We start from the raw sequence: 113,101 nt of genomic DNA, 5'->3' as shown, positions 1-113,101 counted from the left end.
CAGCTCAAGCTGCGGCGAGCGCGCCGGGCGTGAAGCCATAGCGTTGCGCGAAAGCGCGCGTCATATGGCTCTGGTCGGAAAAGCCGCTGGCATAGGCCGCTTCGCTCAACGCCGCGCCGCTCCGGATCAGGCGACGGGCGACATCGCAACGCTGCTGCGCCTGATAAGCGCTCGGAGTGAAACCGCAGGCTTTGCGAAAGGCGCGCAAAGCCTGAAAGCGGCTGAGGCCGAGCGCGGCTCCGATTTCCGCCAGCGAAAAGTTTCGCGACGGATCATCGGCGATCATCTCCAGGGCCCTGCCGATATCGGGAGTAGCAGCCGGCGCGGGCGTTCTGTCTTCCAGAAGCCTGGAGAAAAGGTCGGCGACATCCTCCTCGCGCGGCAGCGGATCTGCGCCACACGGTTCGGTCATCGACCGATAGAGCGAGAGAAAGCGCCGAACGGAGGCGCGGGCTCGCAACACCGGGAATTTGAGTTCTTTCGGGGTCCAGCCGCGCAACGGTTCGCCGGCAATGAGCTCATCGACGACATCAGGACTGAAATACAGCATCCGCCAGCTGCGTGCGTCGCCTATAGGCGCGCCGTCATGGATCTCGCCGGGATTGACGGTGATGAGATCACCCGCTTCGGCCTCGACCGGGCCGCGCCCGCTTGCCGATGTCTGTGCGCCGGAGATCACCACGCCGATACCATAGTCGTCATGGGTGTGGCGCGCGAAGGTCATGCCGCTCGTCGCGGCGACGGCGATCACGCCGGGTATGGCCGTCCGTCGGACTGAAAAATCGCCGCGCATGTCCCAATGCTCCTTTTAACTCTCAGTTCCTGACACCATCCCAGAGCGGTAGACTGATGATCGCAGACACCGCGATGAGCGCAAAGCAGATTCGGCGGAATACATCCTCGCGCGCGTAGCCGAAGCTGCGGGCGCCGAGATAGAGACCCAACCCGTAGACTGGACCCGTCATGATCGCCAGAGCAAACACCTGCAACACCAGAAGCTCGACCCACCAATAGCTGATGGCTGAAAAGACCGAGGAAATCGCAAAATAGAGAACGATATTGGCGCGCACTTGCGCGGCCTTGTGCTGTCCGCCGAGCCAATAGGTGACGACAGGCGGTCCCCCGAGCTGCGCCGCGCCGCTGAAGAAGCCGGCGATCGCGCCGACGCCAAGCGTAGCCGCCGCCACGGGTTCGGAACGATAGCGCCAGCCCGACAACAGCAGAAGCAGGAAACCGACCGCCGTGAGCGCGATGCCCCAGCGCGTCGCCAGCGGATCGAAATGCGTAAGCGCCATCACGCCGAGAGGCACAGCGACCAGGGCGCCGATCGACATCAGGCCGACGGCCTGTTTGTCGGCCTTGTGCAAGGCATCGGGGATCAGCGGAAAACTCGCGACGATATCGATCACCAGCAAGATCGGTCCCGCCATTCGGGGACCGACCACTGCGCTGGCAAGCGGCACGAAGATCAGCGCTGCGCCGAAACCGGAAAACCCACGCGCAAGCCCCGCGATGAAGGCCGCCAGCAGCAGTGGAACAAGAGTGGAAACGGGATAAAGACTGAAATTCATCTGGCGCGAATGCGATCGTAAAATTGCGCCGCAAAAACCACCTGCGGCCATTGCCTCTAAAAATCAAAAGGGCCGTCCGACGGACGACCCCCATGAGATTGGCCTGTATCTGGCCGGGCCGCAAGGGCCCTGGAACAAAGGATCAGAGCGAGGGCTGCCTCGCAGACGTCACGCTCACTTCCAAGCCATATACGAGCGCCGAATACTCATTAGACATTGGATCACCATCCTTTCTGTTTGTTGCCGATAGGGAAAAGGTATGCCGATTCACGAAGTTTGCAAGAGGGCCCAATGCACGAATTATTTCGCCCGATAACAAAACCGGATCAGACCGAGCCGTCCGAGGGAATGTTGAGCACCGTGCCGCAATGCTTGCAATGCACCGCATCCGCCTCATGCAGGAAGAGGCCGCATTGCGGACAGTCGAAGCGCACCTTGGAGGGCCGGAAGATCGTCTGGATCAGCCGGAGGAACAGCGACACGCCGAACACCATGATGATGATGGCGAGGATGCGGCCGGCGTCACCCACCAGCGTCACGTCGCCGAAGCCGGTGGTCGTCAGCGTCGTGACGGTGAAATAGAGCGCGTCGAGGAAATCGCCGATCTCGGGATTGATCCGCGCCTGGGTCACGAACACCAGTTCCGTCATGATGAACAGGAAGACGAAGAGGTTGACGCCGCTGAGGATCACATCCTCATGGCGGCGGAAGAACGGGAAGTCGGACCGGAGCTTGGCCTGCAGGCGATAGGAGCGCAGCAGCCTGAGAATGCGCAGGCTGCGCAGAAAGGCGAAGGCCGCGCCAAACAGCGGCGCAAACAGCGAGAAGATGACGATCACGTCGAGGATGTTGAGCGGCGACAACAGGAACTGCCGCTTGTTGCCCGCAATCCAGTAGCGCGCGACATAATCGAGCGCGACATAAAAACCGATCGCGACATCGACCCAGATCACCCAGGTCGAGCCGTAGAAGAAGGTGGTCACGACGAGCAAGATCATGGTGATCACGTCGACGGCGAGCAGCATGTAGCGGAAGCGATGCGCATCGCGCGAATTGGCTTCGTAAAGCGCCTGGATCCTGACCTTGAGCCGCATGAAAACTCCTCTTTGCTCAGGACATATAGCGGCTTGCGAAGATTTCGCCAGAGCCTGACGCGGCGCCGTGCCGAGGCATGGCCGCGACGCGACGCGACCGGACTGGCGTTGTCGACATCTCCGATCTACAACAGGATCATGACCTACGCCCTGCTGCTGATCGCCATCGTCGCGGAAGTGATCGCCACCTCCGCCCTCGCCAAATCCAACGGCTTCACGATCCTGGTTCCGAGCCTGGTGTCGGCGCTGGGCTATGCTTTCGCCTTTTATCTGCTGTCGCTGGTCACCAAGACCATGCCTGTCGGCATCGTCTACGCCGTCTGGTCCGGCGCGGGCATCGTGCTGGTGGCGCTGGCCGGCTGGCTGATCTTCGGCCAGAAACTCGATTTGCCCGCCTTGATCGGCCTCGCCATGATTATCGCCGGCGTGCTGATCATCAATCTCCTGTCGAAGACGGTCAGCCATTAGTCGAAAAAGACACGGAAATATCTAGATATATACTCATCATTGACGACGAATATCAAAAACGACGCCATATATTTCGCATATTGGTAACCTGAATTTAACGTAGATTTAAGCGAAGACTTCACACTATTTCCCGGACCGGCGATTGAGACCGCCGCCAAGCATGCCTCTGCGTCAGGCGATTTGTTCCGAGGAAATTATGTTGTCAGGATTTAGAAGCTTATCGTTTGGCCAATTGCTGACGGCGCTGGCGGTAATACCGCTGATCGCCGTCACATCGCTCGGCGGTCTCATGAGTTTGGCGAATTACGAAGCTTATCAACTCGACCTCAAGACGGTGAAGTTGCAGCAACTGGTCGACAGCGCAGGAAGTCTCGCCATCCTTGCGGCTGAGGAAGGCTCCGCCAAGGGACAGCAGCTTACCGACATCCGCCAGCAGGCCGATGCGACCTTTGCCGAGCTGCGCAGCCGCTATACGGAGGCCAGCCAGAGCGGTCTTTCCGACCCGAGCCTTGGGCGGACCATCGACGAGGTGGAAGCGCGCTTCCGCCAGATGCAGAGCGAATTTCGGCCGATGGTGGACGCCAATACGGCCGACCCAATGGCTGGCTTGCGCTACCTGGAGCCGGTAGCCCGTTTCAGTTCGGAAGTGGCCCGGCGCGTGAGCATCGTCACCGACGATCGCACGCTCGCCCGCTCCACCGCCAGCTATTACTCGCTCATTCAGCTGCATAGCAGCTATCAGATGCTTCGGCGTCTCGGCAGCGCCTACATCAAAGAGGGTGTTTTGACGCCCGCGAACTATGCGACCTTCACGCGCGCCAATACGCAAATCGCCCTGCATCTGCCGGCCTTTCGCGAAGCGGCCCCAGACTTCATCCGGGACCCTTACGATGCGTTCTGGGAAACGGAAGACGGCAAGCGCATCGATCGTTTCCGCGAGCTTATGGCGAAGAACGAGAAATTTACCGCCGGGCCGCAGGATCTGGATCTCTGGCACACGGCGATCAACGCGCGGCGGGTTCTTGTCGCGGATCTGCTGGCGCGCTTCCGGGCCGACATCAACGACGTGATGACGGCGAAAATCAATCATGATTTCCATGCCTTGCTGCGCATGCTGCTGATCCAGGGCGCACTTGCCCTCAGCATGGTGCTTCTGTCTATCTTCGTTGCGCGCACGCTGGCCTCCTTCATCAAGGACAGCGCACGGCGCATGACCACGCTCGCCGATGGCGACACCGACACTGCCATTCCGGGCGCCGGCCGCAAGGATGTCATCGGCGAAATGGCCAATGCCGTCACCATCTTCCGCGAACGCACGCTGAGAGCCCGCGAACTCGAGCGCGAGGCGGAAGAAAACCGCGAGCGGGCCGAGCGCGAGCGGGTCGAGATGCAGCGCCGCGCCGAGGCGGAAGCGGACGCCAGACTTCGGCAGGCCACAGGGTCGCTCGCCGCCGGTCTCAAGCGGCTTGCGGAGGGCGACCTGGTTTGCGAGATCAACGATCGTTTCGCTGAACAGTTCGAACCCTTGCGCGCGGACTTCAACCTCTCCGTCCGGCAGTTGCGAGACGCGCTGAGCGCAGTCGGCCGCACCGCCTCTTCCGTCAGCGCCGGAAGCGCGGAAGTGTCAAACGCATCGACCGACCTTTCCAAGCGCACCGAGCAGCAGGCCGCCTCTCTGGAGGAAACCGCAGCGGCGCTCGAGGAAATCACCTCCAATGTCACGGCGACGTCGAAGCGCACCCAGGAAGCCCGCGATGTCGCCCAGACCGCGCGGTCGACCGCCGGCCAATCGGGAACAGTGGTTCGCGACGCCGTCTCGGCAATGGAGCGGATCGAGAAATCGTCTCATCAGATCAACCAGATCATCGGCGTGATCGACGAGATCGCCTTCCAGACCAATCTGCTGGCGCTCAACGCCGGCGTCGAGGCGGCGCGCGCGGGCGAAGCCGGCAAGGGTTTCGCCGTCGTCGCCCAGGAAGTGCGCGAACTCGCCCAACGCTCCGCCAACGCCGCCAAAGAAATCAAGGCGTTGATCGCGAACTCCGCGGTCGCCGTCGGCGAAGGCGTGAAACTGGTCAATGAAACCGGCGTCGGTCTGTCTCAGATCGAAAAACTGGTGCAGTCGATCAATGCGCATATGGACGCCATCGCCACCGCCGCCCAGGAACAATCCACCGGCTTGGCCGAGGTCAACAGCGCCGTCAATCTGATGGACCATGCGACGCAACAGAATGCCGGCATGGTCGAGGAAATGAACGCCGCCGGCGTCTCCCTTGCCGATGAAAGCCGCCAGTTGCGCGATCTTCTGGCCCGCTTCCGCCTCGGCGACGAAGCGGCGGCGCTGCGCCAGACCGCGCAGGCAATGCGGGCGCACGAGCCGCAGCGGGCCGCGCCGCAACGCCCTGCCCGCGCGGTTCCACACGCGCCTCTGCCGAAAAAGGCGGCCAGCGGCGGCGCGAGCCCCAGGGACGACTGGGAAGAATTCTGACCATTTACGAAAGGGCGCCGCGGCGCCCTTTTCACATCTCCTTCCGCGCCGCGCGGCTTGCGCCCTGCCCTGGCATCGGGCAGAAGCTGCCGCGGCGGCATAGAGCCGCTGATCGGGAGGAGAGACGATGCAGGACGCGTCGAAACCGCCGCGCTGCGCCGGCAATGTGCATGCGATCGGCCGGGAAAAGTTGACCGCGCATGTCGCCATGCTGCTGTTCGCCGTGCTCATCGCCGGTTCATTCACCCTCGGCAAGGCTGCGACCGCCGTGATGCCGGGCTACGCCATCAACAGCCTGCGCTATGTGCTGGCCGTGGCGGTGATGGCGGGCGCTGGACTGTTTCTTCTCAAGGCGCCGCTCGCCTATCCCGGTCGTCCCTGGCGCTTTCTCATCCTCGGCCTGCTGATGGCCATCTATATGAGCACCATGTTCAAGGCGCTGGAATTCACCTCCGCCGTCTCGACCGGCGCCGTCTTCACCATGATGCCGCTGCTGAGCGCCGGCTTTTCCTGGCTGTTCCTGCGCCAGACGACGCGGCCCGGCGTGTTGATCAGTCTCGTTGTGGCGGCCGCCGGCGCTGTGTGGGTGGTGTTTCGCGGCGATCTCGGCGCACTCCTCGCCTTCGATGTCGGCCAGGGCGAGTTGATCTATTTCGTCGGCGTGATCTGCCACGCGGCCTATGCGCCGCTTCTGCGCAAATTCAATCGTGGCGAAGCCGCCTATCAGTTCGCCTTCTGGGCAGTCGCCGCCACCTGCCTCTGGCTGCTGCCGGTCGGCGCGCCCTCGCTGATGGCGGTGGATTTTGCAACGGTTCCTGCGATCGCCTTGATCGCTATCGCCTATCTCGCGGTGGTCACCACAATCATCACTTTCCTGCTCCTGCAATACGCATCGCTCCGGCTCCCCTCCTCCAAGGTGCTCGGCTACGGCTATCTGACGCCCAGTTTCATCATTCTTCAGCAGGGTCTGCTGGGCCACGGCTGGGTGAGCGCTTCAGTGATGGCGGGCGCGCTCGCAACCGCCTGCGGCCTGCTGATCATGGGCTTGCTGCCGGACTAAAGCTTGCATTATGTACTTATTCGAGTACAATATTTCCATGCGATCAACATCCTACAGCGACCTTCGGAAAAACCTAGCCGCCGTGCTCGACAGCGTGACCGACGACCGCGCCCCTGTGCTGATCACCCGGGATCGGGGCAAACCGGCGGCAGTGCTGATGTCCGTGGAAGACTTCGCGTCCTATGAGGAAACGGCCCATCTCCTCAAGAATCCGCGCAACGCTGAAAGGCTTCTTGAAGCCGTGCGGGATCTGGACGACGGCAAGGGCGAGGCGCGAGAACTCTCCGAGTGAAGCTGATCTTCCACGAACGCGCCTGGGAAGACTACCTCTACTGGCAGGCAACGGATGGAAAGACGCTCGCTCGGATCAATCTCCTGATCAAGGACGCCAGCCGCCAGCCCTTTCATGGTCTCGGCAAGCCGGAACCGTTGCGCGGCGCATTGAAAGGCTGGTGGTCTCGCCGCATTGATGCGGAGCATCGCCTCGTCTACCGCCCCAGCGAACAGGGCCTCCTCATCGCCCAGTGCCGACATCACTATTGAAGCGTCAGCCGCGAATGCTCAGCCCGCCCATGAACAATTGCTCGAGGAATCGGGCGGCGTCCTCGAAACGTCCGTCGCCATCCTTTTCCTGACCGAGCACGGCGCGGACCTGAACGTCGAAGTCGGCGTAATGCTGGGTGGTCGACCAGATCGAGAAGATCAGGTGATAGGGATCGCATTTGGCGATCTTGCCGGCCTTGGCCCAGGCCCTGATGACCTCGGCCTTTTCATCGACCAGTTCCTTGAGAGGCCCCTTGAGCTCGTCCTCGATCAGCGGCGCGCCGCGCAGAACTTCATTGGCGAACAGCCGGCTTTCGCGGGGATAATCGCGCGCCATTTCCAGCTTGCGGCGGATATAGGAGCGGATCTCGCTTTCCGGGTTGCCTTCCGCGTTGAAGGCCCGGAGCGGGTCGAGCCAGGTGTCGAGCACCCGCTCGATCAGCGCCCGGTGCATGGCTTCCTTGGTGCGGAAATAATAGAGCAGATTGGGTTTGGACATGCCGGCGACCTCGGCGATATGATCGATGGTCGCGCCCTTGAAGCCGTGCTGGGAAAAGACGTCGAGAGCCGCTTCGAGGATCTGCTCCTCTTTCTCTTCCTGTATTCGCGTCCGGCGCTGCGTCTGTGCGGCTCTGGGTATAGGCATCTATCGCGGCTCCCGCTCCTGGCTCCGTTTCCGGGTGGAGCATCGTGCTATTGATGAATTTTTGCGCCAACTTTTCAACCGAAAAAATTTTAGGCAGAACCTCGTTTTTCGGCTTGAGCGAAGCGCTGGAAGTTGTAATGTTTACCAAACGGTCAAATTATTGAACAAAAGGCAACTTCACGCAACTGTTCAATAATGGCGAACAAGAAAAACACACGCCAGACTGACCACGGGAACAATACGGAGCGGAACACCGCCCGCGAGAATGAGGCCTTCAGGCCGCGAGGGAGAATAATCGTGACTGCACCCGGCGAAAACATGCGCATCAACGGCGACCGCCTGTGGGATTCGCTGATGGAAATGGCCAAGATCGGCCCCGGCGTGTCCGGCGGCAACAATCGCCAGACCTTGACGGATGAAGACGGCGAAGGCCGCCATCTCTTCAAGCGCTGGTGCGATGAAGCGGGCCTCACCATGGGCGTCGACAAGATGGGCACGATGTTCATGACGCGGCCGGGAACCGATCCCGACGCCCTGCCCGTCTATGTCGGCAGCCATCTCGACACCCAGCCGACCGGCGGCAAATATGACGGCGTGCTCGGCGTGCTCGCCGGCCTCGAAGTCGTCAGGTCCATGAACGATCTCGGCATCAAGACGAAGCACCCCATCGTCGTGACCAACTGGGCCAATGAGGAAGGCGCCCGCTTTGCGCCCGCCATGCTCGCTTCCGGCGTGTTCGCCGGCGTCCATACGCTGGAGCATGCCTATGGCCGCAAGGATCTCGACGGCCTGACCTATGGCGACGAGCTCAAGCGTATCGGCTGGCTGGGCGAGGAAGAGGTCGGCGCGCGCAAGATGCACGCCTATTTCGAATATCATATCGAACAAGGCCCGCTTCTCGAGGCCGAAAACAAGCAGATCGGCGTCGTCACCCATTGCCAGGGTCTGTGGTGGCTGGAATTCACGCTGACCGGCAAGGAGGCCCATACCGGCTCGACTCCGATGAGCCATCGCGTCAATGCCGGCCTCGCCATGGCCCGGATCATGGAAATGGTCCAGACGGTGGCGATGGATAACCAGCCGGGCTGCGTAGGCGGCGTCGGTCAGGTCAAGTTCTCGCCCAATTCCCGCAATGTGCTGCCGGGCACGGTGATCTTCACCGTCGACATCCGCTCGCCAGACCAGACCAAGCTCGACGGCATGCGCGCCCGGATCGAGAAGGAAGCCGCCGAGATCTGCGCAGCCCTCGGCGTCGGCTATTCGGTCGAGGCAGTCGGCCATTTCGATCCCGTCACCTTTGATCCGACACTGGTCGCCTCGGTGCGCAAGGCGGCGGAAGATCTCGGCTACAGCCATATGGACATCATCTCCGGCGCCGGCCACGACGCCTGCTGGGCCGCCAAGGTCGCGCCCGCCACGATGATCTTCTGCCCCTGCGTCGACGGCCTCAGCCATAACGAAGCCGAGGAAATCTCCAAGGACTGGGCCGCCGCCGGCGCCGATGTGCTGCTGCGCGCGGTCGTGGAGACGGCGGGGATTGTGGAGTGAGGGATGACCGACGTCCGGTCTGACCGCAGCATCAACTGGCATATGGGCCGGCCGGATGAAACTGGCCCATTCCCGACACCGATGGTCGAAAGAATTTGCCGCGCTCAAAGCAAACCCATTGCCCTTGTCGATGCTCATGAAATCAGACTGCTCGTCAGCCAGGAGATTGCGCTCGAATACTCTGTGCCCATGGCCATCGACATTCTCAGGCAGACGCCGCTTGTCAGCGCGGGCCACTACGACGGAGATCTTCTTGCCGCTTGCCTGGGCGTCAAGGTCGAACATTGGAGAGAATCTAGGTCGGACCATCAACGGCTGCGGGATCTGCTCGCAAACCTGAAGACGAACGACAAAAACATCAACGCGCGGATCGATGACTTCCTGATCATGGATATTGCGCAAGCTGGTCAAAAACGCAGAAAAACCAAATCCAAGGGAAGAGCATCATGACCACCACAGTCATCAAGAACGGCACGATCGTCACCGCCGACCTGACCTACAAGGCCGACGTCAAGATCGAGGGCGGCGTGATCATTGAGATCGGCCAGAACCTTTCGGGCGACAAGACTCTCGACGCGACGGGTTGCTACGTCATGCCCGGCGGCATCGATCCGCATGTGCATCTCGAAATGCCGTTCATGGGCACCTATTCCGCCGATGATTTCGAAAGCGGCACGCGCGCAGGCCTTGCCGGCGGCACGACCATGGTGGTGGATTTCTGCCTGCCGGCACCGGATCAGTCGCTGCTCGAAGCCCTGACGATGTGGGACAACAAGACCTCGCGGGCCAATGCCGATTATTCCTTCCATATGGCGATCACCGGCTGGAACGAGCGCATCTTCGACGAGATGAAGACGATCGTCCAGGACAAGGGCATCAACACCTTCAAGCATTTCATGGCCTACAAGGGCGCGCTGATGGTGAATGACGACGAGATGTTCGCCTCCTTCCAGCGCTGCGCCGAACTCGGCGCGCTGCCGCTGGTGCATGCCGAAAACGGCGACGTCGTCGCCTCCATGACCGCCAAGCTGCTCGCCGAAGGCAATAACGGTCCCGAGGCGCATGCCTATTCCCGCCCGCCCGAGGTCGAAGGCGAAGCGACCAACCGCGCCATCATGCTGGCCGACATGGCCGGCGTGCCGCTCTATGTCGTGCACACCTCCTGCGAACAGGCGCATGAAGCCATCCGCCGCGCCCGGCAGAAGGGCATGCGCGTCTATGGCGAGCCGCTGATCCAGCATCTGACGCTCGACGAGAGCGAATATTTCGACAAGGATTGGGACCACGCCGCCCGCCGCGTGATGAGCCCGCCCTTCCGCTCCAAGGCGCATCAGGACAGCCTCTGGGCCGGCCTGCAGTCCGGCTCGCTGTCCTGCGTCGCCACCGACCACTGCGCCTTCACAACCGAGCAGAAGCGCTTCGGCGTCGGCAATTTCGCCAAGATACCGAACGGCACCGGCGGCCTTGAAGACCGCCTGCCGATGCTCTGGACCCACGGCGTCGCCACCGGCCGCCTGACCATGAACGAATTTGTGGCGGTGACCTCGACCAACATCGCCAAGATCCTCAACATCTATCCGAAGAAGGGCGCAATCCTGGTTGGCGCCGACGCCGACATCGTCGTCTGGGACCCCAAGCGCTCCAAGGTCATTTCGGCCCAGACCCAGCAATCGGCCATCGACTACAATGTCTTCGAAGGCAAGCAAGTCACCGGCCTGCCGCGCTTCACCCTGACGCGCGGCGAAGTGGCGATCGAGGAAGCGACCGTGAAGACCCGCGAGGGCCACGGCCAGTTCGTCAAACGCGAACCCTTCACGGCGGTGAACAAGGCGCTGTCGACCTGGAAAGAGCTGGTTGCGCCGCGCAAGGTGGAGCGTACGGGCATTCCCGCGACGGGGGTGTAAGACGCAATGCTGTTGGGCTTGGCGAAGATCGGCGGCGCCATCTCCCCCACAAGGGGGGAGAATGGGCGGCGTGCGCTCTTAATCCGCCAACCTCTCCAACTCCGGCAACAACACCACGCTCTCCTGCTCATTGGGGTCCGTCCGCGCAATGACCGCCGAGCAGCTTTCCGTCTTGGACCGGTTGACCGGCAGATGCGGCATGCCGGCGGGGATGTAGAACATGTCGCCGGCCTTGGTGATGACGCGGTGTTCGAGATTGGGGCCGTAGAAGCATTCGACTTCGCCGGACAGCACGAAGATCGCCGTCTCATGGCCTTCATGCATATGGGCCTTGGCGCGGCCGCCCGGCGGCACGGTCAAGAGCATCATCGCGATGCCCTGCGCGCCCGCCGACTCCTTGGAAATACCCTCGAGATAGGAAAAGCCCTGCTTGCCGTCATAGGGGACGGCGGGGCGGATCAGCTTGCAATCGGGCGCGGGGGATGATGACATAATCCGAAACTCCATCGAACCAAGACAAGGCGGATCAACCGCCAGGGGAGAATAATCATGATACTGGGTGAACATGTCCACTTCTAAAACACCTGTGGTGACGGCGCGCGACCTCGGCCTGGTCTTTCCGACCAATGACGGGCCCGTGACCGCGCTGACCGGCGTCAATCTCGACGTGAACAAGGGCGATTTCGTCTCCTTCATCGGGCCTTCGGGTTGCGGCAAGACGACATTCCTGCGCGTGATCGCCGATCTCGAAAAGCCGACATCAGGCTCAATCCTCATCAACGGCATGACGCCTGAAAACGCCCGCAAGAGCAGGGCTTACGGCTATGTGTTCCAGGCCGCAGCGCTCTATCCCTGGCGGACCATCGAAGAGAATATCGCCCTGCCGCTTGAAATCATGGGCTACGCCAAATCGGAGCAGAAGCAACGCATCGAACGCACGCTCGATCTCGTCAATCTCTCGGGCTTCGGCAAGAAATATCCCTGGCAGCTCTCGGGCGGCATGCAGCAGCGCGCTTCGATCGCCCGCGCGCTGGCCTTCGACGCAGATCTCCTGCTGATGGACGAGCCCTTCGGCGCGCTCGACGAGATCGTGCGCGACCATCTCAACGAACAGCTCCTGAAGCTCTGGGACCGCACCAACAAGACGATCTGCTTCGTCACCCATTCCATTCCGGAAGCCGTCTATCTCTCCACCAAGATCGTGGTGATGAGCCCGCGCCCCGGCCGTGTGACCGACGTCATCGAATCCACGCTTCCCCGGGAACGTCCGCTCGACATTCGTGAGACGCCGGAATTCCTCGAAATCGCCCATCGCGTCCGCGAAGGCCTGCGTGCGGGGCATTCCTATGACGAATAGTTGCTGTGCGACCTCTGGACGGAGGACCAGCCGATGAAAACGGGCTTTATCCTCTGGCTCGCCATTTCCGCGGTGATCTTCGTCGGCGCGGTCACCGCCTCGCGCACCTATGTAGCGACGACAAACTGGCTGTGGGTTCTCCTGTCGATGAGCCTCTACATCATCGGCAACCTGATCATGCTCCGGCTGATGCGCGAGGGCGGGCTGGGGCTCGCCGTGTCGATCTCGGCGATCGCGCAGCTGATCCTCGCCAATATCATCGCCTTCCTGGTCTTCAACGAACGCCTGACCGGCGTGCAGACCGCGGGCCTGGCGCTCGGCCTTGTAGCCATGACGCTGATGATGTGGCCGACAAAGGCGGTGACGCCATGATCTGGCTGCGCGACAAAGTTTTTCCCGTGCTGACCGTGGTCGCCGCGCTGATCGCACTCTGGCTCGTCTTCGTGGTGGTGCTGAACGCGCCTTTCGAACGCAGCCAGGCCGCCAGCGCCGGAACCGAGATCGGCTTCTCCGAACTGGTCGCGAAAACCTTCACGCAGGAACGACCTGTTCTCCCCTCCCCGCACCAGGTGCTGGCGGAATGGTGGAAGACCACCTTCGAAATGAAGCCGACCTCCAAGCGCAGCCTCGTCTATCACGCCTGGATCACCATTTCGGCGACGTTGGCCGGCTTCGGCATGGGAACCGCGCTCGGCGTGGCGCTGGCCGTCGGCATCGTTCACAATCGCGCCATGGATCGCTCGCTGATGCCCTGGGTGATCGCCAGCCAGACCATTCCGGTGCTGGCGATCGCGCCGATGATCATCGTCGTACTCAATGCCGTCGGCATTTCCGGCCTCTTGCCGAAAGCGCTGATCTCCACCTATCTCAGCTTCTTCCCCGTCGTCGTCGGCATGGTCAAAGGCCTGCGTTCGCCCGAGCAGATCCAGCTCGACCTGATGCACACCTATAACGCCAGCACCGCGCAGACGCTCGTCAAGCTGCGCTGGCCGGCCTCGGTGCCCTATCTCTTCGCCTCGCTGAAAGTGGCGATCGCCGCCGCTCTCGTGGGCGCCATCGTCGGCGAACTGCCGACCGGCGCGGTCGAAGGTCTCGGCGCGCGGCTGCTGTCCGGCTCCTATTACGGCCAGACGGCGCAGATCTGGGCCGCGCTGTTCATGGCCTCAGCCGTCGCCGCCGGCCTCGTGGCTCTGGTGGGAGTGTTGGAGAAACTGACGATGAAAGCTATGGGCGCAAAACCGGAGGGCGCGCGCTGATGAACCTGTCGCTCGTTGTCTTCGGTATCGTTTTCTGGATCGCCGCCTGGGCGTTCAACGCCTGGCTCACGAAACAGACGTTCTCGAGCCCGGCCCTGTCGCGCGCCGCCAATCTCTCGGTGCCGGCGCTGTTCGGGATCACGCTCCTGGTGCTGTGGGAATGCCTCACGCGCGGCTTCAACGTGCCCCCGGTGCTTCTGCCGCCGCCCTCGATGATCTGGGCGCGGCTGATCTCCTCCCTGCCGATCCTCTGGGCGGATGTGCAGCAGACCTTCTTCAAGGCCGTGCTGGCGGGCTATGTCATGGGCTGCGGCCTGGGCTTCCTGGCTGCGATCCTGATCGACCGCTCGCCCTTCCTGGAACGCGGCTTCCTGCCGCTCGGCAATTTCGTCTCGGCGCTTCCGATCGTCGGCGTCGCCCCGATCATGGTCATGTGGTTCGGCTTCGACTGGCAATCCAAGGCGGCGGTTGTGGTGATCATGACCTTCTTCCCGATGCTGATCAACACGCTGGCCGGGTTGAAGGCGTCCTCGTCGATCGAACGCGACCTGATGCACACCTATGCCGCCGACTGGCGCAACACGCTGCTGAAGTTGCGCCTGCCCGCCGCCTGGCCGTTCATCTTCAATGCGCTGAAGATCAATTCGACGCTGGCGCTGATCGGGGCCATCGTGGCGGAGTTCTTCGGCACGCCGATCGTCGGCATGGGCTTCCGCATTTCGACCGAAGTCGGGCGTATGAATATCGACATGGTCTGGGCCGAGATTGCCGTTGCGGCGCTGGTCGGCTCACTGTTTTATGGTCTCGTCGCCTTTTTCGAGCGGCGGGTCACATTCTGGCATCCGTCTGTCCGTGGTGGGCAGGCGTAATATAAAGAGGGAACAAAACACCATGAAAAAGACGATTGCACTTCTGATGACCGCGAGCGCGCTCACGCTTGGCGCGCTTTCGGCCCAGGCCGCCGACAAGGTGACGCTGCAGCTGAAATGGGTGACGCAGGCCCAGTTTGCCGGCTATTACGTGGCCAAGGACAAGGGCTTCTACAAGGAAGAAGATCTCGATGTCGACATCAAGCCGGGCGGTCCCGATATCGCTCCCGCTCAGGTGATCGCAGGCGGCGGCGCCGATGTGGTCGTCGACTGGATGCCGTCGGCTCTCGCCACTCGCGAAAAAGGCGTGGCCCTCGTCAACATCGCCCAGCCCTTCAAGCATTCCGGCCTGATGCTGACCTGCTCCAAGGATTCCGGCATCAAGACCCCGGCCGACTTCAAGGGCAAGACCATCGGCGTCTGGTTCTACGGCAACGAATATCCCTTCCTCACCTGGATGGGCAAGCTCGGCATCAAGACCGACGGCGGCCCGGAAGGCATCACCGTCCTGAAGCAGGGCTTCAACGTCGACCCGCTCTTGCAGAAGCAGGCCCAGTGCATCTCCACCATGACCTATAACGAGTATCACCAGATCCTCGAAGCAGGCGTGAAGGCCGACGACCTCATCACCTTCAAGTATGAAGACCAGGGCGTCTCGACCCTCGAAGACGGCCTCTATGTGCTGGAAGACAAGCTGAAGGACGAGGCTTTCAAAGCCAAGATGGTCAAGTTCGTCCGCGCCTCGATGAAGGGCTGGAAATACGCCGAAGAGCATCCGGATGAAGCCGCCGACATCGTGCTCGAAAACGACGCCTCGGGCGCCCAGACCGAGCAGCACCAGAAGACCATGATGTCGGAAGTCGCCAAGCTGACCGCCGGCTCCAATGGCGCCCTCGATCCGGCCGACTACGAGCGCACCGTCGCCACCCTGCTCGCCGGCGGCTCGGACCCGGTGATTACCAAGAAGCCGGAAGGCGCCTACACGCTCGACATCACCAACGAAGCGCTGAAGTAAGTTAATCCGTCTGACACATACCGAAAGGCGCCGGACACGGCGCCTTTTTTTGTTGGCCGGCGTTCCGGACGACAATCCCCGATTCGAATACGAAAAAACCCGGAGCAGGAGCCCCGGGTCTGATGGTCTGAAAACGTGAAGCCGAAGCTTACTTGTTTTCGAGGTAGGTGTACTTGCCGTCGGCGCCCTTCTGCCAGGTGTACATCGTGTAGTCCGGACGGGTGATGTCGCCCTTGGAGTCGAAACCGATGTCGCCGATGACGGTCTTGAACGGACCCTTGGCCTTGGCGGTTTCAGCGACCGTCTGCGGGTCGTTGTTGCCGGCAGCCTTAGCGGCTTCTGCAATGATCTGCAGAGCAGCATAGGAGTACAGCGTGTAGGCTTCGGGCTCGAAACCGGCGTCGCGGAACTTCTTGACGGCCTCAGCAGCGTTCGGGTTGTTGCGCGGATCCGGCGGGAAGGTCATCAGCGTGCCGTTGACGGCGTCGCCGGCGATCGAAGCCAGTTCGTTGGAGGTGATGCCGTCGCCCGACATCATGGTTGCCTTCAGGCCCTGGTCGGCCATCTGGCGAAGGATGAGGCCGGCTTCGGTGTGCAGACCGCCGAAGTAGACGACGGAAACGCCGGCTTCCTTCATCTTTGCGATGAGGGCCGAGTAGTCCTTTTCGCCGGGCGTGATGCCTTCGTAGAGAACTTCGGTGATGCCGAGGCCGTTCATGGCTTTCTTGGTTTCGTCCGCAAGGCCCTGGCCGTACGGGGTCTTGTCGTGCACGACGGCGACCTTGGCGTCCTTGAAGTGGTCGGAGATGTATTTGCCGGCCACAGCGCCCTGCTGGTCGTCACGGCCGCAGGTGCGGAAGGTGTTCCACAGGCCGCGCTCGGTGAACTTCGGGTTGGTGGAAGCGGGGGTGATCTGCATGATGCCGTTTTCGGCGTAAACTTCGGAAGCCGGGATGGAAACGCCCGAGTTGAAGTGGCCGATTACGAACTTCACGCCGTCACCGACGAACTTGTTGGCGACGGAAATACCCTGCTTCGGGTCGGAGACGTCGTCGCCGAGCACGATCTTGACCTGCTCGCCGTTGATGCCGCCGGCCGCATTGATGTCGGCAGCCGCCTGCTCGGCGCCCTTCTGGAGCTGTGCGCCGAAAGCGGCGTTCGGTCCGGTGAGCGGTCCGGCCACGCCGATCAGCAGATCGGCCCAGGCGTTGCCGCCGAAGGCCACCATGGCCGTCAGGGCCACGGCGGAGAGAAGCATCTTCTTCATCTTTAACTCCCAATATTTGAGGCGGTTGGTTCCTGTTTGCCCCCGTCGCCCGCCTATCGCGCCAAGGGTTGTTTTCCCCGATCCGCTATGTGTTCACAGCGAATGGAAACTTGTCAAACGCTCTTTTTCTTCCAGCCGAACGGACCGGATTTCTCGTAGAGCCAGTAGTATTTCGTCGCCATCTGTCCGGCGCGGGTGTGGCGAAAACCGAGGATCGCCACCACCATCAGATAGACCGTGTCCACCACGTAATATTGCAGCGTGAACATGGTGCCGTCATACAGCGCATGATGGATGAAGCGAACGCCGACGCCGAGCAACAACGTGTAGATCACGACATGAGGCCAGATGCCGCCCCAATTATCGGCAACGCCCTTGCCGGTGCGCCAGGCGGTCCAGCCGCCGATCAGAATGGTCACCAGGAAGAACTCCCAGATGATCGGTTCTTCGTAGAGAATACCTTGCATTTTCAAAGCTCCCTCGAGCGTGAGAGTATCCGATTGCGCGCGGCGCGCAAGATGCTCTCCGCCCTGTTCTACTTAATGATGACCGCCTTCAAGATAGGCTGCGCGCACTTCTGGATTGGCGAGAAGTTCCTGGCCGGAACCGCTCATCGTCACCAGCCCGTTGACCATCACATAACCGCGATGGGCGAGGCGAAGCGCGGCAAAGGCGTTCTGCTCGACGAGGAAGACGGTGAGGCCTTCGGTCTTGTTGAGCTTGCCGATCGCCTCGAAGATCTGCTTGGAGATCAGCGGCGCAAGACCGAGCGACGGCTCGTCGAGAAGCAGGAGCTTCGGTCGCGCCATCAGCGCGCGTCCTATGGACAGCATCTGCTGCTCGCCGCCCGAAAGCGTGCCGCCGCGCTGATGCTGACGCTCTTCGAGGCGCGGGAAAAGCGCGAAGATCCGCTTCACGTCATCATCGAAATACTTCTGATTGTCGAGCGACGCGCCCATCTGCAGATTTTCGAACACGGTCATCCGCGGGAAGATGCGGCGACCTTCGGGCGACTGCGCGATGCGCAGCCGGGCGATTTCGTGGGTCTGCATGCGGGTGATGTCGCGACCGTCGAAAATCACCCGACCGCTGCGGGCCTGCGGGCTGCCGCAGATCGTCATCATCAGCGTCGACTTGCCGGCGCCGTTGGCGCCGATCAGCGTGACGATTTCGCCGGGATTCGCCGTGACGGTGACGCCGCCGAGCGCGCGGATATTTCCGTAATAGGTCTCGACATTCTCGACCTGGAGAAGAGGCTGGGACATCAGACAACGCCTCCTGCGATTTTGGCGGCTTCTTCTTCGTCGTCGACGCCGAGATAGGCGGCGATGACCTTGGGATCGGATTTCACATGCGCAGGCGTGCCGTCGGAAATCTTGCGGCCATATTCGAGCACCACGACATGGTCGGAGATTTCCATGACCACCGACATGTCATGCTCGATGAGCAGGATCGATGTCGCGCTTTCCTTACGGATGGAGCGCAAGAGCGTATTCAGCGCTAGCGACTCCTTCGGGTTGAGACCGGCGGCCGGCTCGTCCAGGCAAAGAAGCTTGGGACCCGTGCACATGGCGCGGGCGATCTCCAGCCGGCGCTGCGCGCCATAGGGCAAATCCCCGGCGGGGTCGTCGGCGCGCTCGGTCAGATCGGCCTTGTCCAGCCAGTAGCGGGCGAGTTCGATCGATTCCTTGGAGGCTTCCTTGTAGCCGCCGAGGCCCAGAAGGCCGAGGATCGTGAAGCCCGAGGCCTTCATCAGCTTGTTGTGCTGCGCGACCAGCAGGTTCTCGAGAACCGTCAGACCCGAGAAGAGCCGGATGTTCTGGAAAGTGCGGGCGACCTTGGCTTTCGCGGTGATGCGGAAATCCGGCATCTGCTCGAGCTGGTAGGTCTTCTCCTGGCCGTGATTGAGCCGGATCATCCCCATCGTCGGCTTGTAGAAGCCGGTGATGCAGTTGAACACGGTGGTCTTGCCGGCGCCGTTGGGGCCGATCAACGCGGTGATCTCGCCTTCATAGCAGTTGAACGACAGGTCGTTGATGGCCATCAGGCCGCCGAACTTCATTGAGAGATGCTCGACTTCGAGCAGGGGTGTCTTTTCCATTGTCATCGCTCCCGCCTCAGCCATGGCCTTCCTTGGTGAAACTGCCCGAGACATTCTTGCGCTCGAACAGGAAGGCGGTCGGTTCGCGGCTGCCCACGAAGCCGCGCGGCTTCCACACCATGATCACCACCATCGCTAGGCCGAAAATCAGCATGCGATAGAGTTCCGGGGTGAAGTCGGGGCCGAACACCAGCTTCAGGAACTCCATGTTGCGCAGGAGTTCGGTGCCGCCCACCATCGCGACTGCGGCGACCGCGATGCCGACCAGCGAACCCATGCCGCCGAGAACAACGATCGCGAGAATGATCGCCGATTCCAGGAAGACGAAGGATTCGGGCGACACGAAGCCCTGACGCACGGCGAAGAAGGAGCCGGCGAAGCCGCCGAACATCGCGCCGATGGCGAAGGCCGTCAGCTTGGTGTTGGTGGTGTTGATGCCGAGCGAGCGGCAGGCGATTTCATCTTCGCGCAACGCTTCCCAGGCGCGACCGATCGGCATGCGGCGCAGGCGGATCGTCACATAGGCGGTGAGCAGGCAAAGCGCCAGGATGAGATAGAATAGGAAGATCTTGTAATAGACGGAGGACATCGGCAGCGCGAAGGACTTGGCGAAGTTGTTCGCCGCGCCGACGTCGAAGGACCAGATGCCGAAGATCGACGCTTTGGGAATGCCGGAAATGCCGGCGGAACCGTTGGTGACTTCCTTCCAGTTGATCAGCACCAGTCGGATGATTTCCCCGAAGGCCAGCGTCACGATGGCGAGGTAATCGCCCTTGAGACGCAAGACCGGGAAGCCGAGAATGACGCCCCAGAATGCGGCGAGAATACCGGCCAGCGGCAGCAGGATCCAGAAGGAGAAGCCGAAATGCTGCGACAGCAGCGCATAGGAGTATGCGCCGACAGCATAGAAGGCCACATAGCCCAGATCGAGCAGACCGGCGAGACCGACGACGATATTGAGGCCCCAGCCGAGCATCACATAGATCAGAATCTGGATGCCGAAGTTGTCGACCCACTTCAGCGAGCCCTGCAGACCGAAGATGCCGACGCAGAGAGCCGGATAGATCAGCAGGAAGGCGAGGCCGATCTTGCTGAAGTTATTGACGAAAAATTTCCAGGCAGCCACGGGGCCGGAGACCGGATCGCCCTCGACATAGGCCGGCGCAGCGTCCTTGGCGGCCTTTTTGGCGGCAAGCCAGGGATTGATCACGGTGATCATCGCGAACCGGACCACCATCACCAGCCCCACGGTGAAGGCGAGCTTCACCCAATGGGTGACGATGATCAGTTCGTTGTGGATATTCTGGGTGGATTCGAGCCCGATGAACAGCAGGAAGAGGCCGAAAGCCACCACGCCGGCGAAAATGGATTCGCGCAGGGCTCGGGCAGTCAGAGATGCTCCGGCCGCCTGATTGTTTGCTGATTGATTTTGCATGGATGTCAGACCTTTTCGACTTCAGGACGACCCATCAGGCCAGACGGCTTGAAGATCAGCACGATGGCGAGGATCGAGAAGGTCGCAACGTCCTTGTAGTCGATGCTGAAATAGGCCGACCACAGGGATTCGATGAGACCGATCAGCAATCCGCCCAGCACCGCGCCCGGAAGCGAGCCGATGCCGCCGAGAACCGCGGCCGTGAAAGCCTTGACCCCCGGAATGAAGCCGTCGGCGAAGGAGATGACGCCGTAATACATCAGATACATCGCGCCGGCGACCGCAGCGAGCGCCGCGCCCATCACGAAGGTGATCGAAATGGTCCGGTCGACATTGATGCCGAGCAGAGCGGCCATCTTGCGGTCTTGCTCGGTGGCGCGCTGGGCGCGGCCGAGCGCAGTGTGATTGACCAGATACCAGAAGCCGGTCAACAGCACCGCAGTCAGTATGACGATGACGATCTGCTTGAGCGACAGCGACACGCCGCCGAATGTGTAGACATCGGTGATCATGCCCGGGATCGCCTTGTTGCGCGGGCCCTGGGTGACCTGAACGAAGTTCGAGATCAGGATCGACATGCCGATCGCGGTGATCAGCGGCGCAAGCCGGAACGAGCCGCGCAGCGGACGATAGGCGATCTTTTCGATCGTCCAGTTCCACAGGCTGGTGACCGCCATGGCCACGATGATCATGATGAGAAGGGCCACAGCCACCGGCACGCCGGCGATCGCGCCGGTCAACACCAGGAACACGATCAGCGCGACGAAGCCGCCGAGCATGAAGATATCGCCATGGGCAAAATTGACCATGCCGATAATGCCGTAAACCATGGTGTAGCCGATGGCGATGAGGCCATAGATAGAGCCAAGCGTCAGCCCGTTTAGGAGCTGCTGGATAAAATATTCCATCCGTCTCTTTTCCCCTGCATGCAGTCGTTGGAGCGCTGCTGCTTCTGTTCTTAGGAAAGGCCGCGAGTGGAACGGCCTTTCCAAAAACCCATAGCGTTTTCGCTTGAAATGTGAAGACTCAAAGTGCGGTTTTCAGCAGCTCGCGGGTTCAAATTCGGAATTTGACCACAATTTATGCATATTGAGGTTTTTTTAGGCGCATTTTGCAACCGTAGTAAGCGCCGCATTCCAGCCTCTTCACCGGCATTTTCGCCGTCGACGTGTAAAAAAGCGCAAGGGTCAGCCGAATTTAACAAAATTCAAGGTTGCGCTCAGCGCAGCGACGCCGATCGAAATACGAATCGCCCGGCGGAGATGGTCGCCGGGCGATAAAACGGGACAATTCGTTTCAGGATGGAGCGCCGCCTCAGCCGCGCATGATCGCGCCGTCGGCGTCGAAGAGAGCAACGGCCTGAAGCCTTGCCGGCAGCATGTCGCCGAGCAGTTCGATCTGCCATCCGTCGGCGTCGTCGGCGATCTCCTTCGGAACGTAACCGACCGCGACCGACAGGCCCGGGCCATGCGCATAGCCGCCGGAGGTGACCCAGCCCTTGACCTCCCCCTTGTGCCAGATCGGCTCGTCTCCAACGACGTCGGCGTCCTTAGCCTCGATGATGAAAGTGCGCAGACGGAGCGTCCCGCCCTCTTCCTTCTCCCTGGCGGCCGCAGCCTTGCCGATGAAGTCCACGTCCTTCTTGAGCGCGATGAAGCGGCCGAGTTCGGCTTCGTAAGGACCGTAGAGCGGACGGTATTCACGCGACCAGCTGCCATAGGCCTTCTCAAGCCGGAGCGAATTGAGCGCGCGCAGCCCGAACAGGCCGATGCCGAATTCCTCGCCGGCTTCGAGGATCTTCTCGAAGATATAGCGCTGATATTCGGGTTTCATCCAGATCTCGTAGCCGAGGTCGCCGGTATAGGAGACGCGGCCGACAATGGCCGGCGCCATGCCGATATCCATCTTGCGGATCGCCATGAACGGGAAGGCGTCAGTGGACATGTCGAGATGGGTGAGCTTGGCGATGAGTTCGCGCGACTTCGGTCCTGCGATGGCTAGGCCCGCGAGGCCGAGGCCGATCGCTTCGAAACGCACCGAACCGTCCTCGGGCAGATGGCTCTCGAACCAGCGCATGTGATAGTTCTCGGCGACGCCGGAGCCGATCAGCAGGAAGTCGTCCTCGCCCATCGTCGCCAGCGTGAAGTCGCCGATCAGCTTGCCGTCATGCTTCAGCATCGGCGCGAGCGTCATCTTGCCGAGCGCCGGGATGCGGCAGGCGAGCAGACGGTCGAGATAGGCGCGGGCGCCCTTGCCGGTGATCTTGTATTTGGCGAAGCCCGATGTCTCCATCATGCCGACGCTCTCGCGCACGGTCTTCACTTCGCGGGCGACATGCTCGAAATCGGTCGAGCGGCGCCAGGAGAACGTGTCCTCGACGCCCGCGGGCGCGAACCATAGCGGCTGTTCGAGGCCGTAATACTGACCGAACACCGCGCCCATGCCCGTGAGCCGGTCGTAGATCGGCGTGGTCTGCAGGGGGCGACCGGCCGGCAGCTCCTCATTGGGGAAGCGGATCGAGAAGCGGCGGGAATAGCCTTCGCGCACCTTGGCGTTGGTATAGGCCATCGTGGCGTAGTCGCCATAGCGCGACACGTCCATCGCAAAGACGTCGAAGCCGGGATCGCCGTTCATAATCCAGTTGGCCAGCGCGAGGCCGACGCCGCCGCCCTGGCTGAAGCCGGCCATGACGGCGCAGGCCGACCAGAAATTCTTGAGGCCGCGGATCGGGCCGACCAGCGGATTGGCGTCCGGCGAGAAGGTGAAGGGCCCGTTGATGACCTTGCGGATGCCGGCATTGTTGAAGGCCGGGAAGTGGCGGAAGCCGACTTCCAATTCTCCGGTGATGCGGTCGAGATCTTCGCCCAGCAGTTCATGGCCGAAATTCCACGGCGTGGTGATCGGCGACCACGGACGGCAGTCCTTCTCATAGGTGCCCATCAGCATGCCGCCGCGCTCCTGGCGGATATAGATCTCGCCGTCGAAATCGACGCAATGGACGATTTCCTTGCCGGTGGCGGCGTTGAACTCGGCGACTTCCGGCATGTCTTCGGTGATGAGATACATATGCTCCATGGCGAGCACGGGCAGTTCGAGGCCCACCATGCGGCCGACTTCACGCGCCCAGAGACCGGCGGCGTTGACGACATGTTCGGCGATGATCTCGCCCTTGTCGGTGATCACGCGCCAGGCGCCGTCCTCGCGCTGCACGAGATCCTCGACCTTGGTGTGCAGATAGATCTCGGCGCCATTCTTCTTGGCCGACTTGGCGTAGGCATGCGTAGTGCCATAGGGGTCGAGATGGCCCTCGACCGGGTCGTAGAGAGCGCCGACGAACTGGTCGGGATCCATCAGCGGCATGAATTCCATCGCTTCGCGCGGCGTCAAGAGTTCGGTGTCCAGCCCGCCGTAACGACCCTTGGCCTGGATCGTCTTCAGCCAGTCGAAGCGGTCCTTGGTGGCGGCCAGCATCAGGCCCGAGGTCATATGCAGGCCGACGTCCTGGCCGGAATATTCCTCAATCTCCTTATAGAGCTCGACCGTGTATTTCTGCAGCTTGGCGACGTTCGGATCGCCATTGATCGTGTGCATGCCGCCGGCGGCGTGCCAGGTCGAGCCGGAGGTCAGTTCGGACCGCTCCAGCAGGACGACATCGGTCCAGCCGAATTTGGTGAGGTGATAGAGGACCGAACATCCGACGACGCCGCCGCCGATTACGACGACCCTGGCATGGCTCTTCATGGCATAGCTCCGCTCCCGGAAAGAGCGGACACGCTCTCCCGGCTATAGATAACCGATTGATTGGAAAAGGCTTTCCATTTCTGCGTCACCCGCCGGCCAACGCCCGGAACCGCCTTCAGTTCACAGTCAAAACACTATTTCCGAAGATGCGCATTTCTTGTCGCTCAGGCGAAAACAATTTGTCTATTTGCGCCAAAATGCGTCAGGCCGCCGGTTGTGCGGCGAGCAGAGGGCCAAGCAACAGAGCCATCGTCGCCTGCGCATGCCGGCGAAGTTCTTCCATCTCGACCTTCCGATCCCGCGAGGAAATCAGCGACTTGATCTGAACGGAGCCGATGACCGCGCCAACGACCATCTCCGCCAGGAGGTCCGGCTCGACATGCCGCGGGGCGAGATGACGGAGCCGATCGGCGAGATAGGTCTCGGTTCGTGCGATGCAATCTTCCTGAAAGCGCGCGGCAAGCTCGGGATATTGCGCGGATTCCGCGATGACCAGTCTGGTCAGCAGCATCTGTCGCGGCGTGAGGATGTATTGCCCCATGTCCATCAGCAGGCGATGCAGCGCCTCGCCCTCGTCCTGGTCTTCGCCCTCGCCCGTTTGCCACGGCAGGCGCGGACTTTCATGCGTGTCGATCAAGGCTGAGAATACCGAGGCCTTGTCGGGAAAGAAGCGATACAGCGTTTTCTTGGCCATGCCGCAGGCGCGGGCGATCTCCTCCATGGTCGCTGCGCCATAGCCGGACACGGCGAACACGCTCTCGGCAGCCTCGAGGATCAACCTGACCCTTTCCGCCTCCGGCATGGCCGGCGCGCGCGCCGCCCTCCCCTGTTCCGACATAGGTCCTCCACGGAAATTTCACTTGACTAAAGGAAACGAATTCGTTTCCTATCCACCCAAAGGAAACGATATCGTTTCCAAGTCCCATGTTCAAGCCCCGCTCCGGAGACCGACGTTGAAGAAGACCATGCTGCCGCTCGCCATCGTATTGGGCTCGCTGAGCGCGACCGGCCCGCTGGGCACGGACATGTATCTCGGCGCCTTGCCGGCCATGGCCGCCGATCTCGGCTCCACCAGCGCCAATCTGCAAATGACGGTGATGAGTTTTTTTGCGGGTTTCACCATCGGCCAGATGTTTTATGGACCGATCTCCGACAAGGTCGGCCGCAAGCCGGTGATTTTCGTCGCCATCGCCATTTACCTGCTGGCGTCGCTGGGCTGCATGTTCGCCGCCAGCGCGGAGCAGTTGATCGCGCTGCGCTTCGTCCAGGGTCTCGGCGGCTCGATCGGCATGGTGATCGGCGCCGCCATCATCCGCGATCTCTATACCGGACACGAAGCGGCCAAGCTGATGAGCATCGTGGTGCTGGTGATGGGCGTGGCCCCAATCCTTGCGCCGCTGGCCGGCAGTCTCATCCTCGAAATCGCCGACTGGCGGGTTATCTTTGCGGTTCTGGCGATCTTCGCCGTCTATTGCTGCGTGCTGGTCGCCACAGTGCTTCCCGAAACGCGGATGGCCGAATTGCGCGCCAGCGCCAAACTCTCCCAAGCGACCAAATGGTATGGCCATCTGCTCATAAGCAAGGCCTTCATTCCCTATGCGGGGGCGCTGGCCTTGGTTCAGGGCGGCTTCTTCGCCTATATCGGCGGCTCGCCCTTTGTGCTGATCGATGTTTACGGCCTGTCGCCGCTCGCCTACGCCGTCGTTTTCGCCGCCAATTCGATCGGCCTCGGCATTGGCGCGCAGGTTTCGGTTCGCCTCCTCAAGACCTATGGCCCCCGGAAGGTGGTGAAAGCCGCAGCCTCGCTCTATGCGCTGTCGGCGTCCTTGCTGCTCGTCAGCCAAGTCTCGGGCCTGCACAGCCTGCCCGTGGTCTGTGCGCTGTTTTTCGTGATGGTCGCTTCGCTCGGCGCCATCATGCCGTCTTGCAACACCATGGCCATGGAAGCGCATGGCGCCATCGCCGGAACGGCCGCCGCGCTGATGGGAGCCCTCGGCTTCGGCGCCGGCGCTCTGGGCACATTTCTCGTCGGAGCCTTTGCGGACGGCACGCCGCTGCCGCTTTATCTGACCATCACCGTCTTTGCGTTGGCCGGGATGACGACCGTCTGGACAAGTTTCGGCGAAAGCGGCGCCCCGAAGATTGAAGCCGCAAAAGCGGGATGAAGCAAAAGCAAGACCGGCGCGAGAGCCGGCCTTTGATACTGCAGAACTCGTCCGACTTCAGTGATCGGCAACGGCAAAGGAGAGCGAGAACTCCCGGCCCGCCAACCGCAGATCGTGATAGAGGCTTTCGGCGAAGCTGCGCAGCACGATCAGCTCGAAAGCGTCGTCGCCGGTGCGCGCCAGATTAACAGTCAGATGCTGGAACGCCATCATCGCCGATTTTCCGATCGGCAAAGCGCCGCCCGGCAGGTCGACGCCGACGCCCTTCATCAGGATGCGCACCGCCTGCGGCCCCTTGAGCCGGAAAAGAGTGCGGCCATGGCTCTGGTCGACGACCATAGCGTCGGCGATCTCGCCGAGACCTGCCGACCGTTCTGATGTCGTCACCAGCCATTCGCCGGGGCCGACTTTGCGCGGGCTCAGACCCGGCTGCGCCTTGAGTGCAGCCTCGACACCATCCGCCTGACCTTTGAAAGCAAGGACGGAGAAGATGCCGGCGCCTTCGACCAGCTCCAGATGATTGGCGTTCGGCATTTCGATGCCGTGCACGGCGCCGTCGGCCAGGGGATGACGATATTGATAGGTCATGAGATCCTCCTCAGGCGTGCAGCTTCTTGTTTTCGGGGTCGAAGAAGACGGTGGAGCTGATCACCGCCTCGGTCTCCTGACCGCGGAGCTTGTCCCACACCACGACTTTCTCACCCATCCGCTCGCGTCCGGATTTGACGAAGGCGAGCCCGATCATATGGCCGAGCGCCGGCGAATAGCAGACCGACGACACCCAGCCCTGATCGGCGACCGTCGACGGCGTTGCGCCGACCTTCAGGATATGCGCTCCGGACTTGAACTCCGCCTTGAGATCGACGGGCACAAGGCCGACCAGCTGATGGCGATCCGCCGCCTTCATGCCATAGCGATCGAGCAGGCGCTTGCCGACGAAATCCGGCTTCTGCACTGAGACCAGCTTGCCGAGGCCGACATCGTCGGCCGTCACGCGGCCATCGAGTTCGGCATGGGTGACATGGCCTTTCTCAATGCGCATGACGTTGAGCGCTTCGACGCCATAGGCGCAGATCTCATGCTTGGCGCCGGCCGCCATGACAGCGTCGGCGACCGCTTCGCCGTATCCTGCGGGCACGCCCAGTTCATAGGCGAGTTCACCCGAAAAGGAGATGCGGTAGAGCCGGGCTTCGGGGCCGTCGACCATCTTGACCACACGCGCGGTCATGAAGGGGAAAGCGGCGTCCGAGAGATCGTCGACGATCAGTTCCTGCAGGATCTCGCGGGATTTCGGCCCGACCACGGACATCTGCGCCCATTGATCGGTGACCGTCACGAAGCGAACGTCGAGCTCCGGCCAGACCGTCTGGTGGAAGAATTCCATATGCGTCAGCACCTCGCCTGCATAGGCAGTGGTGGTGGTGATGAAAAAGTGGTTCTCTCCGAAGCGGCTGACGGTGCCGTCGTCATAGACCATGCCGTCTTCGCGCAACATGATGCCGTAGCGCGCCTTGCCGACCGGCAGTTTCAGCATGGCGTTGGAATAGATGCGGTTGAGGAATTCTGCCGCGTCGGAACCCATCACCTCGATCTTGCCGAGGGTGGAGACGTCGCAGACGCCAGCTTTTTCGCGCACGGTCGTGACTTCACGGTCGCAGCTCTGCCGCCAGCTCGTTTCACCTTCGCGTGGGAACCAGGCGGAGCGATACCAGAGGCCCGCTTCGACCATCTTGGCGCCGTTCTTCTTCGCCCAGCCATGCAAGGGCGAGGTGCGGATCGGCTGGGCGTGCTCGAAACGGGCCGCGCCCGCCAGCGCGCCGAACGTCACCGGCGTATAGAAGGGCCGGAAGGTGGTCGTGCCGGTCTGGGCCGGGGTCACGCCCTGCATGCCGGCGAGGATGGCGGCGGCGTTGACGCCCGACAGCTTGCCCTGGTCAGTCGCCATGCCGTTGGTGGTGTAGCGTTTGGCGTGTTCGACATGACCATAGCCTTCGCGCAGCGCCAGACCAAGATCGGCGACATGCACGTCGTTCTGGAAGTCGACGAAGGCCTTGGATTTGGAGCCGGTCACATACCAGAGCGGCGTGAAACCTTCGACCGTCTCGCCCTCGATCTCGGGCTGGGCATAAGCGGGCGCGGATGAGCCGAGCGCCGCAGCTGCGTCGGCGCCGGCTTTCCAGCCATCGGCGAGGCAGACTCCGAGGCCTTCGAGACCCGATGCGCCGCCAGCCGCGAAGAAGGGTTCCGCGAGCGACGGCGCGAGGAAGGCTGCCTTCTCTTCCGACCAGACCGGCCGCTGACCGCGATGGCACATCAGGTGGATGATCGGGCTCCAGCCGCCGGACATGGCCAGCGCGTCGCAGGCGATGGTTTCGACATAGCCGGAGCGCTCGACCGTCGCGCCCTTGATGCGCAGCTTGCCCGATGTGTCGACCACCTGCGCGCCGGCGATGACGCGGGCGCCGTTGGGGGCGATGTCGGCGGCGCCGACGCGGCTGTCGATGATCGCAGCGATCTCGACGCCCTTGTCGGCCAGATCGCGGGCGGTTTCATAGCCCGAAGCGCCATTGGCGAAGACCGCGACCTTGCGGCCGGCGGCGACGCCGTAGCGGTTGGCGTAAGTGCGCATGGCCGACGCCGTCATGACGCCCGGCAGATCATTGCCGCCGAACACCAGGGGCCGTTCTTCAGCGCCCGAGGCGAGCACCGCGCGCTTGGCGGCGATGCGCCAGACGCGTTCGACGGCGCGATCGGCATGCGGCTGGGCGACGTGCTTCTGCACCCGCTCGACCGCGCCGAACACCATATCGTCGAACCAGCCGAACACGGTGGTGCGCTCCAGCACGGTAACGTTGGGAAGGCTTGCGAGTTCGGCCGCAACCGTCTGGGCGAATTCGCCGGCGCTTTCGCCGCCGATGGATTTGCGCGACGCGAGAAGCGAGCCGCCGATGCGGGCGCCTTCGTCGGCGATCACCACCCGCAAGCCGGCGCGCCCGGCGGCGAGCGCCGCCATCAGGCCGGTCGGCCCTGCGCCGATCACCAGGAGATCGCAGAACGCCCAGCTCTTTTCATAATTGTCGGGATCGCGCTCGCCGATCGACAATTTGCCGAGACCCGCCGCCTTGCGGATGAAGGGCTCATAGAGCTTTTCCCAGAAGCTCTTCGGCCACATGAAGGTCTTGTAATAGAAGCCCGCCGACAGGAAGGGCGAGAGCAGCGAATTGACGCTGCCGATGTCGAATTTCAGCGACGGCCAGCGGTTCTGGCTGACGGCGGACAGGCCTTCGTAAAGCTCGGCCACGGTGGCGCGGACATTGGGCTCCATCCGTCCGCCTTCGCCGATGGTCACCAGCGCATTGGGCTCGGAGGCGCCCGCCGTCACCACGCCGCGCGGGCGGTGGTACTTGAAGCTGCGGCCGAGCAGCAACTGGTCATTGGCCATCAGCGCCGAGGCGAGCGTATCGCCCTCGAAGCCCTTGTAGGCGACGCCGTCGAAGCGGAAGCCGACGGATTTGGAGCGATCCACAAGACCGCCGGTAGACAGACGATAAGCGGTCATTCGGCGCCTCCCTGACGAAACGCGGCGGCGTCCTGAACCGAATAGACCTCGTGGCTCACGGTGTCGCGCTCCACGACGAGAAAACGGCGACAGCCATTGAGGTGATGCCAGAGTTCGCGATAGCGGCCCATCGGGTTGTCGCGCAGATAGACATAGTCATGCCATTCCTTGTCGGAGGCGGTCGCGGCCGGGCGCACCGGGCCCGCGTCGCCCTTGATGGTGAATTCTTCCTTGGGTCGGACCCCGCAATGCGGGCAGGTGATGAGGCTTGCCATGGAGATGCGCTCTTAATGCAGGTTCGGTTGAGGGCCTTTGCCGCCCTCGTCGATGTGATAGCCGCGCTCGAAACGGTCGAGGCGCATTTCGCGCGTCACGGCATGCGGTTCGTTCTTGGCGATGAGATGGGCGAAGGTGAAGCCCGAGGCGGGCGTGGCCTTGAAGCCCCCGTAGTTCCAGCCGGTGTTGAGATAGAGATTGGGGATCGGCGTCTTGTCGATGATCGGCGAGCCGTCCATGCTCATATCCATCACCCCGCCCCAGGTGCGCAGCACCTTGGAGCGCGACAGGCCCGGGATCATCGACACGCCGATCTCGAACACATGCTCGATGGTGGCGAGACCGCCACGACGCGCATAGGAATTGAAGCCGTCGATATCGCCGCCGAAGACCAGGCCGCCCTTGTCGGACTGCGACACGTAGAAATGGCCCATGCCGAAGGTGATGACGCTGTCGACCACCGGCTTCAATCCCTCGCTGACGAAGGCCTGCAGGACATGGCTTTCGATCGGCAGGCGCAGGCCGGCCATCGAGGCCGTGACGGTGGAGTGACCGGCGGTGGCGAGCGCCAGTTTGTTGCAGCCGATGAAGCCGCGGCTGGTTTCTACGCCGGTGATCATGCCGTTTTCGCGGGTGATGCCCGTCACCTCGCAATTCTGGATCAGGTCGACGCCGCGCAAATCGGCGCCGCGGCCGTAACCCCAGGCGACGGCATCGTGACGGGCCGTGCCGCCGCGGCGCTGCAGAAGGCCGCCGAGGATCGGGAAACGGTGATGGTCGAAATTGAGATAGGGCGCGAATTGGCGCACCTGCTCGCGATCGAGAAGCTCGCCGCCCGCGCCTTCGAGGTGCATGGCGTTGCCGCGCCGGGCATAGGCGTCGCGCTGACCATCGGTATGGTAGAGATTGAGAACGCCGCGCTGGGAGACCATGGCGTTATAGTTGAAGTCCTGCTCGAGGCCTTCCCACAGCTTCATCGACAGTTCGTAGAAGGGCTCGTTGCCGGGCAACATATAATTGGAGCGAATGATCGTGGTGTTGCGGCCGATATTGCCCGAGCCCAGCCAGGATTTTTCCAGCACCGCCACATTGGTGACGCCGAACTCCTTGGCGAGGTAATAGGCGGTGGCAAGCCCGTGTCCACCGCCGCCAACGATGATGACATCGTAATGGCGCTTGGGCTCCGGCGAACGCCAGACAGGCGCCCAACCGGTGTTCTTCTTCAAGGCTTCGCGAAAGATCGATAGAGCAGAAAATCGCATGCAAATCCGTCCTGGATGCGGGCGCAGGCTTGACGCGCCGTGATGGCGTTACAATGCCGCGTCGCAGCGAAAAACTCTATACCGGGACGGACATAATCGCGGCGTTTTAAGACATGTCGCTGTTCCCCGTGCGAAGTCGAAGGCATTCTGAAGTCCGGATCGGTGCGACGCGCATGCGTCCGCCGGAAATCCCAAACCCCGAGACTCCCCCGGTTTTGGAAGAGTAACTCGGTTATTAACGGTTGCCATCGCCTACCAAAGTCAATAAACGCTCACGAACTCAAAAGACCAAGAGCGGAGCGACCACGCGAATGTCACTCACCCATCTTCAGCGCCTCGAAGCTGAATCCATCCATATTTTCCGTGAGGTGGCGGCCACCTTCTCCAACCCGGTGATGCTGTATTCGATCGGCAAGGATTCGTCGGTGATGCTGCATCTGGCGATGAAGGCCTTCTATCCCGCCAAGCCGCCATTTCCCTTCCTGCATGTCGACACGACCTGGAAATTCAGGGAAATGACCGCGTTCCGCGATCAGATGGCCAAGGATCTTGGCATCGATCTTCTGGTTCACATCAACCAGGATGGCGTTGAGCAGGGCGTTGGGCCCTTCACCCATGGCTCAAATACACACACCCATATCATGAAGACGGTGGCGCTCCGTCAGGCGCTCGACAAATATGGCTTCGACGCGGCCTTCGGCGGCGCTCGTCGCGACGAGGAAAAATCGCGCGCCAAGGAGAGAATCTTCTCCTTCCGCAACGCCCAGCACACCTGGGATCCGAAGAACCAGCGCCCGGAAATGTGGAAGACCTACAACACCCGCGTCGGCGCCGGCGAATCCATTCGCGTCTTCCCGCTGTCGAACTGGACCGAACTCGACATCTGGCAATACATCATGAAGGAAAACATTCCGATCGTGCCGCTCTACTATGCAGCCAAGCGCCCGGTGGTTGAGCGCGACGGCATGTTGATCATGGTCGATGACGAACGCATGCCGATCGGCCCCGATGACGTTGTCGAAAATCGCCTCGTGCGCTTCCGCACGCTCGGCTGTTATCCCTTGACCGGCGCGATCGACTCCGACGCCGCCAACCTCCAGGATATCGTCCGCGAGATGCTGACGGCGCGCACGTCCGAACGTCAGGGTCGCCTGATCGACAAGGATGAAGCCGGCTCGATGGAAAAGAAGAAGCGCGAGGGTTATTTCTGATGACTGTTGTGAACCCGGCCGACGTTTCCGGCGACATGATCGAATATCTGCGCGAACAGGAAAAGAAGTCCCTGCTGCGCTTCCTGACCTGCGGCTCGGTGGATGACGGTAAATCCACGCTGATCGGTCGTCTGCTGTACGACACGAAGCTGATCTTCGAAGACCAGCTCGCCACACTCGAGCGCGACAGCGTCAAGCATGGCACCGACGGCGACAACATTGATTTCGCGCTGCTGGTCGACGGCCTTGAGGCCGAGCGCGAGCAGGGCATCACCATCGACGTCGCCTATCGCTTTTTCGCCACCGACAAGCGCAAGTTCATCGTCGCCGACACGCCCGGCCATGAACAATACACCCGCAACATGGCCACCGGCGCTTCGACCGCCGATCTCGCCATCGTGCTGGTGGATTCGCGCCAGGGGATCCTGCGCCAGACGCGCCGTCACTCCTACATTGCCTCGCTGCTTGGCATCCGCAATATCGTGCTTGCAGTCAACAAGATCGACCTGATGGATCATTCCCAGGAGGTCTTCGACAAGATCGTGGCGGAATACATGTCGTTCGCCGCCAATCTCGGCTTCACCTCGATCCAGCCGATCCCGATGTCGGCGCGCTACGGCGACAACGTGACGGTGAAGTCGGCGAAGATGCCTTGGTACCAGGGCCCTGCTTTGCTCGAACATCTCGAGACGGTCGCCATCGACAATGACGGTTCGGACAAGCCTTTCCGCTTCCCCGTCCAGCACGTGGTTCGCCCAAATCTCGATTTCCGCGGTTTCGCGGGTCAGGTCGCGTCCGGTCGCGTCGCGCCCGGAGACAAGGTGACGGTCGCTAAATCCGGTCAGGAATCGACCATCAAGGAGATCGTCACCCAGGACGGCAATCTGGACGGCGCCGTCGAGGGCCAGGCTGTCACGATCGTTCTCGAGGACCAGATCGACATTTCGCGCGGCGACATGCTGGTCGACCCCGCCAACCGTCCGCATGTGGCCGACCAGTTCCAGGCGCATATCATCTGGTTCGACGCCCAGCCGATGATTCCGGGCCGCAGCTATATCCTGCGCACCGAGGTCGACAGCGTGAGCGCAACGATCACCACGCTCAAGCACCAGGTGAACATCAACACCTTCGCTCATGAAGCGGCCAAGCACCTCAACATGAACGAAGTCGGCGCCTGCAATATCTCGACCCAGTCGCCGATCGCTTTCGACCCCTACAAAACCAACCGCGTCACCGGCAATTTCGTGCTGATCGACCGCTTCACCAATGCCACGGTGGGCGCAGGCATGATTGACCATGCTCTGCGTCGCGCTTCCAACGTTCATTGGCAGGCCACCGACGTCAACAAGGAAGCCCGCGCCGAAATCAAGAACCAGAAGCCGGCGGCAATCTGGTTCACAGGCTATTCCGGCTCCGGAAAGTCGACGATCGCCAACACGCTGGAAAAGCTGTTGCACGCCCAGGGCAAGCATACCTTCATGCTGGACGGCGACAATATCCGCCACGGCCTGAACCGCGACCTCGGCTTCACCGACGACGACCGCGTGGAAAACATCCGCCGTGTCTCCGAAGTGGCGAAGCTGATGACCGACGCCGGCCTGATCGTGATCGTATCCTTCATATCGCCGTTCCGTTCCGAACGGCAGATGGCGCGTGATCTGTTCGCAGCGGGCGAATTCGTAGAAGTCTTCGTCGACACCCCTCTTGAAGAATGCATGCGCCGCGATCCGAAAGGCCTGTACAAGAAGGCCCAGTCGGGCGAGATTTCCAACTTCACCGGGATCACGTCCAATTACGAGCCGCCGGTCAATCCGGAACTGCATCTGCGTACGCTGGGTCACGAACCCGCTGAACTCGCCATGCAGATCGAAACGTTCCTGAACAAGCGGTAAGCAGCCATGCTGGATATCCTCGAGAAAATCGCTCTGGACGCTGGTCGCGCCATCCTCGACGTCTACAAGGCGGGCCCGAGCGTCGCCTACAAGAACGACAGTTCCCCTGTCACCGAAGCAGACGAGCGGGCAGAGGCAATCATCCTCTCCGGCCTCTCTGCAGCATTCCCGGACATTCCGGTCGTTGCGGAAGAAGCCGCCGCCGCTGGCCGCATTCCGGATGTGGAAGGCAAGAGCTTCTTTCTCGTAGATCCGCTGGACGGCACCAAGGAGTTTATCAATCGTCGCGACGACTTTACCGTCAACATCGCCTTGATCGAGAACGGCGCGCCGACCGTTGGCATCGTATACGCGCCTGCCAAGAGCGTTGCCTATACAGGAGCAGCCGGCGAGGCCAACAAGCTTTCGATTTCGGAAGACCTCAACATTACCGGACGCGCGAAGATCGCCTGCCGGGCGCGCTCAGGCGAACTGACCGCCGTGGCCAGCCGATCGCACAATTCGCCCGAAACCGAAGCATTTCTCGCGGAGAAGGGCGTATCCTCGACGAAGTCGGTCGGTTCCTCGCTGAAATTCTGCCTTGTCGCGGAAGGTGAAGCCGACGTCTATCCCCGCTTCGGCCGCACGATGGAATGGGACACGGCTGCAGGCGATGCAGTTCTGCGCGCCGCGGGCGGCGTGACGCTCGACATCGATGGCGCTCCGTTTCGCTATGGCAAGACCAAGCAGTCGTTCGATAGCGACTTCGCCAATGGCCACTTTATCGCTTGGGGTTTCAAACCCTGAGAACGTTGGTGAGGCTCACAAAAAAACCGCTCTTCAGGGCGGTTTTTTTGTATCGTGGCGTCTGACGGGACCTTGCCGTCCACTTTGCAGATCAATCGTCTTTCGCGGCGCCGAAATTCCCGGCAACAACCTTGTTGGCGTTTCTCAGGGCGAGCGCGCTCTCCAGCTTTATCCGCAAACTGGTGATGGCCGCCTCAATACCCTCCTTGGCGTAGAAATCGCCGCCAACGAGGCATTCGTGCTGCATCCAGCTGAGATAGCGCTCGCGCACTTCTGGAGCGGCGACAAAGCCCTCTGACCAGAAGCGGTCGAGATCGCGTCCGCGCTTCACGCAGAAGGCAAGCTCCGGATGACGGTAGATGGCCTGCCCCATCACAGCCAAGGGCACGCCATGATGGATCGCCGACAGGCCGGAGGTAGAGTTGATCGTGATCATTCCGGCCGAGTGCCGGGTCAAAAGGCTGAGCGAACCGCCGTCGAGGACATGCACGCGATCCTTGACATCATTCAGCGCGCAAACCTGCCGTATGAAATTCCAATCGCGGCTATGACCACGCTCCATGGGGTGGATCTTGAACACCAGATGATGATCAGAAGGAGCGTTTCTCGCGAAAGAGACAATCGTTTTAAGAATGAGCTTCTGATTGTTCCAAGCGTTGGCGGCGCGACCCAACTGCGTATCGTCGTGAACCTGCAGCGGAACAAGGTAGAAGCGTTTGTCGTGATGTTCGAGGAGCCGCTCGGAAATCCGGTAGTTGCGGCCCACATGGGTGAACTTACGATAGTAATTCTTGAACCAGTAGAAGCCTTCCGACACCAGCGTGCGCTTCTGCTTGTGAAACAACTTTCGTTCGCCGGGCGTGGAGATCAGGGCGCGCACAGTGAAATACTGAAATGCGCTCCAGGCCATGGAGCTGAAAGAACCCGCAGACTGCACCGCCTTGGGTCCGCTCTGACGCGTGCCGGCGAAGTCCTGAGGCGGCAGTTTGCCGGCGATCGGCGAGCGCCAATTGTTGCCGCCGAACTCCATCGTCACATAGCCTGGCCGGACATAACCCTCTTCCAGACACAGGACCGGGATTCCCTGGGCTTCGGCGCATTCCGCCGCAATGCGGTGGATCATCCGCTCCGCGCCGAACATCACAACGATATCAAAACCGTTTTCCTGCAGGATCTCCGAAAACCAGGAGCGCCAGGTTTCCGGAGAGCCGGAAAAATTCAGTACGCGATCACCCGGAGAATAAAGTCGGTCGCCCGCGTTGAAGCACACGCGCCAAGCTTCAAAACCCGAAGCGTTGAGATAATCCTGCGCACGACGAAAAAAGCTGCCAACCGGCCCCTGCAGAAAAATGATGCGAGCGCAGTGTTTATTGGGAAATTTTCGCGGTTGTCTGCCGATAAAAGGCAAGCCGATACGGTTCTGCCCATTGGCGCGAGAGCCTTTCAGTTGTCCAACCGCTTGTTTTTTCATGTTGTCCAAGGGCAGCATCATATCAAACTATTTTCGAAACATGCACGGACCGAACTGGTTGAATGGTGTTTACACGAAGCTTGCGTCATTTCAACCACGGCTTACGCGTTTGCTCACGACTTGATGTCAGGTCGTCACATTTTCGTTGATCCGCCCACGATTGATCTCAAGGCGACGCCGAGAGGGTCGGGGACTGTCCTTCGCTGTTACGGCAGGGTCCAGCCCGCTGAATTTGTTAATCATTTACTGAACGAAGAACCGACCCGTCTTGAAGTGGCGCATTGGGAATGCTCGATCTCCACAGCTCGTTAAGGACTTGTTGACCTAATTTGAAGCATCACGAATTTTAACGGCGGTTCGATTTATTGATTGCGCAAGCCAAGCCCGCAACCTCTGGATCGGCGTCATCGGCACCTGCCGATTGAGGGCGATTTCCTCGACGAGGGCTTCAGGGCTGCAGGGCATGCCGCTTAGGGGGTGAACATAGAGCGGATAGAGAATCAGCGCGCCTGCAGCGAGCATTTCGGTCGTCAGGCGCCTTTGCCGACGCGGTATCGGGAAATGGTCGTCGGTGACGCCCCAGCCGGCGTAAAATGGCGCGCCATGCACGCCCACAGGCTTGTTTCTGATCAGGGCCTCGAAGCCCGCCAGAGACGTCATCGTCTCCAGGCGGTCGGCCCAAGCGATCCAGTGCTTGATGTCTCCCTCGGTGACGATCAGGTCCGCATCGACCGGCGGTTCTCCGCCGGACCGCAACCCCGCGGTGACATCCGGATGTTCCTTGTAGACGATGAAGGCTTCCGGATAGAGGCCCCGGATGCGGGCGACGAGATCCCGGTTGGCCTTGACTGCAGGAGAACCGTATCGGATCGAGGCGTCTTTCTCCACTTGTCCCGGGGCAAGGATCTTCAACCGGCCGGGATCTACGACCGGCGCCATGAAGTCGGTCTGCAGATTGTATTTCGATACGCCGCGCGAGACAACGAGGTCGATAAGCGCTCGCGCCCGCGCAAGAAGATCTTCTGGAAATGGATGCGTCGCGAAAATGTTCTCGAGAAAGCTTTCACCACGGGCGTCGAAATAGACATGCTGGCCGTCCATGGCGAGCGAACAGGGCAAGGACAGATTGACGCCCAGCCCACGGGACCGAATAAAGCCGTCCTCGAAACGAATTGCCGGCGCGCCTTTCGGCAAAGGCTTTGCCGCGCCCCATAGCGCCACCTGCCCGCCATTCTGGCTCGCCTGTTGCTCCGCCGCCCGGATGGATCGGCAGTGAACCGGGGGGCCGTCGGGACCGATGAGAAACGGCGTCATGGCCCGACGCTTCCAGGGCGATAGCCCGCCCGTATAGACCCGGCGGACGATTCGAGCCCGCTGATCTCGCACGGTCAACAACTGCTCAAGGGCGACTTCGATTTCAACCGGCCGCCGGTCGTGCAGATCGAGATACCGGGAATAGTCGATATAGGCGGCATGAAACAACTGCTCGATAGTTCGTTTCGGACGCCACATCTCCGTATCTGCATGGTCGATGGTCAGGCCGCGATGAGAATAGTAGGTTATCCCGAAGGTGTGCACCTTGCAGCCCGCCAGAAGCGCCTCGAAGCCCAATTGGCTGGAGACCGTGAAAACCGCGTCGGCGCCTTCCACCAGTGGCCAGGGGTTCATCCGCGGAGTCGCGACGATACTGACGCCCATGGCCTTCGCCGCCGCCAGAATCAGACTGTTGTCGCCGGCGGCCGGATGGGTTCGAACGGCTATACGGTGGCGCGGGTAGTGATCGATCGCATGCCTCAGCATGCTTGCGAAGGCCCCATCATCGGCCCCCGCGCCGCGGAGAGATGCGTCACCCGGCACCTGATCCACCAACAAAACATAGGGCGCTCCCTGAAGGCCGGCTTCGTCGAGCTCCTTGAGCGGCGAATTGTTGTATTTGGAGATACGGTTTCGTCGGATGAAATCGATCGCGGCCTGCGCGCGCGCCGTATCGACATCGCCATCGCCTGGCCTGTCGATCAGTTCGGATAGATCATTGCGCTTCAATGGTTCGAAATAGATGCCCGACCGGTCAACCACAAAAGAATGCGCCGGCTCCCCCGCCCCCGGGGCGTAGCTCTTGAGATAGCCGTCTTCAAGGGTGATGCCCGGCAACCCTGTCTTCGATGCCAATGACGCGGCGCGAAAGCCGGAGGGCCTACGTCCCCATCCGACATAACCATCAATGGAGCGACCAAGCGTCGGCGCCGGCCAAAAAACCAGCCTACAATCAAGCAGCGTTTCGATATCGGACCGCTGCCGCCACAAACCCAGCGATGTCGCCGCATAGAGTGGCCGACCGTCCTTGCCCATTCGATCCCTTGACGCCAGAAAACGCGGTTTCGCCGCGTTTGCGCCCTTTTACAGCTTCTGAACGTTCCGTGCGACGCCTATCGGGCCGCCGATCATGCGAACAAACACGGCGAAATCGGTCGAAGGATGGCGAGACAGATAGAGGACGTCCTTGTTCCGCACCGGGAAGGACTGAGTCACGATGTAGCTCTGCGGATCGTTCATGTCGATCCGATAGACAATCGGATAGCGTCCATCCTTGTTGGCCATCATGCCCTTGGACAACAACTGGCGGAACCGGCTCTCGCCGACAACTTCTCGATAAACGGCTTCGCTCTCGTAGCGGAAAATGAAGTAACCCGCCGGATCCGCAATCGCGAGCTTGGCGCCGCCCGCCATGGCCGTCGCCTCCACCAGGCTGATGGAGCTTGCAGAGAACGGAATCTTCCCGGATTTTTCCGTTGATCCAAGCACCGTGAAGCTCTGAGGATCGTAGGTCAGGAAGATTTTGTCGCGCGGACTGATGTTGATATCATCCTTGGGATTGTCGATGATGCTTTGCAGCAGGACGGTCCCCGACTTTCTGCCGCGCGTCACCGTGACATAAGTGTCGTAAGAGGGTTTTGACGCGCCGCCGGCCATGGCGATTGCGCTCGTCAAAGGCAGAGGCGACAAACCGATCTGGATGATATTCGGCTGGTTGACTGCCCCCTGCACGGATGCGGTGCGCGAGGTGTTCTTGCTCATGCCGACGATCACATCGGGCTCAACCGCCTTGGCCTTCAGCGCAGCAGCGATTTCCTCGCGCGCGCCTTCCAGTGTCTTGCCGGCGAACCGCACGGAACCGGCATAGGGGATCTGCCCATGGCCGTCAGGCTGAACGACAACCGGGATCGTTGTCTGCTTGCGCTCGGACGTCGAGAACAACCCGTCCGCGCCGGCTTCGAAAATGGTGATCTGCAACTCGTCGCCGACGCCGATCACGGGCTGGCCGGTTGACCCGCCAACGCCAAAGGTCCGCACGAGAGACGGCGTGCCGAGCGTCGTCACGGAATTGGCGACACGCTGATCGACGCTGACAACATCGAATACGATGTTGGTCTTGGGCAACTCGTAAGCCGAACTGGACGCTCCGGAATTGTTGACTTCAACCGCCAGCGGGCCATTGCTGGGGACGGCCGAACAGCCCGATGTGATGGATATGGAAGCCGCGATCAGCGTCAGGGCGGACACTTTCGCAAACAAGCGCATGTTCGAGGAATACATTAGCGTCTGACGCATTTCACTCAAATTCCCTCCGGCGGCTTCTCATGCCGCCTTCACCGCACCCGCGCGATGCGCCTGAAATGGCGTCGCATGAACGGACTGACCGTTCATTTTCGGTCCGGCAAGCCGCAGGTCGCGTTCCGTTTTGCAACAAGTTCGTTAAACAGTCCCTAATCGAAGCAGATCTTCAGAACGTCGCACGGCCCGTTAAACGCCGAAGTCACGATTTTTGCAAGAGCGTCCATTCGCGCTTGCACGATACGCAGCTGATTTTTTGTTGCCTATGGTTTCCTACCTTGAGAAACCTTGGTCGAACAGCCGGCAGGGACGGCGGGCCATCTCGAGCGCCAGGGCCGTCATCTGTTCATTGGCTGGAAATGACTGGCGACGCAGGCGAACAAGCCTGGCCTCCACGGTCCGCCGGAGCCTGAGTGTATCGAAACCCGAGTGAACGGGACGTTGAAGTTCGCGCATAGCAGCCTTCCTTTCCTGTCCTCCCGCCCGAATCCATTGCTACGCACAAAGATAATTGTGCATCGCAGCAAATTCAAACTACGCAGGATTTACAAGAGCAAGGTGACGCGATTGTGTCTTGTGGCGTTGCAATGCAGCAACAATCATGTCTGAATTCACAGCTCAGCGAGCCGCGCCTTGAAGCTGAGGAGGTCCTGCCAGGCCAAACGCTTGCAGGCAGGAGCTGAAATCAGGTCCTGCGGATGGAATGTCGGCAACAAGGGGAAAGGCTGGCCGTCGACGGTTAGCGCAATCCACCGCCCTCTCAGACTGTGAATACTCTCCTGGGAGCCGGAAAAGAATCGCGCCGGGAAATTGCCCATGCTGAGCAGCGCCTTGGGGCGAAGAAGTTCGACGAGTCGCGTCGAAAAAGGACGGCAGATTTCGACTTCGTGAGGCGTCGGCGCGCGATTGCCCGGCGGCCGCCAAGGGATGACGTTGAACACCGCAATGTCGTCCCTCCCCCAACCGAGAGCCGCTGTCATGCGGTCCAGCATCTCGCCATGCGGACCGGAAAAGGGCGCGCCATGCCGGTCGTCATCAGGGCCAGGACAGCCGCCCGCAATCGCAATTCTGGCCCCGCTCGAGCCTTTGAAAAAGGCGCTCGCCCGCGCGCTGTTTCTGAGATTGCAACCGGTGAACGCCCCGACGTTCTCGATGAGCTCTTCCACAGACTGCGCCGCCGAGGCAATGCGTTGCGCCTCCGACACAGCTTCACCATCGGGCAGAGCGGCGGGCTTGATCGACGCAGGAGCAGCCAGGCTCCGCTCACGCGATGGCGCATCCGCTTCTTTTGTCTCGCGGCCAGCGGTTGCGCGGTTGCGCTCGGCGAGTTGTCGCTCGAATTCGACAAAACGGTCGACCGGCTCGTCCTCCAACAGCCATTCGACGCCCGACTCGGCGTAGAAATGCATCAACTGACCGAGTTCGGCCGGGCTGAGCGCGTCGATGGAGGAAGATGTGGTCATGGACCTATTTACGCCCGTTGCCACGTCGCGCAACAGGCAATCGCATCGAAGCCGACCAATTCTCCGCATGCTGTGCATAACAGAGATTTACGGCCTTGCCGTCACGCGCTAGAACGCCGCGACCTTTTATTTCGAACGGAGACACCATGACGGTACTGGTTACGGGCGGCGCGGGCTATATCGGCAGCCACATGGTCTGGGCGCTATTGGACGCCGGCGAGGATGTCGCCGTGCTCGACCGGCTCTCGACCGGCTTCCGCTGGGCGATCCCGCCGGAAGCGAAGCTCTATGAAGGCGACATCGCCGACGAGACGCTGCATGAGAAGATCTTCTCCGAAAACAAGATCGACGCGATCATCCATTTCGCCGGATCGATCATCGTGCCGGAATCGGTCGCCAATCCGCTGATGTATTACGAGAACAACACCGTGAAATCCCGCGCGCTGATCGCCGCAGCGGTTAAATACGGCGTGCCGCACTTCGTCTTCTCTTCGACGGCCGCTGTTTATGGCACCCCCGAAGGCGTCGATCCCGTCACCGAGGACGCCCGTCTCAATCCGGAATCTCCCTACGGCTCCTCCAAGCTGATGACCGAGATCATGCTGCGCGACACCGCCAAGGCGCATGATTTCACCTATACGGCGCTGCGCTATTTCAATGTCGCCGGCGCAGATCCCCGGGGGCGGACGGGCCAATCCACTATTGGCGCCACACACCTCATCAAGGTGGCCGGCGAGGCCGCGCTCGGCAAGCGCAGCCATATCGACGTTTTCGGGACCGATTATCCGACCCCCGACGGCACCTGCGTGCGTGACTATATCCATGTCAGCGATCTCGCCAACGCCCATCTGAAAGCGCTGGAGCGCATGCGCGCCGGCGGCGGCTCGCTGGTCGCCAATTGCGGCTACGGCAAGGGCTTTTCGGTTCTTGAGGTGCTGGAAACCGTCAAGAAGGTGCATGGCAAGCCGTTCGAGGTCCGCTTCGCCGATCGCCGCCCGGGCGACGCGGTCCGTATCGTCGCCAATCCCGCCACCGCGATGCGCGAGATGAACTGGGAGCCCAAGCACGACGATCTCGAATTCATCGTCCGCACGGCGCTCGATTGGGAAGCAAGCCTCGCAAGGCGCAATCACCGCTGAAAAGCGTCAACCCTTGCTCCGTCGCGCGAGCAGCGCTTGCGCGGCGGAGACAGCGAGCGTGGAGCCGGCATAGAACCAGAGGCCCGGCTGGCTGAACGCCTCGGCGAGCCCTGATGTCTTGGCAGCCGCAATCACGATCGCCACGAGCAGCACATCCATCAGCGACCACTTTCCCAGCATCGGCACGAGCCGGGCCGCCACTCCGCGCGGTCGCTCCGGCCAGAGCGCTTCGGCCGCCACCGCCGCCATCTTAAAGACAGGAAAGACCAGCGAAACGAGAGCGACGACCAGCGCGAGGACCACATCCCCGGCCTCGATGAGGCTGGCGACGAGGTCGAGCAGCGACGGATCTTCGCTGAAAAAGTAGAGCTTTTCGAACGTCATCAGCGGCAGGCTGACGCCAAAGGCGAAGGACACGGCGGCCGCGACGATCAGCGCGAGAGCCGCCCACCGCTTCATTTGCGTCCCTTTTCTGCAATCGCGATGCCACTCAGCACCATGCACAGCGCGATGATGTGGAAGGTCATCAGCGGCTCCTTGAGAAACAGCGCCGACATCACAGTGCCGAAAGCGGGAATGGCGTTGATGAACAGCCCTGCCCTATTCGGCCCGATCAGTTCCACGCCGCGGACATAGAGGATTTGCGAAACGAGCGACGGAATGGTGCCGGTATAGAGAATCGCCGCCCAGCCGATCGCATCCGGCATGATGAAGCCGGGCGACGCGAATTCGTGCAGCGCCAAAGGCGCCGACGCCAGCATCGCGCCGAGCGCCGAGGCGGCCATCAGGCTCTTCCAATGAATATCGGGTTTCCAGCGCAGGGCCACCGTGTAGCCGGCATAGAGCAGCACGGCGACCATCATCAACCCGTCGCCGAAATTGAGATCCAGCGACAGGATCGAGCCGAGATCGCCGTGGGTGGCGGTGATGGCGACGCCGAGCAGCGTGATCGAAAAGCCGAGCACCTGCGCCCAGGCCACCTTGGTGCGGAACAGGATGAAATTGGCGATGAAGATGACGCCCGGAATGCCCGCCTGCTCCACCACGCAATTGATGGCCGAGGTGTATTGAAGCGCGGAATAGAGAAAGGCGTTGAAGCCGGCGAAGCCCGCCGCCCCGAAGCCGAGAAGCAATGGCAGATTCGCCCGGATCAGCGGCCAGTCGCGGCGGACTTGCGGTGCGGAGATCAGCATGATCAGCACAAAGGCGATGGTCCAGCGCGCGCCGGACAGCGTGAAAGGCCCGACATGACCGACGGCGAATTTGGCGATCACCGCATTGCCGGCCCATCCGAATGTGGTGATGATCAGGAAAAGATAGGCTTTGAGATGGGCAGGCATGGCTTATGTCTTTCGCAACGGTCGCGCCTGTCCTTTAGCCGCCCTTGCCGGCCAACTCCATGCAAAAAGCCGAAATCAGTGCAAATTCCGGGTCGCATTCCTGAATTGAACCCAGTATATGTGCGCGGGTTTGGACCCGCTGCAGCAGAGGTCCGGGTAAGGAAACAGGACAGATCTTATGGCGAACGTAGTGGTGGTGGGCTCCCAATGGGGTGACGAAGGCAAGGGCAAGATTGTCGACTGGCTTTCGGAACGCGCGGACATCGTGGTCCGCTTCCAGGGCGGTCACAATGCCGGCCATACGCTCGTCATCGACGGCGTGAGCTACAAGCTCTCGCTGCTTCCGTCGGGCGTCGTGCGTCCCGGCAAGCTCGCCATCATCGGCAATGGCGTGGTCATCGATCCGCATGCGCTGGTCGCTGAAATCGACAAGCTTGCCGCCCAGGGCGTGGCGATCACCCCCGAGAACCTGCGCGTCGCCGACAATGCGACCCTGATTCTCTCGCTGCATCGCGAACTCGACGGCATCCGCGAGGACGCCGCTTCCAATTCCGGCACCAAGATCGGCACCACCCGTCGCGGCATCGGCCCGGCTTATGAAGACAAGGTCGGTCGCCGCGCCATCCGCGTCACCGACCTCGCCGATCCCGGCTCGCTCGGCGCGAAGGTCGACCGCCTGCTGACGCATCATAATGCGCTGCGCCGGGGCCTGGGCGAAAAGGAAGTCAGCCATGAGGCGATCATGACTGAGTTGACGTCGGTCGCCGAAAAGATCCTGCCCTTCTCCGACACCGTCTGGGCGCTGCTCGACCGCGAGCGCCGCAAGGGCGCCCGCATCCTGTTCGAAGGCGCGCAGGGCACGCTGCTCGACGTCGACCATGGCACCTATCCCTTCGTGACCTCGTCCAACACGGTCGCCGGCCAGGCCGCCGCCGGCTCCGGCATGGGTCCCGGCTCGCTGAACTACGTGCTCGGAATCACCAAGGCCTACACGACCCGCGTCGGCGAAGGCCCCTTCCCCACCGAGCTCAAGGATGAGATCGGCCAGTTCCTCGGCGAACGCGGTCATGAATTCGGCACAGTTACCGGTAGAAAGAGACGTTGCGGTTGGTTCGACGCCGCCCTGGTGCGCCAATCCGTGGCCACCAACGGCATCACCGGCATCGCGCTCACCAAGCTCGACGTGCTCGACGGGCTGGATGAACTGAAGATCTGCACCGGTTACACGCTTGACGGCGTGGAAATCGACCACCTTCCGGCAGGACAGGCGGCGCAAGCCCGGATCCAGCCTGTCTACATAACGCTGGAAGGATGGAAGGAATCGACCGTCGGGGCCCGGAAATGGGCCGATCTGCCCGCCCAGGCGATCAAATATGTTCGGCAGGTGGAAGAACTCATCGGAGCTCCGGTCTCGCTTCTGTCGACCAGTCCCGAACGCGACGACACGATTTTGGTGACGGATCCTTTTGAAGACTAATCCCGGCAGGGCCGGAATGGAGCGCTCCATTCGGGCCCTGAGGTTTTGAGAAAGATCGAATGGCCGATTTTATTGCAGTTATCCGGCGAGCCGTTGACGGGCTGAGCGAAAACACACCTGAAATGCGCGTGAAGGTCTATGACCGCGCGCGCAGCGCGGTGGTGCGGCAACTCGAAAACATGAAGCCCCGCCCGCCGGAAAGCATGTTCCAGCGTCAACTCGACAAGCTGGACGCGGCGATTCGCGAAGTCGAGGCCGACTACGCCGAGGCCCTGCCGCCGGAGCCGGTCGAAGAAGCCGCGCCTCAGCCGGAGCCTGAAAGATTCATCGAAGCGGAGCCGGAACATGGGCCGGAGCCGATCGCTGCGGCGCCCGAACCGGCGGTTGAGCCTCAGCCGGAGCCAGCCCCTGAGGCTGCTCCCGAGCAGGACGTCTACGAGCCTGTCGTCGAAGAACAACCAGCTGCCGTCTCTGCCGAGCCGGAAACAGTCTATGCCGAGGAGCAGGCTGAGCCTGCCGTCGTCGAAACTGTCGAACAGGCGGAACCCGTTTCTCCCGAGCCGATCGAAGCGAGGGTCGAAGAGGCGCAGCCCGAGGCGGTGGACGAATATCCCGCCGAACAGCCGTTCACCGCCGAGACGGTCGATCACCCGGCCTCCGCGGACGCATTCATCGCGCCGACCGAACCCTATTATCCCGAACAGCCGGCGGAAGCCGAACAGAGTTTCGTTGCGGAACAGCCCGAGCAGTCTCTTCCTGTCCAGGAAGAGCCTGCTGAAGCGGCGCCTGCCGAAAGCATTTCAGAAACGGAAGTCGATTGGCGCGACCAGATCCTCGCCTCCGAACCGGTCGCCCCGGCCTCAACGCCGGAACCCGCGCCGCTGGTCGAAGCCGAGCCGATCGAGCCGGATGCCGAACCCTTCACCTGGCCGCAATATGAAGAGCCGGCCCAGACCGTAGCGGCGCGCGAGCCCGAGCCGGTCCAGGCGGAATGGCCGCAAACACCGTTCGAAGACGTGCAGCCCGCGCCGGTTCAGCCGGCGGCCGCGACAGAGACGGCAGCTTTCGGCGATTCTCAGAACTGGGCGATCGAACCGCAAACGCGCGAGCCTGAAGGCCGGCGCGAGCCCGAAATGCCCCGCGTCGTCTATGACGAGACCGATGTCGTCTCGGGCTTCAACGCATTCGTGCAGGAAGAGATCAGCCGGCAGGTCGTGCCGCCGCCGCCCGGCAAGCGTCCGCCGGAAGAGGATCTCGGCTGGGGCGCGGGCTTCGACGATCTGCCCGACCTGCCCAAGACCGATGCTTTCGACGACGCCTTGAAAGCCAAGCAGGACGAACTCGCGACTGCCCCGCAGTCAGAGGCGTCTGACAAGGACAAATCTCCGCGCGCCGAACTGGCGGAACTCGTCGGATTCGACGAAATGGCGGCCCTGACCTCACCGGATCCGGAATGGGTTCAGGTTCCGCCCGTCGCCGGCAAGAAGGGCAAGAAGGCGGCTGGAAAAGGCTTCAAGCCGGGCAAAGCCAGAGAGCGGGGCGGCAAGAGCGGGCGTAAGTTGCTTCCGCTGGTCGCAGCCCTCGCCGGCGTTGTCGTGCTCGGCGGCGCAGCCTATGGCGCCTGGACCTATCGCGACGATCTCGGCAAGATGATCGCTTCGGTGACCGGACCATCCGAAACGCCGACGGCGCCGCAGACCGAAAAAGCGGTTACTCCGAGCAAAGCGTCGGAGAAATCTGCGGAAGCGCCCGCCACTGCGAAGCCGACCGAAGTGGCTTCGCTCGATACCGGCCCGCAGAAATTCACCCAGCGGCTGATGCCCGACGGCAGCGAAACGGAGTCCGACGCCAGCAAGGCGATTGTCGACGAAGCGTTGCCGGAGGGCAAAAGCGTCGCGGGCCAGACCGAGAAATCCAAGGAAGTCGCCTCGACCGATCCGGCCGCCCAGACCGCCGACGCGAAGCCGGCGGCTCCCGCGGGCTTGGGCGTAACCCAGAAGATGTTCCTCTACGAAGAAAGGCTCGGGCAGACGACGCCGTCTGCGACGCCCGGCTCTGTCGCCTGGAGCGAGACGACCGAGGATGACGGCGACAAGCCGGTGCCGTCGATCCAGGCCAAGGTGGAAGCGCCCGGCCGCAAGCTGACGGCGCTGATCACGTTCAAGAAGAATATGGACCCATCGCTTCCGGCGAGCCACATTGTCGAAATCGTCTTCGACCTGCCCGCAGGCTTCGAGGAAGGCAATGTCGAAAGCGTGCAGCGCATCGCCTTCAAGCAGACCGAGCAGGATGCCGGCAATCCGCTGATCGCCGTTCCGGCCAAGGTGACCGACGATTACCATATGGTCGCGCTCAACAGCGACGCGGAAGCCCAAAAGGTCAATCTCGACCTGATGAAGAATCGCGGCTGGATCGATATTCCGATCACCTATCGCAATGGCCGCCGCGGCCTGATCACGCTCGAGAAAGGCGCCTCCGGCACCGCGCTGTTCGACAAGGTCATCGGCGAATGGTCTGCGCTCGGCAATCAGGCTTCAACGCCGCAATAACAATCCAACCTGATCAGCAAGACACAAACGCCGCCCCCTCACGGGAGCGGCGTTTTCGTTTCGACGTAATCAATTTGCGTCAACTCGGCTCGACGACGCGCAGCGCCTTGGCCTGTTCGAGCGCGGCCTTGCGCACGGCGTCCTGCACCTTTTCGAACGCGCGGACTTCGATCTGGCGAACGCGTTCGCGGCTGATGTCGAACTCGGTCGACAGCTCTTCGAGCGTGACAGGCTCATCACGGAGACGGCGGGCCTCGAAGATGCGCTTTTCGCGATCGTTCAGCACCTTCAGCGCATTCGACAACAGAGCGCGGCGCGAGTCCAACTCGTCCTGCTCGATCAGAATGTCTTCCTGGCTGTCGTGGTCGTCCACGAGCCAATCCTGCCACTGTCCGGAATCCCCTTCGGCGGCCTTGATCGGCGCGTTGAGCGAGGCATCGCCAGACAGGCGACGGTTCATGGAAATGACTTCTTCCTCGCTGACATTCAGCTTGGTCGCGATCTCGGTCACCTGTTCGGGCTTCAGATCGCCCTCGTCGATGGCCTGGATGCGGCCCTTGAGGCGGCGGAGATTGAAGAACAGCCGCTTCTGATTGGCGGTCGTGCCCATCTTCACCAGCGACCAGGAGCGCAGGATATATTCCTGGATGGCGGCCTTGATCCACCACATCGCATAGGTGGCGAGGCGGAAGCCGCGATCGGGCTCGAATTTCTTGACCGCCTGCATCAAGCCGACATTGCCTTCGGAAATGACTTCGCCGATCGGCAGGCCATAACCGCGATAGCCCATGGCGATCTTGGCCACGAGACGCAAATGGCTGGTCACCAGCTTATGGGCGGCGTTACGGTCCTCATGCTCCTGGTAGCGCTTGGCGAGCATATACTCTTCCTGCGGCTCCAGCATGGGAAAGCGTCTGATTTCGTCGAGATATCTGTTGAGACCAGCCTCCCCGGCGGTCAACATCGGCAGAGAATTCCGGGCCATGAAGCACCCCTCTTGAACGGCTTCCTTTCAGGCAAGCCTTGTGAGGCGGAATTGTCCCATCCGCCATGGTCGTGATCTATGATCGCGATGCGGCGCTTTCAAGGCTGAAACTTCACAAAATCGTGAAAAATAAGTCTACCTTACGATTCTGTTTCACCCTCGTTGCGCAACGCCTCTATCAACCTTTGCATATCCTTCGGCAGCGGCGCTTCGAAGCGCATCACCTCCCCGGTCCGCGGATGCTGGAACTGGAGAAGGAAAGCGTGAAGCGCCTGCCTCGGAAACTTCTCAACGATCTTACGCGCCGGTTGTTTCAACAGATTAACCTTCGTCTTGAAGGCGGCGCCATAATCTGTATCGCCGATCAGGGGATGGCCGATATAGGACATATGAACTCTGATCTGATGCGTCCGTCCTGTTTCCAGCCTGCAGATGACGCTCGCGGCCACTGAACTGCCGTCCTCGCGCCGATCATAGAAGTCGACGATCTCATAATGGGTGACTGCGTGACGGGCGTCGGGCGCGTCCTTGCTGGTCACCGCACGCCGCACGCGATCCGAAGACCGCCCCAGCGGCGCGTTGATCGTGCCCTTGGATGGCCGCGGCTGTCCCCAGACCACGGCGTGATAGGCCCGCTCGAGAGCCGTCGTGCGGCCGTGATCGGCGAATTGCTCGCTGAGCAGCCGATGGGAGAGATCGTTCTTGGCGGCGATCATTACGCCGCTGGTGTCCTTGTCGAGCCTGTGCACGATGCCCGGCCGCTTGACGCCGCCGATGCCGGACAGGCTGTCGCCGCAGTGATAGAGCAATGCATTGACCAGGGTGCCGTGCCAATTGCCCGCCCCCGGATGCACCACGAGCCCGGCCGGCTTGACCAGCACGATGACGTCGTCATCCTCATAGAGCACATCGAGCGGTATGTTTTCAGGCTTGGGCTGCGCCGCCTCGGGCTCGGGCAAGACGATCTCGACGCGATCACCGGGCGCGATCTTGCGCTTGGCCTCGGTGGTTTCCTTGCCGTTCAGCGAGACATCGCCATTTTCGATCAGCGTCTTGACGCGGCTGCGCGAAAACTCGGGGCCGAGCGCCTGGGCCAGCCAGGCGTCGAGCCGCCCCGATGCGGTTTCTTCGGCGATCAGGACTTTCCCCGCCTCGCCGTCTTCAGTAAAGGAGGCTGACATGAAGCTCAAACCCGATCAGGACCTGCGATGAACAATCCGAATTTCCCCGAGGAAGAAGAGAAGCCGCTCGATCCGACGATGGAAAAAGTGCGCCGGAAGATGGTGCGCCTGCTTTTCGTGTCCAGCTCGGCGATTATTCTCGCCCTTATGGCGGTCCTCGGCTCGCTTGTCTACAAGGCCAGGAACAATTCGGCCGCGCAACAGGCAGCCGTCGCTCCCGGTCATGGAGCAGCGCTCTCGGCTCCCTTGGCGACCCAGACCATCACCCTGCCCAAAGGCTTCGTGAACGAGGCGACCACGGTCGACGGCAATCGCGTCTGGTTCTCGGGCACCGACGCGACCGGCCGCCGGGTGATGATCGTTCATGACATCGCCACCGGCAAGACGATCTCCGACATCACTGTCGTCGTCCCCGAGCAATGAGCCTGAACGACCGCCTGATCCGGATCATCGACCCCGCTGATCCACGCATCGCGGCCTTCGGCGACATTCGGGAACGCGACCTCCGCCGGCAGCAAGGGCAGTTCATCGCCGAGGGCACGGTGGTGCTTCGGCTCCTTGCGGACGCGGCAAGGCGCGGCGGAGAATTCAGGGCCGAGGCGGTTTTCCTGCTGGAGAACCGCGTTGCCGGTCTTGCGGAGACGATCGCAGCCTTTCCGGAGGAGACGCCTGTCTATGTGGCGGATCGCGCGGTGATGAACGCCGTGGTCGGCTTCGACATCCATCGCGGCGTGCTGGCGCTCGGCAGTCGCGCGATAGAGCCCACGATCGAGAACAGGCTTTCGGCTCTTCCCGACCATTCGCTGGTCGTCGCCGCGATCGGCATCGCCAATCACGACAATATCGGCGCCATCTTCCGCAACGCCGCCGCCTTCGGCGCCGACGCGGTGTTTCTCGATGAGACCTGCTGCGATCCGCTCTACCGCAAGGCGCTGCGCGTCTCCGTCGGCGCCGCGCTCAAACTTCCTTATGTGAAGGCGGGGTCGGCCGCCGATCTCATCGGCGCGCTCGATCGCGCCGGCTTCAGCGTCTGGGGACTATCGCCCTCGGGTAACGTCGATATTCGCGCCATACCCGCCTCCCCGCGCATGGCGCTTCTGACCGGCGCCGAAGGCGAAGGGCTGCCGCCCGAGGTGATGAAGGCGGTCAGCACGGCGCGTATCCCGCAGGCGCCGGGGCTCGACAGCCTCAACGCCGGCGTCGCCACGGGCGTGGCGCTTTTCGCGGTAGCCTCGGCTATGCGCCGGATCTGAGGTCAGGTCTCGGGATAAAGTTCGCTGCGCGCCCGGTTGCCCAGCGAGAGCCGGTTATGCTCATTCGGCGCTGCCGTCGGCGGAAGAATGGCGCGGATCGGCGAGTCCCCGCCTTCCGCCTGGCCGACAATGGCGATCATCTTGGCTGCAATGCCGGCGATCTCCTGTCGCATCGCCTCGTCGCCGGCTGCATCCAGCGTCATCAACGCCTCGGCGGTCTGCTGTGACGATGTCTTCACCTGCTCCACCAGTTCCGCAGCGGCCTTGGCGTCGATGACTTTTACAGAGAGCCTCTGCCGCTTGCCCGCAGTCGGGGCCGCATTCTTGTCGACCGGAAGCGGCGTTTTGGGGCTACGCTGCGTCTTGTCGATCAGGATCGTGCGCTCGACAAAAGGCAGCGCGACGGCGGGGCCATCTTCGCCGGGCTGTTTCAGCCGATTCCTCAGTTTGGCGATTTCGCCCATCCGCCGTTCGAGCACGGTGTCCTTGTCGATGCTGCTCGACACTTCCTCGTTGAGCTTTTCCTCGAGGCGCCTGATCTTGTTCTCTTCGCGCGCCATCCGCAATTCGGCGTCCTTGGCCCGCACCGTCATCGACTTCAGATCGTCGCGCAGCGTCTCCCGCTCGTCGCGCAACCCGTTGACGCGCAGCTTCAGGCCCTCGATTTCGGTGTCGCGGCTCGCGAGCTCGATCTTGAGATTGTCGATCTCCACGCCGAGACGGTGGGCCTTGTGCCGAAGTTCGTCGATGCGGGCCTGGGTCATCTGCGCGCCGTGTTCGCTCTTGGCGAGCGCCTCCTTCGCACGGATGAGGGCCAGTTCCTCGTTGCGCAACTCTGCGCGCATTTCGGCGGCTTCCACCTTCATCGCCTCGACCGTCTGCAGCAGATCGCTGTTCTCGCCGTAAAGGCGCGAAGCTTCCGCGGCGACCTGGTCCCGAGACACGATCGCACTGGTCAGCTTTTCGCGCTCGACCCTGAGATCATGGCTGGTGCGCGCCATGGCGGCGGCCATTTCGGCGCGAACCATATCCTTCTGCGCGCGCAACTCCTGGCGGTTGATCGGCAGGGTCGTCATGATCCGGTTTTCGGTATAGGCGACGATGCGCCTGTGGATCGCAGGCGCCGCCAGAAGCGCCGCGACGACTGCCGTCAAAAAACCGAGGCCGAAAAGCAATCCAAATTCAATCACGACCGCCTCGCGCCGTTCAGATCCATGATTGCCCTGGAGCGCGCCGGCCGCTCAATCGCGGCTCACGCGCCAGGGCATTGTCCCACTACTTTAACGCCCAGCGGGCATTCGAGCAAACGCCGCCGCTCAGAACGGGTTCCAGGTCGGCTTGCGGGTGAGCTTGAGATAGCCGACATTCAAGCCGAGCCGTGCGCCGACGCCGGTGCGGATCGGCACCAGCAACACGTCGCGCGACTCCATCACCGTCATGCCGAAGCCGGCGATGACATAGGCCTGGCCGCTGACGCCGCCATAGCGCTTGTAGAGACTGTTCACTTCGGGAAGATTATAGACCAGCATCATGACCCGGCTGCCGGCTCCGCCGTAATCGATTCCGAGCGACGGCCCCTGCCAATAGACGTTATGCTGACCGGCATTCTTAGTGTAGAGATCGCCTTCGCCATAGGTGGCGCCGGCGATGAAGGCCCCTGCCCCTTCCTGGCCAAGAATATAGCCGTTGGGCAAACCATATTTCTGAAACGCCTTTTCCACGACCTTCGCCAGACCGCCGGTGGTCGAGCCGAAGAAGCCGTGCCCGGCGTCGACGATTTCGAGCATCGTGTATTGATCGCTCTGGGCGCGCGCCGGCGAATAGCCCACGACTGTGAGGATGAAGCAGAAAATGCCGATCAAGCGGGCGAGTTTTGGCGGTTTGGTCATCAGTCCGTCCGTCTCTTCCTGTGGCCGTTTCCAGGCCCGACGCCAGCATCGGCGTTGAAACTGGGCTCAGAAACAAATTAAGTGCATAGTGAAGCGATCCGCTTAATAATCGGTTTACCAAATGTGGTGTCTTTATGGCTGACGGTGATCGCCCGCATTAAAGGGCGCGCGCGGCGCAAGCATTGAATGACGAGCAGATGACGCGACCATGCCGGGCGCATCCCGGCTGTCCCAAGGAGAAAGACATGGCCAAGAACCCGAACCTGACCCTTGCAGGATCCGATCTCGCCGCGCTTTTGTGCAGCCGCGTCTGCCATGACGTGATTTCCCCGGTCGGCGCTATCAACAACGGTCTCGAATTGCTCGACGAAGGCGGCTCAGACGCCGACGCCCTCGATCTTATCCGCACATCGGCGCTAAACGCCTCGGTGCGCCTCAAACTCGCCCGCCTCGCCTTCGGCGCGTCGGGTTCGGTCGGCGCATCGATCGACACCGGCGAAGCCGAAAAGGCCGCCAAGGATTTCGCAGCCGCCGAGAAGAAGACGGAAGTGGTCTGGAACGGTCCGCGCGCGATCATCCCCAAGAACCGGGTGAAGATGCTGCTCAACCTGTTCCTGGTCGCTTATGGCTCGATTCCGCGCGGCGGCGTCATCGACGTGACGCTCGAAAATCCGGAATACGAGGCCAAGTTCACGCTCGTGGCCAAAGGCCGGATGATGCGCCTGCCGCCGAAATTCATGGAGATCAACTCCGGGCAGGTGGAAGAGGCGATCGACGCTCACGCCATCCAGCCCTATTACACGGTGCTGCTCGCCGAAGAGGCCGGCATGGTCCTCTCCGCTGTCCAGACGGAAGATTCGCTCGTCTACACCGCCGTGATGGCTCCTGTCGAATAAACGCCTCAATCGCTCCGTTTGTTTGTTTGCGGGCGCTGCTCCTACAGTAACTGCTTGTTTATGGTTTTCTCCATAATCTTTGCCGCAGCGCGAAAGAACGACAATAGGGCGAACGATGAAGTTGCGTGTTCTGATTGCTGATGAAAGCGAGGCGGTGCGGAAAATCGCCGCCGACATACTGGGACAAATGGGTTACGATTGCGGCCAATGCGCCACGACGCTCGAAGCGCTGGCGCGGAGCGACGCGCAGATGCCGGACGCCCTGATCGTCGATTCGGCGATGACGGGCGCGCTCGACCTGATCCGCGCCGTCCGCAGCATGCGCGACGGTCGCCGCCCTCTCATTCTCTACAGCCTGGTGAAAGCGGATCTTCGCTGCCTGATGGCGGGCAAAACCGCCGGCGCTTCCGATTTCCTGCTGAAACCTTTCGATCGCAAGGTGCTCGCCGCAGCATTCTCCGCCATCCCATCAATGGAAGCAGTGGCCTGACTTTTAACGTCTTAGCCTATCAAACGCCCCGACCGAGTCGGGGCGTTTTGCGTTCATACGAACCCTCCCCTTCCAGCGCGTCTGACAACGGCAAAAAACCCGCCTCGACATTCGAGACGGGTTTCTGCGGGAATAAGGCAAGGCAGAGGGATCAGGCGCTTTCCATATACTCCGAACCGTCGGGCTCGCGCAGCACATAGCCGCGGCCCCAGACCGTTTCGATGTAATTGGCGCCGCCTGCGGCTGCCGCGAGCTTCTTGCGCAGCTTGCAGATAAAGACGTCGATAATCTTCAGTTCCGGTTCGTCCATACCGCCATAGAGGTGGTTGAGGAACATTTCCTTGGTGAGCGTGGTGCCCTTGCGCAGCGAGAGCAGCTCCAGCATCTGATATTCCTTGCCGGTCAGATGCACGCGCTGGCCGCCGATTTCGACCGTCTTGGCGTCGAGATTGACGATCAGGTCGCCGGTGATGATGACCGACTGGGCATGGCCCTTCGAACGGCGAACGATCGCATGGATGCGCGCCACCAGCTCGTCCTTGTGGAACGGCTTGGTCATGTAGTCGTCGGCGCCGAAGCCGAGACCGCGCACCTTGTCTTCGATCCCCGCCATGCCCGACAGGATCAGGATGGGGGTCTTGACCTTGGACAGGCGCAGCGTGCGAAGCACTTCATAGCCGGACATGTCGGGCAGGTTCAGGTCGAGCAGGATGATGTCATAATCATACAGCTTGCCCAGATCGACGCCTTCCTCGCCCAAATCGGTCGTGTAGACGTTAAAACTTTCGGATTTGAGCATAAGCTCAATGCTCTGCGCTGTCGCGCTGTCGTCTTCAATTAGTAGAACCCGCATCTTCGTCCCCTTTTCCGCCGCCTTGAAAGGTGCAACGTCCTAACCCGGCCAGGATCCAGCTTTTGCCTGATTTGGAGGCTGCCATCAAATGGTTAACAAATTCTGATTCATCCTGGCAAGGTGTATCGTATTTGTTAAAGATTTTTCGTAGCCCCCTGATTTTCATCACACATTCCGAGAACCCATCTTAACGTTTAAGATGAGGAACCCCGGCTAACTGACTCCGCAGACTCATTCTTTGGACTTCGTCGATCTCTGGCCTTCGCCATTTACCGACCCTTAAATGATGATGGCTATCATTAACGATGCACGTAAACGAAAGGTTACCGCCGTTATGTTTTTATTAACGTCGGCGAACTTTTTTCGAGGGATTATGAAAATCCTTCGGCGGGCAGTCCTGTTGTAAGCGGGTCTCGCTATCCATGGAGTATTGCGTATGAAGTCGCGTGAGAGCCTAGTGCGTCTGAAGGAATTCCAGCTGAAGGAGAAACGCCGGCAGCTGAAACAGCTTCAGATGATGATGGCCGAATTTGAGCGTATGGCCAAGGATCTGGAAAACCAGATCGTTTACGAGGAAAAAAAGTCCGGCATTACGGACCCCAACCACTTCGCCTATTCCACTTTCGCCAAAGCCGCCCGTCAGCGCGCCGACAATCTTCAGGTTTCCATCAAGGAACTGAAGGTTCAACAGGATGCTGCGGAAGCCCAGGTGGAAGAGTTGCAGGCGGAATTCGATAAGGCTTCGGCCATCGAGGAACGGGACGTGAAGATGCGCGCCTGAGGCGGCGTCTGCCCGACGACATGAGATCTAGCCGCGCGGCTCCCACGCGCGGGCGCATCAGCGCGCGGCTAGATCTCATTGGCACACGCGGAAAAACCGCGGTCGCAACGAGCGACCGCGGTTTTTCCGTTGAGCTAAGACAGATTTCAGACCGACCGCAGCAGCGCTTCGGCTTCCTCGCGGGACGGCATGGCGGGCGCGGTGCCAGGCCGTGTCACCGAGATCCCGGCAACGGCGGAGCCGAAACGCACCGCATCGACAGGCGCTTCCCCGCGCGACAGAGCGGCGGCGAACCCGCCATTGAACGCATCGCCTGCGCCCGTCGTATCGACCACCTCGCCGGCCTTGAAAGCCGGGACCAGCACCGATTCGCCCTGAGTGTGATAAAGCGCCCCTTGTGAACCGAGCGTGATGATCGCCGTCTTGACGCCCATCGACAGCAGTTTGTCGGCCGCCGCACGGGCCTCGTCGACCGTCGTCACCGGCAGACCGGTCAGGATTTCCGCCTCGCTCTCATTCGGCGTGACATAGTCGCAGAGCGCGAAGACAGAGGCGTCGAGCGGTTGAGCCGGCGCAGGGTTGAGGATCGTCGTCGCCCCGCCCGCCTTGGCGATTTCAAGCGCCCGGATCGCGGCGTCGAGCGGTTGCTCGAGTTGCGTCACGAAGATCTTCGCCTTGCCGATCAGATCCGCCTGGGCGTCCATATCCCCTGGAGAAATGGTCGCCGCCGCGCCCGGAGCCACGATGATGGCGTTGTTGCCCGTTCCCTCCTCAAGGAAGATGTAGGCGGCGCCGGTATAGCTTGTGGCATCACGGGTGACGACCGGGTTGACGCCGGCCTTTTCCCAGGTGCTCATCGCCATGTCGGCGAAAGCGTCGTCGCCGAGCTTGGTCAGAAAAGCGACGTCGCCGCCTGCGCGGGCGGCGGCGACAGCCTGGTTCGAACCCTTGCCGCCGGGCCCGAGCGAAAAGCTCTTGCCGAGAATGGTCTCGCCTATTTTCGGCTGGCGGGCGGCGCGATAGGCGGTGTCGGCGACGAAGACGCCGAGAATGACGATGTCATGCGCCATGGAACCCTCACGCAGCATCCGGCGGAATCACGCCCTTGGTGAGGATGAAGCAGCCGTAGAAACGACGCTCGCCGGTCTGGATGACCGCATAGGCCTTCTTGGCGAGATCGTAGAAGGCATAGCGTTCGACGCCCACCAACGGCCAATGCTTGCCTTCGGCCTTGTCGATCACCGACTGCACTTCCTGCTGCACCACAGGAATTTCGTTCGGATCGCCGACGACTTCCATGCGCTGGGCGGCGTTGTCGATGAAGGTGTCGAGCGGCATCAGCGAGAGGATCGCTTCGGCGGCCTGGGCGGAGGTGGTGTTCTCCATCCTCAGCAGGCTGCCATAGACCGTCTGCTGCGCCACCGATTCAGACGGGAAATTGAGGTCGGACAGGACGATGTAATCGCCATGACCCATGGATTTCAGAACATAGAGAACATCCGCATTGAGAAGCGGAGATAGACCTTTGAGCATGATGGCCTCCCTGGATTGTCGTTATGAAATGGATGCGGACGGCGACGACACGCCGCCATGCGCTCAAATGCGTTTTCCCGTCGCGGCGTCGAAGACATGCGAGGCTTCGCGGCGCGGTCTCAGACGTATGGTCTGGCCCGGCGTGAAGTGATGCCGCTCGCGGAACAGCGCGAGGATATCGCGGCCGCCGGCATGCACGAACACCATGGTCTCCGAGCCGGTAGGCTCGACCACGCCGACCTTGCCCTCGAACCCGTCATCGGCGATTTCGAGATGTTCGGGGCGGATGCCATAGGTGACCTCCTGCCCTTCCGTCACCGCGTGCTTGGTCCCGACCGGCAACAGCACGTCGCCGGCTTCGACGAAGGCTTCGCCGCCGACGATCTTCACGCGACCCTTGATCAGGTTCATCGACGGCGAACCGATGAAGGTCGCCACGAACAGATTGGCGGGATTGTCGTAGAGTTCGAGCGGCGCGCCGATCTGCTCGACGCGGCCATCCTGCAGGACCACGATCCGGTCGGCCATCGTCATGGCTTCGACCTGGTCATGCGTGACATAGATAGTCGTGGTCTTGAGGCGCTGATGCAGTTCCTTGATCTCGGTGCGCATCTGCACGCGAAGCTTGGCGTCCAGATTGGACAGCGGCTCGTCGAACAGGAAGACCTGCGGATTGCGCACGATGGCGCGGCCCATGGCCACGCGCTGCCGCTGACCGCCCGACAATTGCCGGGGATAGCGGTCGAGATAGGGCGTCAGGCCGAGAATATTGGCAGCAGAAGCGACGCGCTCGGCGACGATGGCCGGGTCGGTCTTCTTGAGCTTCAGCGAAAACGCCATGTTGTCCTTGACCTTCATATGCGGATAAAGCGCATAGGACTGGAAGACCATGGCGATGTCGCGGTCGGACGGCGGCACATTGTTGACGATGCGATCGCCGATCAGGATCTTGCCGCCGGAGATGCTTTCGAGCCCCGCGACCATGCGCAGCAGCGTCGATTTTCCGCAGCCCGACGGACCGACGAGCACCACGAATTCGCCATCGGCGATGTCGATATTGACGCCGTGAATGACTTCGAGAGACCCATAGGCCTTCCTGACGTCCTGGACCAGAACCTGAGACATTCCACCTCCCGAAATGCGGATGTCGTCTTGAACCCGAAGCCTCATGGCGATCGTTGTTCAAAACTTACAATACCTCCCCAAAGGCGCTCCACGGCCGCTACGGGCCGCCGCTCCCTTAAATTCCGTGTAGCCGACGCCGAATGGACTGTCCAGATTTTTCCGGACGCGTATGTATTGCGTCGCAGCAATATTGCCGCAACGCAATACAAGCCATTGAAATTGATGATTGACGGCCGCCACGAGACAGATTTATTTTGAAAATCGCGGAATCCGGCGTGATTTACGCAGAGACTGCGGAGGAGCGGACGCTTTTGTCCTTATCGATGTCGGTAAAATACAATTTGCGTCCGACGCGGTCCACATGCAAGACTTCTTCGACGATGCAGCGAGGCGGGGAGTGCGCCAGGCTGGATCGTAGCCACCATGGGAGGATATGGCGTGAAAGTTGAACTTTATGAACTGTTGGCCAGGCAGGCCATGAACCGTCGCAGCCTGTTGAAGGGCGCGGCGAGCCTCGGCGCGATGGGCCTTGCAGGCACAGCTCTGTCCGGCATCGCCGGCCCGGCAATGGCGCAGGACAATCTGCGCGCGGAAATCCTGAAGATTCCTGGCGTCGGCGCGGGTTCTCCCACGGACGCGGACTGGCAGAAGGTCGGCGAGCTCTGCCTCGGCGCGACCAAGGCCTCGGTGAAGGAAGGCGAGTTCAAGGGCGTCGAACTGTCCTTCATGGGCCTCAACAACCAGAACCTCCACAACGTGCTGTTCCGCGGCCTGCTTTACGCCTGGGAACAGTATACCGGCGCTAAGATCAACTGGATCGACCTCGCCCAGGCCGACTATAACGCCCGCCTGCAGCAGTCGATCGCCACCGGCACCGTCGACTTCGACATTCTCGAAATGGGCGCGCCCTTCGAGGGCGACGTCTGCGGCAAGGGTCTGGCCTCGGTTATGCCGGATTGGGTCAAGCAGCAGATCGACATGGACGACTATGTCGGCTACCTCAAGGCGCCGGTCGGCACCTGGGACGGCAAGACCTACCGCATCTCCGTCGACGGCGACTGCCACAACTTCAACTACCGCTCCGACGTGTTCGCGAGCGCCGACCTCGCCAAGGCGTGGAAGGACGAAGGCCACCAGGGCGAATGGGGCGTACCGAAGACCTGGCAGCAGGTTCAGGAAGTCACCAAATTCCTCAAGGGCAAGCAGCTCGACGGTCAGGATCTCTACGGCTATCTCGACGCCCCCAAGGGCTGGGGCGGTTTCGGCTTCTACTTCCTCGCTTCGCGCGCGACGGCTTACGCCAAGCATCCGGACGACAAGGCTTGGCTGTTCGACGCCGACACGATGAAGCCGCGGATCAACAACCCGGCCTGGGTTCGCACTATTCAGGACGTCATCGACGCGCTGCCCTCGCAGCCCGCCGACCAGCTCAACGCCGACCCCGGCACCACCGCCTTCCAGCAGTTCCTCGCCGGCACCGGCTCGATGCTGGCCTGGTGGGGCGATGTGGGCTCCTCGGCGAAGACCTCGGATTCGTCGGTCATCGGCGACACCGTGGGCTTCTCGATCCTTCCCGGTTCGGACGACGTCTACAACGCCAAGACCGGCCAGTGGGACAAGCTCGCTTCGGGCCCGAACTACGCGCCGAACATGGCCTATATCGGCTGGGGCATCTACGTCATGGCCCGCGTCGATTCCGATCCGGTCAAGCAGAAGGCGGCCTGGTCCGCTGCGGCCCATCTCGGCGGCAAGGACATTTCGCTGTGGACCGCCGCCTATCCGTCGGGCATGCAGCCTTACCGCAACTCGCATTTCAACATCGAGGAATGGGTTGCCGCCGGCTATGACGAGGCCTTCATCTCGTCTTATCTCAGCTCGGAAAAGGACAGCTACAACCATCCGAACGCGGCCATCGAACCGCGCATCCCCGGCATCTTCCAGTACTATTCGGTCGCCGAAGACGAACTGGCCAAGATCTTCGCCGGTCAGCTGACCGCGCAGGAAGGCGCCGACAAGATCGCCGCCGCCTGGGAAAAACTCACCGATCAGATCGGTCGCGACAAGCAGATCGCGCTCTACAAGGCCTCGCTCGGCCTCTGAGCGCGTGACATCAGCATCTGGGCCGGCGGCGGCGTTGCGTCGCCGGCCCTTCTGTTTACCAAGACATCAAGAGGAATGGGCGGAGCCGCATGTCGAGCAGCGCTGATCTGGTCAATGACCGGTTGTTCACGGTCAACACCGACGACGAAATTCCCGAAAGCCGCAAGCGGCTGGGCCGGCTGACATTCTGGGCGGCGACAGCCCTCCTGGTCATCACCGCCGTCATCCAGAGCCTGCATGTGGCGGGCTCGCTAACTTTCGGCTTCGAGAACTGGCGGCCGGTGCTCTACGCCGTTCTGCTATGGTGCGTGGCGCTGGCCTATTCCCTGGTGATGGTCCGCGGCGAATACGGCAAGAAGATGCTGTTCATCCTGCCGGCCTTTCTGTTCACCGTGTTCATGGTGATCTTCCCGACCCTCTTCGGCCTCTATATCGCCTTCACCGACTGGAACCTGTCCTCCTTCGAAGGCCAGCATTTCAACGGCGCCGACAATCTCGTGAAGATGGCCAGCGATCCCTATTTCTGGAACGCCATCCTGAACATGGTCTATTATGTTTTGGCGATCCTGGTGGAATACGCTATCGCCTTCGGGCTTGCGCTGCTGCTGAACGCCGAGATCCGCGCCCGCAAGTTCTTCCGCGTCGCCTTCCTTCTGCCCTTCATGCTCTCGCCGGTGGCGGTGTCCTGGATGGTCGGCAAGTCGCTCGGCGAATATCGCTTCGGCCCGCTGGCCACGCTCGCCCGCCATCTCGGTTGGGACCAGCCGGCCTTCTTCGCGACGCCGGGCATCGCCCGCGTCTCCATCATGATCATGGACGCCTGGACCTATATCCCCTTCATGCTGATCATGCTGCTGGCCGGTCTTCAGGCCATGCCGAAGGAAGTCCAGGAAGCAGCCCGCGTCGACGGCGCAACGCCCTGGCAGGCTTTCTGGCGCATCACCTTCCCGCTGATGCTGCCGGTGTCGATCACCGCCGTCATTCTCCGGGTGATCTTCAAGCTGAAGCTGGCCGACATCGTCATCAACATGACCGCCGGCGGTCCCGGCGGAGCGACCGACACCGTCACCAGCTTCATCTTCCGCGAATATCGAGAGCGATCGAATGTCGGTTACGGCACTATGTTGGCCTTCGTCTATCTCGTGCTGATCATCCTCTTCGTGACCGGGCTGTTGAAACTCGCCAGCCGGTGGAACACCAGCGAACAGAATTGAGGAGCACGCCATGTCGACACTGAGCCAAGCCATCAGCGCGGCCGACGCGCCCACGGAAAAAGACGGAACCGCCAAATTCTATTTCGGCCGGTTCTTCATCTACGGAGCCCTTACGCTCTGGACGATCATCTGCCTGTTCCCGATCTACTGGACGCTGACCACCTCCTTCAAGGTCGCCAAGGATGTGCAGAAGGGCGCGATCACCCCCTGGGTGGATTTCATTCCGAACTGGAAGGGCTGGCAGTCGCTCGGCCTGTCGCCCGAAACCATCATTCGCCCCTCCACGGTGCGCGATGAATTCCTGAAGCGTTTCTTCAACAGCGTCATCACCTCGGTCAGCGCCTCGCTGCTCGCCGTGCTGATCGGTTCGCTTGCCGCTTACGGTCTGACCCGTTTTGCCTACAAGATCGGCTGGATGCGCAACAAGGACATCTCCTTCTTCTTCCTGTCGCAGCTCATACTGCCGCCGGTGGTGCTGGCCCTGCCGTTCCTGGCGCTCTACAAGGAGCTAGCCCTGCTCGACACCACCATCGGCCTGGTGATGCTCTACACGCTGATGGTGCTGCCGATCGTCATCTGGATCATGCGCGACCAGTTCGCCGGCATTCCCGTCGAACTCGAGGAGGCGGCGCTGGTGGACGGCCTGTCGATCTGGGGCGCGTTCTTCCGGATCGTCTTCCCTCTCGCAGCGCCCGGCATGGTCGCAGCCTTCATTCTGGCGCTGGTGCTGTGCTGGAACGAGTATTTCTTCGCAGCCCTCCTCACGTCCACCCATGCCACGACCGTGCCGGTCATGGTGGCGAGCCAGACCGGATCGCAAGGCATCAACTGGTGGTCCATGGCGGCGCTGTCGACGGCGGCCATCGCGCCGCTTGTGGTGATGGGCATCTTCCTCGAGCGCTATATCATCAAGGGCATGACAGCCGGATCGGTGAAATGATGTTGAAGAAGATTCCACGCCTTCTGAGCGCCGAGGCCCTGAATGCGCTGATGCTGATGGGCCACGGCGACGAATTCCTCATCTGCGATGTCAACCACCCGGCAGCGACCATTGCGCGCGACACCGTTTACGGAGAGATCATCGATCTCGCCGGAGCTGACATTCCGACTGCGCTCGCCGCCATTCTCGAACTGTTTCCGGTCGACACCTTCGTCGAGCAACCGGTGAAACGGATGCAGGTTGTCGGCAATCCCGGCGAAGTCCTGCCGATCTTCGACGCCGTGCAGACTGTAGTCGATGCGGCGGAAGGCCGAGCCGTGGGCATGGCGGCCTTGGAGCGTTTCGCCTTCTACGAGGCGGCGCGGCAGAGTTTTGTGGTGTTCCGGACCTCCGATCCTGGTCCTTACGGCTGTTTTATCATCAAGAAAGGCGTGATCTGATCTGACGCGGGAGAAATCGTCGTTCCGGCGCAAAATATTTATCAGCATGCTAATTGTCTTCCGATGAACGGGCGCCTAAGTGATCACTGCAATGATCACTTAGGAAGGCAATCATGCTTCTCGACACCCTCTCCTGGCGTTACGCCACCAAGAAAATGGACCCCTCAAAGACCGTCTCCGAAGACAAGGTCGACCGCATCGTTGAGGCCGCGCGGCTGGCGCCGACATCCAGCGGTTTGCAGCCCTTCGAAGTCATCGTCGTCACCAACAAGGACGTCCGTGAAAAGATCAAGGCGATCGCCTGGAACCAGGCGCAGGTCACCGACGGCTCCCATCTGCTCGTCTTCGCCGCCTGGGACAATTACACCACGGACCGCATCAACAAAATGTTCGACCTCGTCAATGAGGAACGCGGCTTCACCAATGAAGGCTGGGAAAACTACCGGCAGATGCTGCTCAACAACTATCCAAATCGTGACGAGCAGGTGAATTTCGAACATGCCGCTCGCCAGGCCTATATTGGCTTCGGCCTCGCCATCGCCCAAGCCGCCGAAGAAAAGGTCGACGCGACCCCGATGGAGGGCTTCGATCCCGCCGCCCTCGACGAGATCCTTGGGCTGCGCGCCCGTGGACTGCGCTCCGTCACCATTCTGCCGCTCGGCTATCGCGCAACCGAAGGCGACTGGCTGGCCAACCTCAAGAAGGTTCGCCGCCCTCGCGACGAATTCGTCTCCACCGTCGCCTGATGGCTCCGGGAACGCGACGGTTCGGTCGTCGCGTTCCGTTTTTTTGCTCTGAGATCTTGAACCGGTTCAGAAAACCGTAACGCGCTCGGCCTATGCTTATTCCATGAAGTAAGCATTCGGAAGCCGACGTTGGATCTCGCCACCATTCTCCTGCTGTTCAAGTCGTCACTGCTCGTGGGAGCCCTCTGCTTCGTTTACGTCCGGTGGCACGGCAAACATGGCGAAGGTCTCGGGGTGCTCGCCGTATCGTTCTTGCTTCAGGCGGCGGCCACAACGTTTGCCGGCATGGTGGAATCCGGAACCCTCACAGGCACGGTTTGGATCGTGATCATGACCGCATTGGGCCTGGCGGGTTACGCCCTGCTCTGGACCGGGCTCAAAGAACTGACGACCGGAGTAAAAACAAAAGGTCTATGGCTGACGATGCTGCCGCCATCTCTCTTGACCGTCGCTGTTCTGTTTACCGACAGTGTCGACGACAACAGGATCCGCGCCTCGGTTTTCAATCTCTCCGCGGGCGTCTATCTCCTGGCTTGCTCGGTCATGGTCTGCCATGACATCGGGCGAGAAAAGCTGAGCGCGAAAGTCCCGCTGTCCCTGGCGCTCGGCTCAGGCGCATTTCTCTGCTTCGCCATCGTCCTGGGCATAAACGGCCTATTGATCTCCCCTGACGCTCTCAACATCGTCTTTTTCCTGCTGATCGTGCTGTTCTTCATCATCTGCCTGTTCATCATCATCATGGTGAAGGAGCGGACGGAAGCGGATCTGCATCGGCTGATCGCAACGGACGAATTGACCGGTCTTCCCAACCGCCGCCATTTCTTCAATGGCCTGCCAGCGGAGCCTCGCCCGGGCGACGCGTTCATCCTGCTTGATATTGACCATTTCAAGCGGGTCAATGACACATTGGGCCATGCGACGGGAGACAGGGTGCTCCGCAAGGTCGCCGAAATGATCGCCCGCGATCTGCCGTCACAGGCGATCTATGGTCGCCTGGGCGGAGAGGAATTCGGCGTCTTCCTGCCGGGGTCCGGCAACGACGCGGCGCTGGCCATCGCCGAACTCATCCGCAAACGGATCGAGAACCATCACGACGCCATCACCACCATCAGCGCCGGGGTCGCCGTCGCAAGAGCGGCAAGCGTCATAACCGAAGTGATGAGCGCCGCCGATGCGGCGCTTTACAAAGCCAAGCAGAATGGCCGCAATCGCGTCTGGCTGCATGTCGAGACCTGACCTCCTGGATCAGGGCGTGGCGATCTCACGCATCAGATCCTTGGTCCGACCGTAAAGGCTGCGGAAGACCCGGTGATTTCGGACATGCGCGGGATGGGGATGCGCCGCCACTTCCGCCTCGACCGGGTTCCAGGCCAGAATATCCTCGCGCCGTACGTCCCCCACGCCGAGCGCCGCCAGGAAAGCATCGCCATAGGACGCGCCGACCATGCGCCGCGCCAGCCTCTGCGGAAGGCACGAAATGTCGGAGGTCGCCTCCAGCCAGATCTTGTTCTTGACCCCGCCGCCCACGGCCATCAGCCGTTCCGGGCGGGCGCCGACTTCGGCATAGGTCTCGAAGATATGATTGGTGGCGTGCGCGATGCCCTCGATCAGCGCTCTGTAAATGTCCCCGCGCCCATGGGTGAGGTTGAGACCGAACAGCACGCCCTTGGCGTCGGGATCGTGCAGCGGCGTCCGCTCGCCCGAGAAATACGGCAGGAAGACGAGACCCTTCGCGCCGGGCTCGGAGGTTTCGGCCTCGCGCGCAAGCTCGCCGAAAGCCGTGGCCGGATCGAGATCGCGGCCGAACTGGTCGCGGAACCAGTGCGTGAGCGTGCCGGATGTCGCAAGCCCCGACATCGAGGCGTGTTCGCCCGGGAACAGCCAGGGCGCATACCAGAGGCGTGCGTCGCGCACCCGCGCCGCGGTCAGTTCGATGATGAAGATGGTCGAGCCATACATCACCATCATGTCGCCGGCTTCGCTCACGCCGACGGAAAAGGCTTCCGCCGCCGCATCGATCGTGCCGCAAATGACGGGGGTGCCAGAGGCGAGCCCGGTGGCGTGGGCGGCTGCAGCCGTCACTTCGCCGGCGATATCGGTGGTCCAGAGGATCTCGGGAAGCTTGTCGAGCGGCGCGATGCCGTCATTGAGCGCGTCCGACCATCCCTGCTCGTCGATCCGGTAGAGCGGCGAGAAATTGGCGGCGGTGTAATGATCCATCACCGACCGGCCCGTCAGCTTCTGGACGATATAGGTCGTGGAGGTCACGAACTTGTCGGCCTTCTCGTAGAGATCGGGCCTGTTGTTCTTGAGCCAGAGAATCTTCGGGCCGACCGACTGCGAGGTCAGGGCATTGCCGCATTCGTCGAGAATGCGCGCCTCGCCGAGGCTGGCGTTCAACGCTTCGATCTCGCGGGCGGCGCGTGTGTCGACGCCATAGAGCACGCCGTTCATCAGCGCATTGCCGTCACGATCGACCGGCAGCATGCAGGGCCCGATGGCGGAAGCGCCGACTGCGCGGATATCCTTGGGATCAATCCCGCCCTGGGCGATCAGCGCCTTGGAGAGAAAGCAGAAATCGCCCCACCAATCCTTGTCGGGATCGTGCTCGGCCCAGCCGGGCTGCGGCACCAGCATCTTGTGCGGGCGCGCCGCCTGGGCGACGATCTCGCCGGTCCCATCGACCAGCACGCCCTTGGATTCGAAGGTCCCGATATCGACGCCGAGATAATAGGCCATTGTCCCCTCTATTGTTCGAAATCGTCCCGATCGAGGCTGAAGCCCGGCTTGATGCGGGTGATTGCGGCGACCAGCAAGCGCGTCAGCTCTTCGAGATCGGCGAGGTCGCACATTTCGAGCGACGAATGCGAGTAGCGCATCGGAAAGCCCATATCGATCGACGCCACGCCTTGCCCCACCAGCTGCACATAGGAGGAATCCGTCAGGCAGCCGATATGGGCGCTTTTCTGCAGACGGATGCCCTCGCCCGCGGACGTTTCCTCAAACAGCCGCACCAGCGCCGGATGCGGGATCGTGCCGTTGAGCGTGCCGCGCCCGTGGAAGGAATAGAGCCCCATGCCAGGCCCGCCGCCCAGCGTCACCTCGCCCCGCGCGCCCATATCGGGCGTGTCGGCGGCCAGGATGATGTCGATCTGGATGGCGATATCGGGCTCGAGCATCTGCGCCGCCGTCAGCGCGCCGCGAAGGTTGAATTCTTCGAGCACGGAGAAGACGATATGCACCGTCGGGCGATCCTCTGCCGAGGCCAACGCCCGCGCCGCCTCCAGCACCACCGCGCAGCCGGCGCGGTCATCGACGGATGTGCCGGCGATGCGGCCATTGCGGAGATCGATGACTTCGGGCTGATAGACGATGGGCGTGCCCACATCGATGCCTGCGGCCAGCGCCTCCTCGGCGCTTCTGAAGCCGGCGTCGATATAGAGCTCCAGATAGGGCAGCACCTTGTATTTTTCATCGGGCTGGGTGGCGTGATGGGCCTTGTTGGCGATCACGCCGGGAATATCCCTGCCTTCGCCGAGCGAGAACAACACCGCCTGCGAGGCGAGCGCGCGCTCCGGCACCCCGCCGAGCCGTTCGACCCTGACATAGCCGTTCTTCTCGATCTTGCGCACCACGAAACCGAGCTGATCCATATGGGTGAACAGCATCACCGACGGCGCGCCCTCGGCGCCCTTGATCGTGGCGATCAGATTGCCCAGCCGGTCGGTGCGGGTTTCAAGCCCGATCGCCTGAAGCTGCGATTTGAGGTAACGGCGGACGCGCCCTTCATAGCCGGACAGGCCGGGAATGCGCATCAGCGTTTCGAGTTCAGCCCTCAGCCTGTCGCGCATGTCCAGCTCCTCAGCGATCCATGCGGACGAGACGCATGAATTCGGCCGCACGCTCGGGATCGACGGCGTTCCAGGTATGGCCGTCATATTTGAGCGACGACCCAACGATCACGCCGTCGGCCACCTTCAGCGTGTCGCGCACGGTGGCGTGCTTCACGCCGGTATTGGCGAAGACGTAAGTATCGGGCAGCACGCGCTTGACCGCTTCGAGATCGGTCATCTCGGCCGCTTCGCCGGTGATGTTGCCGGAGACCAGCACGGCGTCGGGAATGGACGAAAACACCGCGCTGCGGGCGCGATCGGCGACGCTGCGGCGGTCGAGCGAATAGGCGAATTCCGCCGAGATATTGTAGAGCAGCGCCAGATCCTGCCGATGCAGCCGGTCGCGATAGCGCATCGCCTTGCCCGCGTCAGGGGTCCACGGCCCCATGTCGGAGGCGTAGGTTCCGGTGAAAATCTCACGGACGAAGCCCGCACCGGTCGCCGCAGCCAGCGCGATCGAGGCTTCGGGATCCCAGAGCACATTGATGCCGAAGGGAATGCGGATCTCCTGGCGCACCTGGCCGATCACATAGGCCATGGTCGCGATCGACGCCGTATCCACCTTGAATTCATAGGGCCGGTCATTTTCGTTGCCGAACATGACGGCGTCGAAGCCGGCGTCCTGCAGCGCGGCCAGATCCTTGCGGACGCCGTCCAGCAGCGCCTCCAGGCCTCCCTCGCGATCATAGAGCGGCGAGCCGGGCAGCGCGCCGAAATGGACCATGGCGATGACGGGTTTGACCTCGCCGAACAGGCGCTCCAGTTTTTCACTCACGATACGATCTCCTCCAAACCGTGCCGGGAACTTGCCATTTCAGGCACTGCTTGTCACGGGCGCACCTTTGAAAATGAATAAAAACAATTGCTTTCGGATTGATCGCCTCGATACACTCGCCGCCTGAGGAGACCTATTCAGGAGGATAGCGATGAAAATCCGGCACTGGGACCGTCGCGGCAATGGCGGCTTCGATTTCACCGAACTCGGCTTCGGCACGGCCCCACTCGGCAATCTCTACAAGGCCATTTCGGACGAAGAGGCGCATGCGGTTCTCGATGCCGCCTGGGAAACCGGCTGCCGCTATTTCGACACCGCGCCGCTTTACGGCCTCGGCCTCTCCGAGCGCCGCGTCGGCGATTTCCTCAAGACCAAGACGCGCGAGGACTATCTGATCTCGACCAAGGTCGGTCGTCTTCTGTCGGTCTGCCCGCCCGATCAACGCACCGGCATCGGCAAGTTTTTCGACACGCCCAATCGGCGCGAAATCTACGACTATTCCTATGACGGTGTGATGCGGTCGTTCGAAGCCTCCTCCGAGCGCACCGGGCTCGATCGCTTCGACATCATCTTCGTGCACGACGTCGACATCTTCACCCATGGCTCGAAAGAAGCCTCCGACGCCCGCATCGAGGAATTCATGCGCGGCGGCTATTATGCGCTGCTGTCGCTTCGCGATCAGGGCGTCATCGGCGCCTTCGGCGGCGGCGTCAACGAATGGCAGGTCTGCCAGACATTGGCCGAGCGCGGCGATTTCGATCTCTTCCTGCTCGCCGGCCGCTATACGCTGCTCGAACAGGAGGCGCTCGAGAGCTTCCTGCCGCTCTGCGAACAGCGCAATATCGGCATCGTGCTCGGCGGACCCTACAATTCCGGCATCCTCGCCCGCGGCCCTTCGGAAGCGGCGCAATACAACTATTCGAACGCGCCGGTGGAGGTGATCGAGCGTGTCCGCAGGATCGACGCGGTCTGCCAGACGCATGGCGTGCGGCTGATCGAAGCGGCGCTGAATTTCCCGCTCCGGCACCCGCAGGTTGTTTCCGTCATCCCCGGCGGCCAGAGCGTGGCCGAAGTCCGCTCCAACCGCGACATTCTCGGCAAGGAAATTCCATCGGCGCTGTGGGAAGAGTTGAAGGCGGAGGGATTGCTGCGCGCTGACGCGCCGGTGTGATGTTTTGCGGGCTTAGCTGGTCTGATTTTCCGGGTCGCGTCCTCCGGGACGCGACCGACGGCGACGCAACCTATTCGCGATGCGCGCTGAAAAAGCATTGCCAAACAGTCTTGTGCGGACAGAATTTTTCTGTCACCAATGCCACCATCGATTTTCCTGAGGCCGATTGGCTCGGCTCCCCCGTCACTTGGCACGGGCGCGGCCTACGACTTATCCCCGAACGATCTATCGATGCCACCACCTGCTCTCGGCAGAGAGCACACTATTCTACGAAGGTTCTCGAAAGGAACTGTTATGAACACTGGTACCGTAAAGTGGTTCAACTCCCAGAAGGGTTACGGATTCATCCAGCCGGACAATGGCGGAGCGGATGTATTCGTGCATATCAGCGCCGTTGAACGCGCCGGCTTGACCACGCTCAACGAAGGCCAGAAGATCTCCTACGAAGTGCTCGCTGACCGTCGCACCGGCAAGTCCGCCGCCGGCAACCTGCGCGCCGCTTGATCTGTCGATAGATCCGGAACGTTTTCGAGGGCGCGAACCGCAAGGGTCGCGCCCTCGATCATTTAAACATCATCCCTGCAGATAGACGAATTCCGGCTCGACGCTGCGCGTCATCACCAGCCGCCCGTTCGGCAGATCGTTGCCGTCCAACTTATGGGTGAGATCGTCGCCGGCCAGATCCTTCCAGCGCTCGGTGAGACGCCGGCGCAGTTCGTCCTCCGGAACTTCGATCAGCACGGTCGTGTCGTAATGTCGGCGGAGATCCGCCCAGGCGCCGTCGCCCAGAAGGATATAATTTCCCTCAACGACCAGATGCCGCACGCTCTTGGGGATCATGCGTCCGCCGGCGCGGGCGATCTCGATCGACCTGTCGAACACCGGCACGGCGATCTCATCGTCGAGATTGGCGCGGAGACGGCCCAGCATATGCGAGAAACCGGCGACGTCGAAGGTTTCGAGCGCGCCCTTGCGTGGCCTGAGACCGCGCGGAACCAGCACGAGATCATCATAGTGATAGCCGTCCATGGGAAAGACGGCGGCCGACCCCGGCTCGCGCGTGTTCAGCGCCTCGACCAGTTGTTCGGCGAGCGTCGATTTGCCTGCGCCCGGCGGGCCGGCGATGGCGGTGATCGACCGCGCCTCAGCGCCGCGCGCCTCGACCGTTTCAACGAGCGTTTCGAATGTGATGGACAGTCGCATGGCATCCTCCCTTGTCTGGTCCCGATTAAAGCAACAGAGGTCGTTTCGCAAATCTCTGCGGCTTTCCAAACCAGCCGACCAGGGCTAGGAAAGGCGCAAAGAGGAGATCACACATGCGCATACTCTACGACCCCTCCCCCCGCGCCACAGAGGACATCTTCAGCGCGTCGGCAAAGGAAAAGTTCTTTTCAACCTATGACGTGATCGCCTGGAACGGTGAAGATCGCGACGATTTCTACCGCCGCCACCTGCCGGAGACCGAAGTGCTGATCAGCCAGCAGCCGATGGAGCGCGACCGGCTGGACCTCGCCCCGAAGCTGCGCGCCATCGTCAATGTCGAGACCAATTTCCTGCCCAATGTGGATTACGAGGCCTGCTTCCAGCGCGGCGTGCATGTGATCGCGCCGAGCTCTGTCTTCGCCGCGCCGGTCGCGGAAATGGCTGTCGGCATGGCTTTGTCGCTGGCCCGCGGCATTCACGCGTCGCATGGCGATTTCCTGAACGGCGAGGAGCTTTACGGGTTGGACGGCAATCATACGGCCGAGCTGCTGGCTGGCTCCGATGTCGGCTTCGTCGGCTTCGGCGATCTCGGCCGCGCCACCCACAAGCTGCTGGCTGGTTTCAACCCCACCGTCCGCGCCTTCGATCCCTGGCTACCCGAAGGCGTGCTGTCGCGCCTCGGCGTGATCCCGGCCTCGCTCGACGATGTTCTGTCGAAGAGCCGTTTCGTCTTCGTGGTCGCGACCATCACCACGGAAAACGCCCACCTGCTCAACGCCGAAAAGCTCGGCCTGATGCAACAGGGCGCGAAACTTTTACTGCTCAGCCGCGCGGCTGTGGCGGATTTCGCGGCCCTTGCCGAAGCCGCCGCATCCGGCCGCATTCTGGTGGCGACGGATGTGTTCCCGGAAGAGCCGGTTGCGAAAGACGATCCGATCCGGAAAATTCCGAATATCCTGTTCTCGGCTCATCGCGCCGGCGCGCTGACTTCAGCGCTTGAGAACATCGGCAATTACGTGCTGGAAGATCTGGGGCAGATCGCGCGCGGCCTGCCGCCGGTGGCCTGCAAGCGGGCGGAACGGGAAACCGTCATGCGCATCCGCTCGAAGCCGATCGACAAGTCCTGATCAGGTCCTGTTCCTGATCAGATAACGGTCTTGAAATAGTCGATCGTGCGCTTCAAGCCTTCGCGCAGGGGCACGGTCGGTTCCCAGCCGAGAACGTCCTTGGCGCGGGAAATGTCCGGGCAACGCTGCATCGGATCGTCCTGCGGCAACGGCAGATAGACGATCTTCGACATGGAGCCGGTGAGCTCGAGCACGAGCTCGGCAAGTTCGCGCATGGTGAATTCGCCGGGATTGCCGATGTTGACGGGATAGCTGACGCTGTCTGGCGCATCCATCAGGCGCAACATGCCCTCGACCAGGTCGTCCCGATAGCAGAAGGAGCGCGTTTGCAGGCCATCGCCGAACATGGTGATGTCATCGCCCCTGAGCGCCTGCACGATGAAGTTCGACACGACGCGGCCGTCCGCCTTGTTCATGCCGGGCCCATAGGTGTTGAAGATGCGCATGACGCGGATATTGACGCCGCGGGTGCGGTGATAGTCATGCATCAACGTTTCCGCGCCGCGCTTGCCTTCGTCATAGCAGGAGCGGATGCCCATCGTGTTGACATTGCCCCAATAGGCTTCCGTCTGCGGGTGAACGAGCGGGTCGCCGTAAATTTCGGACGTGGAGGCCTGCAGCACCTTGGCGCCGGTCTTCGACGCCAGCTCCAGAAGATTCATCGTGCCGATGATGCTGGTCTTGAACGTGTAGATCGGATCGGACTGGTAATGCACCGGTGACGCCGGGCAGGCCAAGTTGAAGATCTCTTCGAAACGGACATCGACCGGATCGATGACCGACTGTTCGATGGTCGCGAAATTGTTGCGGCCGCGCAGATGGGCGATATTGTCGACGGCGCCGGTGAAGTAATTGTCCAGGCAGGTGACGAAATTGCCCCGTTCCAGCAGTCGCTCGCAGAGATGCGAACCCAGAAAACCTGCCCCGCCGGTGACCAATATTCTCTTCATCGCGCCTGCCTTCCCAACTCGGTTTGAAGACCAGCTACACGCCCACCGTTTCCCGGACCTTGCGTGGCGCGCGAGGCGCGCGGAAATGTTCGCCAGGCTTTACTTTCGTTTTTTTCGTTCTATCTTCGGAGCGAAAACGAAACGACGGACCCGCGCGCATGTTTCTTTCACCCCGCCATCAACAGATCCTCGATATCGCCAAGACGCATGGCAAGGTGCTGGTGGAAGACCTGGCCTCACGCTTCGACATGACGCCGCAGACCATCCGCAAGGATCTCAACGATCTCTGTGAGAAGAAGCTGCTCAACCGCATCCATGGCGGCGCCGTGTTTCCTTCCGGCACCGAGAACATGCAGTATGAGCAGCGCCGCCAGATCGCCGCCGGAGAAAAAGAAGCGATCGGCCGCGCCGCAGCGGGCCTCATCCCCGACAACGCCTCGCTGTTTGTCAATATCGGCACGACGACGGAAGCTGTAGGCCAGGCCTTGCTTGACCATGGCCGGCTGATGATCATCACCAATAATATCAATGTAGCCAACAGGTTGCGCGTTTACCCACAATTCGAGGTGGTCATTGCCGGCGGCGTGGTGCGCGCTGCAGACGGCGGCGTAGTCGGCGAAGCCGCCGTCGATTTCATCCGCCAGTTCAAGGTCGATTACGCCGTGATCGGCGCATCTGCGATCGACGACGACGGCGCGCTCCTAGATTATGATTTTCGCGAAGTGAAAGTAGCCCAGGCGATCATCGCCAATGCCCGCCACGTCATCCTGGTGGCGGATTCGACGAAATTCGAACGCACCGCGCCGGTCAGAATCGCGCATATTTCGCAGGTGCACACTTTCGTCACCGACCGCTGTTATCCCCCGAGCGTGCAGAAAATCTGTCGTGAAAACGGGGTAAACCTCGTCGAGACGGCGGCGCAAACCGACATTCGCAGCGCAACCGCTCAGTAAATTTTCTAGTAATGCTCGGTAAAATTTTACCTCGTTTGTTTTCGATTGACATTCGTTTTGTTTTCGCTTTGAATGATTTCAGTTTCGCAATTGCGATAAATGTTGCAATGCGAAAAGGGAGAGAATCGTGACGACAGACGTGATCCATGATGTTTTCATTGCGGGCGGCGGCATCAATGGCTGTGGCATCGCCCGCGACGCGGTGGGTCGCGGCTACACCGTCTATCTGGCGGAAATGAAGGATCTGGCGTCCGGCACCTCGTCCTGGTCGACCAAGCTCATCCATGGCGGTCTGCGTTATCTCGAACATTACGAATTTCGCCTGGTGCGCGAGGCGCTGATGGAGCGCGAAGTGCTCTGGGGCATGGCGCCGCATATCATCTGGCCGCTGCGTTTCGTTCTGCCGCTGCACAAGGATATGCGGCCCGGCTGGCTCATCCGCCTCGGCCTGTTCCTTTACGACCATATCGGCGGCCGCAAGGCGCTGCCGGCCACCCAGGTGCTCGATCTCACCCGCGACCCCGCCGGCAAGCCGCTCAAGGACCGTTTCCGCAAGGCTTTCGAATATTCGGATTGCTGGGTCAACGACGCCCGTCTCGTGGTGCTCAACGCCCGCGATGCCGCCGATCGCGGCGCGACGATCCGCACCCGCGCCAAGGTGGTCTCGGCCCGCCGTGAAGGCGGCCTCTGGGCCATCGTGGTCGAAGACGTGCTGACCGGCGCGCGCGACACCGTCAAGGCCAAGCTGTTCGTCAACGCCGCCGGCCCCTGGGTCGACAAGCTTCTGCAGAACGCCGCCGGCTCCAACACGCATAATGTGCGCCTGGTCCAAGGCAGCCATATCGTGGTGAAGAAGAAATTCGCCGATCCCCGCGCCTATTTCTTCCAGAACAATGACGGCCGCATCTTCTTCGCCATCCCCTATGAACAGGATTTCACCCTGATCGGCACCACGGATCGCGACTACAAGGGCGATCCGGCCGATGTGAAGATCACCGACGACGAGATCGACTATCTCTGCGCCGGCGCTTCGGAATATTTCAAGGAGCCTGTGACCCGGGCAGACATGGTTTGGTCCTATTCCGGCGTGCGCCCGCTTTATGACGACGGCGCCTCCAAAGCGCAGGAAGCCACCCGCGATTACGTGTTGAAGGCGGTCGGCGGCGAAGGCGAGCCGCAGATGCTCAACGTCTTCGGCGGCAAGATCACCACCTATCGCAAGCTCGCCGAATCCATGCTCGAAAAGATCGAGGCGGTGCTCGGCGCAAAGGGCAAACCCTGGACCGAAGGCGCGACGCTGCCGGGCGGAGATTTCGACCGCAACGGCTTTGGCGGACTGGTGTCGCGGCTGCGGACCGAAAAGCCCTGGCTGCCGGGCGCGCTCGCCGAACGTCTCGTGCGCCTTTACGGCACCAAGGCATTCGTCATCACCAAGAGCGCCGGAAGCCTGGCCGATCTCGGCCGCATCTTCGGCGGCGATCTGACCGAAGCGGAAGTCAACTATCTCATGGACCAGGAATGGGCGGTGGACGCCGAGGACGTTCTCTGGCGCCGCACCAAGCTTGGTTTGAAACTCGACGCCGACAGCGTGGCTGCGCTGGAGGCCTATATGCAGGAACGGCGGAGCGCACGCGCCGCCGCACAGTAGGACTGACGACATAGGCCGAGAGGGCCGCTGACGGCACAGTCCTGCTGGGGAGGAGGAACAATGCTGGAATTCAAGGGCGTGTGCAAACACGTCGGCGCGGAGCGTCACATCACCGATGTGTCCATGCGCCTCGAAAAAGGCTCGCTCAACGTGCTGCTCGGCCCGACGCTGTCAGGCAAGACCACGCTGATGCGGCTGATGGCTGGGCTCGACCGCCCGACGAAAGGCTCGGTTTTCTTCGACGGCAAGGATGTGACGGGCGTTCCCGTGCAGGCGCGCAATGTCGCGATGGTCTACCAGCAGTTCATCAATTATCCGGCGATGACGGTCTATGAGAACATCGCTTCGCCTCTGCGCGTGAAGGGCGCCGATCGCGCCGAGATCGAACGCCAGGTGATGAAGGCGGCCGAACTGCTTCGCCTCACCCCCTATCTCAAGCGCCTGCCGCTCGAACTCTCCGGCGGCCAACAGCAGCGCACCGCGCTTGCTCGCGCCATCGTCAAGAATGCCGGCCTGGTCCTGCTCGACGAGCCGCTCGCCAATCTCGATTACAAGCTCCGCGAGGAACTGCGCGCAGAACTGCCGCGCATCTTTGCCGAAACCGGCGCGATCTTTGTTTACGCCACCACCGAACCCACAGAAGCCCTGCTATTGGGTGGAGCCACGGCGACGCTGCATGAAGGCCGCGTAACGCAATATGGTCCGACGGTCGACGTCTTCCGTCGCCCGACGGATCTCCTCACCGCGCAGACCTTCTCCGATCCGCCGCTCAACATGATCGCCGCCGTCAAGCGCGGCGAGGTGCTGGCGCTGGAAGGCGGCGCCGAGATCTCCACGCCGCGCGACATGGCGCATGTGCCGGATGGCAAGCTGACCATCGGTTTCCGGCCGCATCACCTGTCGCCCAAGCCCGTCAGCATCGAGACGGCGGCCCTGCCCGCCCGGGTGGCGGTGACGGAAATCACCGGTTCGGAAAGTTTCGTGCATCTGGACCATGGATCGGAAACCTGGGTCATGCTGACCAAGGGCGTGCATGATATCGCCCCCGGCACCGATCTGATGGTCTATCTGGACACGCGCCACCTGCTCGCCTTCCGTGAGGACGGGCGCAACGCTGCGCTTGCGGCCTGAGGAGAAGACCATGGCGCGCATCACGCTCGATCACATTCGCCACGCCTACACCGCCAATCCGGAAAAGCCGTCGGATTACGCGCTGAAGGAAGTGGACCATATTTTCGAAGACGGCGGCGCCTATGCGCTGCTCGGACCCTCCGGCTGCGGCAAGACCACGCTGCTGAACATCATCTCGGGCCTGCTCACGCCCTCGCATGGCCGATTGCTGCTCGGCGACCGCGATGTGACGCGGCTGCGCACGGAAGAGCGCAACATCGCCCAGGTGTTCCAGTTCCCGGTCGTCTATGACACGATGACCGTGTTCGACAATCTCGCTTTCCCCTTGCGCAATCGCGGCATTCCCGAAGCGCAGGTCACGGCCAAGGTGCAGGAAATCCTGAAGGTCATCGATCTCGAATCGATGGCGCGGCGCAAGGCCGAGGGCCTGACCGCCGATCTCAAGCAGAAAGTGTCGCTCGGCCGCGGCCTCGTCCGCGCCGATGTCAGCGCCATCCTGTTCGACGAGCCGCTGACCGTCATCGATCCGCATATGAAATGGCAGCTCCGGTCGCAGCTGAAGCTGCTGCACCGCCAGTTCGGCTACACCATGGTCTATGTGACCCACGACCAGACCGAAGCCCTCACCTTCGCCGACAAGGTCGTGGTCATGTATGACGGCCAGATCGTGCAGATCGGCACGCCGGCGGAACTGTTCGAAAAGCCCAGCCACACCTTCGTCGGCTACTTCATCGGCTCGCCCGGCATGAACGTGCTGCCGGCCTCGCTGGACGGCGCATCCGTGCGCGTCGGCGAGCATGCGATCGGCCTGTCCTCCGCCCCGTCGGTGGCGGGCGCCGCCAAGATCGAGCTCGGCATCCGGCCGGAATTCGTCCGGCTCGGCCGCGAGGGCATGCCTGTCACCATCACCAAGGTCGAGGATATCGGCCGCCACAAGGTGATCCGGACGCAATTCGCCGGACAGAGCCTGACCGCGATCCTCGAAGAGGACAACGAGATCCCCGCCGATCCCCGGGTCACCTTCGACCCCGGCGCCATCAACCTCTACGCCGATTCCTGGCGCGTGAAGACGGAGGCCTGAGATGAACAAGACCTGGAACAACAAGGCCTGGTTCATGGTCCTGCCGGTGCTGGCGCTGGTCGCCTTCTCCGCCGTGGTGCCGCTGATGACGGTGGTGAACTATTCGGTGCAGGACACATTCGGCAACAACGAATTCTTCTGGGCCGGGGCCGAGTGGTTTTCTGACACGCTGTCGTCGGAACGCTTCTGGTCGGCGCTGCAGCGCAACCTGCTGTTCTCCTTCATCATCCTGGCGATCGAAGTGCCGCTCGGCATCTTCATTGCACTCAACATGCCCAAGAAGGGCCTGGGCGTGCCGGTCTGCCTCGTGCTGATGGCGCTGCCGCTGCTCATTCCGTGGAACGTGGTCGGCACGATCTGGCAGATCTTCGGCCGCGTCGACATCGGCCTGCTCGGCTACTCGCTCGAAGCCATCGGCGTCGACTATAACTACGTCCGCGACCCCATCGACGCCTGGGTGACGCTGGTCATCATGGATGTCTGGCACTGGACGAGCCTCGTCGTGCTGCTCTGCTATGCCGGCCTCGTTTCGATCCCCGAAGCCTATTACCAGGCCGCCAAGATCGACGGCGCCTCGCGCTGGTCCGTGTTCCGCTACATCGAACTGCCCAAGATGAAGCGGGTGCTGCTGATCGCCGTGCTCTTGCGCTTCATGGACAGTTTCATGATCTATACCGAGCCCTTCGTCGTCACCGGCGGCGGCCCCGGCAACTCGACCACCTTCCTGTCGATCGACCTCGTCAAGATGGCGGTCGGCCAGTTCGACCTCGGCCCGGCCGCCGCGCTCTCCATCATCTACTTCCTGATCATCCTGCTGTTGTCATGGATCTTCTACACCGTGATGACCTCGAGCGACCAGAAAGGCTGAGACCATGACCAAGTCCCCTCGCTACGGCGCCTTCCTCGTCTCGACGCTCTATATCCTGTTCCTGCTCGCGCCGATCTACTGGCTCGTGAACATGAGCTTCAAGACCAACGCCGAGATCACCGGCGCCTTCTCGCTCTGGCCGGCCAATCCGACGCTCCGGAACTACACCGTGATCTTCACCGATCCGGCCTGGTATTCGGGCTATATCAATTCGATCATTTATGTGGCGCTCAACACGGTCATCTCAGTGTCTGTGGCGCTGCCGGCCGCCTACGCCTTCTCGCGCTACCGGTTTTTGGGCGACAAGCACCTGTTCTTCTGGCTGCTCACCAACCGCATGGCGCCGCCGGCTGTGTTCGCCTTGCCCTTCTTCCAGCTCTATTCGGCCTTCGGCCTGATCGACACGCATATCGCGGTCGCGCTCGCCCACTGCCTGTTCAACGTGCCGCTGGCGGTCTGGATCCTCGAAGGCTTCATGTCGGGCGTGCCGAAGGAGATCGATGAAACCGCTTATATCGACGGTTATTCTTTCCCGCGCTTCTTCGTGAAGATCTTCACGCCGCTGATCGCTTCGGGCATCGGGGTCGCCGCCTTCTTCTGCTTCATGTTCTCCTGGGTCGAACTGCTGCTCGCCCGCACGCTGACCACGACCGACGCCAAGCCGATCGCCGCGACCATGACGCGCACCGTCTCGGCGTCCGGCATGGACTGGGGGGTGCTGGCCGCCGCCGGCGTTCTGACCCTGATCCCCGGCGCGCTGGTGATCTATTTTGTCCGCAATTACATCGCCAAGGGCTTTGCCCTGGGGAGGGTCTGATGAACGCTACTCGTCGCTGGCCGTTCGCGCTCGCCATCGTTGTTCTCGTCTATGCCGGGGCCGTGGGCCTTCTCGCCTCGCGCCTGCCGGTCAAGGACGGCGCCGTCGACTGGTATGCGCCGCTGATACCGGGCGGCTGGATGGCCTGGTCCTTTCCCGGCGCGCTGTTCTTCATGACCATCGCCTTTCTGCTGGCGCTGATGGCGGTCTGGGAAAGCGCCTCGCCGGGTGGAAACCCTCGTATCGGCATCCTGCGCTTCGAGACGACGCGGGGGGACCGTCTGTTCATCTCGCTGCTCGGCTCGGCATTTATTCATCTCGCATGGTTGGGCCTGATCGGCGCCAATCTGTGGTGGGCTCTGGCTCTCTCGCTCGTCTACGCGCTCGGCGTGTTCAAGCTGGTGTGAGCCACGGAGGAATGGGCGCGCCGGGGGAGCCGGTTCGCCTTCTACGCAATCGCAAAACCTATGGGAGGATCTTATGCGAAAGCATCTACTGACATCGACGGCGGCAATTCTGCTCGCTTTCGCCGGCACGGCCTTTGCCGGCATGGAAGAAGCCAAGCAGTTCCTGGACAAGGAAGTCGGCGATCTGTCGACCCTGTCCCGCGCGGACCAGGAAAAGGAAATGCAGTGGTTCGTCGACGCCGCCAAGCCCTTTGCCGGCATGGAGATCAAGGTCGTCTCCGAAACCATCACCACGCATGAATATGAATCCAAGGTGCTGGCTCCGGCCTTCACCGCCATCACCGGCATCAAGATCACGCATGACCTGATCGGTGAAGGCGACGTCGTCGAAAAGCTGCAGACGCAGATGCAGTCGGGCGAAAACGTCTATGACGCCTATGTCAACGACTCCGACCTGATCGGCACCCATTGGCGCTACAAGCAGGCTCGCTCGCTGACCGACTGGATGGCGAACGAAGGCAAGGACGTGACCAATCCCGGTCTCGACCTCAACGACTTCATCGGCCTGAAATTCACCACTGCCCCGGATGGCAAGCTCTACCAGCTGCCCGACCAGCAGTTCGCGAACCTCTACTGGTTCCGCTATGACTGGTTCAACGACGAGAAGAACAAGGCCGACTTCAAGGCCAAGTACGGTTACGACCTCGGCGTGCCGGTCAACTGGTCTGCCTACGAAGACATCGCCGAATTCTTCACCGGTCGCGAAATCGACGGCAAGAAGGTCTATGGCCACATGGACTACGGCAAGAAGGACCCCTCGCTCGGCTGGCGCTTCACCGACGCCTGGCTGTCGATGGCCGGCAATGGCGACAAGGGCCTTCCGAACGGTCTGCCCGTCGACGAATGGGGCATCAAGGTCAATGAAAAGTCCCAGCCGGTCGGCTCCTGCGTCGCCCGCGGCGGCGACACCAACGGCCCGGCTTCGGTCTACGCCATCCAGAAATACCTCGACTGGCTGAAGGCCTATGCGCCGGCCGCCGCTCAGGGCATGACCTTCTCGGAATCCGGCCCGGTGCCGGCCCAGGGCGAAATCGCCCAGCAGATGTTCATGTACACCGCCTTCACCGCCGACATGGTCAAGGACGGCCTGCCGGTGGTCAACGCCGACGGCACGCCGAAGTGGCGTTTCGCGCCGTCGCCGCATGGCGTCTACTGGAAGGACGGCATGAAGCTCGGCTATCAGGACGTGGGTTCCTGGACGCTGCTGAAGTCCACGCCTGACGATCGCGCCAAGGCCGCCTGGCTCTATGCGCAGTTCGTCACCTCCAAGACCGTGGACGTCAAGAAGAGCCATGTCGGCCTGACGCTGATCCGCGAATCGACCATCCAGCACAAGAGCTTCACGGACCGCGCGCCGAAGCTCGGCGGCCTGATTGAGTTCTATCGCTCGCCGGCCCGCGTGCAGTGGTCGCCGACCGGCACCAACGTTCCGGACTATCCGAAGCTGGCCCAGCTGTGGTGGCAGGCGATCGGCGACGCCTCTTCGGGCGCCAAGACCGCCCAGGAAGCCATGGACTCGCTCTGCGCCGAGCAGGAAAAGGTGCTGAGCCGTCTGGAACGCGCAGGCGTCCAGGGCGACATCGGCCCGAAGCTCGCCGAAGAGCATGATCTCGCCTACTGGAACGCCGACGCCGTGAAGAACGGCCATCTCGCTCCGCAGCTGAAGATCGAGAACGAGAAGGAAAAGCCCCTCACCGTCAACTATGACGAACTGGTGAAGAGCTGGCAGAAGTAATCGACGCCACGCTGTGACGTCACGGACCGGGGCGGAAACGCCCCGGTTTTTTTATTGGACGGGCGACAGAAGCCACGCGGCGGACCCAGCGCGGTGCCCCCCTCACGCCCGCTTGAGCGCCTCGATATCCCCGCTTTCGAGATACGGAAGATTGGCCTCGATCTTGGCGATCGGCCAATCCCACCAGGCGAGGTCGAGGAGGTCAGCGATCACATCGTCGGGATAGCGCATGCGGATGATCCCGGCCGGATTGCCGCCGACGACGGCATAGGCGGGGACATGCCGCGTCACCACGGCGCGGGCCGCGATGATGGCGCCCGGCCCGATCCGCACCCCCGGCATGATCGCCGCCTCATGGCCGATCCAAACGTCGTGGCCGACCACCGTATCCCTGACCGGCAGATCCTTGTAGCCAAAGGTTTCCGGCTTGAAGATGCGGAAGGGATAGGCGGTAACCCCGGCCATCGGGTGATTGGCGGAACTGGTGATGAAATAGCTGCCGCGGGCGATCTGCACGAATTTGCCGATCACCAGTTTTTCCCGGCAGCCGGGACCAAGATACGGCGCCAGAATCCCCGCGGTCTCCTCCACGCGGCCCGAATGAGTGAAATAGCTGTAGTCGCCGACCTCGATGCGCGGATGGTCGATCGCCTGTTTCAGATGCACGGTGTCGCGATAGACGGTCCCGTCGGGCAGCGTGATGGGATGGAGGAGATCGGCGTCGAGAAGGGGCATGGCGGGGTCCGGAGCAGTGGGAATGTGGCCGATGCTATGGGAGGACGGAGGCGCGATCCATCGCGTGGAGGGAATGGTTGAATCAATTGTTTGAATGAAATGCTAAAAGTTTATGTGCTGCGAAAAAGCATAGCCGCAGCATAACTGAACGTAAAGAATGCAGGTATATGTAGATGGATACGTCTTCATGTTCTGAAATATATCACTACAGAACAGAAAAATGCGGAAGGGTCGATTGATGAAGCAAATTGCAATTTTTAATCACAAGGGCGGCGTAGCCAAAACGACATTAACATTCCATCTAGGATGGATGCTTGCTACACTTGGTAAACGGACCATGATCGTAGACTGCGACCCACAATGCAACCTTACAGGCGCCTTTCTTGGCGATATGGATACAGAAGATTATCCCTTCGAAAGCAAATCTCCGCAGAAGCCAAAAAACATCCGCGATGCGATCAAACCAGCCTTTGAATCTAGGCCTTACATGATTGAGGCAACTGAACTGTATACTTCACCGCTGCAAAAGGATTTACTTCTTCTTCCAGGCCACGTCGGACTAGCAGAATACGAAAGTCAACTCGCAGTTTCTCACGAATTGAGCAACACCTTGTCGGCGCTGCAGAATATTCCAGGTGCACTTCATCACGCCATCGCAAAAACGGGAGAAAAATATAGTATCGATCTCGCCCTCATCGACATGAGCCCTAGCTTGGGAGCAATCAATCAAAACCTTTTTATGACGAGCGATGCTTTCATTATTCCGATGGCGCCTGATCTCTTTTCCTCTATGGCACTGCGTTCGCTATCTCGAACTCTTCCTAAATGGGCAGAGTGGGGAAGAAAAGCTGCTAGCAACGCAATCCTCAAGGACGCTGATTACTCATTTCCCGACGTAACACCAAAGTATTTAGGTTCTTCTGTCAATAACTTTCGAAAGAGATCGAGAAACAACGAGGAAGCCAAGCCAACAAAAGCATTCCAAAAGTGGTTTGATAGGCTAGCAGAAACGAAAGCGAATGATCTAATGGCCGCACTTAAAGGAGCTCATATGCTTCTTTCTGACAACATTTATGAAGATGCAAAAGCGCCCCCTGAAGGATTTCTCATGGAGATCAGTACGCTCGATAGTTTGATTGCGACTGCGCAGGAACTAGCTAAACCAGTTTTTGCGCTCGATTTAGATGTCGACACAGAGTTTCGCGGTACCGTCGCTGATATATACGCCCAAAAAATTGAAGATGTTCGGAAGGGCTTCGAACAAGGAGCCGAGAAAATCATTAAGATGACGGACGCATTCTAAAATGGAGAGGTTCGGTGACGCAATAAGAACGTTCGACCATGCTATTGATCGAGCAAGACAACTGATCAATTTGTATGATGCTCTATGTGCACTAAGACGGGACGACCCTGCTAACGATGACGCCTTAAGATCTGCATATTTTCAAGCCGTTAGCTCGTTTGACTTTTTTGTCCATGAGGTAGCGCTTATTGAAGCAACACACAGATTCCAGAACAGCATAAAAACAAGAAATATCAGCTTGCCGATGGAAATTATGACAATAGCTGACGCAGAGGAAAGGATTGCCGTTGCATCCGCGCATATCCGTAAAAGCAACTCATACAAAGCATTTGTTGATCCAGCAAAGCTTGCCGAGCTACTCTCTTGCTACTGCGACAAGCCTTGGCAGAAAATAATTGAGAGAATAAATGAAGGCGTTGAAAATTCAACACAAAATGATGAACAATCAATAAAGGGTCAGCTAAAAAGCATTTGGAAACGTAGAAACCAAATAGCTCATGAGGCGGACGTCAATCCTACTTTAGCTGGGATAAGATTGTGGCCGATAGACAAGCCTGACACTGAGTTAACTATAGCCTTTATTGCCGCACTCGGCAGTCATATACCAAATGTCATATCCGAGCAGCTTGCAAACGAAAATAGCGATGAGGAAATTGGGTAAAAGCTTATTATTGTGAAGTATTGCCATAATAATAAAAAATCGACACTTCTGCAAAAAAATAATTCACATAAGCACAATGTGACATTATAGCGAAAGGCCGAACGCCCCTCGCAAGTATAAGCCTACTTTGCGAGGGGCGCTAAGTTTTAGTTCACCCCCTGAACCGATACTCGTCCCGGCTCTCGGCTTTCATCTCAATCGAAAACCCCGCAGCCTTCGGCGGCATGTAAGCGGCGTTCTCGATCACGCAAGGCTCCAGAAAATGCTCATGCAGATGGTCGACGAATTCGATCACCCGGCCGTCGATCTCGCCTGACACGGCGACATAGTCGATCATCGATAGATGCTGGACATATTCGCACAGGCCGACGCCGCCGGCATGCGGCCAGACGGGGAGGCCGAATTTGGCGGCCATCAGCAGGACGCCGAGCACTTCGTTGAGGCCGCCCATGCGGCAGGCGTCGATCTGGACGATGTCGATCGCGCCATTGGCGATCATCTGCTTGAACATGATGCGGTTCTGGCACATTTCGCCGGTCGCCACCTTCACCGGTTCGATGGCTTCGCGGATCTTCTTGTGGCCGAACACATCGTCGGGGCTGGTCGGCTCCTCAATGAAGAAGGGTTTCGTGAAAGCGAGCTTTTTCACCCAATCGATCGCCTGGTCGACTTCCCACACCTGGTTGGCGTCGATCATCAGATAGCGGTCGGGGCCGATCACCTCGCGCGCAATGGTCAGGCGGCGGATATCGTCTTCGAGATCGCGGCCGACTTTCATCTTGATATGGTTGAAGCCGGCGTCGATGGCTTCCTTGCACAGGCGGCGCAGCTTGTCGTCGTCATAGCCCAGCCAGCCGGCCGAGGTCGTGTAGCAAGGATAGCCCTTGGCTTCGAGCCGGGCGATGCGCTCGGCCTTGCCGGGCTCGGCCTTGCGCAGGATGGCGAGCGCCTCGTCGCGGGTGATGGCGTCGGTCATGTAGCGGAAATCGACGATGTCGACGATTTCTTCCGGGCTCATCTCGGCCACGAGCCGCCAGACTGGCTTGCCGGCCTGCTTGGCCATGAGATCCCAGACGGCGTTGACAACGGCGCCGGTGGCGAGATGGATGGCGCCCTTGTCCGGGCCGATCCAGCGCAGCTGGCTGTCGCTCGTCACATGCCGCCAGAAGCGGCCGGGATTTTCCTTGATCCAGGCGAGATCGAGCCCGACCACCAGATGCCGCATGGCTTCGATCGCCGCGCAGCAGATATCATTGCCGCGGCCGATGGTGAAGGTAAGGCCGTGACCTTCCAGCCCGCTCTCATCCGTGCCGAGAATGACATAGGCGGCCGAATAATCCGGATCCGGATTCATCGCATCCGAACCGTCAAGGCTCTGGGAGGTCGGGAAACGGAGATCGAGCGTCTCCAGGCTGATGATCTTGGTCACGGATGCCTCTGTTGGTTCGGTGTGTTATGTCTTTGGGTGGGGTTACCCCCCTCTGTCCTGCCGGACATCTCCCCCTCAAGGGGGAGATTGGCCAGAGGCGGGAACCTCGCCCCGCCGCCAGCGTCAGAGATTCGGGAAAGCCGGCGCCCCATCTGATCTCCCCCCTTGAGGGGGAGATGCACGGCAGGGCAGAGGGGGGGTATGCGCGGCACGCCGCGCCCCCCACTCCCCTCATCTATCCTGGACGAAGGTCTGCTTCTGCGTTCCCAGCCCTTCGATGCCGAGCTCCACCACGTCGCCATCGCGAAGATAGCGCGGCGGCTTCATGCCCATGCCGACGCCCGGAGGCGTGCCGGTGGAGATGATGTCGCCGGGATGCAGGCTCATGAACTGGCTGAGATAGGAGACCAGGAATTTCACATTGTAGACCATGGTTGAGGACGTGCCGTTCTGCATCGTCTCGCCGTTCACTTTCAGCCACATCTTCAGGTTCTGCGGATCGACCACTTCGTCCTTGGTGACGAGATAGGGGCCGGTCGGGCCGAATGTGTCGCAGGACTTGCCCTTGGTCCATTGCCCAGAACGCTCGGTCTGGAAGGCGCGTTCGGAAACGTCGTGGGAGACGGCGTAGCCGGCCACATAATCCAGCGCCTCATCTTCGGAGACATATTTCGCCGTCTTGCCGATGATGACGCCGAGTTCGACTTCCCAGTCGGTCTTTTCCGAGCCGCGCGGGATCAGCACGTCGTCATAGGGGCCGCAGATGGCCGAAGTGGCCTTCATGAAGATCACCGGCTCGGGCGGCACCGCCATGCCGGATTCGGCGGCGTGGTCGGAATAGTTGAGCCCGATGCAGATGAATTTTCCAGTGCCGCCGACGCAGGCGCCGATGCGGGTTCCATCGGCCACCACGGGCAGGCTTGCGGTGTCGATGGCGGCGATCTTGGCCAGGCCTTCGGGGCCGATCGCCGCGCCGGCGATATCGGCCACATGGGCGGAGAGATCGCGGATCGTGCCGTCGGCGGCGAGGATCGCGGGCTTTTCGGCGCCGAGCGGGCCAACGCGCATGAGTTTCATGTCAATATTCCCTTGTTGCTGTCGTCAGATGGTCCAGCCGCCATCAATGGCATAGGCCTGACCAGTCGTGTAGGTGGCGCCGGCGAGATAGACGGCGAGATCGGCGATTTCCTCGGGCGTGCCGATGCGGCCGATCGGCTGGCGGGCGATGAAGGCGGCGCGCGCCGCGTCATAATCGCCCTGGGCGCGCAGCCGGTCCTGCAGCGAGGGGCTTTCCACCGTGCCGGGGCAGATGGCGTTGATGCGCACGCCCTGCGTCACGTAATCGGCGGCCACCGCCTTGGTGAGGCCGATCACGGCGGCCTTGGTCACGCCATAGGCGAAGCGGTTGGGCACGCCCTTGATGGAGGAGGCGACCGAGCCGATATTGACGATCGCGCCATCCTTCTTCTCCAGCATTGCCGGCAGCACGGCGCGGATCATGCGGATCATCGACTTGACGTTGAGATCCATGGCGAAGTCGAGGTCCTCGTCCTTCATCTCCATGATCGAGCCGCCATGCACCACGCCGGCGCTGTTGACGAGAATGTCGAACGGGCCGTTTTCCGCAATCGCCGCCTTCACCGCCGTGTCATCGAGCACGTTGAGCTTCAGCGTGCGGATGCCGGTCGTGCCCTCAAGCTCCTTGAGCACGGTCTCGTTGATGTCAGTCGCCAGCACCTCGGCGCCCGCAGCCGCCAGCGCCAGCGCCGTCGCCCGGCCGATGCCCTGCGCCGCCGCCGTGACGACAGCTTTCTTGCCCTTCACATAGTCGCTCATCAAATCCTGTCCTTCTGAAACATCTCAAGCAGTCTTCACGCGCCGCTCGACGATGAGAATGTGGTCGGCCGCGAGCACGACTTCGCCGCGCTGGTTGACCACCTCGCAGCGTTCGATCACCCGGCCCGCATCCTTCCGCTTCGGATCATCCTCCTTGGCCGCGATCGTCACCCGCGTCTTGATCGTGTCGCCGATGAAGACCGGACGGATGAAGCGCAGCCGATCGTAACCATAAGAGAAAGCGACGGGATTGATAAGGCTTGCCGTAAGCCCCACGCCGATGGAAAACACCATGGTGCCATGGGCGATGCGCTGGCCGAATGGCTGCGTTTTGGCGAATTCCGCATCCATGTGATGCGGGAAGAAATCGCCGGTATGGCCGGCATGCACGACGAAGTCGGTTTCGGTTATAGTCCGCCCAGTGGTAAGCCTGACGTGACCGAGTTCGTAGTCTTCGAAGAAAATTTCCTGTTCCATCAGGGTCTCCCGGCAATGGCCGTGGCGGGGGCGGCGGAGGATTGATAGGCGGCTTCAACCAGCGCCATGGTCAGCCAGCCATCCTCAACGGAGCTGACGAGCTCCTCATCCTCGCCCGCGACGAAGCGCTGCAGATTGGCCATGCGGCCGACAAAGGCGTCGGGAAACCATTTGCCCTCGAGCGGCACGTTCACCCAGCCGTCGCCACCCTTGGGATAGATCTCCAAAATGTCTGGTTCGCCCTCGGGATAATTGAGATTGACGCCGAGCTGAAGGTAAGCTGCGCCTTCCGTTCCGGAGATGCGGAATTCGCAGGCCTGATGTTTACGGCCGAAGCGGTGGTCGTGATTGATGCTGAGCGCGCAGCGCACCTTGTCGCCGTAATCGAGGATCGCCGAGGTCCGAGTCTGCGCCATGTCATGGCTCGGATGGCCGATCGACTTGGCGTGAACGCCCTGGGGATCGCCGAGCAATTGCCGGATCAGGTCCAGATAATGGATCGAATGCATGGTCATCTCGATGCGCGGCAGGCCCTTGAGGAAGGCCCAGAGCGACCATGGCGTATCGAGCGCCAGCCAGGCGTCGACATCCACCACCTCGCCCAGAAAACCCTTGGCGATGGCGTTTTTCAGCGCCAGCATCATCGGCGCGAATCGCAGCTGGAAATTCATCGCCGCCTTCAGCTTGCGCTCTCGGCAGATGTCGAGAATTTCGGTGGCGGCCGCGAGATCGGCGCCCATCGGCTTCTGGATCAGCACGCCTGCGCCTTCAGGCAGTTTCTCCAACACGGCGCGATGCGCGGCAGGCGGCGTGGCGAGATCGAAGAGAGCGCCGTCGACAGCGGCGGCTTCGTCGACGGAAGCGTAAGCCTGAACGCCCCATTTTTCCGCCAGCGTCTTGGCTTTTGCGAGATCGGGATCATATAGTCCCGCCACCGGCAAACCGGCCTTGCGATAGGCGGGAAAATGCGCGTCGCCGACGATCGAGCCCGCGCCGAACGTGACGATCGGGCGAGGCTTTGATGGCAGCGGCCAGGATTGCGAGAGCGCTTTCGGGTCAAACGTCATGGATCGATCCGGCGCATCCGCGCGCCAGCCCTTCCCGGTTGTTCATGATGCTCCTCCCTTGGGTCATTCACATATGAAGAGATTATTCACATATTGTCAAGGTCACATCGCTGGTCTACAAAACCTCATCTTGTTCTGGAGGATGCGTTGGCCAAGGAAGCCTTAGACGATGACCGTTACCGGGCGCCCGCGCTCGACAAGGGGCTCGACATTCTCGAACTGCTCGCCGGCGTCGATGGCGGCCTGACGCAAGCGGAAATCGCCAAGCGCATGGGCCGCAACGCCAATGAACATTACCGCATGCTCGACCGCCTCGTGAAGCGAGGCTATGTGACGCGCATCGACGGCGACCGCTATGCCCTGTCGCTGAAGCTGTTCGGGCTCGCCCATATGCATGCTCCTGTCCGCCGTCTTGTGTCCTACGCCACGCCGCTGATGCGCGAACTCGCGGAAAAAAGCCGGCAGGCCAATCACCTCGTCGTCTTCGATCGCGGCGCAGCCGTCGTCATCGCCCAGCAGGAAGCGCCGGGCTATTGGGGCCTGTCGCTGCGGCTCGGCGCTCATATCGACATGATCGACACAGGCTCCGGCCACATCCTGCTCGCTTTCCGCTCGCCCGAGGAGCGCGCGGTGATGCTCCGGGAATATGCCGACAATGGCGGCCGCGCCGACACGACCCCGGAATTCGACGCCAAGCTCGAATCCGTCCGCGCCCGCGGCTATGAGATCATGCCCAGCCTGCAGACGGCTTCGGTCACCAACCTGTCAGTGCCGGTGCTCGGCGTCGATGGCCGCGCCATTGCCGCGCTGACCACGCCCTATGTGCCGATCAAGAATGCAGAGGCGCCGGAGATGGAGGCGACGATCGCGCTGCTGCTCGAAACGAGCCAGGAGATTTCAAAAGCGGCCGGTCTCGAAATCGGCTGAGCCCGGACCGGCCAGAGGGAGGAGCCGGCGCCGCCGGCGGAGGAGGACAGTATGATCATCGACACCCATCTGCATATCGTCGACCAGCAGGCGCTTGCCTATCCCTGGCTGGCCGGGGCCGGCGCCCTGAACCGCAATGCGCTTTATGAAGACTATGCCCGCGAAGCCCGCCGGCTCGGCATCGAGGCCGTGCTGCATATGGAAGTGGATGTCGCGGAAGAGGATATCGAGAAAGAAAGCGACTATGTCGCATCCGTCGCCGCCCGCGATGGGTCACTCCTGGTCGGCGCCATCGCAGCCTGCAGGCCTGAACATGCCGATTTCGCCGCCTATCTCGATCGCGCACTCCAGAACCCTGTGATCAAGGGCTTCCGGCGCGTGTTGCATGTGATGCCGGACGAACTCTCCGAAGGCGCTATCTTTCGCGACAATATCAGCCGCCTCAAAGGCACCGGCCTGACCTTCGATCTCGTGGTCAAGCCGCACCAGTTGAAGAAGGCGGCGGCGCTAGCCGATCTCAATCCCGATATCCAGTTCATTCTCGATCATTGCGGCGTGCCCGACATCAAGGGCGGCGGCTATGATCTCTGGCGAACAGAGATGACCGAGGTGGCCAAGCGCCCCAACATCACCGGCAAGCTCTCCGGCATCGTCGCCTATACCGACACCGAAACCTGGACGCTCGACGACATCAGGCCCTATGCCGAACACACGATCCGCAGCTTCGGCTTCGACCGCATGGTCTGGGGCAGCGACTGGCCGGTCTGCACGCTGGCCGGCACGCTCTCCACCTGGGTCGCGGCCACGCATGCGCTGCTTGAGGGCGTCAGCGCCGAAGACAAGGCCAAGCTGCTGAGCGGCAATGCCCGCCGCATCTGGCGGCTGGGAGCCTGAAGACCATGGCGCCCTCTCCGACCGTTGGCGTCGAAAGCACGCATCCCCGCACCATGCCGGCCGATCACGCCGATCTGCCGGTGTGGAATGCCGAGAACTGGTTCTACGAGGATTTCGAGATCGGCCACAAGATCCGCTCGCTGAGGCGCACGATCTCCGAAGGCGAGTCCATGCAGTTCAACGCGCTGGTGCTCGACATGCATCCTTATGTCGGCGACCAGATCTTCGCCGAGACCGAGGGCATGTTCGGGCGTCGGCTGGTGGCCGGGGCCTTCGTGTTCTCCGCCGGCCTGGGACTGGTGGCGACCAACTGCGTCAACGCCTTTTCCTATGGCTATGACCGGCTCCGCTTCATCAAGCCGGTGTTCATCGGCGACACGATCTACACAATCCGCACCAATCTCGGCAAAGAGCCGAAATATGACCAGCTCGGCCTGATCCGCGCCTCCTACGAAGTGTTCAAGGGCGAAGGCGAACTCGTGCTCTACTGCGAGCATATCCAGACGGTGCGCTACCGCTCGGGTCAGCGCCCGGACGCCTGACCCAGAGAGCAACAAAGCCGCCGCGAGCGTTGCGGCGGCTTCGTCCTATCGGGATCTATGTCTCAGAGAAAACTGTCGCGGAACAGCCGGTTGAGATCGGCGATCACGATCTTGCCGTCCTCGCCCGCCTTCAGCCCCTTGTTGATCCGCTCCGACGCCGCATGCTGGAACGCCATATAGCCATTGTGGCGCGGCCGCACCCAGGCGCCTTCCAGCGTCGGACGGGTGTTGTCGTAGAAGCCGAAGGTCTTTTCGTTCACACCCTCGTCTTCCCAGGCGTCGGCATGGCCGGGCTGGCCGCCGGAGGCGGCATAGACGCCCTTCTGGATCTCGGCCGACGCCACCCAATAGGCGAAGTCGATTGCCGCGTCCTTGTTGCTAGAGAAAGCCGACACGGCGATGCCGGTGCCGCCGAGCGCCGAGCCGGCAGGCCCGATTACGCCCGCCTCGGGAATATCGGTGAAGGTCAGTGGATTGGGTCGGAAGCCGTCGAGCGCATAGGAAACATAGCCATAGATATAGGGCGCGCAGGCGATGACGCTGTCGGCTTCGGCCATCTTTTCCGACACCGCGATCGGGTCCATGTCGAAGCAGGCGGGATCGATGAGCCCGACCAGTTCGGAGAGCACCGTATAGGCGGCAAGACCCGTCTCCTCGTCGATCAGGTCGCCCTTGGCCGTCGAGCATGGGCTCATCATATTGGCGCAGAGCGTGTAGAAGGTCATCAGCGAATGCGGCGGCTTGAGCGGCAGCATCACCCCGCCCTGCTCGGCCAGTTCGAACACCTCGTCCAGCGTCTCCACGGCGTCGGCGAGATCCTCGCGGAAAGCCTGGACCTGGGCGGCGGCGTCGATCGGGAAGGCCCATTGCCGGCCCTGCCAATTGTAGCTGCGGAAGGATTCGCCGACGGAGGCCTTCGCCATGGCGTCGAATTCCTGTTCGCGGCCGTCGATGTCCAAAGGCGCGAGGCAATTTTCGGTAGTGATCTGGCCCACATGCGGATGATCGATGACGATCAGGTCATAGGCGCGGGCCAGTTCTTCGACCGGGAAGGATTCGAAATCCTGCAGCGAGCGCTTGTCCCAGACGATCTCGACGCCCTTCTGCTGGAGATAGAGCGCGGATGACGCCACCATCGGGTCGTAGCCGCGCGGATGGCTCCAGGTCATGCCCTTGAGCGTGATGGTCATAGATTGAACTCCTTGCGGATCCTGTCCGAATGCTCGCCGATCCGGGGGGCGGCGCGGTCGCCATGCGGGCGCTGGCCGTTGACCCGGAGCGGCGACGAGGTGGTGAGTATGGAGACGGCGTCCTCGCGGGTCACCGTCTGCAGCATGTCGAGCGTCTGGAAGCCTTCATGCTCCATCAATTCGTCCCAGTCCAGCACCTTGGCGCACCAGATGTCGGCAGGCTCGAGCAGCGACAGCCAATGTTCGACCGTGCCGGCAGCGATGCGCGCCGCGATCAGCTTCTTGATGTCGTCGCGCTCGGTGAACCAGCTGGAGGGATTGTCGCTGAAGGCGGCGAGTTCGGGAATGTCGAGCAGTTTCTCGATCTTGCCGATCGGCGTCATCGCCAGCGCGAGATAGCCGTTCTGCGCAGGATAGACGCCATAGGGCGCGGAGAGATAGGCATGCGCGCTGCGGAAGCCGGAGCGCTTGGGCATGCGCCGGCCATCATTGAGATAGGTGGTCAGCACTTCGAACTGAAAATCCACCAGCGCTTCGAGCAGGCTGGTCTCGACATGCGCGCCTCGGCCGGAAATTCCGCGCCGCACCAGCGCCGCCAGCAGTCCCTGGCAGAGCGCGGCGCCCGCCAGCATGTCGCCGACCGCCAGGCCAAACGGCACCGGCCCCTGGTCGTGATCGCCGTTCAGCCACATCAGGCCCGAGCGCGACTGGGCAAGCAGATCCTGCCCCGGCCGCGACACCCACGGCCCCTCCTCGCCATAGCCCGAGATCGAACCGTAGACGATGCCGGGATTGATCGCCTTCACCGCCTCGTAATCGAGCCCGAGACGCTGGATCACGCCCGGACGGAAATTCTGTATCACCACATCGGCCTTGGCAATCAGCGCCTTCAGCGCGTCGAGATCAGCCGGGTTCTTCATGTCGATCGCGAGACTTTCCTTGCCCCGGTTGATCGCATGGAAAATGGTGGAATCGCCGCCGATCTCGGTGTCGCTGAGATAAAGCCGCCGCGAAAGATCGCCGCCGTCAGGCCGCTCGATCTTGATCACGCGCGCGCCGAGATCCAGAAGTCTGAGCGAACAATAGGGACCCGACAGAAACTGGCTCATGTCGACGACCACGAGACCCGCCAGCGGCGGCTCGATCATTTCAGGCATTCTCTCCTCCACCCGAGCCGAAGCGGCCCACTCAGTTCATGAGTAAATAGATTATTCAAATATGGATGAATGACAAGGGGAATTCCACAACAAGCTGCATCCCGCCGAGCCGCTCTTCTTAGCGCGACCGCAACAATCACAACTTGACGTGGCGCGAAAGTCAGAGATTATCGCCAAAGCAAAGAGGACATACAGATGCGCTTGGAATCCAGACGCCCAGCGCTGTAGTATCAATCCGAAGGAGCGCATCGATGACAAATTCGATGGGATTGTATGGCGACGGCGACGAAAGCGAACTGCTTGAAGACGTGGAGGAGGCGTTCGGATGTCGCTTCAATGAATTTGAACTCGAGCATGTCCGAACCGTAGGCGATTTTTTCAACGCAGTCGCGGCGAAATTGCCGGCTGGCGCTGCCGAGGGGCGCTGCGCTACAGCGATGACGTTTTTCCGGCTCCGCCGCGCGTTACAACCTCGTATAGGCACGAAGTTGAGGCCCAACACGCCGATCACAGTTCTTTCGTCCATTCCGACAAGAGAAATACACCGCATCATCGAAAAGGATTGCCATCTCAGAGCGCCATTCCTTGAACTTCCACTTTTGGGATACGCCGCACTGGTCCTGATGATCGCGGCCCCAATCACTATTCTTGTTTCAGGCTACTCATGGTGGCTAGCGATAACATCGGCGGTTTTGGCATGCGCGGTCTTGAAAATAGCGCCGATAAGATTGCCCACCAGAATTGCGACCTTTGGCGATCTCGCTCGTATTGTGTCGTCGAAAAATATCAGGCTGCTGGCGGATGAGGGCGCACGACTGCGCGAGCAAGAAGCTTGGGATGCGCTCAAGGAGGTTCTTGCAGATCACACATCGCTGCTCAAGCAGGAAATCACGCGGCAAACCCTGATCATCCACCCCAAACACGTGCGCCCGTGATGGCAAGAGCCTTGCCGAGGCGACTGTCGCGCAACAAAAAAGCCGGAGCAAACGCATCCGGCTTATCTCGACCTTGGAATATTTGGTAGCGGAGGGCGGACTTGAACCGCCGACCTTGGGGTTATGAATCCCACGCTCTCACCACCTGAGCTACCCCGCCACACGCGACACCGGGCTTAGCGCCGTCGTCGTGGCGCGGCTTATAGAAGCGGGTTCCGCCCCTGTCAAGCGCCTTCGGTCACTTTCTGCCCAAAGGTCGGAAAAAGCTGAAAAAGCCTTTTCAATTCAAGGCTCAGGCGGCCTGGGCCGATTGCAGCAGCCGCTTCAGCAGCGCTTCCGACGGCGCATCTTTTTCCGACCGATCGATGAAGCCGCCGCCATAAACGCGCGCGTCTTCGCCGGGCGCGGAATAGAGCGCGCAGGCCTGGCCGGGCGCGAGCCCCGGCTCGCCGTCATGCAGGTCGACATAGACGCCGGTGGCGTCGACATGCAGCGTCGCGGGCTTGGGCGGCCGCGTCGAACGCACCTTGGCGAAACATTCGAAACCGTCGCCGACCATCTCGGTCAGGGAGGCGTCTCCCAGCCAGTTCATGTCGCGCAGATAGATCCGCCTGGTGTCCAGCGCTTCCTTCGGCCCCACGATCACCCGCTTGCTGCGGGCGTCGAGATGCACGACATACAGCGGCTCGCCGGTGGCGACGCCGATGCCGCGCCGCTGGCCAATCGTGTAATGCAGGATGCCGTCATGCTGGCCGAGCACGCGTCCATCGAGATGGACGATATCGCCGCCGAGCTTGGCGTCAGGACGCAATTTAGTGATCAGGTCGCTATAACGGCCTTGCGGCACGAAGCAGATGTCCTGGCTGTCGGCCTTGGCGGCGACGACGAGGCCCATCTCTGCCGCAAGCGCCCGCACATCCGCCTTCGACATGCCGCCGAGCGGAAAGCGGAGATAGTCGATCTGCTCCTGCGTTGTGGCGAACAGAAAATAGCTCTGGTCGCGCTCCGCATCCGTCGGGCGGTACAGCGCGCGGCGAGCTGGATTTTCCGGCGTCGGATTGGCGCGCGAGCGGATGTAATGGCCGGTGGCGAGCGCGTCGGCGCCCAGTTCCTTGGCGGTGATCAGGAGATCGGCGAATTTGACCGTCTGGTTGCAGGCCACGCAGGGTATCGGCGTTTCGCCCGCGACATAGCTTTCGGCGAAAGGATTGATCACCGTTTCCTTGAAGCGGCGTTCGTAATCCAGCACGTAATGCGGAATGCCGAGCGTTTCGCAAACCCGGCGCGCATCGTCGATATCCTGGCCCGCGCAGCAGGAACCGGCGCGATGCACGGCGGCGCCATGATCGTAGAGCTGCAGCGTGATGCCGATGACCTCATAGCCCTCGCGCGCCAGAAGACCGGCGACCACGGACGAATCGACGCCGCCGGACATGGCGACGACCACGCGGGTGTCTTCAGGACGCTTGTCGAAATCGAGGCTGTTCACGGTCTTTACTCTTGCACTGAAAAGGCTGTCGCTGGGCTTGAATGCCCTGTTTAACATGAATTTCGCGGGCGATATAGGAACTAAATGAGGCGCCAACAAGCCGAGATGTGCGGGCTTTTCGCGGGCGCTCTCCGCAAGCGGACTGATTTATCAGAGCTTTTCATAAATTTTTTCCGGAGCGTTTAGGCAAATTTTAAAGGTGGGGTCCTAGAGTACCGCTCATATGGTCTTTGTTTGTGTAGAGAGTCCAATGACCGAAGCAATACGTCCAAGAGTTAAATATGTCATCGGACCCGATGGCAGCCCGTTGACGATCGCGGATTTGCCGCCTTCCAATACTCGTCGCTGGGTTATCCGCCGCAAGGCGGAAGTGGTCGCAGCCGTGCGCGGCGGCCTGTTGAGCCTCGAAGAAGCCTGTGAACGCTATACTCTGACGGTGGAAGAGTTCCTGTCCTGGCAGAGCTCGATTTCCGAACATGGTCTTGCCGGCCTGCGCACCACGCGCATCCAGCAGTATCGCCACTAAGTCCTGGCGATCGAGTTTAAAAAGGCCGGGTTCGTCCCGGTCTTTTTCGTTTCGGCTTGATTTTCCGTCTCCCGAACGTCCCCGCCTGTCGAAACTGTCCTAGCATGGAACGGCTTTCTTTCCGTTAACCCAAAGTTAGGATTTGACCTTGACCGAGCAGACCAGCCGTCTCGACCTGCCCTACATCCTGTCGTCGCAGGCGCAAAAACACATCACCCATAACGAAGCCCTCCAGAAGTTGGACGCGCTCGTCCATCTCGCCATTGTGGATATGCGAGGCTCCCCTCCCCTCTCCCCGGCCGAAGGCGATCGTCACTTCGTGTCGAGCCCGGCGGTTGGCGATTGGGCGGGCAAGAGCGGCTCCATCGCCGCCCGCGAGGATGGAGTCTGGACATTCCATACGCCCAAACCGGGCTGGCTCGCCTGGTTCATCGATGCGGCAGCGCTGAAGGTCTGGACCGGCGCCGCCTGGACGACGCTCGCCACGGCCTGACCATGTCGGAAATGACGAAGGGCGCAGCTTGCGCCGCGCCCTTCCTATCTTTCAGGTGCTGGCCGGATCAGTCGACGTTGAACACCAGCGGCTTCACCTGACGGATCGCCTCGTTGGCGGTCAGCTTGGCGATCACCTCGTCCTTGATCGGCTCGTCGACATAGAGGAGCGCGATCGCGTCGCCGCCCTGCTTGTCGCGGCCGAGCTGGAAGTTGGCAATGTTGACGCCGGCGGCGCCGAGGGTCGTGCCCATGAAGCCGATCATGCCGGGCACGTCGGTGTTGGAGATATAGACCATGTTGGCGCCGACATCGGCGTCCATGTTGATGCCCTTGATCTGGATGAAGCGCGGCTTGCCGTCGGAGAACACCGTGCCCGCGACCGAACGGGTGTTCTTGTCGGTGGTGACGGTCAGCTTGATATAGCCGTCATAGACGCCCGACTTGTCGCGCTTGACTTCGGACAGGATCACGCCCTTTTCCTTGATCATGATCGGCGCCGAGACCATGTTGACGTCGGCGACCTGGCTGCGGATCAGACCGGCGAGCAGCGCCGAGGTCAGCGCCTTGGTGTTCATCGACGCGGTCGAGCCGTCATAGAGGATTTCGATTTCCTTGATGGCGGTGTCCGTGACCTGGCCCACGAACGCGCCCAGCACGTCGGCGAGCTTGATGAAGGGCTTGAGGCGCGGCGCTTCGTCGGCGGTGATCGACGGCATGTTGATGGCGTTCGACACCGCGCCATGCACCAGATAGTCCGACATCTGCTCGGCGACCTGAAGGGCGACGTTTTCCTGGGCTTCGGTGGTGGATGCGCCGAGATGCGGCGTGCAGACCACGTTCGGCAGGCCGAAGAGCGGGCTTTCTGTGGCGGGCTCGACTTCGAACACGTCGAAACCGGCGCCGGCGACATGGCCCGACTTCAGCGCTTCGGCGAGCGCCGCTTCATCGACGAGGCCGCCGCGGGCGCAGTTGATGATGCGCACGCCCGGCTTGGTCTTGGCGATGGCGTCCTTATTGAGAATGCCGCGCGTCTTGTCGGTCATCGGCACATGCAGGGTGATGAAATCGGCCTGCGCCAACAGTTCGTCGAGCTCAACCTTGGTGACGCCCATTTCCTGCGCGCGCTCGGCAGACAGGAAGGGGTCGTAGGCGAGAACATGCATCTTGAGGCCCAGCGCCCGCGAGCAGACGATCGAGCCGATATTGCCGGCGCCGATCACGCCCAGCGTCTTGCCGGTGATTTCCACACCCATGAATTTCGATTTTTCCCATTTGCCGGCCTGGGTGGAGGTGTCGGCGGCGGGAAGCTGGCGGGCGACGGCGAACATCAGCGCAATAGCGTGTTCGGCGGTGGTGATGGAATTGCCGAACGGCGTGTTCATCACGATGATGCCGCGGCGCGAGGCGGCGGGAATGTCGACATTGTCGACGCCGATGCCGGCGCGGCCGATGACCTTGAGATTGGTCGCCGCCGCGATCAGCTTTTCCGTCGCCTTGGTGGCCGAGCGGATGGCGAGGCCGTCGTAATTACCGATGATTTCGGCGAGTTTGTCCTTGTCCTTGCCGAGCTTCGGCTGGAAATCGACATCGATGCCGCGATCACGAAAGATCTGGACGGCGGTTTCCGAGAGTTCGTCGGAAACGAGAACGCGTGGCGCCATGGTCTGGGCTCCTCAAAAGCGAAAATGGGAATGTCTGGGATAGGCGCGTCTTCCGCGACAGCGCGCGGAAGACCAGGAAATCAGGCGGCCTTGGCGGCGAGCCCGGCTTTCTGCTTTTCGAAAGCAAAGGTCAGCCAGGGCATCAGAGCTTCGAGATCGGCGGTCTCGATGGTGGCGCCGCACCAGATGCGCAGGCCCGACGGAGCGTCGCGATAGGCGCCGATGTCGACGGCCACGCCTTCCTTCTCGAGCGTCGCGACGAGACCCTTGGCAAAATCAGCCTGGCCTGCGGCGTCGAGCGCCGTCACCGCCGGGTCGACGATCTTCAGGCATACGGAGGTGTTGGAGCGCGTCTCCGCCTTCTCGGCCAGATTGGCGAGCCAGGGATTTGCCGCGCAGAAGTCGAAAATGACCTTCGCATTGGCGTCGGCGCGGGCCATCAGCGCGCCGAGCCCACCGATCTCCTTGGCCCAGAGCAGCGCGTCGATATAGTCTTCGACGCAGAGCATGGACGGCGTGTTGATCGTCTCCCCCTGGAAGATGCCTTCGATCAGCTTGCCGCCCTTGGTCATGCGGAAGATCTTCGGCAGCGGCCAGGCCGGCTCATAGCTTTCGAGACGCGCCACCGCGCGCGGGCTGAGGATGATCACGCCATGCGCGCCCTCGCCGCCCAGCACTTTCTGCCAGGAGAAGGTGACGACGTCGAGCTTTGCGAAATCGAGGTTCTGCGCGAACGCCGCCGAGGTAGCGTCGCAGATCGTCAGGCCTTCGCGGTCCGCAGGGATGAAATCGGCATTGGCGACGCGCACGCCGGAAGTCGTGCCGTTCCAGGTGAAGACCACGTCGCGATCGAAATCGATGGCGGACAGGTCGGGAAGCTTGCCGTAGTCGGCGGTGAACTTGCGGACGTCGGCGAGCTTCAATTCCTTGACGACGTCGGAAACCCAACCGGAACCGAAGCTTTCCCAGGCCACCATGTCGACGCCGCGCGCGCCGAGCAGCGACCACAGCGCCATTTCAACCGCGCCGGTGTCGGACGCAGGAACGATGCCGATGCGATAATCGGCGGGCACTTCGAGAACTTCGCGGGTGAGATCGATCGCCTGCTTGAGCTTGTTCTTGCCGAGCTTGGAGCGATGGGAGCGGCCGAGCGCTGCGTCTTTCAGCGCGTCGAGCGACCAGTTCGGACGCTTCGAGCAGGGGCCAGAAGAAAAGTGCGAGTTGGCCGGACGAACGGCCGGAGCGGCGTTTTCTACCATGATAAGCTACCCTTCCAGGTATATGGCCTCTCGTTGGGGAGAGGTGTCCCGCCGCCGTGTTTATGGGAGCCGCAGAGTCGGGTCAAGTCGTATTTCAAAAAGTTTTTGTCTTTTTTGGAACGGGCCGCCGCAAAAATAGGAAACCGGCCGAGGTCGCCCGCGGCCGGTTCGAAAAGCAATGGGAAAAGTATCGAGATTACCAGCCGGTCACGCGCACGCCCATGCGGATCTCGTGCCGCGTAAAACCGTCATCCTTGCCCTTGGTCCCGAAAGCGCCGTTGAATTCGTCGTGATCGTTGAAGGAGAACATGTCGCCGCTGCCGATCTGCGAGAAGCGATAGCCGAGGTCGAGCTTCATCCGGTCGGTGATGTCATAGGACGCGCCGGCCATCAGCGCATAGGTGAAGCGCCAACTGTCGGCGCCGTTTTCCGTCGAGTTGGAATAATCGAGGCCGCCGCAATCGTCGCTGTCGGAGGCCGCGCAGCCCCGTTTGCCGGTTACTTTCGACCATTTCACATAGCTCACGCCAGCGCCGGCGCCGGCATAGGGGGTCATGCCCCAATAGGTTCCGAGGTCGACATAGGCGTTTGCGAGGGTAGAGAGTGCAGACACCGACTGCGAATCGTAACGGCAACGGCCGGTCGCGGTTCCATTAGTCTCGGTGCACTGGGCCCAGCCAGTCTGGCCGTTATGGGTCGACTTGAAATAGTCGAGCGTCACGTCGCTGCGCAGAAAGTCGTTGAACTGATATCCGACGCCTGCGGAGAAGGTCGGGTCCCGGTCCATCCGGCTCTTGTCGAAATCGCTGGAGGTGGTGGTCTGTGTCGCCGCATCGAATGTTTTGTAGCTTGGATCGCCCTGATCCAGCTTGAGATTATAGCCGATATCGCCGCGGAAATACCAACCGGCCGGATCGGAGATCGGGCCGTCGATCTCGGGCGCGTCTACAGGCGGCGGCAGATCGAAGGCGAGCGCCGGGACGGAGGAGGCGCTGAGCAGGGATGCGAGGGCAAGGCGAATAGCAACGGACATGGACTGTCTCCCGACGGCCGACGGACGGCGAAGATGCGTGATGCCGTTAACTATGCCGCTGACAGGTTAAGGCGCCGTTAAGCATGCCGGTTCAGGATTTGTTAGGTTTTCGGCGACCGCCTCGGAAAAGTCTCAATGAAGATCGAACAATCCGCCTGCTGATACGTTAGCTCAGCGTCCGCCTCGGCGGATCAACGGTTTTTGACAGGCTGAGGCCGCGCGATTTTTTTGCGCCGGCCCAGAGGAGAATAACAATGATGAAGAAAATCCTGCCGATGGTCGCGGCGATCGCCGCTCTTTCCTCCGCTGCCGGTTTGGCGCGGGCCGCCGATATGACGGGGTATGACGAAGCGCCGCAGGTGCAGGTCGAGACCGATTCCCATGGCGGCGTCAAAATCGGCTATCTGTCCTGCGACGTGGGCTCGGGCGCCGGCTTTCTGATCGGCTCGGCCAAGGAACTCGATTGCTCGTTCCGTTCCGTGCGCGGCGCCCATAGCGACGCCTATTCGGGCTATGTGAAGAAGCTCGGCATCGATGTCGGCTACACCACCCGCGGCAAGATGGTCTGGGCGGTGTTCGCTCCCACCGCGGGTTATCATCGCGGCTCGCTCGGCGGCACCTATGTCGGCGCGGCAGCCGAAGCGACGGTCGGCGCGGGCATCGGCGCCAATGTGCTGCTGGGCGGCACGGAAGGCTCGATCCAGTTGCAGCCTGTCAGCGTCGAGGGCCAGCTGGGCCTGAATGTCGCAGCCGCCGGCGCGACCGTCACGCTGCATCCGGTCAACTGATGATCTGATTTCCGGGCGGCGGTGTCCGTCCAGACTTCGCTAGACATAAAGCGGCGCCATCTTCCGCCAGGCGCTGCCGCGATGGGCGCGCCCGTCCCAGATCTGCATCTGGTGCGGCACGCCCTTTTCCTCCAGCACCCGGCTCAAATGCCGGTTGTTGTCGAGAAATGGATCTTCCCCACCCACCGCCATGACGATATCCATCCGACGGAGATGATCGAGCCGCTGCGCACATTGCAGCCCCGGCAGGAAATGCGACGGGGTGAGGTAGTAGACACCGTCGTCATAATAGCCTTCGAACAGGTCTCCAAAACTCTCGACTTTCATGGTGAGATCGTAGCGACCCGACAAGAGAACCAGCTTCCGGAAATATTGCGGATGGCGGAAGGCGAGACTGGCCGCCTGAAATGCGCCGAGACTGCAGCCCACGGCCATCGTGCATTCGTGAGGGTTGCGCTGCGCCATCAGCGGCATGACCTCGCTCAGCACATAGTTCTCGAAGGTCTGATATCTCTGGAGCCGGTCGCCCGGCGAGCGCGAACGGTCGTAGAACGTTTCTTGCGCCAGCCCCTCGATGCAGAATAGCTGGATCTGTCCGGCTCTGATCTTTCCGGCGAGACTATCGACGACGCCGAGCTGTTCATACTCCCAGAAACGTCCCTCGCGCGTCGGAAACATCAACGCCTTCGCGCCGGCGTGACCGAAGATCAGAAGTTCCATGTCGCGCCCGAGGCGCGGACTATGCCAGCAATGATACTCCCGGTTCATAGGTCCCCGAAAAACCGCCCGATCCTGTCGCGGAGCATCGTCTGCTCCTTTTGCGCATCAGGATAATCGAAGTGGCCGGCTTTCAGGATGAAGATTTCATGATCTTTCTGCAAAGAATTGGCGATGGCGAACTGGCACGGCGGAGCGACCGCGGGGTCGAACAGCGCCACGGCGCAGAGTGCCGGCTGGGTGATCCGGCGGGCGGCGGTCGCCGCATCGAAATAGCCGAGCGTTTCCATGACGCCGGGATGGTCCTTCGCGTAGGATTGCAAACCATGCGCGCTGCCGATGCTCGGCAGAGCGAGACGAAGCGGCTGGGCGCCGAAGGTCGGAACTTCGATCTGCCCCTTTACGATCCGCGGGTCGAAGGCGAGCGCGAAACATCCCAATCCGCCGCCGAGGCTGACGCCGCTATAGCCAACATGCCCGTCGAGCCAGGGATAGAGCTGCAGTAGCACGGTCACCGACACCCAGAGATCGTCGACGCATCCGCCGATGATATAGGCGTCCCGCTTGTCGATGTCGTGCAGAACATGCCAGTTGGGATCGGTGGAAATCGGCGGCTTCGCGCTGCGCGACAGGCCCCGGACGCAGGGAAACAGCAGCGCCGCATCCTCGGCGGGAAAGTCGAGATCCGGAGCGTCGCGCCCTCCGTAACCATGCCCGATCACGAGACCGCGCTTGATCAGCCGGCGTTTCGGCAGACAGAGCCAGCCGCCGAGTTCGAAACCATCCGTCGAGCGAAATCGAATATCCAGAACTCTCCAGTCCGCGTGGCGTTTGGCGCTGTTCGCCAGGGTCAGCTCGGGTTCGACAGTCAGCGCGCGCAGATAGCGCGCCTGCCAGAACCCATCGAAATCGACAGGCCCGGGTGGCGCGGCGACGGCCTTCAATTCGGCGAGGCTATAGCCATGGGAGGGATCGAACGGATAGCCATGGGAGAATTCATCGGCCATGCGGCGCTCTTCCTCATTGGCCCCGACGGCATGACAGGCGCGGGGCGGAAACGCCAAAGCCGCCCGGGAGGGCGGCTTTGAGATTTGTCTGACGATCTTACTTGAAGACCGGCTGTTCCTGCTGCGGCATATCGGCCGGCGGCAGATAGGCCTGCTCGGCGCAGCCACCGAAGGCGTAGCGCACGCCCGCGCGCGCTTCGTGAATGTCGAAGCCCTTGTCCTTGCCCGGACCGCCATTCGACTTGTAGCCGAACATGTCGCCGTCATCGACGCGGCGATAGCGGTAACCGACATCGGCCTTGAGATTGCAGTTGATGTCGATGGCCGTGCCGAGCATCAGGCCATAGGTAAGGCGCCAGCTGCCCTTGCCCTTATGCGTGACTGTGTCGTCGCAATCGTCCGGATTGGTCGCGCTGCAGGCGGTGTTCTTGAGGTCGTCCCACTTCACATAGGTGCCGCCGAGGCCGGCACCGACATAAGGCGTGAACAGGCCGTAATGGCCGACATCGACATAGGCGTTGGCCATCAGGCTATAGGCTGTCATGGCGGAGACGTCTTTGGACTTGCAGGTGTCGGTGCAGGCGCCGAAATCGGAGCCGCCGCCGGTGGTCGAACCGCGGAAATCGGCCGAGAACAGGTAGTCGAACGTGGTGTCGACGCGAAAATGGTCGTTCACTTGATAACCGACGCCGACGCCGATATTGCCTGTGTTGTCGACATCCGTTTCATGGAAATCCACCATCCGGCGGGAACTGCCGCCCTGATAGAACTTGGCGCCGCGCAGGTTCATCACGTCATAGGACGCATCGCCGCGAATATACCAGCCGCCCGTTTCGACGACAGGAGCCGGTTCATAGGGGACCGGCTGCGGCTCGGGAGTATAGAGGTCTGCCGCGGATGCGGCGCCGGCGAAGGCAAACGCCAGGGCTGCGGAAGTCAAAAGCTTTTTCATGATCCAAACTCCAGATAAACCGGTCCGGCCCAGAGGACCTCGGGAATTGCAGTGCTTGGATAATGAATGGCAAAGGTTAAATAGCGCTTAACCACGCTTCTTTACCATGATGCATCGACGGCAATCTTCTCAGAACAGAAAATCCCGACCCTGTCGGGCCGGGATTTCGAAGATTATCCGGAAAGGCATGCGTCAGGCGGCGTTCTTCACCCGGCCGATCAGGTCGATGAGGCCGTTGACGATTCGCTCAAGCTGGCTTTCGTCGTCGCCTTCCGCCATCACCCGGATTAGAGGTTCGGTGCCCGAAGGCCGGATCACCAACCGGCCGCGACCGGCAAGCTCTGTCTCCGCGTCGGCGATGGCCTCGCGTACGATCGGATCTTCCAGCGGTTTGCCGCCTTCGTAGCGGACGTTCTTGAGCAATTGCGGCGCGGGTTCGAAGCGGCGGCAAACCTCGCTGACGGTCTTGCCCTGGCGGCGAACCGCCGCCAGCACCTGCAGCGCCGCAACCAGCCCGTCGCCGGTGGTGCCGAAATCCGACAGAACGATATGGCCCGACTGTTCGCCGCCGACATTGAAATCGTTCTGGCGCATATGCTCGACCACGTAGCGGTCGCCGACCTTGGTGCGGGCCAGTTGCAGGCCGCGCTGCTGCATGAAACGCTCCAGGCCGAGATTGGACATGATCGTCGCGACGATGCCGTTGCCGCGCAGCAAACCGTCATTGGCCCAGGTTTCGCCGATCAGCGCCATCAACTGGTCGCCGTCGACGATATTGCCCTTTTCATCGACGATGATCACCCGGTCGGCGTCGCCGTCGAGAGCAATGCCGATATCGGCCCGGACTTCATGCACCTTCTTGATCAGCGCATCCGGATGGGTCGAGCCGCACTGGTCGTTGATATTGACGCCGTTGGGTTCGTTGCCGATGGTCACGACCTCGGCGCCGAGTTCCCACAGCACGGCCGGGGCGACCTTGTAGGCCGCGCCATTGGCGCAATCGATCGCCACCCTCAGGCCCTTCAGCGTCACGTCGCGCGGCAACGTGCGCTTGGCGAATTCGATATAACGGTCATGCACGCCGTCGACGCGCTTGGCGCGACCGATGGCGTCCGCCGCCGCGAGTTGCGGAATGATGTCCTTGTCGAGAAGCGCCTCGATCTGCGCTTCGATCTCGTCCGACAATTTATAGCCATCGGGTCCGAACAGCTTGATGCCGTTGTCCTGATAGGGATTGTGCGAGGCCGACACCATCACGCCGATGTCGCAGCGGAGCGACCGGGTGAGCATGGCCACCGCAGGCGTCGGGATCGGGCCGAGCACGAAGGCGTCGACGCCCGCGGCCGTGAAGCCGGCCACCAGCGCGTTCTCGAGCATATAACCCGACAGCCGGGTGTCCTTGCCGATCACCACGCGATGGCGATGGCCGCCGCGCCGAAAGATCGTTCCGGCGGCGATGCCGACCCGCATGGCCAGATCCGGCGTCATCGGAAATTTGTTGGACTGGCCGCGGATGCCGTCGGTGCCGAAATAGCGTCTCGTCATGTTCATTCCAGTGCTAAGTTCTCGTCGGTTTCCTAGATGCCACAAAGACTGCGGTCTGCCACATCAAATTGTCTCACCCACGCAAACAGAATGTTAACGCGGAAAAGCCCGGCCTAGACCGGGCTTCTCCTGGATCCGCCGCTTTATCGGATCAGAACTTCACCTTGATTCCGGTCGAGATCGCCCCGACGAAATCCGTGCCGAAGTCATAGCTGTTGTCCGCGCCATAGGTGACGCCTTCATAGACATAGGCGCCCGACGAGCCCGACTTCATCCAGCCAATCGCGCCGGACAGCTTGATGTCGACATTCTTGGTCGCCGCGAAGTTCACACCCGTGCCGAACAGCCAGGTGTCGGTCTGCGAACCGTAACCCTGCGAGGTGCCGCGGTCCCATGTGACCGATACCGCGCCCGACAGCTTTTCGGTAAACTGATGACCGACACCGCCCGTGATGGTCCAGCCGTCGCGATAGAACAGGTCGAGCGACGTCGCCTGGATATCGGTTCCCTTGAGATAGAAGGGAATGGTCTGGAGTTGGCTCCAGTCCGTCCACTTCACGCTGCCGAAAGCAAGCCAGTCGGGCGCGATGCCGGATTGGATCGACAGTTCAAGCGAGTCCGGCATTTTGGTCGAACCGTAGACATCCCAGACCGTACCGCCGAGCCCCGGAACAAGCGCCGGCGACACATTCGACATGTCGAGCGTGCCGGTAATCTCATCGAGCTTCACTTCGCTGTTGTAGACCAGCGAGGCGCGGAAGGCATATTCCGGAATTTCATAGGCTACGCCTGCGCGCCAGCCCCAACCGTCCGTCTCGAGATCCAGACGGCCCGTGCCATCAAAGCCAGGCACGATCGCGGGAGTGACAAGGCTTTCCTTGAAACCATCGACAGTTTGATAGAAGCCGCCGCCGATCAGGCGAAGCTGTCCCTTGCCCATGTCAAACTTGTAGGAGCAGGTCAGGCCGTAATTATCGCTGTTGATCTTGGTCTCGGCATTGTCATTCGAGCCGGTCCAGTCCAGGCCCGGCGCCGAGTGCGCGCCCCAGGGTTGAGAATAATCAACCAAGCAGTCGACGCCGTCGACGATCCGCGCTTTCACGCCGACGGAGCCGTTGAAGTAGTCCTTGGTGTCCCGGACATCTGGGTCGGAGCCGCCGATGCCGTTAAAGTTCTGCGTGTTCTCGTAGTTCCTATGCGGCGAGACATAGGTTGCTGTCCCCTCCACCGCCACATTGGAAGGATCGAATAAAAGATCGATATTGTAACCATTGCGTTCGATGCCGCCGGCATAAGCCGCGCCCGACATCAAAGCCGCTGAAGCAATTGTCAAAAAGCTCTTACGGAGCATTGTTTTCCCCATGACGTCCTCCCACTGACCAAGGTCGGAGGCATTTTATGCACGATGGAGACGATTACAAATTCTGCTTGCGGCAAACTGACGCTCCGCAACGCTTAAAAATTTACGTAAGTTTCCGAAGACGACCGTTGAAAATCAACGATTAGGAACATTATTCTGCGGTAGAGCCACGAAAGAGATATCTTTAGAATATTTAACCAGGAATTCCGGCAGGAGTCACAAATATGCAACAAAGAAACTTTCGATGCGACACCATTGTGAACAGTCATCGCGCCGCCTCAATTGAGCTCGAACCGGCTAAAAAACTACGGGAATCATGAGGAAAAACAAAAAACCCCGCGACCGGCGCGGGGTTTCGAAAAGGTCCGTTTGATCGGCTTACTGCGGTTGCGGCTCGTAACCGCCTTCCGTTTCAGGAGCGCCATCCTTGCCGCGGGTGCCGGCGGACGGAACAGCAGAACCACGGCTCGGGGTCGTGTCGTCGAAAGCGTCGCGTGACGGCGGCTTGCCATTCATCAGGTCGCGCAGTTCGTCGCCTGTCAGCGTCTCGAATTCGAGCAGCGCTTCCGCGATCGCGATGAACTGGTCGCGGTTCTCAGTGATGATGTTGCGGGCGCTGGTTTCGCCTTCTTCGATCAGTCGGCGCACTTCCTCGTCGATCAGCTTCGCCGTTTCATCCGACATATTGGTCGACTGGCTGACCGAGTGACCGAGGAACACTTCCTGCTCGTTCGAACGGTAGCGGACGCGGCCGAGCTTTTCGCTCATGCCCCACTCCATGACCATCGAGCGCGCAAGGCCCGTCGCCATCTGGATGTCGCCGGAAGCGCCTGTCGTCACTTTTTCCGGGCCGAAGGTGATGATCTCCGCTTCGCGACCGCCAAACAGCATGGTCAGACGCGCAATGGCCTTCTCATAAGTCCAGTTGTAGCGATCGCTTTCCGGCAGCGTCATCACCATGCCGAGCGCGCGACCGCGCGGAATGATGGTGGCCTTGTGGATCGGGTCGATGGCGCCGGCGAGTTTCAGCGCGATGATGGCGTGACCGGCTTCGTGATAGGCGGTGTTGCGCTTCTCTTCCGGGGTCATGGCGAGCGACTTGCGCTCGGCGCCCATCATCACCTTGTCCTTGGCGTCTTCGAATTCCGCCATGGTCACCAGACGCTTGTTGCGGCGGGCGGCCAGCAGGGCTGCTTCGTTGACGAGGTTCATGAGGTCGGCGCCCGAAAAGCCCGGGGTGCCGCGCGCCATGACCTTGAGATCGACATTCGGAGCCAGCGGCACATTGCGCACATGCACCTTGAGGATCTTTTCGCGGCCGTTGACGTCGGGGTTCGGCACGGTGATCTGCCGGTCGAAACGGCCCGGACGCAGAAGCGCGGGGTCCAGAACATCGGGACGGTTGGTGGCGGCGATGATGATCACGCCTTCGTTCTGCTCGAAACCGTCCATCTCGACCAGCAACTGGTTGAGCGTCTGTTCGCGCTCGTCATTTCCGCCGCCGAGACCGGCGCCGCGATGACGGCCGACCGCGTCGATTTCGTCGATGAAGATGATGCAGGGCGCGTTCTTCTTGGCCTGGTCGAACATGTCACGGACGCGGCTTGCGCCGACGCCGACGAACATTTCGACGAAATCGGAACCAGAAATCGTGAAGAAGGGCACGTTGGCTTCGCCGGCGACGGCGCGGGCGGTCAGCGTCTTACCGGTGCCGGGGGGGCCGACAAGCAGCACGCCGCGCGGAATGCGACCGCCCAGGCGCTGGAACTTCTGCGGGTCACGCAAGAATTCCACGACTTCCTCGAGATCCTGCTTGGCTTCGTCGATGCCGGCCACGTCTTCGAAGGTCACCCTGCCATGCGCCTCGGTGAGCAGCTTGGCCTTGGATTTGCCGAATCCCATCGCGCCCCGCGATCCACCCTGCATCTGGCGCATCAGGAACAGCCAGACGCCGATGATCAGAAGCACCGGAAGCAGATTGATCAGATATCCGAAAATGCTCGAGGAGCCGTCGGTCTCGGGACGAACGATCACATTGACGTTCTTGTCCTGAAGACGCTGCATCAGGGCGTCATCGACAACGGGCGTATAGGTCTGGAAAGCAGTGCCGTTGTCGCTGAGATTGCCGCGCGCCCGATTGCCGACAAATTCGACTTGTTTGACGCGACCGGTGTCGACCGCATTGAGGAATTCCGAATAGGAGATCTCGCTCGAGCTGACGCGTTCACCCTGGGACTGGAACATGCTGAACAGCGCGACCAGCAGGACCGCGATGATGGCCCAGAGGGCAAAATTTCTGAAATTCGGGTTCATTGACCTCACCGAGATAGTTTGACCGCGGGATTAAACCCGGCATGCGGCCATTTCAAGGTGAAAGATAGGAGGCCCTCCACCTCTTGCCAAGCAGCGACTGCGCCTATTTCACACCTGTTGCCGAAAGACTGGGGATGGAAAATGCGGCAAACCCATGAGTTTTGCAAGGAAATTACCCAGTTCGAGGCGATCGAGTGGAAGAAATTTGTCGCATCCGGGCAAGAAAGCGGTGATTTCATGCCGATTTGCGCCGCCCGGAGCGATGAAAGGCCCGGTTCGCAGCGCGAGTTGTCGCACCCTCCCCGGAAGTCTGTCGAACAGGGCGGCGTCGATCAGCTGTTCGCCGCCGACGCCTGGACCGCCAACCGACACTTCACCCTCCGTCGGGTTGGCGATGCGAAACCGGTTGTCCCAGATCACTGTTTGGCCGGGCGCAGCCATAGTCGCCGGCAGCCCCCGGTTCTCGCGCTGGACATAGAGGCGGTCGCCGCGCCGGTCGAACACCGTGCGCCCTGTCGTCATCTGCCCCCGGCCGGCGACGAGAAAGCGCGCCAGCGCCTCGCGCGCCTCGAGCCCGAACAGATGTTCGCGCCCGCCGAGGAGCGCGGCGAGCGCCGCCAGTCCGTCCAGAAGCCCGGGTTCAGCGGCATCGAGCCCCCGGAGATCGACGACGCCGACCTTGAGACCAATCACCTCGGCTCGTGCGCCCAGAAACGCTGCAGCAGTCCGCATGCGAGCCCGCCGTTTCTGCATGAGCGCGGCGAAATCCGGCGTCGCCGTCTCATCGATCTGGCTGCGCAGGCGCACGCGCTCGAAGGCCGTATTGACGTTGCTGGGATCTTCGACCCATCCGACGCCTTGGCTGCGAAGATAGGCGCGGATCGCCTCGCGGCGCAGGCCGAGCAGCGGCCGCACAGCCCAGATCTTGCCCTGCAGCAGCACCGCCTCCGCCATGCCGTGTGTGTCGGGATCGGCGTTCCTCGCCATCCGCATGCGATAGGTTTCGATGTTGTCGTCGAGATTGTGCCCGGTCAGAATGAGGTCGGCGCGCTTGTCGAGCGCGTGACGGGCGAGCAGTCCATAACGCGCCTCGCGCGCTGCAGCCTGAAGGCCGGTGCTTGGCTTCTCGCCCGTCCAGTCGAGAATGACGTGCGGAACACCGAAGCTCTCGGACAGATGACCGGCGGCGACAGCCTCCTCGCGTGATCCGGGTCTCAGCCCATGATCGACGGTCGCGGCTAAAAGGTCAAAACCCGCGCCCGGAAGTCGGGCCCGGATGCGGCCGAGCGCCGTCAGCAAGCCGACGGAGTCGCCGCCGCCCGACAGCGCGATCAACATCCGGCAGGGCCGGCTGCATCGACTGAGAAAATCGGCGAGAGTCGATTCGACGCTGTCCGCGCTCGACGCGTGATGCGGAGCCCGGCGGACAGGGTCGGGCGCGGTCATCCGCAGGAAAGGCGCTTCTGTTCGCTGGCGACCTTGGAGATCACGGCGCGCGAGGCCTTGGGATAGGATTTCGTCACCTCGCGCAGCGTAGCGCAGGCCGTATCCTTGCTGTCGAGGGCTGCGAGCGACATTGCGAGCTTCAGCAGCATTTCCGGCGCCTTGCCCGAAGAGCCGTAGGTCTTGTAGGCGTTCAGGAAAGTCTTGGCGGAATCGGTGTATTTCTCTTGCGAATACTGCGCTTCGCCGAGCCAGAAATTGGCGTCCGCGATCCGCTTGCTGTCGGGATGATTGGCGATGAATTCGGCAAATCCGGCTTCGGCGCCCGCGTAATCGCCGGCGAGAATGCGGTTATAGGCGGCCTGGTACTGACCTTCGTCGCCGGTGAAGCCTGCCGTTTCAGAAGACTGCGGCGTGGTGGTCGGCGGCGGCAGAGCCGTGGTGTCGACCGCTGGCGGCGGCGGATCGACCGCGCCGACTGGATTGCCGTTCTGGTCGAATTCGATCGTGCCGAGCGTGGTCGGCGGCGCGCCGACCCCGGGATCCTGGC

The 113,101-nt window shown here is 61.4% G+C and carries 107 protein-coding genes and 1 tRNA gene (1 of these 108 only partly in view); 51 read left to right on the top strand and 57 right to left on the bottom strand.

Annotated features, from left to right (window positions below; translation table 11 throughout):
- Positions 1-4 precede the first annotated feature (4 nt).
- The 3 genes from E8Q41_RS07100 to E8Q41_RS07090 form a co-directional block, all read right to left on the bottom strand.
- Positions 5-793 (bottom strand): AraC family transcriptional regulator, encoded by a 789-nt coding sequence (locus E8Q41_RS07100; RefSeq protein ID WP_137154812.1) that lies wholly within the window; start codon positions 791-793, stop codon positions 5-7.
- A gap of 22 nt (positions 794-815) precedes the next feature.
- Positions 816-1,571 carry a sulfite exporter TauE/SafE family protein gene (locus E8Q41_RS07095; RefSeq protein ID WP_246660111.1) on the bottom strand — a complete coding sequence of 252 codons (756 nt, stop codon included), beginning with the start codon at positions 1,569-1,571 and terminating at the stop codon, positions 816-818.
- Between the two features lie 326 nt (positions 1,572-1,897).
- Positions 1,898-2,665: an ion channel gene (locus tag E8Q41_RS07090; RefSeq protein ID WP_170976392.1), complete on the bottom strand. Its 768-nt coding sequence runs from the start codon at positions 2,663-2,665 to the stop codon at positions 1,898-1,900.
- Between the two features lie 138 nt (positions 2,666-2,803).
- Between E8Q41_RS07090 and E8Q41_RS07085 the strand changes: the two genes are divergently transcribed.
- The 5 genes from E8Q41_RS07085 to E8Q41_RS07065 all read left to right on the top strand — a co-directional run bounded on the left by E8Q41_RS07085 (position 2,804) and on the right by E8Q41_RS07065 (position 7,224).
- Positions 2,804-3,133: an SMR family transporter gene (locus tag E8Q41_RS07085; protein ID WP_137154927.1), complete on the top strand. Its 330-nt coding sequence runs from the start codon at positions 2,804-2,806 to the stop codon at positions 3,131-3,133.
- A 199-nt stretch (positions 3,134-3,332) separates the two neighbouring features.
- On the top strand, positions 3,333-5,621 hold the full coding sequence (locus E8Q41_RS07080; protein ID WP_246660110.1) for a methyl-accepting chemotaxis protein: 2,289 nt from the start codon (positions 3,333-3,335) through the stop codon (positions 5,619-5,621).
- A gap of 127 nt (positions 5,622-5,748) precedes the next feature.
- On the top strand, positions 5,749-6,681 hold the full coding sequence (locus E8Q41_RS07075; RefSeq protein WP_246660109.1) for a DMT family transporter: 933 nt from the start codon (positions 5,749-5,751) through the stop codon (positions 6,679-6,681).
- 37 nt (positions 6,682-6,718) lie between these two features.
- A complete protein-coding gene (locus E8Q41_RS07070) occupies positions 6,719-6,973 on the top strand; it encodes a type II toxin-antitoxin system prevent-host-death family antitoxin (RefSeq protein WP_137154810.1) in 255 nt (84 codons plus the stop codon).
- On the top strand, positions 6,970-7,224 hold the full coding sequence (locus tag E8Q41_RS07065; protein WP_137154809.1) for a Txe/YoeB family addiction module toxin: 255 nt from the start codon (positions 6,970-6,972) through the stop codon (positions 7,222-7,224). Before E8Q41_RS07070 ends, E8Q41_RS07065 begins: the two co-directional genes overlap by 4 nt.
- 4 nt (positions 7,225-7,228) lie before the next feature.
- Here E8Q41_RS07065 and E8Q41_RS07060 read toward each other — a convergent pair whose 3' ends face one another.
- Positions 7,229-7,870, bottom strand: a complete 642-nt coding sequence (locus E8Q41_RS07060; RefSeq protein WP_137154808.1) for a TetR family transcriptional regulator C-terminal domain-containing protein — start codon at positions 7,868-7,870, stop codon at positions 7,229-7,231.
- 297 nt (positions 7,871-8,167) lie between these two features.
- On the opposite strand from E8Q41_RS07060, the gene E8Q41_RS07055 reads away from it, so the two are divergent.
- Genes E8Q41_RS07055 through hydA form a run of 3 tightly spaced genes read left to right on the top strand, consistent with a single transcriptional unit; the run spans position 8,168 to position 11,322 of the window.
- Positions 8,168-9,418, top strand: a complete 1,251-nt coding sequence (locus E8Q41_RS07055; RefSeq protein WP_137154807.1) for a Zn-dependent hydrolase — start codon at positions 8,168-8,170, stop codon at positions 9,416-9,418.
- A 3-nt stretch (positions 9,419-9,421) separates the two neighbouring features.
- Positions 9,422-9,868: a contact-dependent growth inhibition system immunity protein gene (locus E8Q41_RS07050; protein ID WP_137154806.1), complete on the top strand. Its 447-nt coding sequence runs from the start codon at positions 9,422-9,424 to the stop codon at positions 9,866-9,868.
- On the top strand, positions 9,865-11,322 hold the full coding sequence (gene hydA / locus E8Q41_RS07045; protein WP_137154805.1) for a dihydropyrimidinase: 1,458 nt from the start codon (positions 9,865-9,867) through the stop codon (positions 11,320-11,322). The genes E8Q41_RS07050 and hydA overlap by 4 nt, the downstream gene beginning before the upstream one ends.
- A gap of 78 nt (positions 11,323-11,400) precedes the next feature.
- On the opposite strand, the gene E8Q41_RS07040 is transcribed toward hydA, so the two are convergent.
- Positions 11,401-11,814 carry a cupin domain-containing protein gene (locus E8Q41_RS07040; RefSeq protein ID WP_137154804.1) on the bottom strand — a complete coding sequence of 138 codons (414 nt, stop codon included), beginning with the start codon at positions 11,812-11,814 and terminating at the stop codon, positions 11,401-11,403.
- Between the two features lie 73 nt (positions 11,815-11,887).
- Here E8Q41_RS07040 and E8Q41_RS07035 point away from each other — a divergent pair, with 73 nt between their 5' ends.
- From E8Q41_RS07035 to E8Q41_RS07015, 5 genes are read left to right on the top strand one after another with little or no spacing between them, the layout of a single operon-like run.
- Positions 11,888-12,679, top strand: a complete 792-nt coding sequence (locus tag E8Q41_RS07035; RefSeq protein ID WP_137154803.1) for an ABC transporter ATP-binding protein — start codon at positions 11,888-11,890, stop codon at positions 12,677-12,679.
- A gap of 33 nt (positions 12,680-12,712) precedes the next feature.
- Positions 12,713-13,051, top strand: coding sequence for a hypothetical protein (locus tag E8Q41_RS07030; protein WP_137154802.1), 339 nt, complete (start codon positions 12,713-12,715; stop codon positions 13,049-13,051).
- Positions 13,048-13,935, top strand: a complete 888-nt coding sequence (locus E8Q41_RS07025; protein ID WP_137154801.1) for an ABC transporter permease — start codon at positions 13,048-13,050, stop codon at positions 13,933-13,935. Before E8Q41_RS07030 ends, E8Q41_RS07025 begins: the two co-directional genes overlap by 4 nt.
- Positions 13,935-14,804, top strand: a complete 870-nt coding sequence (locus tag E8Q41_RS07020; protein ID WP_137154800.1) for an ABC transporter permease — start codon at positions 13,935-13,937, stop codon at positions 14,802-14,804. The genes E8Q41_RS07025 and E8Q41_RS07020 overlap by 1 nt, the downstream gene beginning before the upstream one ends.
- A gap of 22 nt (positions 14,805-14,826) precedes the next feature.
- Positions 14,827-15,819, top strand: coding sequence for an ABC transporter substrate-binding protein (locus E8Q41_RS07015; protein WP_137154799.1), 993 nt, complete (start codon positions 14,827-14,829; stop codon positions 15,817-15,819).
- Positions 15,820-15,967: 148 nt separating this feature from the next.
- Here E8Q41_RS07015 and E8Q41_RS07010 read toward each other — a convergent pair whose 3' ends face one another.
- The 8 genes from E8Q41_RS07010 to E8Q41_RS06975 all read right to left on the bottom strand — a co-directional run bounded on the left by E8Q41_RS07010 (position 15,968) and on the right by E8Q41_RS06975 (position 25,201).
- The gene (locus E8Q41_RS07010) at positions 15,968-17,086 is read right to left on the bottom strand and encodes a branched-chain amino acid ABC transporter substrate-binding protein (protein ID WP_137154798.1); all 1,119 of its coding nucleotides are present in this window, start codon (positions 17,084-17,086) and stop codon (positions 15,968-15,970) included.
- 113 nt (positions 17,087-17,199) lie between these two features.
- Positions 17,200-17,553, bottom strand: a complete 354-nt coding sequence (locus tag E8Q41_RS07005; protein WP_137154797.1) for a DUF6867 family protein — start codon at positions 17,551-17,553, stop codon at positions 17,200-17,202.
- A gap of 72 nt (positions 17,554-17,625) precedes the next feature.
- Positions 17,626-18,351 carry an ABC transporter ATP-binding protein gene (locus tag E8Q41_RS07000; RefSeq protein WP_170976391.1) on the bottom strand — a complete coding sequence of 242 codons (726 nt, stop codon included), beginning with the start codon at positions 18,349-18,351 and terminating at the stop codon, positions 17,626-17,628.
- The gene (locus tag E8Q41_RS06995; protein ID WP_246660108.1) at positions 18,351-19,187 is read right to left on the bottom strand and encodes an ABC transporter ATP-binding protein; all 837 of its coding nucleotides are present in this window, start codon (positions 19,185-19,187) and stop codon (positions 18,351-18,353) included. Before E8Q41_RS06995 ends, E8Q41_RS07000 begins: the two co-directional genes overlap by 1 nt.
- 16 nt (positions 19,188-19,203) lie before the next feature.
- On the bottom strand, positions 19,204-20,622 hold the full coding sequence (gene livM, locus E8Q41_RS06990; RefSeq protein WP_137154794.1) for a high-affinity branched-chain amino acid ABC transporter permease LivM: 1,419 nt from the start codon (positions 20,620-20,622) through the stop codon (positions 19,204-19,206).
- A gap of 5 nt (positions 20,623-20,627) precedes the next feature.
- Complete coding sequence (locus tag E8Q41_RS06985) at positions 20,628-21,530, bottom strand: branched-chain amino acid ABC transporter permease LivH (RefSeq protein WP_137154793.1); 903 nt, start codon at positions 21,528-21,530, stop codon at positions 20,628-20,630.
- Between the two features lie 406 nt (positions 21,531-21,936).
- On the bottom strand, positions 21,937-24,363 hold the full coding sequence (locus E8Q41_RS06980; protein ID WP_137154792.1) for an FAD-dependent oxidoreductase: 2,427 nt from the start codon (positions 24,361-24,363) through the stop codon (positions 21,937-21,939).
- A gap of 202 nt (positions 24,364-24,565) precedes the next feature.
- The gene (locus E8Q41_RS06975) at positions 24,566-25,201 is read right to left on the bottom strand and encodes a TetR/AcrR family transcriptional regulator (protein ID WP_137154791.1); all 636 of its coding nucleotides are present in this window, start codon (positions 25,199-25,201) and stop codon (positions 24,566-24,568) included.
- 115 nt (positions 25,202-25,316) lie between these two features.
- Between E8Q41_RS06975 and E8Q41_RS06970 the strand changes: the two genes are divergently transcribed.
- Positions 25,317-26,528 carry a multidrug effflux MFS transporter gene (locus E8Q41_RS06970; RefSeq protein WP_246660107.1) on the top strand — a complete coding sequence of 404 codons (1,212 nt, stop codon included), beginning with the start codon at positions 25,317-25,319 and terminating at the stop codon, positions 26,526-26,528.
- 57 nt (positions 26,529-26,585) lie between these two features.
- Here the strand turns inward: E8Q41_RS06970 and E8Q41_RS06965 are convergent, their stop codons facing one another.
- From E8Q41_RS06965 to E8Q41_RS06950, 4 genes are read right to left on the bottom strand one after another with little or no spacing between them, the layout of a single operon-like run.
- Positions 26,586-27,116: a sarcosine oxidase subunit gamma family protein gene (locus E8Q41_RS06965; RefSeq protein WP_137154790.1), complete on the bottom strand. Its 531-nt coding sequence runs from the start codon at positions 27,114-27,116 to the stop codon at positions 26,586-26,588.
- Positions 27,117-27,126: 10 nt separating this feature from the next.
- Positions 27,127-30,087: a sarcosine oxidase subunit alpha family protein gene (locus E8Q41_RS06960; protein WP_137154789.1), complete on the bottom strand. Its 2,961-nt coding sequence runs from the start codon at positions 30,085-30,087 to the stop codon at positions 27,127-27,129.
- Positions 30,084-30,362, bottom strand: coding sequence for a sarcosine oxidase subunit delta (locus tag E8Q41_RS06955; RefSeq protein ID WP_137154788.1), 279 nt, complete (start codon positions 30,360-30,362; stop codon positions 30,084-30,086). Before E8Q41_RS06955 ends, E8Q41_RS06960 begins: the two co-directional genes overlap by 4 nt.
- A 12-nt stretch (positions 30,363-30,374) precedes the next feature.
- The gene (locus E8Q41_RS06950) at positions 30,375-31,625 is read right to left on the bottom strand and encodes a sarcosine oxidase subunit beta family protein (protein ID WP_137154787.1); all 1,251 of its coding nucleotides are present in this window, start codon (positions 31,623-31,625) and stop codon (positions 30,375-30,377) included.
- Positions 31,626-31,867: 242 nt separating this feature from the next.
- On the opposite strand from E8Q41_RS06950, the gene cysD reads away from it, so the two are divergent.
- From cysD to cysQ, 3 genes are read left to right on the top strand one after another with little or no spacing between them, the layout of a single operon-like run.
- A complete protein-coding gene (gene cysD / locus E8Q41_RS06945) occupies positions 31,868-32,836 on the top strand; it encodes a sulfate adenylyltransferase subunit CysD (RefSeq protein WP_281405297.1) in 969 nt (322 codons plus the stop codon).
- Positions 32,836-34,728, top strand: a complete 1,893-nt coding sequence (cysN, locus tag E8Q41_RS06940; RefSeq protein ID WP_137154785.1) for a sulfate adenylyltransferase subunit CysN — start codon at positions 32,836-32,838, stop codon at positions 34,726-34,728. The genes cysD and cysN overlap by 1 nt, the downstream gene beginning before the upstream one ends.
- Before the next feature lie 6 nt (positions 34,729-34,734).
- Entirely contained in the window at positions 34,735-35,514 is a 780-nt protein-coding gene (gene cysQ / locus E8Q41_RS06935; protein ID WP_137154784.1) for a 3'(2'),5'-bisphosphate nucleotidase CysQ, read from the top strand.
- Between the two features lie 91 nt (positions 35,515-35,605).
- On the opposite strand, the gene E8Q41_RS06930 is transcribed toward cysQ, so the two are convergent.
- The 4 genes from E8Q41_RS06930 to E8Q41_RS06915 form a co-directional block, all read right to left on the bottom strand.
- Positions 35,606-36,985, bottom strand: coding sequence for a capsular biosynthesis protein (locus E8Q41_RS06930; protein ID WP_246660115.1), 1,380 nt, complete (start codon positions 36,983-36,985; stop codon positions 35,606-35,608).
- 324 nt (positions 36,986-37,309) lie between these two features.
- Positions 37,310-39,334: a capsular polysaccharide biosynthesis protein gene (locus tag E8Q41_RS06925; protein ID WP_137154782.1), complete on the bottom strand. Its 2,025-nt coding sequence runs from the start codon at positions 39,332-39,334 to the stop codon at positions 37,310-37,312.
- 48 nt (positions 39,335-39,382) lie between these two features.
- On the bottom strand, positions 39,383-40,594 hold the full coding sequence (locus E8Q41_RS06920; RefSeq protein ID WP_246660105.1) for a polysaccharide biosynthesis/export family protein: 1,212 nt from the start codon (positions 40,592-40,594) through the stop codon (positions 39,383-39,385).
- Positions 40,595-41,208: 614 nt separating this feature from the next.
- On the bottom strand, positions 41,209-42,060 hold the full coding sequence (locus E8Q41_RS06915; RefSeq protein WP_137154781.1) for a uracil-DNA glycosylase: 852 nt from the start codon (positions 42,058-42,060) through the stop codon (positions 41,209-41,211).
- A 146-nt stretch (positions 42,061-42,206) separates the two neighbouring features.
- On the opposite strand from E8Q41_RS06915, the gene galE reads away from it, so the two are divergent.
- Positions 42,207-43,199: a UDP-glucose 4-epimerase GalE gene (galE, locus tag E8Q41_RS06910; RefSeq protein ID WP_137154780.1), complete on the top strand. Its 993-nt coding sequence runs from the start codon at positions 42,207-42,209 to the stop codon at positions 43,197-43,199.
- 6 nt (positions 43,200-43,205) lie between these two features.
- Here galE and E8Q41_RS06905 read toward each other — a convergent pair whose 3' ends face one another.
- Together E8Q41_RS06905 and E8Q41_RS06900 are read right to left on the bottom strand one after the other, a co-directional pair.
- The gene (locus E8Q41_RS06905; RefSeq protein ID WP_137154779.1) at positions 43,206-43,658 is read right to left on the bottom strand and encodes a paraquat-inducible protein A; all 453 of its coding nucleotides are present in this window, start codon (positions 43,656-43,658) and stop codon (positions 43,206-43,208) included.
- Complete coding sequence (locus E8Q41_RS06900) at positions 43,655-44,539, bottom strand: DMT family transporter (protein WP_137154778.1); 885 nt, start codon at positions 44,537-44,539, stop codon at positions 43,655-43,657. Before E8Q41_RS06900 ends, E8Q41_RS06905 begins: the two co-directional genes overlap by 4 nt.
- Positions 44,540-44,717: 178 nt before the next feature.
- On the opposite strand from E8Q41_RS06900, the gene E8Q41_RS06895 reads away from it, so the two are divergent.
- The gene (locus tag E8Q41_RS06895) at positions 44,718-46,016 is read left to right on the top strand and encodes an adenylosuccinate synthase (RefSeq protein WP_137154777.1); all 1,299 of its coding nucleotides are present in this window, start codon (positions 44,718-44,720) and stop codon (positions 46,014-46,016) included.
- Between the two features lie 59 nt (positions 46,017-46,075).
- The gene (locus E8Q41_RS06890) at positions 46,076-48,565 is read left to right on the top strand and encodes a hypothetical protein (RefSeq protein ID WP_137154776.1); all 2,490 of its coding nucleotides are present in this window, start codon (positions 46,076-46,078) and stop codon (positions 48,563-48,565) included.
- A 79-nt stretch (positions 48,566-48,644) separates the two neighbouring features.
- Here the strand turns inward: E8Q41_RS06890 and rpoH are convergent, their stop codons facing one another.
- On the bottom strand, positions 48,645-49,550 hold the full coding sequence (gene rpoH / locus E8Q41_RS06885; protein WP_137154775.1) for an RNA polymerase sigma factor RpoH: 906 nt from the start codon (positions 49,548-49,550) through the stop codon (positions 48,645-48,647).
- 140 nt (positions 49,551-49,690) lie between these two features.
- Positions 49,691-50,731 carry an RluA family pseudouridine synthase gene (locus tag E8Q41_RS06880; protein WP_137154774.1) on the bottom strand — a complete coding sequence of 347 codons (1,041 nt, stop codon included), beginning with the start codon at positions 50,729-50,731 and terminating at the stop codon, positions 49,691-49,693.
- 27 nt (positions 50,732-50,758) lie between these two features.
- Here E8Q41_RS06880 and E8Q41_RS06875 point away from each other — a divergent pair, with 27 nt between their 5' ends.
- Entirely contained in the window at positions 50,759-51,154 is a 396-nt protein-coding gene (locus E8Q41_RS06875; RefSeq protein WP_137154773.1) for a hypothetical protein, read from the top strand.
- A 2-nt stretch (positions 51,155-51,156) separates the two neighbouring features.
- A complete protein-coding gene (locus E8Q41_RS06870) occupies positions 51,157-51,984 on the top strand; it encodes an RNA methyltransferase (RefSeq protein WP_170976401.1) in 828 nt (275 codons plus the stop codon).
- 2 nt (positions 51,985-51,986) lie between these two features.
- On the opposite strand, the gene E8Q41_RS06865 is transcribed toward E8Q41_RS06870, so the two are convergent.
- Both E8Q41_RS06865 and E8Q41_RS06860 read right to left on the bottom strand, forming a co-directional pair.
- Positions 51,987-53,174: a hypothetical protein gene (locus E8Q41_RS06865; RefSeq protein ID WP_137154771.1), complete on the bottom strand. Its 1,188-nt coding sequence runs from the start codon at positions 53,172-53,174 to the stop codon at positions 51,987-51,989.
- A gap of 126 nt (positions 53,175-53,300) precedes the next feature.
- Positions 53,301-53,873: an EipA family protein gene (locus tag E8Q41_RS06860; protein WP_137154770.1), complete on the bottom strand. Its 573-nt coding sequence runs from the start codon at positions 53,871-53,873 to the stop codon at positions 53,301-53,303.
- 245 nt (positions 53,874-54,118) lie between these two features.
- On the opposite strand from E8Q41_RS06860, the gene E8Q41_RS06855 reads away from it, so the two are divergent.
- Positions 54,119-54,769: a histidine phosphotransferase family protein gene (locus E8Q41_RS06855; RefSeq protein WP_137154769.1), complete on the top strand. Its 651-nt coding sequence runs from the start codon at positions 54,119-54,121 to the stop codon at positions 54,767-54,769.
- 115 nt (positions 54,770-54,884) lie between these two features.
- A complete protein-coding gene (locus tag E8Q41_RS06850) occupies positions 54,885-55,259 on the top strand; it encodes a response regulator (RefSeq protein ID WP_137154768.1) in 375 nt (124 codons plus the stop codon).
- 151 nt (positions 55,260-55,410) lie between these two features.
- Here the strand turns inward: E8Q41_RS06850 and ctrA are convergent, their stop codons facing one another.
- Positions 55,411-56,112, bottom strand: coding sequence for a cell cycle two-component system response regulator CtrA (gene ctrA, locus E8Q41_RS06845; protein WP_137154767.1), 702 nt, complete (start codon positions 56,110-56,112; stop codon positions 55,411-55,413).
- A gap of 436 nt (positions 56,113-56,548) precedes the next feature.
- Between ctrA and E8Q41_RS06840 the strand changes: the two genes are divergently transcribed.
- Complete coding sequence (locus E8Q41_RS06840; RefSeq protein WP_137154766.1) at positions 56,549-56,893, top strand: flagellar export protein FliJ; 345 nt, start codon at positions 56,549-56,551, stop codon at positions 56,891-56,893.
- A 146-nt stretch (positions 56,894-57,039) separates the two neighbouring features.
- Here E8Q41_RS06840 and rbsK read toward each other — a convergent pair whose 3' ends face one another.
- The 3 genes from rbsK to ugpC all read right to left on the bottom strand — a co-directional run bounded on the left by rbsK (position 57,040) and on the right by ugpC (position 59,551).
- Complete coding sequence (rbsK, locus tag E8Q41_RS06835) at positions 57,040-57,963, bottom strand: ribokinase (RefSeq protein ID WP_137154765.1); 924 nt, start codon at positions 57,961-57,963, stop codon at positions 57,040-57,042.
- 7 nt (positions 57,964-57,970) lie between these two features.
- The gene (locus tag E8Q41_RS06830; protein ID WP_137154764.1) at positions 57,971-58,426 is read right to left on the bottom strand and encodes an RbsD/FucU family protein; all 456 of its coding nucleotides are present in this window, start codon (positions 58,424-58,426) and stop codon (positions 57,971-57,973) included.
- 63 nt (positions 58,427-58,489) lie between these two features.
- A complete protein-coding gene (ugpC, locus tag E8Q41_RS06825; protein WP_137154763.1) occupies positions 58,490-59,551 on the bottom strand; it encodes a sn-glycerol-3-phosphate ABC transporter ATP-binding protein UgpC in 1,062 nt (353 codons plus the stop codon).
- A gap of 438 nt (positions 59,552-59,989) precedes the next feature.
- On the opposite strand from ugpC, the gene E8Q41_RS06820 reads away from it, so the two are divergent.
- The 6 genes from E8Q41_RS06820 (at position 59,990) to E8Q41_RS06795 (ending at position 66,227) form a co-directional block, all read left to right on the top strand.
- Entirely contained in the window at positions 59,990-61,651 is a 1,662-nt protein-coding gene (locus tag E8Q41_RS06820) for a substrate-binding domain-containing protein (RefSeq protein WP_246660104.1), read from the top strand.
- Between the two features lie 89 nt (positions 61,652-61,740).
- On the top strand, positions 61,741-62,865 hold the full coding sequence (locus E8Q41_RS06815) for a sugar ABC transporter permease (protein ID WP_137154762.1): 1,125 nt from the start codon (positions 61,741-61,743) through the stop codon (positions 62,863-62,865).
- A gap of 10 nt (positions 62,866-62,875) precedes the next feature.
- The gene (locus E8Q41_RS06810; protein ID WP_137154761.1) at positions 62,876-63,805 is read left to right on the top strand and encodes a carbohydrate ABC transporter permease; all 930 of its coding nucleotides are present in this window, start codon (positions 62,876-62,878) and stop codon (positions 63,803-63,805) included.
- Entirely contained in the window at positions 63,802-64,245 is a 444-nt protein-coding gene (locus E8Q41_RS06805) for an RbsD/FucU domain-containing protein (protein ID WP_246660103.1), read from the top strand. The genes E8Q41_RS06810 and E8Q41_RS06805 overlap by 4 nt, the downstream gene beginning before the upstream one ends.
- A 113-nt stretch (positions 64,246-64,358) precedes the next feature.
- Positions 64,359-64,991, top strand: a complete 633-nt coding sequence (locus tag E8Q41_RS06800) for an NAD(P)H-dependent oxidoreductase (protein WP_137154760.1) — start codon at positions 64,359-64,361, stop codon at positions 64,989-64,991.
- 129 nt (positions 64,992-65,120) lie between these two features.
- On the top strand, positions 65,121-66,227 hold the full coding sequence (locus E8Q41_RS06795) for a GGDEF domain-containing protein (protein ID WP_137154759.1): 1,107 nt from the start codon (positions 65,121-65,123) through the stop codon (positions 66,225-66,227).
- A gap of 9 nt (positions 66,228-66,236) precedes the next feature.
- Here the strand turns inward: E8Q41_RS06795 and E8Q41_RS06790 are convergent, their stop codons facing one another.
- The 3 genes from E8Q41_RS06790 to E8Q41_RS06780 are packed head-to-tail and all read right to left on the bottom strand — an operon-like array spanning position 66,237 to position 69,659.
- Positions 66,237-67,730 (bottom strand): FGGY-family carbohydrate kinase, encoded by a 1,494-nt coding sequence (locus tag E8Q41_RS06790; protein ID WP_137154758.1) that lies wholly within the window; start codon positions 67,728-67,730, stop codon positions 66,237-66,239.
- 8 nt (positions 67,731-67,738) lie between these two features.
- The gene (locus E8Q41_RS06785; RefSeq protein ID WP_137154757.1) at positions 67,739-68,842 is read right to left on the bottom strand and encodes a M42 family metallopeptidase; all 1,104 of its coding nucleotides are present in this window, start codon (positions 68,840-68,842) and stop codon (positions 67,739-67,741) included.
- 10 nt (positions 68,843-68,852) lie between these two features.
- On the bottom strand, positions 68,853-69,659 hold the full coding sequence (locus tag E8Q41_RS06780; protein WP_281405296.1) for a BtpA/SgcQ family protein: 807 nt from the start codon (positions 69,657-69,659) through the stop codon (positions 68,853-68,855).
- A 151-nt stretch (positions 69,660-69,810) separates the two neighbouring features.
- Here E8Q41_RS06780 and E8Q41_RS06775 point away from each other — a divergent pair, with 151 nt between their 5' ends.
- Together E8Q41_RS06775 and E8Q41_RS06770 are read left to right on the top strand one after the other, a co-directional pair.
- Positions 69,811-70,830, top strand: coding sequence for an aldo/keto reductase (locus tag E8Q41_RS06775; protein WP_137154756.1), 1,020 nt, complete (start codon positions 69,811-69,813; stop codon positions 70,828-70,830).
- A gap of 294 nt (positions 70,831-71,124) precedes the next feature.
- Positions 71,125-71,334, top strand: coding sequence for a cold-shock protein (locus E8Q41_RS06770; protein ID WP_137154755.1), 210 nt, complete (start codon positions 71,125-71,127; stop codon positions 71,332-71,334).
- Between the two features lie 69 nt (positions 71,335-71,403).
- On the opposite strand, the gene E8Q41_RS06765 is transcribed toward E8Q41_RS06770, so the two are convergent.
- Entirely contained in the window at positions 71,404-72,033 is a 630-nt protein-coding gene (locus E8Q41_RS06765; protein WP_137154754.1) for an AAA family ATPase, read from the bottom strand.
- 113 nt (positions 72,034-72,146) lie between these two features.
- On the opposite strand from E8Q41_RS06765, the gene E8Q41_RS06760 reads away from it, so the two are divergent.
- Positions 72,147-73,160, top strand: a complete 1,014-nt coding sequence (locus E8Q41_RS06760; RefSeq protein ID WP_137154753.1) for an NAD(P)-dependent oxidoreductase — start codon at positions 72,147-72,149, stop codon at positions 73,158-73,160.
- 17 nt (positions 73,161-73,177) lie between these two features.
- Here E8Q41_RS06760 and E8Q41_RS06755 read toward each other — a convergent pair whose 3' ends face one another.
- Positions 73,178-74,110 carry a UDP-glucuronic acid decarboxylase family protein gene (locus E8Q41_RS06755; protein WP_137154752.1) on the bottom strand — a complete coding sequence of 311 codons (933 nt, stop codon included), beginning with the start codon at positions 74,108-74,110 and terminating at the stop codon, positions 73,178-73,180.
- Positions 74,111-74,268: 158 nt separating this feature from the next.
- On the opposite strand from E8Q41_RS06755, the gene E8Q41_RS06750 reads away from it, so the two are divergent.
- The 8 genes from E8Q41_RS06750 (at position 74,269) to E8Q41_RS06715 (ending at position 82,810) form a co-directional block, all read left to right on the top strand.
- On the top strand, positions 74,269-75,063 hold the full coding sequence (locus E8Q41_RS06750) for a DeoR/GlpR family DNA-binding transcription regulator (protein ID WP_137154751.1): 795 nt from the start codon (positions 74,269-74,271) through the stop codon (positions 75,061-75,063).
- A 127-nt stretch (positions 75,064-75,190) separates the two neighbouring features.
- Positions 75,191-76,711, top strand: coding sequence for a glycerol-3-phosphate dehydrogenase (glpD, locus tag E8Q41_RS06745; RefSeq protein ID WP_137154750.1), 1,521 nt, complete (start codon positions 75,191-75,193; stop codon positions 76,709-76,711).
- Between the two features lie 60 nt (positions 76,712-76,771).
- Complete coding sequence (locus E8Q41_RS06740) at positions 76,772-77,842, top strand: ABC transporter ATP-binding protein (RefSeq protein ID WP_137154749.1); 1,071 nt, start codon at positions 76,772-76,774, stop codon at positions 77,840-77,842.
- A gap of 10 nt (positions 77,843-77,852) precedes the next feature.
- A complete protein-coding gene (locus E8Q41_RS06735; RefSeq protein WP_137154748.1) occupies positions 77,853-78,923 on the top strand; it encodes an ABC transporter ATP-binding protein in 1,071 nt (356 codons plus the stop codon).
- Between the two features lies 1 nt (position 78,924).
- Entirely contained in the window at positions 78,925-79,791 is an 867-nt protein-coding gene (locus E8Q41_RS06730) for a sugar ABC transporter permease (RefSeq protein ID WP_137154747.1), read from the top strand.
- 4 nt (positions 79,792-79,795) lie between these two features.
- Positions 79,796-80,608, top strand: a complete 813-nt coding sequence (locus tag E8Q41_RS06725) for a carbohydrate ABC transporter permease (protein WP_137154746.1) — start codon at positions 79,796-79,798, stop codon at positions 80,606-80,608.
- Entirely contained in the window at positions 80,608-81,015 is a 408-nt protein-coding gene (locus E8Q41_RS06720; protein ID WP_137154745.1) for a DUF2160 domain-containing protein, read from the top strand. Before E8Q41_RS06725 ends, E8Q41_RS06720 begins: the two co-directional genes overlap by 1 nt.
- Before the next feature lie 73 nt (positions 81,016-81,088).
- The gene (locus E8Q41_RS06715) at positions 81,089-82,810 is read left to right on the top strand and encodes an ABC transporter substrate-binding protein (RefSeq protein ID WP_137154744.1); all 1,722 of its coding nucleotides are present in this window, start codon (positions 81,089-81,091) and stop codon (positions 82,808-82,810) included.
- A 102-nt stretch (positions 82,811-82,912) separates the two neighbouring features.
- Here E8Q41_RS06715 and E8Q41_RS06710 read toward each other — a convergent pair whose 3' ends face one another.
- Positions 82,913-83,545: a CatB-related O-acetyltransferase gene (locus E8Q41_RS06710; protein WP_137154743.1), complete on the bottom strand. Its 633-nt coding sequence runs from the start codon at positions 83,543-83,545 to the stop codon at positions 82,913-82,915.
- Positions 83,546-83,783: 238 nt separating this feature from the next.
- On the opposite strand from E8Q41_RS06710, the gene E8Q41_RS06705 reads away from it, so the two are divergent.
- Positions 83,784-84,848, top strand: coding sequence for an AAA family ATPase (locus E8Q41_RS06705; protein WP_170976388.1), 1,065 nt, complete (start codon positions 83,784-83,786; stop codon positions 84,846-84,848).
- A gap of 1 nt (position 84,849) precedes the next feature.
- Positions 84,850-85,509 (top strand): HEPN domain-containing protein, encoded by a 660-nt coding sequence (locus tag E8Q41_RS06700; protein WP_137154741.1) that lies wholly within the window; start codon positions 84,850-84,852, stop codon positions 85,507-85,509.
- 151 nt (positions 85,510-85,660) lie between these two features.
- Here E8Q41_RS06700 and E8Q41_RS06695 read toward each other — a convergent pair whose 3' ends face one another.
- The 5 genes from E8Q41_RS06695 to E8Q41_RS06670 form a co-directional block, all read right to left on the bottom strand.
- Positions 85,661-86,938, bottom strand: coding sequence for an L-fuconate dehydratase (locus E8Q41_RS06695; RefSeq protein ID WP_137154740.1), 1,278 nt, complete (start codon positions 86,936-86,938; stop codon positions 85,661-85,663).
- A 231-nt stretch (positions 86,939-87,169) separates the two neighbouring features.
- Complete coding sequence (locus E8Q41_RS06685) at positions 87,170-88,015, bottom strand: fumarylacetoacetate hydrolase family protein (RefSeq protein ID WP_137154739.1); 846 nt, start codon at positions 88,013-88,015, stop codon at positions 87,170-87,172.
- 24 nt (positions 88,016-88,039) lie between these two features.
- The gene (locus E8Q41_RS06680; RefSeq protein WP_137154738.1) at positions 88,040-88,774 is read right to left on the bottom strand and encodes an SDR family oxidoreductase; all 735 of its coding nucleotides are present in this window, start codon (positions 88,772-88,774) and stop codon (positions 88,040-88,042) included.
- Positions 88,775-88,798: 24 nt separating this feature from the next.
- Entirely contained in the window at positions 88,799-89,254 is a 456-nt protein-coding gene (locus tag E8Q41_RS06675; RefSeq protein WP_137154737.1) for a MaoC/PaaZ C-terminal domain-containing protein, read from the bottom strand.
- On the bottom strand, positions 89,251-90,318 hold the full coding sequence (locus tag E8Q41_RS06670) for a Gfo/Idh/MocA family oxidoreductase (RefSeq protein WP_137154736.1): 1,068 nt from the start codon (positions 90,316-90,318) through the stop codon (positions 89,251-89,253). The genes E8Q41_RS06675 and E8Q41_RS06670 overlap by 4 nt, the downstream gene beginning before the upstream one ends.
- A gap of 147 nt (positions 90,319-90,465) precedes the next feature.
- Between E8Q41_RS06670 and E8Q41_RS06665 the strand changes: the two genes are divergently transcribed.
- Genes E8Q41_RS06665 through E8Q41_RS06655 form a run of 3 tightly spaced genes read left to right on the top strand, consistent with a single transcriptional unit; the run spans position 90,466 to position 92,681 of the window.
- On the top strand, positions 90,466-91,245 hold the full coding sequence (locus tag E8Q41_RS06665; protein ID WP_137154735.1) for an IclR family transcriptional regulator: 780 nt from the start codon (positions 90,466-90,468) through the stop codon (positions 91,243-91,245).
- Positions 91,246-91,296: 51 nt separating this feature from the next.
- Entirely contained in the window at positions 91,297-92,139 is an 843-nt protein-coding gene (locus tag E8Q41_RS06660) for an amidohydrolase (protein ID WP_137154734.1), read from the top strand.
- A 5-nt stretch (positions 92,140-92,144) separates the two neighbouring features.
- Complete coding sequence (locus E8Q41_RS06655) at positions 92,145-92,681, top strand: MaoC family dehydratase (protein WP_137154733.1); 537 nt, start codon at positions 92,145-92,147, stop codon at positions 92,679-92,681.
- A 62-nt stretch (positions 92,682-92,743) separates the two neighbouring features.
- On the opposite strand, the gene E8Q41_RS06650 is transcribed toward E8Q41_RS06655, so the two are convergent.
- Positions 92,744-93,871 carry an extracellular solute-binding protein gene (locus tag E8Q41_RS06650; RefSeq protein WP_137154732.1) on the bottom strand — a complete coding sequence of 376 codons (1,128 nt, stop codon included), beginning with the start codon at positions 93,869-93,871 and terminating at the stop codon, positions 92,744-92,746.
- On the bottom strand, positions 93,868-95,028 hold the full coding sequence (locus tag E8Q41_RS06645) for a CaiB/BaiF CoA-transferase family protein (RefSeq protein WP_137154731.1): 1,161 nt from the start codon (positions 95,026-95,028) through the stop codon (positions 93,868-93,870). Before E8Q41_RS06645 ends, E8Q41_RS06650 begins: the two co-directional genes overlap by 4 nt.
- 251 nt (positions 95,029-95,279) lie before the next feature.
- On the opposite strand from E8Q41_RS06645, the gene E8Q41_RS06640 reads away from it, so the two are divergent.
- Entirely contained in the window at positions 95,280-95,963 is a 684-nt protein-coding gene (locus E8Q41_RS06640; RefSeq protein WP_137154730.1) for an acyl carrier protein, read from the top strand.
- Between the two features lie 83 nt (positions 95,964-96,046).
- On the opposite strand, the gene E8Q41_RS06635 is transcribed toward E8Q41_RS06640, so the two are convergent.
- Together E8Q41_RS06635 and mnmA are read right to left on the bottom strand one after the other, a co-directional pair.
- Positions 96,047-96,123 (bottom strand) — tRNA-Met (locus E8Q41_RS06635).
- A 132-nt stretch (positions 96,124-96,255) separates the two neighbouring features.
- Positions 96,256-97,452, bottom strand: a complete 1,197-nt coding sequence (gene mnmA / locus E8Q41_RS06630; RefSeq protein WP_137154729.1) for a tRNA 2-thiouridine(34) synthase MnmA — start codon at positions 97,450-97,452, stop codon at positions 96,256-96,258.
- 250 nt (positions 97,453-97,702) lie between these two features.
- Here mnmA and E8Q41_RS06625 point away from each other — a divergent pair, with 250 nt between their 5' ends.
- Positions 97,703-97,978 (top strand): DUF1153 domain-containing protein, encoded by a 276-nt coding sequence (locus E8Q41_RS06625; RefSeq protein ID WP_137154728.1) that lies wholly within the window; start codon positions 97,703-97,705, stop codon positions 97,976-97,978.
- A gap of 148 nt (positions 97,979-98,126) precedes the next feature.
- Positions 98,127-98,471, top strand: coding sequence for a DUF2793 domain-containing protein (locus E8Q41_RS06620; RefSeq protein ID WP_137154727.1), 345 nt, complete (start codon positions 98,127-98,129; stop codon positions 98,469-98,471).
- Between the two features lie 67 nt (positions 98,472-98,538).
- Here the strand turns inward: E8Q41_RS06620 and serA are convergent, their stop codons facing one another.
- The 3 genes from serA to E8Q41_RS06605 form a co-directional block, all read right to left on the bottom strand.
- Entirely contained in the window at positions 98,539-100,134 is a 1,596-nt protein-coding gene (serA, locus tag E8Q41_RS06615) for a phosphoglycerate dehydrogenase (RefSeq protein WP_137154726.1), read from the bottom strand.
- Positions 100,135-100,214: 80 nt separating this feature from the next.
- Positions 100,215-101,393: a phosphoserine transaminase gene (locus E8Q41_RS06610; RefSeq protein ID WP_137154725.1), complete on the bottom strand. Its 1,179-nt coding sequence runs from the start codon at positions 101,391-101,393 to the stop codon at positions 100,215-100,217.
- Between the two features lie 196 nt (positions 101,394-101,589).
- The gene (locus E8Q41_RS06605; protein ID WP_137154724.1) at positions 101,590-102,426 is read right to left on the bottom strand and encodes an outer membrane protein; all 837 of its coding nucleotides are present in this window, start codon (positions 102,424-102,426) and stop codon (positions 101,590-101,592) included.
- 257 nt (positions 102,427-102,683) lie between these two features.
- Between E8Q41_RS06605 and E8Q41_RS06600 the strand changes: the two genes are divergently transcribed.
- Positions 102,684-103,214 (top strand): DUF992 domain-containing protein, encoded by a 531-nt coding sequence (locus E8Q41_RS06600; protein ID WP_137154919.1) that lies wholly within the window; start codon positions 102,684-102,686, stop codon positions 103,212-103,214.
- A 39-nt stretch (positions 103,215-103,253) separates the two neighbouring features.
- On the opposite strand, the gene E8Q41_RS06595 is transcribed toward E8Q41_RS06600, so the two are convergent.
- The 8 genes from E8Q41_RS06595 to ybgF all read right to left on the bottom strand — a co-directional run.
- Positions 103,254-103,982, bottom strand: a complete 729-nt coding sequence (locus tag E8Q41_RS06595; protein WP_137154723.1) for an alpha/beta hydrolase-fold protein — start codon at positions 103,980-103,982, stop codon at positions 103,254-103,256.
- Positions 103,979-104,938: an acetylxylan esterase gene (locus E8Q41_RS06590; protein WP_137154722.1), complete on the bottom strand. Its 960-nt coding sequence runs from the start codon at positions 104,936-104,938 to the stop codon at positions 103,979-103,981. Before E8Q41_RS06590 ends, E8Q41_RS06595 begins: the two co-directional genes overlap by 4 nt.
- Positions 104,939-105,035: 97 nt before the next feature.
- Entirely contained in the window at positions 105,036-105,890 is an 855-nt protein-coding gene (locus E8Q41_RS06585) for an outer membrane protein (protein WP_137154721.1), read from the bottom strand.
- Between the two features lie 192 nt (positions 105,891-106,082).
- Positions 106,083-107,435, bottom strand: a complete 1,353-nt coding sequence (glmM, locus tag E8Q41_RS06580; protein ID WP_137154720.1) for a phosphoglucosamine mutase — start codon at positions 107,433-107,435, stop codon at positions 106,083-106,085.
- Positions 107,436-107,586: 151 nt separating this feature from the next.
- Positions 107,587-108,798, bottom strand: a complete 1,212-nt coding sequence (locus E8Q41_RS06575; protein WP_137154719.1) for an OmpP1/FadL family transporter — start codon at positions 108,796-108,798, stop codon at positions 107,587-107,589.
- A 375-nt stretch (positions 108,799-109,173) separates the two neighbouring features.
- Positions 109,174-111,108, bottom strand: a complete 1,935-nt coding sequence (gene ftsH / locus E8Q41_RS06570; RefSeq protein WP_137154718.1) for an ATP-dependent zinc metalloprotease FtsH — start codon at positions 111,106-111,108, stop codon at positions 109,174-109,176.
- A gap of 108 nt (positions 111,109-111,216) precedes the next feature.
- Positions 111,217-112,446: a tRNA lysidine(34) synthetase TilS gene (gene tilS / locus E8Q41_RS06565; protein WP_170976387.1), complete on the bottom strand. Its 1,230-nt coding sequence runs from the start codon at positions 112,444-112,446 to the stop codon at positions 111,217-111,219.
- A 104-nt stretch (positions 112,447-112,550) separates the two neighbouring features.
- Positions 112,551-113,101: the 3' portion of a tol-pal system protein YbgF gene (gene ybgF, locus E8Q41_RS06560; protein WP_137154716.1), read on the bottom strand. It continues 436 nt past the right edge of the window; 551 of the gene's 987 nt are visible here — the last part of the coding sequence; the start codon falls outside the window, past its right edge — the gene reads right to left on this strand; the stop codon is at positions 112,551-112,553.

Origin of the sequence: Rhizobium sp. FKL33, from assembly GCF_005222915.1 — a bacterium.
Taxonomy (GTDB): Bacteria; Pseudomonadota; Alphaproteobacteria; order Rhizobiales; family Rhizobiaceae; genus Rhizobium_E.
Note: the sequence above shows the minus strand (reverse complement) of the source record. Positions and strands in the feature narration are given on the sequence as shown.

What these genes read in the sequence shown, in the direction of transcription:
- E8Q41_RS07090 (WP_170976392.1), bottom strand. Translation starts at nt 2,665, where the DNA reads ATGCGGCTCAAGGTCAGGATCCAGGCGCTTTACGAAGCCAATTCGCGC.
- E8Q41_RS06650 (WP_137154732.1), bottom strand. Translation starts at nt 93,871, where the DNA reads ATGACCATCACGCTCAAGGGCATGACCTGGAGCCATCCGCGCGGCTAC.
- E8Q41_RS06760 (WP_137154753.1), top strand. Translation starts at nt 72,147, where the DNA reads ATGCGCATACTCTACGACCCCTCCCCCCGCGCCACAGAGGACATCTTC.
- E8Q41_RS06750 (WP_137154751.1), top strand. Translation starts at nt 74,269, where the DNA reads ATGTTTCTTTCACCCCGCCATCAACAGATCCTCGATATCGCCAAGACG.
- E8Q41_RS06725 (WP_137154746.1), top strand. Translation starts at nt 79,796, where the DNA reads ATGACCAAGTCCCCTCGCTACGGCGCCTTCCTCGTCTCGACGCTCTAT.
- E8Q41_RS06660 (WP_137154734.1), top strand. Translation starts at nt 91,297, where the DNA reads ATGATCATCGACACCCATCTGCATATCGTCGACCAGCAGGCGCTTGCC.
- E8Q41_RS06930 (WP_246660115.1), bottom strand. Translation starts at nt 36,985, where the DNA reads ATGAAAAAACAAGCGGTTGGACAACTGAAAGGCTCTCGCGCCAATGGG.
- E8Q41_RS06625 (WP_137154728.1), top strand. Translation starts at nt 97,703, where the DNA reads ATGACCGAAGCAATACGTCCAAGAGTTAAATATGTCATCGGACCCGAT.
- E8Q41_RS06810 (WP_137154761.1), top strand. Translation starts at nt 62,876, where the DNA reads ATGTCGACACTGAGCCAAGCCATCAGCGCGGCCGACGCGCCCACGGAA.
- tilS (WP_170976387.1), bottom strand. Translation starts at nt 112,446, where the DNA reads ATGTTGATCGCGCTGTCGGGCGGCGGCGACTCCGTCGGCTTGCTGACG.
- E8Q41_RS06900 (WP_137154778.1), bottom strand. Translation starts at nt 44,539, where the DNA reads ATGCCTGCCCATCTCAAAGCCTATCTTTTCCTGATCATCACCACATTC.
- E8Q41_RS06815 (WP_137154762.1), top strand. Translation starts at nt 61,741, where the DNA reads ATGTCGAGCAGCGCTGATCTGGTCAATGACCGGTTGTTCACGGTCAAC.
- E8Q41_RS06890 (WP_137154776.1), top strand. Translation starts at nt 46,076, where the DNA reads ATGGCCGATTTTATTGCAGTTATCCGGCGAGCCGTTGACGGGCTGAGC.
- E8Q41_RS07025 (WP_137154801.1), top strand. Translation starts at nt 13,048, where the DNA reads ATGATCTGGCTGCGCGACAAAGTTTTTCCCGTGCTGACCGTGGTCGCC.
- ugpC (WP_137154763.1), bottom strand. Translation starts at nt 59,551, where the DNA reads ATGTCTCAGGTTCTGGTCCAGGACGTCAGGAAGGCCTATGGGTCTCTC.
- cysN (WP_137154785.1), top strand. Translation starts at nt 32,836, where the DNA reads ATGACTGTTGTGAACCCGGCCGACGTTTCCGGCGACATGATCGAATAT.
- cysQ (WP_137154784.1), top strand. Translation starts at nt 34,735, where the DNA reads ATGCTGGATATCCTCGAGAAAATCGCTCTGGACGCTGGTCGCGCCATC.
- E8Q41_RS07035 (WP_137154803.1), top strand. Translation starts at nt 11,888, where the DNA reads ATGTCCACTTCTAAAACACCTGTGGTGACGGCGCGCGACCTCGGCCTG.
- E8Q41_RS06895 (WP_137154777.1), top strand. Translation starts at nt 44,718, where the DNA reads ATGGCGAACGTAGTGGTGGTGGGCTCCCAATGGGGTGACGAAGGCAAG.
- E8Q41_RS06850 (WP_137154768.1), top strand. Translation starts at nt 54,885, where the DNA reads ATGAAGTTGCGTGTTCTGATTGCTGATGAAAGCGAGGCGGTGCGGAAA.
- E8Q41_RS07085 (WP_137154927.1), top strand. Translation starts at nt 2,804, where the DNA reads ATGACCTACGCCCTGCTGCTGATCGCCATCGTCGCGGAAGTGATCGCC.
- E8Q41_RS06855 (WP_137154769.1), top strand. Translation starts at nt 54,119, where the DNA reads ATGGCCAAGAACCCGAACCTGACCCTTGCAGGATCCGATCTCGCCGCG.
- E8Q41_RS06860 (WP_137154770.1), bottom strand. Translation starts at nt 53,873, where the DNA reads ATGACCAAACCGCCAAAACTCGCCCGCTTGATCGGCATTTTCTGCTTC.
- E8Q41_RS06920 (WP_246660105.1), bottom strand. Translation starts at nt 40,594, where the DNA reads ATGCGTCAGACGCTAATGTATTCCTCGAACATGCGCTTGTTTGCGAAA.
- E8Q41_RS06680 (WP_137154738.1), bottom strand. Translation starts at nt 88,774, where the DNA reads ATGAGCGACTATGTGAAGGGCAAGAAAGCTGTCGTCACGGCGGCGGCG.
- E8Q41_RS06735 (WP_137154748.1), top strand. Translation starts at nt 77,853, where the DNA reads ATGGCGCGCATCACGCTCGATCACATTCGCCACGCCTACACCGCCAAT.
- E8Q41_RS06740 (WP_137154749.1), top strand. Translation starts at nt 76,772, where the DNA reads ATGCTGGAATTCAAGGGCGTGTGCAAACACGTCGGCGCGGAGCGTCAC.
- ftsH (WP_137154718.1), bottom strand. Translation starts at nt 111,108, where the DNA reads ATGAACCCGAATTTCAGAAATTTTGCCCTCTGGGCCATCATCGCGGTC.
- E8Q41_RS06655 (WP_137154733.1), top strand. Translation starts at nt 92,145, where the DNA reads ATGGCGCCCTCTCCGACCGTTGGCGTCGAAAGCACGCATCCCCGCACC.
- E8Q41_RS06755 (WP_137154752.1), bottom strand. Translation starts at nt 74,110, where the DNA reads ATGAAGAGAATATTGGTCACCGGCGGGGCAGGTTTTCTGGGTTCGCAT.
- rbsK (WP_137154765.1), bottom strand. Translation starts at nt 57,963, where the DNA reads ATGGCGCATGACATCGTCATTCTCGGCGTCTTCGTCGCCGACACCGCC.
- E8Q41_RS06730 (WP_137154747.1), top strand. Translation starts at nt 78,925, where the DNA reads ATGAACAAGACCTGGAACAACAAGGCCTGGTTCATGGTCCTGCCGGTG.
- E8Q41_RS07070 (WP_137154810.1), top strand. Translation starts at nt 6,719, where the DNA reads ATGCGATCAACATCCTACAGCGACCTTCGGAAAAACCTAGCCGCCGTG.
- E8Q41_RS06710 (WP_137154743.1), bottom strand. Translation starts at nt 83,545, where the DNA reads ATGCCCCTTCTCGACGCCGATCTCCTCCATCCCATCACGCTGCCCGAC.
- E8Q41_RS06995 (WP_246660108.1), bottom strand. Translation starts at nt 19,187, where the DNA reads ATGGAAAAGACACCCCTGCTCGAAGTCGAGCATCTCTCAATGAAGTTC.
- galE (WP_137154780.1), top strand. Translation starts at nt 42,207, where the DNA reads ATGACGGTACTGGTTACGGGCGGCGCGGGCTATATCGGCAGCCACATG.
- E8Q41_RS06585 (WP_137154721.1), bottom strand. Translation starts at nt 105,890, where the DNA reads ATGAAAAAGCTTTTGACTTCCGCAGCCCTGGCGTTTGCCTTCGCCGGC.
- E8Q41_RS06720 (WP_137154745.1), top strand. Translation starts at nt 80,608, where the DNA reads ATGAACGCTACTCGTCGCTGGCCGTTCGCGCTCGCCATCGTTGTTCTC.
- E8Q41_RS06775 (WP_137154756.1), top strand. Translation starts at nt 69,811, where the DNA reads ATGAAAATCCGGCACTGGGACCGTCGCGGCAATGGCGGCTTCGATTTC.
- E8Q41_RS06905 (WP_137154779.1), bottom strand. Translation starts at nt 43,658, where the DNA reads ATGAAGCGGTGGGCGGCTCTCGCGCTGATCGTCGCGGCCGCCGTGTCC.
- E8Q41_RS06765 (WP_137154754.1), bottom strand. Translation starts at nt 72,033, where the DNA reads ATGCGACTGTCCATCACATTCGAAACGCTCGTTGAAACGGTCGAGGCG.
- E8Q41_RS06705 (WP_170976388.1), top strand. Translation starts at nt 83,784, where the DNA reads ATGAAGCAAATTGCAATTTTTAATCACAAGGGCGGCGTAGCCAAAACG.
- E8Q41_RS07020 (WP_137154800.1), top strand. Translation starts at nt 13,935, where the DNA reads ATGAACCTGTCGCTCGTTGTCTTCGGTATCGTTTTCTGGATCGCCGCC.
- E8Q41_RS06785 (WP_137154757.1), bottom strand. Translation starts at nt 68,842, where the DNA reads ATGCGCGACAGGCTGAGGGCTGAACTCGAAACGCTGATGCGCATTCCC.
- E8Q41_RS07100 (WP_137154812.1), bottom strand. Translation starts at nt 793, where the DNA reads ATGCGCGGCGATTTTTCAGTCCGACGGACGGCCATACCCGGCGTGATC.
- E8Q41_RS07075 (WP_246660109.1), top strand. Translation starts at nt 5,749, where the DNA reads ATGCAGGACGCGTCGAAACCGCCGCGCTGCGCCGGCAATGTGCATGCG.
- E8Q41_RS07015 (WP_137154799.1), top strand. Translation starts at nt 14,827, where the DNA reads ATGAAAAAGACGATTGCACTTCTGATGACCGCGAGCGCGCTCACGCTT.
- E8Q41_RS06640 (WP_137154730.1), top strand. Translation starts at nt 95,280, where the DNA reads ATGACAAATTCGATGGGATTGTATGGCGACGGCGACGAAAGCGAACTG.
- E8Q41_RS07095 (WP_246660111.1), bottom strand. Translation starts at nt 1,571, where the DNA reads ATGAATTTCAGTCTTTATCCCGTTTCCACTCTTGTTCCACTGCTGCTG.
- E8Q41_RS06875 (WP_137154773.1), top strand. Translation starts at nt 50,759, where the DNA reads ATGAACAATCCGAATTTCCCCGAGGAAGAAGAGAAGCCGCTCGATCCG.
- ctrA (WP_137154767.1), bottom strand. Translation starts at nt 56,112, where the DNA reads ATGCGGGTTCTACTAATTGAAGACGACAGCGCGACAGCGCAGAGCATT.
- E8Q41_RS06830 (WP_137154764.1), bottom strand. Translation starts at nt 58,426, where the DNA reads ATGCTCAAAGGTCTATCTCCGCTTCTCAATGCGGATGTTCTCTATGTT.
- E8Q41_RS07050 (WP_137154806.1), top strand. Translation starts at nt 9,422, where the DNA reads ATGACCGACGTCCGGTCTGACCGCAGCATCAACTGGCATATGGGCCGG.
- E8Q41_RS06880 (WP_137154774.1), bottom strand. Translation starts at nt 50,731, where the DNA reads ATGTCAGCCTCCTTTACTGAAGACGGCGAGGCGGGGAAAGTCCTGATC.
- E8Q41_RS06670 (WP_137154736.1), bottom strand. Translation starts at nt 90,318, where the DNA reads ATGACGTTTGACCCGAAAGCGCTCTCGCAATCCTGGCCGCTGCCATCA.
- E8Q41_RS06645 (WP_137154731.1), bottom strand. Translation starts at nt 95,028, where the DNA reads ATGCCTGAAATGATCGAGCCGCCGCTGGCGGGTCTCGTGGTCGTCGAC.
- hydA (WP_137154805.1), top strand. Translation starts at nt 9,865, where the DNA reads ATGACCACCACAGTCATCAAGAACGGCACGATCGTCACCGCCGACCTG.
- E8Q41_RS06790 (WP_137154758.1), bottom strand. Translation starts at nt 67,730, where the DNA reads ATGGCCTATTATCTCGGCGTCGATATCGGGACCTTCGAATCCAAGGGC.
- E8Q41_RS06960 (WP_137154789.1), bottom strand. Translation starts at nt 30,087, where the DNA reads ATGACCGCTTATCGTCTGTCTACCGGCGGTCTTGTGGATCGCTCCAAA.
- E8Q41_RS06715 (WP_137154744.1), top strand. Translation starts at nt 81,089, where the DNA reads ATGCGAAAGCATCTACTGACATCGACGGCGGCAATTCTGCTCGCTTTC.
- E8Q41_RS07030 (WP_137154802.1), top strand. Translation starts at nt 12,713, where the DNA reads ATGAAAACGGGCTTTATCCTCTGGCTCGCCATTTCCGCGGTGATCTTC.
- E8Q41_RS06800 (WP_137154760.1), top strand. Translation starts at nt 64,359, where the DNA reads ATGCTTCTCGACACCCTCTCCTGGCGTTACGCCACCAAGAAAATGGAC.
- E8Q41_RS06575 (WP_137154719.1), bottom strand. Translation starts at nt 108,798, where the DNA reads ATGGGGAAAACAATGCTCCGTAAGAGCTTTTTGACAATTGCTTCAGCG.
- E8Q41_RS06985 (WP_137154793.1), bottom strand. Translation starts at nt 21,530, where the DNA reads ATGGAATATTTTATCCAGCAGCTCCTAAACGGGCTGACGCTTGGCTCT.
- E8Q41_RS06915 (WP_137154781.1), bottom strand. Translation starts at nt 42,060, where the DNA reads ATGACCACATCTTCCTCCATCGACGCGCTCAGCCCGGCCGAACTCGGT.
- E8Q41_RS06805 (WP_246660103.1), top strand. Translation starts at nt 63,802, where the DNA reads ATGATGTTGAAGAAGATTCCACGCCTTCTGAGCGCCGAGGCCCTGAAT.
- glmM (WP_137154720.1), bottom strand. Translation starts at nt 107,435, where the DNA reads ATGACGAGACGCTATTTCGGCACCGACGGCATCCGCGGCCAGTCCAAC.
- E8Q41_RS06770 (WP_137154755.1), top strand. Translation starts at nt 71,125, where the DNA reads ATGAACACTGGTACCGTAAAGTGGTTCAACTCCCAGAAGGGTTACGGA.
- E8Q41_RS07000 (WP_170976391.1), bottom strand. Translation starts at nt 18,351, where the DNA reads ATGTCCCAGCCTCTTCTCCAGGTCGAGAATGTCGAGACCTATTACGGA.
- E8Q41_RS07005 (WP_137154797.1), bottom strand. Translation starts at nt 17,553, where the DNA reads ATGCAAGGTATTCTCTACGAAGAACCGATCATCTGGGAGTTCTTCCTG.
- E8Q41_RS06925 (WP_137154782.1), bottom strand. Translation starts at nt 39,334, where the DNA reads ATGGGCAAGGACGGTCGGCCACTCTATGCGGCGACATCGCTGGGTTTG.
- E8Q41_RS06955 (WP_137154788.1), bottom strand. Translation starts at nt 30,362, where the DNA reads ATGGCAAGCCTCATCACCTGCCCGCATTGCGGGGTCCGACCCAAGGAA.
- E8Q41_RS06950 (WP_137154787.1), bottom strand. Translation starts at nt 31,625, where the DNA reads ATGCGATTTTCTGCTCTATCGATCTTTCGCGAAGCCTTGAAGAAGAAC.
- E8Q41_RS07040 (WP_137154804.1), bottom strand. Translation starts at nt 11,814, where the DNA reads ATGTCATCATCCCCCGCGCCCGATTGCAAGCTGATCCGCCCCGCCGTC.
- E8Q41_RS06840 (WP_137154766.1), top strand. Translation starts at nt 56,549, where the DNA reads ATGAAGTCGCGTGAGAGCCTAGTGCGTCTGAAGGAATTCCAGCTGAAG.
- E8Q41_RS06980 (WP_137154792.1), bottom strand. Translation starts at nt 24,363, where the DNA reads ATGAAGAGCCATGCCAGGGTCGTCGTAATCGGCGGCGGCGTCGTCGGA.
- E8Q41_RS06685 (WP_137154739.1), bottom strand. Translation starts at nt 88,015, where the DNA reads ATGAAACTCATGCGCGTTGGCCCGCTCGGCGCCGAAAAGCCCGCGATC.
- E8Q41_RS07060 (WP_137154808.1), bottom strand. Translation starts at nt 7,870, where the DNA reads ATGCCTATACCCAGAGCCGCACAGACGCAGCGCCGGACGCGAATACAG.
- E8Q41_RS07010 (WP_137154798.1), bottom strand. Translation starts at nt 17,086, where the DNA reads ATGAAGAAGATGCTTCTCTCCGCCGTGGCCCTGACGGCCATGGTGGCC.
- livM (WP_137154794.1), bottom strand. Translation starts at nt 20,622, where the DNA reads ATGCAAAATCAATCAGCAAACAATCAGGCGGCCGGAGCATCTCTGACT.
- serA (WP_137154726.1), bottom strand. Translation starts at nt 100,134, where the DNA reads ATGGCGCCACGCGTTCTCGTTTCCGACGAACTCTCGGAAACCGCCGTC.
- rpoH (WP_137154775.1), bottom strand. Translation starts at nt 49,550, where the DNA reads ATGGCCCGGAATTCTCTGCCGATGTTGACCGCCGGGGAGGCTGGTCTC.
- E8Q41_RS06605 (WP_137154724.1), bottom strand. Translation starts at nt 102,426, where the DNA reads ATGTCCGTTGCTATTCGCCTTGCCCTCGCATCCCTGCTCAGCGCCTCC.
- E8Q41_RS06590 (WP_137154722.1), bottom strand. Translation starts at nt 104,938, where the DNA reads ATGGCCGATGAATTCTCCCATGGCTATCCGTTCGATCCCTCCCATGGC.
- E8Q41_RS06600 (WP_137154919.1), top strand. Translation starts at nt 102,684, where the DNA reads ATGAAGAAAATCCTGCCGATGGTCGCGGCGATCGCCGCTCTTTCCTCC.
- E8Q41_RS06610 (WP_137154725.1), bottom strand. Translation starts at nt 101,393, where the DNA reads ATGGTAGAAAACGCCGCTCCGGCCGTTCGTCCGGCCAACTCGCACTTT.
- E8Q41_RS06595 (WP_137154723.1), bottom strand. Translation starts at nt 103,982, where the DNA reads ATGAACCGGGAGTATCATTGCTGGCATAGTCCGCGCCTCGGGCGCGAC.
- E8Q41_RS06975 (WP_137154791.1), bottom strand. Translation starts at nt 25,201, where the DNA reads ATGTCGGAACAGGGGAGGGCGGCGCGCGCGCCGGCCATGCCGGAGGCG.
- E8Q41_RS06965 (WP_137154790.1), bottom strand. Translation starts at nt 27,116, where the DNA reads ATGACCTATCAATATCGTCATCCCCTGGCCGACGGCGCCGTGCACGGC.
- E8Q41_RS06700 (WP_137154741.1), top strand. Translation starts at nt 84,850, where the DNA reads ATGGAGAGGTTCGGTGACGCAATAAGAACGTTCGACCATGCTATTGAT.